The 115,343-nt window shown below is 61.2% G+C and carries 107 protein-coding genes and 1 pseudogene (2 of these 108 cut by a window edge); 88 read left to right on the plus strand and 20 right to left on the minus strand.

Annotated elements, in window-relative coordinates; all coding sequences use genetic code 11:
• The 5 genes from glpK to E0E00_RS12590 form a co-directional block, all read right to left on the minus strand.
• Window positions 1-73 carry the start of a glycerol kinase GlpK gene (glpK, locus tag E0E00_RS12570; protein ID WP_130812887.1) on the minus strand. It extends 1,421 nt beyond the left edge of the window, so only the first 73 of its 1,494 coding nucleotides appear in the window; it begins with the start codon at window positions 71-73; the stop codon falls past the left edge of the window.
• 2 nt (window positions 74-75) lie between these two features.
• Window positions 76-1,089, minus strand: coding sequence for an alpha/beta fold hydrolase (locus E0E00_RS12575; protein WP_130812888.1), 1,014 nt, complete (start codon window positions 1,087-1,089; stop codon window positions 76-78).
• 479 nt (window positions 1,090-1,568) lie between these two features.
• Window positions 1,569-2,786, minus strand: a complete 1,218-nt coding sequence (gene eutH / locus E0E00_RS12580) for an ethanolamine utilization protein EutH (protein ID WP_130812889.1) — start codon at window positions 2,784-2,786, stop codon at window positions 1,569-1,571.
• A gap of 77 nt (window positions 2,787-2,863) precedes the next feature.
• On the minus strand, window positions 2,864-3,778 hold the full coding sequence (locus E0E00_RS12585; protein ID WP_165443699.1) for a choline/ethanolamine kinase family protein: 915 nt from the start codon (window positions 3,776-3,778) through the stop codon (window positions 2,864-2,866).
• Between the two features lie 131 nt (window positions 3,779-3,909).
• Window positions 3,910-4,551 carry a glycerol-3-phosphate acyltransferase gene (locus E0E00_RS12590; RefSeq protein WP_130812891.1) on the minus strand — a complete coding sequence of 214 codons (642 nt, stop codon included), beginning with the start codon at window positions 4,549-4,551 and terminating at the stop codon, window positions 3,910-3,912.
• Window positions 4,552-4,675: 124 nt separating this feature from the next.
• Here E0E00_RS12590 and E0E00_RS12595 point away from each other — a divergent pair, with 124 nt between their 5' ends.
• From E0E00_RS12595 to E0E00_RS12620, 6 genes are all read left to right on the plus strand, one after another.
• The gene (locus tag E0E00_RS12595; protein WP_130812892.1) at window positions 4,676-5,332 is read left to right on the plus strand and encodes an HAD family phosphatase; all 657 of its coding nucleotides are present in this window, start codon (window positions 4,676-4,678) and stop codon (window positions 5,330-5,332) included.
• Window positions 5,333-5,400: 68 nt separating this feature from the next.
• On the plus strand, window positions 5,401-5,649 hold the full coding sequence (locus tag E0E00_RS12600) for a hypothetical protein (RefSeq protein ID WP_130812893.1): 249 nt from the start codon (window positions 5,401-5,403) through the stop codon (window positions 5,647-5,649).
• Window positions 5,650-5,817: 168 nt separating this feature from the next.
• Window positions 5,818-6,423: a TetR/AcrR family transcriptional regulator gene (locus tag E0E00_RS12605; RefSeq protein WP_130812894.1), complete on the plus strand. Its 606-nt coding sequence runs from the start codon at window positions 5,818-5,820 to the stop codon at window positions 6,421-6,423.
• 36 nt (window positions 6,424-6,459) lie between these two features.
• Window positions 6,460-7,851, plus strand: coding sequence for a cation:proton antiporter (locus E0E00_RS12610; RefSeq protein WP_130812895.1), 1,392 nt, complete (start codon window positions 6,460-6,462; stop codon window positions 7,849-7,851).
• Between the two features lie 122 nt (window positions 7,852-7,973).
• The gene (locus E0E00_RS12615; RefSeq protein WP_130812896.1) at window positions 7,974-8,951 is read left to right on the plus strand and encodes a type I phosphomannose isomerase catalytic subunit; all 978 of its coding nucleotides are present in this window, start codon (window positions 7,974-7,976) and stop codon (window positions 8,949-8,951) included.
• A gap of 198 nt (window positions 8,952-9,149) precedes the next feature.
• The gene (locus tag E0E00_RS12620; protein WP_130812897.1) at window positions 9,150-9,956 is read left to right on the plus strand and encodes a hypothetical protein; all 807 of its coding nucleotides are present in this window, start codon (window positions 9,150-9,152) and stop codon (window positions 9,954-9,956) included.
• A 938-nt stretch (window positions 9,957-10,894) separates the two neighbouring features.
• Here E0E00_RS12620 and mscL read toward each other — a convergent pair.
• From mscL to E0E00_RS12635, 3 genes are all read right to left on the minus strand, one after another.
• Entirely contained in the window at window positions 10,895-11,338 is a 444-nt protein-coding gene (gene mscL, locus E0E00_RS12625; protein WP_130812898.1) for a large conductance mechanosensitive channel protein MscL, read from the minus strand.
• Between the two features lie 132 nt (window positions 11,339-11,470).
• Window positions 11,471-11,929, minus strand: a complete 459-nt coding sequence (gene dtd, locus E0E00_RS12630) for a D-aminoacyl-tRNA deacylase (RefSeq protein WP_130812899.1) — start codon at window positions 11,927-11,929, stop codon at window positions 11,471-11,473.
• Between the two features lies 1 nt (window position 11,930).
• The gene (locus tag E0E00_RS12635) at window positions 11,931-13,481 is read right to left on the minus strand and encodes a carboxypeptidase M32 (RefSeq protein WP_130812900.1); all 1,551 of its coding nucleotides are present in this window, start codon (window positions 13,479-13,481) and stop codon (window positions 11,931-11,933) included.
• Window positions 13,482-13,718: 237 nt separating this feature from the next.
• On the opposite strand from E0E00_RS12635, the gene E0E00_RS12640 reads away from it, so the two are divergent.
• The 4 genes from E0E00_RS12640 to E0E00_RS12655 all read left to right on the plus strand — a co-directional run bounded on the left by E0E00_RS12640 (window position 13,719) and on the right by E0E00_RS12655 (window position 20,064).
• Complete coding sequence (locus E0E00_RS12640; protein WP_130812901.1) at window positions 13,719-14,675, plus strand: ROK family protein; 957 nt, start codon at window positions 13,719-13,721, stop codon at window positions 14,673-14,675.
• A gap of 3 nt (window positions 14,676-14,678) precedes the next feature.
• Entirely contained in the window at window positions 14,679-16,199 is a 1,521-nt protein-coding gene (locus E0E00_RS12645) for a PTS fructose transporter subunit IIC (RefSeq protein WP_130812902.1), read from the plus strand.
• 9 nt (window positions 16,200-16,208) lie between these two features.
• A complete protein-coding gene (locus E0E00_RS12650) occupies window positions 16,209-16,664 on the plus strand; it encodes a PTS sugar transporter subunit IIA (protein ID WP_130812903.1) in 456 nt (151 codons plus the stop codon).
• Window positions 16,665-17,025: 361 nt separating this feature from the next.
• A complete protein-coding gene (locus E0E00_RS12655) occupies window positions 17,026-20,064 on the plus strand; it encodes a glycoside hydrolase family 3 N-terminal domain-containing protein (protein WP_130812904.1) in 3,039 nt (1,012 codons plus the stop codon).
• A gap of 66 nt (window positions 20,065-20,130) precedes the next feature.
• Here E0E00_RS12655 and E0E00_RS12660 read toward each other — a convergent pair whose 3' ends face one another.
• Window positions 20,131-20,982 carry a class II fructose-bisphosphate aldolase gene (locus E0E00_RS12660; protein ID WP_130812905.1) on the minus strand — a complete coding sequence of 284 codons (852 nt, stop codon included), beginning with the start codon at window positions 20,980-20,982 and terminating at the stop codon, window positions 20,131-20,133.
• Between the two features lie 300 nt (window positions 20,983-21,282).
• Between E0E00_RS12660 and E0E00_RS12665 the strand changes: the two genes are divergently transcribed.
• Window positions 21,283-22,059 (plus strand): DeoR/GlpR family DNA-binding transcription regulator, encoded by a 777-nt coding sequence (locus E0E00_RS12665; protein WP_130812906.1) that lies wholly within the window; start codon window positions 21,283-21,285, stop codon window positions 22,057-22,059.
• Between the two features lie 30 nt (window positions 22,060-22,089).
• Here E0E00_RS12665 and E0E00_RS12670 read toward each other — a convergent pair whose 3' ends face one another.
• Complete coding sequence (locus E0E00_RS12670; protein WP_130812907.1) at window positions 22,090-23,022, minus strand: 1-phosphofructokinase family hexose kinase; 933 nt, start codon at window positions 23,020-23,022, stop codon at window positions 22,090-22,092.
• 405 nt (window positions 23,023-23,427) lie between these two features.
• On the opposite strand from E0E00_RS12670, the gene E0E00_RS12675 reads away from it, so the two are divergent.
• From E0E00_RS12675 to nagA, 7 genes are all read left to right on the plus strand, one after another.
• Window positions 23,428-23,862, plus strand: a complete 435-nt coding sequence (locus E0E00_RS12675; protein ID WP_130812908.1) for a PTS sugar transporter subunit IIA — start codon at window positions 23,428-23,430, stop codon at window positions 23,860-23,862.
• Window positions 23,863-24,052: 190 nt separating this feature from the next.
• Window positions 24,053-24,535: a PTS galactosamine transporter subunit IIB gene (gene agaB, locus E0E00_RS12680; protein WP_130812909.1), complete on the plus strand. Its 483-nt coding sequence runs from the start codon at window positions 24,053-24,055 to the stop codon at window positions 24,533-24,535.
• A gap of 122 nt (window positions 24,536-24,657) precedes the next feature.
• A complete protein-coding gene (locus E0E00_RS12685; protein ID WP_130812910.1) occupies window positions 24,658-25,464 on the plus strand; it encodes a PTS sugar transporter subunit IIC in 807 nt (268 codons plus the stop codon).
• Window positions 25,454-26,545 carry a PTS system mannose/fructose/sorbose family transporter subunit IID gene (locus E0E00_RS12690; RefSeq protein WP_130812911.1) on the plus strand — a complete coding sequence of 364 codons (1,092 nt, stop codon included), beginning with the start codon at window positions 25,454-25,456 and terminating at the stop codon, window positions 26,543-26,545. The genes E0E00_RS12685 and E0E00_RS12690 overlap by 11 nt, the downstream gene beginning before the upstream one ends.
• 128 nt (window positions 26,546-26,673) lie before the next feature.
• Window positions 26,674-27,402, plus strand: coding sequence for a GntR family transcriptional regulator (locus E0E00_RS12695; RefSeq protein WP_130812912.1), 729 nt, complete (start codon window positions 26,674-26,676; stop codon window positions 27,400-27,402).
• A gap of 24 nt (window positions 27,403-27,426) precedes the next feature.
• Entirely contained in the window at window positions 27,427-28,596 is a 1,170-nt protein-coding gene (locus tag E0E00_RS12700) for an SIS domain-containing protein (protein ID WP_130812913.1), read from the plus strand.
• Between the two features lie 115 nt (window positions 28,597-28,711).
• Window positions 28,712-29,872 carry an N-acetylglucosamine-6-phosphate deacetylase gene (gene nagA / locus E0E00_RS12705; protein ID WP_130812914.1) on the plus strand — a complete coding sequence of 387 codons (1,161 nt, stop codon included), beginning with the start codon at window positions 28,712-28,714 and terminating at the stop codon, window positions 29,870-29,872.
• Window positions 29,873-30,040: 168 nt separating this feature from the next.
• On the opposite strand, the gene E0E00_RS12710 is transcribed toward nagA, so the two are convergent.
• Window positions 30,041-31,150: a DUF6591 domain-containing protein gene (locus E0E00_RS12710; RefSeq protein ID WP_130812915.1), complete on the minus strand. Its 1,110-nt coding sequence runs from the start codon at window positions 31,148-31,150 to the stop codon at window positions 30,041-30,043.
• A gap of 215 nt (window positions 31,151-31,365) precedes the next feature.
• Between E0E00_RS12710 and E0E00_RS12715 the strand changes: the two genes are divergently transcribed.
• Window positions 31,366-31,746, plus strand: a complete 381-nt coding sequence (locus E0E00_RS12715) for a hypothetical protein (RefSeq protein ID WP_130812916.1) — start codon at window positions 31,366-31,368, stop codon at window positions 31,744-31,746.
• A 255-nt stretch (window positions 31,747-32,001) separates the two neighbouring features.
• Here E0E00_RS12715 and E0E00_RS12720 read toward each other — a convergent pair whose 3' ends face one another.
• Entirely contained in the window at window positions 32,002-33,564 is a 1,563-nt protein-coding gene (locus E0E00_RS12720; protein ID WP_165443700.1) for a serine/threonine-protein kinase, read from the minus strand.
• A gap of 139 nt (window positions 33,565-33,703) precedes the next feature.
• Window positions 33,704-34,201 carry a helix-turn-helix domain-containing protein gene (locus E0E00_RS12725; RefSeq protein ID WP_130812918.1) on the minus strand — a complete coding sequence of 166 codons (498 nt, stop codon included), beginning with the start codon at window positions 34,199-34,201 and terminating at the stop codon, window positions 33,704-33,706.
• A gap of 517 nt (window positions 34,202-34,718) precedes the next feature.
• On the opposite strand from E0E00_RS12725, the gene E0E00_RS12730 reads away from it, so the two are divergent.
• The 6 genes from E0E00_RS12730 to E0E00_RS12755 all read left to right on the plus strand — a co-directional run bounded on the left by E0E00_RS12730 (window position 34,719) and on the right by E0E00_RS12755 (window position 40,135).
• A complete protein-coding gene (locus E0E00_RS12730) occupies window positions 34,719-34,958 on the plus strand; it encodes a PadR family transcriptional regulator (protein WP_207302763.1) in 240 nt (79 codons plus the stop codon).
• A 129-nt stretch (window positions 34,959-35,087) separates the two neighbouring features.
• Window positions 35,088-35,387 carry a hypothetical protein gene (locus E0E00_RS12735; RefSeq protein ID WP_130812919.1) on the plus strand — a complete coding sequence of 100 codons (300 nt, stop codon included), beginning with the start codon at window positions 35,088-35,090 and terminating at the stop codon, window positions 35,385-35,387.
• A gap of 58 nt (window positions 35,388-35,445) precedes the next feature.
• Window positions 35,446-35,778, plus strand: coding sequence for a hypothetical protein (locus tag E0E00_RS12740; RefSeq protein ID WP_130812920.1), 333 nt, complete (start codon window positions 35,446-35,448; stop codon window positions 35,776-35,778).
• A gap of 27 nt (window positions 35,779-35,805) precedes the next feature.
• Window positions 35,806-36,624, plus strand: a complete 819-nt coding sequence (locus E0E00_RS12745; protein ID WP_130812921.1) for an HAD family hydrolase — start codon at window positions 35,806-35,808, stop codon at window positions 36,622-36,624.
• A gap of 625 nt (window positions 36,625-37,249) precedes the next feature.
• A complete protein-coding gene (locus E0E00_RS12750; protein ID WP_130812922.1) occupies window positions 37,250-38,740 on the plus strand; it encodes a M20/M25/M40 family metallo-hydrolase in 1,491 nt (496 codons plus the stop codon).
• 48 nt (window positions 38,741-38,788) lie between these two features.
• On the plus strand, window positions 38,789-40,135 hold the full coding sequence (locus tag E0E00_RS12755) for an MFS transporter (RefSeq protein WP_130812923.1): 1,347 nt from the start codon (window positions 38,789-38,791) through the stop codon (window positions 40,133-40,135).
• A 142-nt stretch (window positions 40,136-40,277) separates the two neighbouring features.
• Here E0E00_RS12755 and E0E00_RS12760 read toward each other — a convergent pair whose 3' ends face one another.
• Both E0E00_RS12760 and E0E00_RS12765 read right to left on the minus strand, forming a co-directional pair.
• Window positions 40,278-41,042, minus strand: a complete 765-nt coding sequence (locus E0E00_RS12760; RefSeq protein WP_242622268.1) for a GntR family transcriptional regulator — start codon at window positions 41,040-41,042, stop codon at window positions 40,278-40,280.
• A gap of 57 nt (window positions 41,043-41,099) precedes the next feature.
• Window positions 41,100-41,486 (minus strand): hypothetical protein, encoded by a 387-nt coding sequence (locus E0E00_RS12765; RefSeq protein WP_130812924.1) that lies wholly within the window; start codon window positions 41,484-41,486, stop codon window positions 41,100-41,102.
• Window positions 41,487-41,590: 104 nt separating this feature from the next.
• On the opposite strand from E0E00_RS12765, the gene E0E00_RS12770 reads away from it, so the two are divergent.
• The 9 genes from E0E00_RS12770 to E0E00_RS12810 all read left to right on the plus strand — a co-directional run bounded on the left by E0E00_RS12770 (window position 41,591) and on the right by E0E00_RS12810 (window position 48,593).
• Window positions 41,591-42,292: a ribulose phosphate epimerase gene (locus tag E0E00_RS12770; protein ID WP_130812925.1), complete on the plus strand. Its 702-nt coding sequence runs from the start codon at window positions 41,591-41,593 to the stop codon at window positions 42,290-42,292.
• Between the two features lie 140 nt (window positions 42,293-42,432).
• Window positions 42,433-42,855 carry a PTS sugar transporter subunit IIA gene (locus E0E00_RS12775; RefSeq protein WP_130812926.1) on the plus strand — a complete coding sequence of 141 codons (423 nt, stop codon included), beginning with the start codon at window positions 42,433-42,435 and terminating at the stop codon, window positions 42,853-42,855.
• 1 nt (window position 42,856) lies between these two features.
• Window positions 42,857-43,366 carry a PTS sugar transporter subunit IIB gene (locus E0E00_RS12780; RefSeq protein WP_242622269.1) on the plus strand — a complete coding sequence of 170 codons (510 nt, stop codon included), beginning with the start codon at window positions 42,857-42,859 and terminating at the stop codon, window positions 43,364-43,366.
• A gap of 43 nt (window positions 43,367-43,409) precedes the next feature.
• On the plus strand, window positions 43,410-44,258 hold the full coding sequence (locus E0E00_RS12785; protein ID WP_130812927.1) for a PTS sugar transporter subunit IIC: 849 nt from the start codon (window positions 43,410-43,412) through the stop codon (window positions 44,256-44,258).
• Window positions 44,259-44,270: 12 nt separating this feature from the next.
• Window positions 44,271-45,137: a PTS system mannose/fructose/sorbose family transporter subunit IID gene (locus E0E00_RS12790; protein ID WP_130812928.1), complete on the plus strand. Its 867-nt coding sequence runs from the start codon at window positions 44,271-44,273 to the stop codon at window positions 45,135-45,137.
• A 98-nt stretch (window positions 45,138-45,235) separates the two neighbouring features.
• On the plus strand, window positions 45,236-45,940 hold the full coding sequence (locus tag E0E00_RS12795) for a triose-phosphate isomerase (protein ID WP_130812929.1): 705 nt from the start codon (window positions 45,236-45,238) through the stop codon (window positions 45,938-45,940).
• A 2-nt stretch (window positions 45,941-45,942) separates the two neighbouring features.
• A complete protein-coding gene (locus E0E00_RS12800) occupies window positions 45,943-46,464 on the plus strand; it encodes a YjbQ family protein (RefSeq protein WP_130812930.1) in 522 nt (173 codons plus the stop codon).
• A 66-nt stretch (window positions 46,465-46,530) separates the two neighbouring features.
• Window positions 46,531-47,406 (plus strand): class II fructose-bisphosphate aldolase, encoded by an 876-nt coding sequence (locus E0E00_RS12805; protein ID WP_130812931.1) that lies wholly within the window; start codon window positions 46,531-46,533, stop codon window positions 47,404-47,406.
• A gap of 341 nt (window positions 47,407-47,747) precedes the next feature.
• On the plus strand, window positions 47,748-48,593 hold the full coding sequence (locus tag E0E00_RS12810) for a MurR/RpiR family transcriptional regulator (protein ID WP_130812932.1): 846 nt from the start codon (window positions 47,748-47,750) through the stop codon (window positions 48,591-48,593).
• Here the strand turns inward: E0E00_RS12810 and E0E00_RS12815 are convergent.
• Both E0E00_RS12815 and E0E00_RS12820 read right to left on the minus strand, forming a co-directional pair.
• Window positions 48,590-49,267: an AroM family protein gene (locus E0E00_RS12815; RefSeq protein ID WP_130812933.1), complete on the minus strand. Its 678-nt coding sequence runs from the start codon at window positions 49,265-49,267 to the stop codon at window positions 48,590-48,592. The genes E0E00_RS12810 and E0E00_RS12815 overlap by 4 nt on opposite strands.
• A 2-nt stretch (window positions 49,268-49,269) precedes the next feature.
• The gene (locus E0E00_RS12820) at window positions 49,270-50,208 is read right to left on the minus strand and encodes a DUF1177 domain-containing protein (protein WP_130812934.1); all 939 of its coding nucleotides are present in this window, start codon (window positions 50,206-50,208) and stop codon (window positions 49,270-49,272) included.
• 264 nt (window positions 50,209-50,472) lie between these two features.
• Between E0E00_RS12820 and E0E00_RS12825 the strand changes: the two genes are divergently transcribed.
• The 23 genes and pseudogenes from E0E00_RS12825 to E0E00_RS12930 all read left to right on the plus strand — a co-directional run bounded on the left by E0E00_RS12825 (window position 50,473) and on the right by E0E00_RS12930 (window position 78,206).
• On the plus strand, window positions 50,473-52,137 hold the full coding sequence (locus E0E00_RS12825) for an ABC transporter substrate-binding protein (protein ID WP_207302764.1): 1,665 nt from the start codon (window positions 50,473-50,475) through the stop codon (window positions 52,135-52,137).
• A gap of 117 nt (window positions 52,138-52,254) precedes the next feature.
• Complete coding sequence (locus tag E0E00_RS12830; RefSeq protein ID WP_130812935.1) at window positions 52,255-53,211, plus strand: ABC transporter permease; 957 nt, start codon at window positions 52,255-52,257, stop codon at window positions 53,209-53,211.
• Window positions 53,211-54,125 carry an ABC transporter permease gene (locus E0E00_RS12835; protein WP_130812936.1) on the plus strand — a complete coding sequence of 305 codons (915 nt, stop codon included), beginning with the start codon at window positions 53,211-53,213 and terminating at the stop codon, window positions 54,123-54,125. Before E0E00_RS12830 ends, E0E00_RS12835 begins: the two co-directional genes overlap by 1 nt.
• A 9-nt stretch (window positions 54,126-54,134) precedes the next feature.
• Entirely contained in the window at window positions 54,135-55,190 is a 1,056-nt protein-coding gene (locus tag E0E00_RS12840; RefSeq protein ID WP_130812937.1) for an ABC transporter ATP-binding protein, read from the plus strand.
• Window positions 55,183-56,217: an ABC transporter ATP-binding protein gene (locus E0E00_RS12845; protein ID WP_242622270.1), complete on the plus strand. Its 1,035-nt coding sequence runs from the start codon at window positions 55,183-55,185 to the stop codon at window positions 56,215-56,217. The genes E0E00_RS12840 and E0E00_RS12845 overlap by 8 nt, the downstream gene beginning before the upstream one ends.
• Window positions 56,218-56,274: 57 nt before the next feature.
• Window positions 56,275-57,540: a M20 family metallopeptidase gene (locus E0E00_RS12850; RefSeq protein ID WP_130812938.1), complete on the plus strand. Its 1,266-nt coding sequence runs from the start codon at window positions 56,275-56,277 to the stop codon at window positions 57,538-57,540.
• Between the two features lie 11 nt (window positions 57,541-57,551).
• A complete protein-coding gene (locus E0E00_RS12855) occupies window positions 57,552-59,039 on the plus strand; it encodes a S10 family peptidase (protein ID WP_130812939.1) in 1,488 nt (495 codons plus the stop codon).
• A 111-nt stretch (window positions 59,040-59,150) separates the two neighbouring features.
• Window positions 59,151-59,528, plus strand: a pseudogene (locus tag E0E00_RS15495) (helix-turn-helix domain-containing protein); the annotation flags it as partial.
• Between the two features lie 39 nt (window positions 59,529-59,567).
• The gene (locus tag E0E00_RS12860; RefSeq protein ID WP_242622271.1) at window positions 59,568-60,557 is read left to right on the plus strand and encodes an ATP-binding protein; all 990 of its coding nucleotides are present in this window, start codon (window positions 59,568-59,570) and stop codon (window positions 60,555-60,557) included.
• Window positions 60,558-60,687: 130 nt separating this feature from the next.
• The gene (locus E0E00_RS12865; RefSeq protein ID WP_130812941.1) at window positions 60,688-63,423 is read left to right on the plus strand and encodes a sigma 54-interacting transcriptional regulator; all 2,736 of its coding nucleotides are present in this window, start codon (window positions 60,688-60,690) and stop codon (window positions 63,421-63,423) included.
• 200 nt (window positions 63,424-63,623) lie between these two features.
• Complete coding sequence (locus E0E00_RS12870; RefSeq protein ID WP_130812942.1) at window positions 63,624-64,112, plus strand: PTS sugar transporter subunit IIB; 489 nt, start codon at window positions 63,624-63,626, stop codon at window positions 64,110-64,112.
• A gap of 16 nt (window positions 64,113-64,128) precedes the next feature.
• Window positions 64,129-64,911 (plus strand): PTS sugar transporter subunit IIC, encoded by a 783-nt coding sequence (locus E0E00_RS12875; protein WP_130812943.1) that lies wholly within the window; start codon window positions 64,129-64,131, stop codon window positions 64,909-64,911.
• Window positions 64,904-65,749, plus strand: a complete 846-nt coding sequence (locus tag E0E00_RS12880) for a PTS system mannose/fructose/sorbose family transporter subunit IID (RefSeq protein ID WP_130812944.1) — start codon at window positions 64,904-64,906, stop codon at window positions 65,747-65,749. Before E0E00_RS12875 ends, E0E00_RS12880 begins: the two co-directional genes overlap by 8 nt.
• A 48-nt stretch (window positions 65,750-65,797) precedes the next feature.
• Window positions 65,798-67,021 (plus strand): hypothetical protein, encoded by a 1,224-nt coding sequence (locus E0E00_RS12885; RefSeq protein ID WP_130812945.1) that lies wholly within the window; start codon window positions 65,798-65,800, stop codon window positions 67,019-67,021.
• Window positions 67,018-67,419 (plus strand): PTS sugar transporter subunit IIA, encoded by a 402-nt coding sequence (locus tag E0E00_RS12890; RefSeq protein WP_165443701.1) that lies wholly within the window; start codon window positions 67,018-67,020, stop codon window positions 67,417-67,419. Before E0E00_RS12885 ends, E0E00_RS12890 begins: the two co-directional genes overlap by 4 nt.
• Window positions 67,416-68,096, plus strand: coding sequence for a YoaK family protein (locus E0E00_RS12895; RefSeq protein ID WP_130812947.1), 681 nt, complete (start codon window positions 67,416-67,418; stop codon window positions 68,094-68,096). Before E0E00_RS12890 ends, E0E00_RS12895 begins: the two co-directional genes overlap by 4 nt.
• A 29-nt stretch (window positions 68,097-68,125) precedes the next feature.
• Window positions 68,126-68,986, plus strand: coding sequence for a Nif3-like dinuclear metal center hexameric protein (locus tag E0E00_RS12900; RefSeq protein ID WP_165443702.1), 861 nt, complete (start codon window positions 68,126-68,128; stop codon window positions 68,984-68,986).
• A gap of 224 nt (window positions 68,987-69,210) precedes the next feature.
• Entirely contained in the window at window positions 69,211-70,122 is a 912-nt protein-coding gene (locus E0E00_RS12905; RefSeq protein WP_130812949.1) for an AEC family transporter, read from the plus strand.
• Between the two features lie 219 nt (window positions 70,123-70,341).
• On the plus strand, window positions 70,342-71,550 hold the full coding sequence (locus E0E00_RS12910) for an ATP-binding protein (protein ID WP_130812950.1): 1,209 nt from the start codon (window positions 70,342-70,344) through the stop codon (window positions 71,548-71,550).
• Between the two features lie 771 nt (window positions 71,551-72,321).
• A complete protein-coding gene (pheS, locus tag E0E00_RS12915) occupies window positions 72,322-73,389 on the plus strand; it encodes a phenylalanine--tRNA ligase subunit alpha (RefSeq protein WP_130812951.1) in 1,068 nt (355 codons plus the stop codon).
• 87 nt (window positions 73,390-73,476) lie between these two features.
• Window positions 73,477-75,939: a phenylalanine--tRNA ligase subunit beta gene (pheT, locus tag E0E00_RS12920; protein WP_130812952.1), complete on the plus strand. Its 2,463-nt coding sequence runs from the start codon at window positions 73,477-73,479 to the stop codon at window positions 75,937-75,939.
• 27 nt (window positions 75,940-75,966) lie between these two features.
• Window positions 75,967-76,644 (plus strand): hypothetical protein, encoded by a 678-nt coding sequence (locus tag E0E00_RS12925; protein ID WP_130812953.1) that lies wholly within the window; start codon window positions 75,967-75,969, stop codon window positions 76,642-76,644.
• Window positions 76,645-76,874: 230 nt separating this feature from the next.
• Window positions 76,875-78,206 carry an alpha-amylase family glycosyl hydrolase gene (locus tag E0E00_RS12930; protein WP_130812954.1) on the plus strand — a complete coding sequence of 444 codons (1,332 nt, stop codon included), beginning with the start codon at window positions 76,875-76,877 and terminating at the stop codon, window positions 78,204-78,206.
• A 652-nt stretch (window positions 78,207-78,858) separates the two neighbouring features.
• Here the strand turns inward: E0E00_RS12930 and pyk are convergent.
• From pyk to E0E00_RS12945, 3 genes are all read right to left on the minus strand, one after another.
• On the minus strand, window positions 78,859-80,313 hold the full coding sequence (gene pyk, locus E0E00_RS12935; RefSeq protein WP_130812955.1) for a pyruvate kinase: 1,455 nt from the start codon (window positions 80,311-80,313) through the stop codon (window positions 78,859-78,861).
• A gap of 43 nt (window positions 80,314-80,356) precedes the next feature.
• On the minus strand, window positions 80,357-81,361 hold the full coding sequence (locus tag E0E00_RS12940) for a 2-hydroxyacid dehydrogenase (protein WP_130812956.1): 1,005 nt from the start codon (window positions 81,359-81,361) through the stop codon (window positions 80,357-80,359).
• Between the two features lie 226 nt (window positions 81,362-81,587).
• Window positions 81,588-83,351, minus strand: a complete 1,764-nt coding sequence (locus tag E0E00_RS12945; RefSeq protein ID WP_130812957.1) for a sigma-54-dependent transcriptional regulator — start codon at window positions 83,349-83,351, stop codon at window positions 81,588-81,590.
• A 148-nt stretch (window positions 83,352-83,499) separates the two neighbouring features.
• Between E0E00_RS12945 and E0E00_RS12950 the strand changes: the two genes are divergently transcribed.
• The 31 genes from E0E00_RS12950 to E0E00_RS13100 all read left to right on the plus strand — a co-directional run.
• Window positions 83,500-84,708, plus strand: a complete 1,209-nt coding sequence (locus E0E00_RS12950) for a four-carbon acid sugar kinase family protein (protein WP_165443703.1) — start codon at window positions 83,500-83,502, stop codon at window positions 84,706-84,708.
• A gap of 28 nt (window positions 84,709-84,736) precedes the next feature.
• On the plus strand, window positions 84,737-85,891 hold the full coding sequence (locus E0E00_RS12955) for an iron-containing alcohol dehydrogenase (RefSeq protein ID WP_130812959.1): 1,155 nt from the start codon (window positions 84,737-84,739) through the stop codon (window positions 85,889-85,891).
• 28 nt (window positions 85,892-85,919) lie between these two features.
• Entirely contained in the window at window positions 85,920-86,813 is an 894-nt protein-coding gene (gene dapA / locus E0E00_RS12960; RefSeq protein WP_130812960.1) for a 4-hydroxy-tetrahydrodipicolinate synthase, read from the plus strand.
• Window positions 86,813-87,880 (plus strand): 4-hydroxythreonine-4-phosphate dehydrogenase PdxA, encoded by a 1,068-nt coding sequence (pdxA, locus tag E0E00_RS12965; protein ID WP_130812961.1) that lies wholly within the window; start codon window positions 86,813-86,815, stop codon window positions 87,878-87,880. Before dapA ends, pdxA begins: the two co-directional genes overlap by 1 nt.
• A 123-nt stretch (window positions 87,881-88,003) precedes the next feature.
• Window positions 88,004-89,296, plus strand: coding sequence for an SLC13 family permease (locus tag E0E00_RS12970; RefSeq protein ID WP_130812962.1), 1,293 nt, complete (start codon window positions 88,004-88,006; stop codon window positions 89,294-89,296).
• A 103-nt stretch (window positions 89,297-89,399) separates the two neighbouring features.
• A complete protein-coding gene (locus E0E00_RS12975) occupies window positions 89,400-90,563 on the plus strand; it encodes an exo-alpha-sialidase (protein WP_130812963.1) in 1,164 nt (387 codons plus the stop codon).
• A 49-nt stretch (window positions 90,564-90,612) separates the two neighbouring features.
• Window positions 90,613-91,101, plus strand: a complete 489-nt coding sequence (locus tag E0E00_RS12980) for a YhcH/YjgK/YiaL family protein (protein ID WP_130812964.1) — start codon at window positions 90,613-90,615, stop codon at window positions 91,099-91,101.
• A 130-nt stretch (window positions 91,102-91,231) separates the two neighbouring features.
• On the plus strand, window positions 91,232-92,461 hold the full coding sequence (locus E0E00_RS12985; protein WP_130812965.1) for an ATP-binding protein: 1,230 nt from the start codon (window positions 91,232-91,234) through the stop codon (window positions 92,459-92,461).
• 190 nt (window positions 92,462-92,651) lie between these two features.
• Window positions 92,652-95,330, plus strand: a complete 2,679-nt coding sequence (locus E0E00_RS12990; RefSeq protein WP_130812966.1) for a cation-translocating P-type ATPase — start codon at window positions 92,652-92,654, stop codon at window positions 95,328-95,330.
• A 6-nt stretch (window positions 95,331-95,336) separates the two neighbouring features.
• Window positions 95,337-96,536, plus strand: coding sequence for a ribosome small subunit-dependent GTPase A (locus E0E00_RS12995; RefSeq protein WP_130812967.1), 1,200 nt, complete (start codon window positions 95,337-95,339; stop codon window positions 96,534-96,536).
• A gap of 384 nt (window positions 96,537-96,920) precedes the next feature.
• Window positions 96,921-97,616, plus strand: coding sequence for a Flp pilus assembly protein CpaB (locus E0E00_RS13000; RefSeq protein ID WP_130812968.1), 696 nt, complete (start codon window positions 96,921-96,923; stop codon window positions 97,614-97,616).
• A gap of 47 nt (window positions 97,617-97,663) precedes the next feature.
• Entirely contained in the window at window positions 97,664-98,878 is a 1,215-nt protein-coding gene (locus E0E00_RS13005; RefSeq protein ID WP_130812969.1) for a hypothetical protein, read from the plus strand.
• Window positions 98,879-100,204, plus strand: coding sequence for a CpaF family protein (locus tag E0E00_RS13010; RefSeq protein WP_242622272.1), 1,326 nt, complete (start codon window positions 98,879-98,881; stop codon window positions 100,202-100,204). It abuts the gene before it with no gap.
• Window positions 100,183-101,124, plus strand: coding sequence for a type II secretion system F family protein (locus E0E00_RS13015; RefSeq protein ID WP_242622273.1), 942 nt, complete (start codon window positions 100,183-100,185; stop codon window positions 101,122-101,124). Before E0E00_RS13010 ends, E0E00_RS13015 begins: the two co-directional genes overlap by 22 nt.
• Window positions 101,124-101,780, plus strand: coding sequence for a type II secretion system F family protein (locus E0E00_RS13020; RefSeq protein ID WP_130812970.1), 657 nt, complete (start codon window positions 101,124-101,126; stop codon window positions 101,778-101,780). Before E0E00_RS13015 ends, E0E00_RS13020 begins: the two co-directional genes overlap by 1 nt.
• Window positions 101,781-101,809: 29 nt before the next feature.
• The gene (locus E0E00_RS13025; RefSeq protein WP_130812971.1) at window positions 101,810-102,007 is read left to right on the plus strand and encodes a Flp family type IVb pilin; all 198 of its coding nucleotides are present in this window, start codon (window positions 101,810-101,812) and stop codon (window positions 102,005-102,007) included.
• Between the two features lie 89 nt (window positions 102,008-102,096).
• Window positions 102,097-102,468, plus strand: a complete 372-nt coding sequence (locus E0E00_RS13030; RefSeq protein ID WP_130812972.1) for a hypothetical protein — start codon at window positions 102,097-102,099, stop codon at window positions 102,466-102,468.
• A gap of 192 nt (window positions 102,469-102,660) precedes the next feature.
• The gene (locus tag E0E00_RS13035) at window positions 102,661-103,164 is read left to right on the plus strand and encodes a TadE/TadG family type IV pilus assembly protein (protein WP_130812973.1); all 504 of its coding nucleotides are present in this window, start codon (window positions 102,661-102,663) and stop codon (window positions 103,162-103,164) included.
• Window positions 103,139-105,232: a hypothetical protein gene (locus tag E0E00_RS13040; protein WP_242622274.1), complete on the plus strand. Its 2,094-nt coding sequence runs from the start codon at window positions 103,139-103,141 to the stop codon at window positions 105,230-105,232. The genes E0E00_RS13035 and E0E00_RS13040 overlap by 26 nt, the downstream gene beginning before the upstream one ends.
• On the plus strand, window positions 105,229-105,735 hold the full coding sequence (locus E0E00_RS13045) for a hypothetical protein (protein ID WP_242622275.1): 507 nt from the start codon (window positions 105,229-105,231) through the stop codon (window positions 105,733-105,735). The genes E0E00_RS13040 and E0E00_RS13045 overlap by 4 nt, the downstream gene beginning before the upstream one ends.
• 418 nt (window positions 105,736-106,153) lie before the next feature.
• Window positions 106,154-106,804 carry an FHA domain-containing protein gene (locus E0E00_RS13050; RefSeq protein ID WP_130813150.1) on the plus strand — a complete coding sequence of 217 codons (651 nt, stop codon included), beginning with the start codon at window positions 106,154-106,156 and terminating at the stop codon, window positions 106,802-106,804.
• Between the two features lie 193 nt (window positions 106,805-106,997).
• Window positions 106,998-108,881, plus strand: coding sequence for a DUF2207 domain-containing protein (locus E0E00_RS14750; protein WP_207302765.1), 1,884 nt, complete (start codon window positions 106,998-107,000; stop codon window positions 108,879-108,881).
• Between the two features lie 274 nt (window positions 108,882-109,155).
• Entirely contained in the window at window positions 109,156-110,361 is a 1,206-nt protein-coding gene (locus E0E00_RS13060) for an FprA family A-type flavoprotein (RefSeq protein ID WP_130812974.1), read from the plus strand.
• A 670-nt stretch (window positions 110,362-111,031) separates the two neighbouring features.
• Window positions 111,032-112,297, plus strand: coding sequence for a tyrosine-type recombinase/integrase (locus E0E00_RS13065; protein WP_165443704.1), 1,266 nt, complete (start codon window positions 111,032-111,034; stop codon window positions 112,295-112,297).
• A 176-nt stretch (window positions 112,298-112,473) separates the two neighbouring features.
• Window positions 112,474-112,740 carry a hypothetical protein gene (locus tag E0E00_RS13070; protein WP_130812976.1) on the plus strand — a complete coding sequence of 89 codons (267 nt, stop codon included), beginning with the start codon at window positions 112,474-112,476 and terminating at the stop codon, window positions 112,738-112,740.
• 2 nt (window positions 112,741-112,742) lie between these two features.
• Complete coding sequence (locus E0E00_RS13075; protein WP_130812977.1) at window positions 112,743-113,012, plus strand: CopG family transcriptional regulator; 270 nt, start codon at window positions 112,743-112,745, stop codon at window positions 113,010-113,012.
• A 128-nt stretch (window positions 113,013-113,140) separates the two neighbouring features.
• The gene (locus tag E0E00_RS13080) at window positions 113,141-113,749 is read left to right on the plus strand and encodes a helix-turn-helix domain-containing protein (RefSeq protein WP_130812978.1); all 609 of its coding nucleotides are present in this window, start codon (window positions 113,141-113,143) and stop codon (window positions 113,747-113,749) included.
• Between the two features lie 191 nt (window positions 113,750-113,940).
• Complete coding sequence (locus E0E00_RS13085; protein WP_130812979.1) at window positions 113,941-114,150, plus strand: helix-turn-helix domain-containing protein; 210 nt, start codon at window positions 113,941-113,943, stop codon at window positions 114,148-114,150.
• Window positions 114,143-114,541 (plus strand): hypothetical protein, encoded by a 399-nt coding sequence (locus tag E0E00_RS13090; RefSeq protein ID WP_130812980.1) that lies wholly within the window; start codon window positions 114,143-114,145, stop codon window positions 114,539-114,541. The genes E0E00_RS13085 and E0E00_RS13090 overlap by 8 nt, the downstream gene beginning before the upstream one ends.
• The gene (locus E0E00_RS13095; RefSeq protein WP_130812981.1) at window positions 114,538-114,768 is read left to right on the plus strand and encodes a hypothetical protein; all 231 of its coding nucleotides are present in this window, start codon (window positions 114,538-114,540) and stop codon (window positions 114,766-114,768) included. The genes E0E00_RS13090 and E0E00_RS13095 overlap by 4 nt, the downstream gene beginning before the upstream one ends.
• Window positions 114,755-115,343 carry the 5' end (the start) of an AAA family ATPase gene (locus tag E0E00_RS13100; RefSeq protein ID WP_130812982.1) on the plus strand. The gene runs 1,487 nt beyond the window's last position, so the window shows 589 of its 2,076 coding nt (coding positions 1-589); it begins with the start codon at window positions 114,755-114,757; its stop codon lies off the right edge, out of view. The genes E0E00_RS13095 and E0E00_RS13100 overlap by 14 nt, the downstream gene beginning before the upstream one ends.

Raw genomic sequence — 115,343 nt, forward strand, 5'->3', positions numbered from 1 at the left:
CGCGATTGATGAGCACCGCACGGCTGGAGGTAGTGCCCTGGTCGAGCGCAATGACGTACTTCTCGGCTGTCATGGCTAGGACTCCTTGGGTGCGCTGGCAGCAGCGGCTGCGCTTTTCCTGGACACGCGCTTCTCGATCCATGCCAGCACGTCGGCAAAGACCTGCTCATGGCCCGCCTCATTGAGGATCTCATGCCTCATGTGCGGATAGATCTTCACCGTTACGTCTGCGGAGCCAGCACCACGAGCTAGCGCTGCTGCCTTCTCGACGCCCTCGCCGTTGCTGCCCACAGGGTCCTCGGCACCGGCAATGTAGAGCAGCGGCAGGTCTCGCGGAACGCCTGCGGCGCATGTGGGTGAGTTGGCTTCGGCGGTGAGAGCGGCAAGCTCATGGTAGGCGCCCACGGAGAACATGAAGCCGCAGGAGGGGTCTGCAATGTAGTCATCGACGTTCTTGCGGTTGTAGGAGAGCCAATCGAGGTTTGTCCGGGCGTCGGGGATGGCCTTGCCATAGCCGCCCGCCCCCATGGAGTCGACGAACTCGGAGTGATAGTCCGCACCCCTGAAGAACGCCTCGAGCCACGTGATCCGGAGCGCTGCCCTCGACGCTGCGGAGGGAAGAAATCCGGTGCCGCAAACGACCGCCCCCGCCAGGCCCTCCCCATGGCGCGAGACGTAGGCGCGCACCTCGAAGCTGCCCATGCTGTGCCCAAAGATCACGTAGCGAGTCCCTGGGGCAACGCGCTCCTGCGCAATGCCGCGCAGGACGCCGATGTCTTCCACGAGCGCGCGTGCCCCACTCCCAACAGGCAGCTCACCCCAATGCTCTGGGGAGCAGGAGCGGCCGTGCCCTATCTGGTCGTGGCCAACCACGAGGAACCCGTGCGAAGCGAGGAAGCGTGCAAAGGCGTCGTAACGGTCAATGTGCTCGGCCATACCATGGACGAGCTGCACTACGCCTCGGGGAGCTGGCCTCTCCTCAGCTCTGGCCGACGCCATGCCCGTCGGCCACCAGGCGCACGCGCTGATGGTCGACACACCGTCTGTCGAGGGGAACGTAAAGCGCTCAAGGGTGACCTCTGTAGACATGCTGCTCCTTCCTCTGTCGTGACTGAGCAAACATTATTGTTTGCCGCTCCCGGAGGTGTGGGTAGATGTCCGTGGCCGCGCAAAATGGAGCTGCGTGTGGGCAGACAGGGTCGGCGAGTGGTAGGTGCGCGGTGCACTGGGCTCGCACGGCCCCACGGCCTCCCAGTTTCGCAGCCCCTCGCGGATGCTCCCGGCGGTCGTTGCACAAAAGTGCCCTATCGACGGGAAATCCTAGCTGCCATGCACAAAACCGCCCTATCGCGGGGCACTTTGGGATGCGAATATCAGGAATGTAATTACTATATTCATACTTATAAATTAATCATGCAGAATATCCATAATCTTGTAACTATTGTTCAGCCATTGATGTCATCGCTCTCAGAAGTCCCCGCGATAGGGCAGTTTTGTGCATGGAAAGCCGAAATCTCCCGCGTTAGGGGAGTTTTATGCAGACCGCCCCGCCTTGGAGTCGATTTGCCCTACCCTTGCTGGCCCTCGAGCGCAAGGTCTTGTGTCTCAAGCTCCTCGGCCTTTCGTATCGCCAGACGTGTCGCAAAGAATATCGCGCAGACGCCCCCTGCGAGCTTGCCCAGCAGCACGGGCACGATGAGCGTTGGCTGGAAGTTCGCAGTGAACGAGAGGTGATCGCCAAAGAGGAATGCGCAGCACACGCTGAACGAGATCACAATGACCTTGTCACGTGCCCTGAGGTCCTTGGCCATGGCAAGTGCGGCAAGCACGTTGGCGGATGCGGTAAGCAGGCCAGCTGTGGCATCTGCGCTCAGGCCCACGGCGCGACCGATTTTCGAGAGGGGCTTATCGAGGTATGTCTTGATGAGCCACACCATGGGGAAGGCGCCGCAGAGCATCATGCCAATGGCGCCCGAGACCTCCAGGGCGCGGAACTGGTCCTGTTCATCCGCGATGATGGGGTCGAAGCCAAAAGAGCCGAAGATGGTCGAGAAGAATCCGGTAAAGTACTCGATGACCACAACGACAAAGACAATCTTGAGCACGCTGTCGAGCACGCGACCAAAGACGATGAACCCGTGGATCATCGCATTGGGCCTGGTGGCGAGCCCCACGGCAAGGACCGTGCAGATGATGATGAGCGGCAACAGGTTATGGGCGATCTGCGACCACGTGAGAGCCAGTTGGTATGTCGCGGCCGCATTGGTCGAGACGGTCTCGCGAATCACGGGGTTTGCCAGTGCGATGATCGCGCTTGCCGCGAAGACGCCAATGGGGATGGCGAGAAGCCCGCTCATGACGCCCAAGGCAAGGTACTTGCGGTCTTTCGCCTCGAGCATCTTGAGCGCAACGGGTACGGTGAAGACGATGGTTGCGCCGGCCATGTAGCCGGTCATCATGGCCATGATCCAGCTCTCGCGCGTCTGCGCGAGAGCGTCTGCCAGCTGGTAGCCGCCCATGTCAACAGCGACGACCGTCGTGGCTGCCATCGCGGGGTCTGCACCGAGGGTGCCAAAGAGAGGCCCAAAGACCGCCGAGACAAACGAAGTGAGATAGGGGGCAGACGCCATGATGCCTGCAACTGGCAGGAAGATGGGACCAATGGAGTCGATGCCTGCCACGAATTCCTTGCCCAGCTCGCTTTCTGGGCGTACGACCGATGCAACGCACCCCGCTACCGCGCAGCCCATGATGATGAAGACGACAATCCTTCCAAAGACTTCCATGCTGCTCCCCTAGTCGCATCTACATGAAGGTGCCCGGCTCGTCATCAGTGACGCCGGGCGCCCTATCGTTTGTTCGATCAGAGCTCGTTTGCGAGATGTGCCGCATGCCTGCCGTACTCGGAGGCATAGCGGTGCCAAAGGTCCTGCCAGCCGCCCACCGGGTCGCCGCACTGGTCTTTGTAGAGCGCCCATACGAACCAGTACCAGGCGGCAAATGCCACGTAGGAGATGCAGTGGAAAAGCTCGTCGTCCGTGGGGTCGCGCTGGAAGTACTGACGGAGAACCTCGAGCGCCTCATCGTAGCTGTAGTCGCTGCAGCAGATGAAGGTCCCCAGATCGCTGGCGTAGTCGGACATGCCGGCGTACTCCCAGTCGATGAGCGAGATGTCCGTGCCCCTTACGAGAAAGTTGGGGTCGTAGAAGTCGTTATGGCAGAGGACCGGCGCACCAGACGTTGCGCGCACGCGCTCCTCGAGGCCCTCAACGCGTGCGCGAATGGTCTCAAAGTCCCGGTAGCGCGACCTCTCGTCGCTGTTCAGAAGCTCGAGAATGCCTGCCGTGTTTTTGAAGACGTCAAAGTTCCACTTGGACATGACACCGCAGGAGTGGAGCTTGCGTGCCATCTCCATGGCCCGGGCAACGTGGGTGGGGTTGTGGTAGTCGAAAGGCACGCATCCGTCGACGAAGCGCGAGATCTTCCAGCCCTGGTGAGGGTCCTCGTGGATGAAGGTACGGTCGAGCCCCAGCTTGGCGGCAATGCCCTGCGCAAACGCCTCGCCCTCGCGGTTGATGATTTTCTCGGTTCCGGCGCCTGGTCTGCGATAGACGTAGGCCTTGCCGTTTGCGACGAAGCGGAACGAGTCGTTCGTGAGCCCCTCATCGATGGGCGCGAACTCCGTGACGTCGCATGGCGTGCATCCGAGTGTCGCGCAGATGTTGTCGAGCGTCGTCTTGTCTGCCGTAAGTCGAATGGCGGTCACTGTCCGTGGCATAGCCGTCTCCCCACTCGCCGGGCGGCGAATGTTTGCTGTGCATTCAGTACACTCAAAAATAACGTAAAGACAGAACAGCATCGTGTACGAACAGCACGTCACGCCATTGACAGACTTCGTATAGATGCGACCTAACGATGATTCTTGAACAACGCCGAGAGGAACTTCTCGCTTATCGCCGCGCGCGGCGTCTTGCCAGCCCTGATGCCCGCCACCGGACCGCCGTGGCAAAAGACGGCAACCATCATAAGCGCTGCACCGGCAATCGCGTGGAGCGTGTCCCCCAAGGCCAGCTCGATGACGAGCCACGCCGCGGGAATCGCCAGGGCGCCCAGGCACAGGTAGCCACCAAAGAGCACCACGAGAAGGCCGATGACCGCCGCAGCACCTCCTGCCGCAGGCGTCATGAGGATGATCCCCGTGCAGGTCGTGGCCACGCCCTTGCCGCCATGAAAGTGGTGCCAGGCGGGAAACACGTGTCCGAGCGTCGTGCCAACCATGGCTGTGGCGCTGGCAACTTGGGCGTCGGCGGGGAAGAGCGCGCCTGCCACCACAAACGCGAGGATCGTCTTGGCAATGTCACCCGCGAGCGTGACCGCTGCCCACGTGGTGCCATAGGTGGCACCCATGTTTGCCATGCCGGGATTACCCTCCCCCACATCGAAGGCGCTCTTGCCGCTCGCATGCCTGCTCGTCAGCTCCGCCGTGAGAAATGACCCGCAGGCGTAGCCCACGGCGAGCGAGCACGCAACCACAATTCCCATACCTGACATGGCGGTCAGCCTCCCATGGATGCCGCAAAGGTATCGATGAAGTGAAGAGGTTTTGATGCTTCCCAGTTAGGGTACCCTACAACGAGGCGTGTGCCTAAGAAAGCGATGGAAGGGGTTGCGCCACATGTTCGACGGCGTCATCTTCGACATGGACGGTCTGATGGTCGATACCGAGCCCGTGTGGATGGAGTGTTGGGCCCCGGCGCTGGCCCGTTTTGGCTATGATGTGCCACCTGGCCTCGCCGACGCAGTGCGTGGCTCGGCTGGTGACAATGCCGCCCGTCTCCTTCACGAGATGGTAAGCTCGCAGCTGGACACCAAGGCGTTCTGGGCGTACTTCTCGCTTCTTGCCGAGAGGGTCTTTGCCCAAGGAGTCGAGAAGAAGCCGGGCCTTGATGAGCTTCTGGCGTATCTGGGCGAGCAAGGCGTTCCCTGCGCCGTGGCTTCGTCTTCGTCCAAGGAGGGCATTGAGCGCAACCTGCGCTTCATTGGCCATCTCGACTGCTTCCAGGTAATCGTTCCGGGCAGTGAGGTCCCTCACGCAAAGCCGGCGCCCGACGTCTTCCTCGAGGCGGCAAAGCGCCTGGGCACCAAGCCCGCTCGCACGATGGTGCTCGAGGACTCCTTCAATGGGGTGCGCGCAGGAGCAGCGGGCGGTTTCTATACGGTGATGGTTCCCGATCTTGCCAGTCCCAACGACGAGATTCGTTCCGTCGCTTCATGCGTGTGCCCGAGCCTGCTCAAGGTGCGCGACCTTCTCGCCCAAGGGGAAATGGGCTAGCGTGGGGGCTTGAGCACGCGCGTCCGTGCGCCAACAGCTTTTCCGACTCGTACCGGGAGGGTTCTCTCATGGCTGGCTTTCACTGTTCGGATTGCATCTACGGCTCCTTTGCCATAAACAAGGAGACCGGAAAGTATCAGGGCACCTGCAGCCGCGGCTTCACGCTGGCGGTGCCCCATGTGTACAGGGAGCCGGAGATGTTCTTTGCAGACAGTCCCGATGGACTGGTCCCTGTTGTCGATCCATATGGTAAGGAGTACCTCCGGCGAAGCAATGTCTGCGACCACTTTCTGCGTCTTCAAGACGCACGGCCCTAAGCGGCTGGCAAGCCATGGAGAAGTTTCTGAGATTTTTATCAAATAATGCACTTCTAATGCATGGTGAATTGCGCATTGAGTTCATAATGAACGGCTGGTACAGGCTAGTGTCGACAGAGTATTAGCAGTATCTAGCCACATGCTGAAGATGGAAAAGGCGGTAGCCAGATGTCGAGAAGGGCTCAGACCGACAGCGGCGAGACAAAGAGGAGTCTTGTCGCGTCAGCGACAAAGGAGTTTGCAGAGTGCGGGTACGAGGGTGCCTCCCTTCGTCAGATCTGCTCGAAGGCCGGCGTGACAACCGGGGCGCTCTACTTCTTCTTTACCAGCAAGGAAGACCTGTTCAAGAGCGTTGTTTCTCCTTTGATGAGCAAGCTTCCCAGCATTCTTGCGAGTTGGATCGAGCACGATATTGCCGTAATCTGCGACGAGGAGGGCGAGCCCACAAACGTTGAGGCGCTGCCCGACGGCTTGGCAGAGCTCATGAAGGAGTATCCGCTGGTCCCGAAGATTGTCCTGAGCAACCGAGACAATCCCGTGGTCAAAGAGTTCCTTGACGAGAAGGTCGATGAGATTGCCGAGATGGTCTCGAATCGCTTGGCCCGCAAGAACGCCGCCGGCGCAGACGGCTTCTCTTCGCACCTCTTTGCTACCATGAGTGCCGATGCGTTCATCCAGATTCTTGCGAACGATGAGGGCCTTCACATGGTCGCTGGGCATCTCGCCGGGTTTTCCACGTTCGTGCGTGGGGGCCTGAGGGCTGCGCTCCAGTAGATATGTCGAGAAACGTGCGAGGCGGGAGGTACCAGGGTGGCCAGCCAGCTCCTCTCGCTCTCGGTCGCCATGCTCGTTGCCGCGCTTGCCCCCTTCGTGGCGAGCGTCGTTCCGGGCAGGGCTATCCCTGAGGTCATCTTCCTCGTGTTTGCCGGAGCGCTTCTCGGCCCCTATGGGGCAGACGTGATTCGCCCCAGCGGTGGAACGCTTTCACTCATCTCCGAGCTTGGTATGGCGTTCCTCTTCTTGATGGCCGGCTACGAGATAAAGCCACCAGAGCTCGTGGGGCCCTTGGGAAGGCATGCCTCGATATGCTGGGGAATCTCCATGGTGGTGGCCATTGCGCTTGTGAGCCTCGCCGGGTTCAAGCGCTTTACCGGCATGGCAGGCATTGCCTTTGCCATCATGCTCACCACCACGGCATATGGAACCCTGGCGCCCATCATGCGTGCCCGCAACCTCACCGACACTCCCGTGGGCCGCGCCGTTACCGCCTATGGCGCTACGGGAGAGGTGCTTCCGGTTATAGCGGTGGCGCTGCTGCTCTCCACCAGGTCTCTGGTTGCCACGGTGATCGTGCTTGTGGCCTTCCTCCTGGTCTGCGTACGCATCGCGCACCTCTCGAAGTCCACCGCGCGACTTGGTGCGCGCTTTCGCGACTTCGTTCGGTCAGGCGCTGGGGCCAGCACGCAGACGCCCCTTCGCCTCGTAGTGCTCCTCCTCGTGTTTCTAGTCTTTCTCGCAGATGTCTTTGGGTTTGACTCGGTGCTGGGGGCGTTTGCCGCTGGCTTTGTGCTGCGCGTCTTCTTCCCGGACGGCAACGAGGAGCTGGAGGAGAGAATCGAGGCCATCGGCAACGGTTTTCTCATCCCTGCGTTCTTCGTGATCTCTGGCGCAGGGATTGATCTTGCCGCGGCGTTCTCTGACCCCGGCCTGCTCTTTCTCTTCATCGGACTCATTTTGGTGGTGCGTGGCGTCTCGGTGGCGATATCGCTGCACGTGAACCCCGAGACTCGTGGTATGCAGTCGCAGGAGCGCTTTGTGACCACTGCCTATTGCGTGATGGCGCTGCCGCTTGTGGTGGCCATCACCCAGATTGTGGTCGATGCGGGTGCTATGACCACGCAGGACGCCTCTGTTCTGGTGACGGCCGGCGCAATTACGGTACTCGTGGTGCCTATCCTTACCTCAGCCGTACGTGTGGCTGCGCCGGCGCATCCCGTCCACGCCCTCTCGAATATCGTTTCGGGCAAGGAGAACGCGAACGAGGCCTTGGCTCGTCAGCGCCAGGCAATCCGGGCTTCCCGCAGGCGCTTTGAGGCCGCCCGCGCCCGTCGCAAGCGCGAACTGGGTAGGGGCCTCTCATCCGTCGAATACATTGCCCGACACGATGGAGACGAGCCCACGGACAGTTCCAATCGTACATGATTAGGCCTGTAATATAAAAAATCAAATATGTCAGATTCTTGCAGTGCCTGGTGCGGAGGATTCGTCGACGGGTCAATCGTATGATGGTTACGTTGACGGTGGTCTTGGGAAGGGTGGCTCGTATGGCAGGCGCAGCAACTGGTTCGGCACGAGACCTCATTTTCCTCGCGCCCATCTTTCACGAGAAGATTTGGGGTGGTCGCGAGCTTGAGAGGTGCTTTGGCTACGATATCCCGGACGGCCCTATTGGCGAGTGCTGGGGCATCTCGGCTCACCCCAACGGCGACTGCACGGTTGCTGGCGGCGAGTTTGACGGCCTTCACCTCTCCGAGCTTTGGGAAGGCCACCATGAGCTCTTTGCCGGGGCCGAGGGAGACCGCTTCCCGCTGCTTGTCAAGATTCTCGACGCGCGCGAGAACCTCTCTGTGCAGGTGCATCCGGACGACGCCTATGCAGCCGCGCACGAGAATGGCTCGCTCGGCAAGCGCGAGTGCTGGTACGTCATCGACTGTGAGCCCGGAACGCGTATCATTGTGGGACAGCGTGCCAAGAGCCGAGAGGAGCTTGCGGCCATGATTGCCGAGGGCCGTTGGGATGATATGCTCAACTACGTGCCCATCCATCCCGGCGACTTCTTCCGCATCGAGCCGGGAACCATGCACGCCATCATGGGTGGCACGCTCATCCTGGAGACCCAGCAGTCCTCCGACGTCACCTACCGTGTCTACGACTACGATCGCGTACAACCCGACGGGACCAAGCGTCCGCTCCATGTGAGGCAGTCCCTCGACGTGGTTGACTACGACCAAGTCCCGCCCACGTCGGGCAAGGTCACCGCGCCCGAGAGGGATGGCGTGACCGAGCTTATGGCCTGCCCCAACTTCGATGTCGAGCGCGTGCGCGTCTCTGGCGAGAAGGTCCTTGAGCAGCCATGGCCGTTCATGTGCCTCTCGGTGATCGAGGGCTCCGGAACCGTCTGCGATGGCGCCGGCGTCGAGCACGGGGTGTGCGCGGGAAGCCACTTCCTGGCCCCGTCTGGCTCCGGTGACGTTTGCCTGGCGGGCGAGATGACCCTCATCACCTCGCACCTTCCGGAGTAAGTTTACGGTCAAGGATCGGTGCTCGGAAGCGTCTCGGCAGCAGATACACCACTCGTGCCCCGCGCAATCCAGAGCCGCTTGCCTGTCGGGGACGGCGATATCACCGAGGCGCTTCGCACCACAGCCGGCGTGGGATAAGAGGCTCTGGAGCGCAAGGCCGAGCGTCTGGCAGAGCTCATCGACAGCTCAGATGCCGTAGTGGTAGGCATCGGGTCGGGGGTGTCTACCTCCGCCGGATACGACTTCTACCATCCATCGGCCACGTTCGGCGAGGCGTTCGGTTCCTTCGAGAGGGCCCATGGTTTCAGGACGCTCTTCGATGGGCTCTACCACCCCTCCTCATCGAACGAGGAGGCGCGGGCGTTCAATTCGGCGGTCTCTGCCTATGTGGCGCGCCTACCTCTTGGCAAGGTGTACAAAGAGCTTGCCCGCATCCTCGCAGAGAAGCCGCACGTCGTACTCACGACGAATGTGGATGGGCAGGTGCCACGCGCCTTCGGAAGAGACCGCGTCTGGGAGTTTCAGGGAAACCTGCGCCTCGTGCAGTGCAGCCAGCCATGCACCGACAATACGGAGGACTTCCTCTCACATGCAGACGAGCTTGTTGCGGCGACAGAGATTGTGAACAGTGTGCCATGCATCAAATACGACCTTCTGCCGCGCTGTTCTGAGTGCCACCATCTGATGGTTCCCTGGATTCGCGATGAGCACTTCTGCGAGAGCAAAGAGTGGAAGGCTGCGCACGCTGCCTATGAGACGTTTCTGCATGACCATCTGACGGAAGGTGCCGAGCACGTGCTCTTCCTTGAGATGGGCGTGAGTTCGATGACGCCAGCGATCATTAAACTGCCGTTCTGGAGCATGGTAGAGAGCTTCCCTAGAGCTTTCTATGTGAACGTGAATGTCGGGGATGCCTCTGCTCCAGCGCAGCTTGGATCGCGTGCGCTCACGATCACGGCAGACGCCTCGGGGGCGGTGAGTCTCGTCTCGTCGAAGCTTGGCTGATTCCCGCATCGTGGGGCATCTCCGTCCCCGGTCGAAGAAGGAGATTACGAGGTGGAGGTAGTCGATGGGCGTATGGCAGACACGGGGGAGAGCCCCGCGGCGGCAATGCCTGTGGGCCCTCCCCTTGGCTGTCAGAAAAGCCAGCTCGCGTGTACGCGCAAGGCGGGGTCCGACGTCTCCACCTTATTCCGCCACTGGTGTTTCTGCGCTCAACCCGTCTCTCACGGTGCAATAAGCGTTACACGTCGGGGTTTCTTCAGAGAAGCCGAAGCCTGCAGCGAATGGGCGTCCCACGGTTGAGCCATCTTGCACGAAAAGGCGATATCGTACGGTTTTTCGGCAACCGCTGCATGAAAACGCGATATCGTGCGGTCCCTTTTTGCCAACAGGATAAAAATTTCAACCATGTTTGCGTGATTTTGCATATATAATATAAAATATACATAAATATGCAAACATAATTCAATATTTTATCTTACGGCGCTAAAACCGCCTTACGATAACGCCATTTCATGCAGCGATGAACAAAAAGCCGTACGATATCGCATTTTTATGCGACGGGCCCACTGTTGGTCCAAGGTAAAATCGCCAAACTAACGCCGAGAGAGCAATAGACCTTGTCGCTATCGCGCAAATGTAGCTGAACGGCGGGCCGATTTTGCCCCGTTGTTCAGCTTGTGCGCAGCCGCCCACTCGCCCATATTGTCGCTGGCGGCCTCGGTCTCAGACATGGCGCCATCCCCCTGCCCCGATGCCGCGGGCGCGCTCATGGCAAAGGAAAAGCCCCCGCCGAAGCAGAGGCCTCAAATCAGGTGACGTTTTAGACCAGGGCGCTAGAGCACGCTATCCGAGTCGGGCCCATTTCTCTGCTCCGACACTCAGGGTAGGTCTTACCGGCGCGGATGCACCTACTTATAACTTTGATGCCCTTTGTCCATCTACGCTGCAGGCTTCGCGCCGCCGGGGATTTCACCACCGCAGTGCGGGCAGCGGGTGGCACCGGCCTTGACCTCCTCCAGGCAGTGCGGGCAGATGGGGGCGGCCGCCTCCTTCTCCTCTTCCTGCTTGCCGGCAAGCTTCCTGGTCTCTTCGGAGAGCTTGTTCATGCTCTTGACCAGGCAGAAGATGATGAACGCAATGATGACGAAGTTGATGATGGCCGAGATGAACGCACCAAAGTTGAGCTGAGCGGCGCCAACGTTCACCACGAGGCCAATCTCTGTGCTGCCGCCGGTAAGACCGGTGATGAGCGGCTGGATGATATCGCCAACCAGAGAGTTCACGATGGCGGTAAACGCGCCGCCGATGATCACGCCAACCGCCATGTCCATCACGTTGCCACGCGAGATGAACTCGCGGAACTCGCTGAAGAAGCCCTTCATGATAATCTCCCCTCCGGAACTGCCATTTTGCTAGCTAGGAAAACGTCTGCACGCACTCGTGTTGCAAGATGTCGCCGTCGCCTAGCATGAAGAGACTCTACCACGCCCAACGTCGCAACACCTCGAGCGTCGTCAAAAGCCAAGCTCCCCAGAGTCGAGCATCACGGTGAAGGGGCCGTCGTTTACAAGGCTCACGCGCATGTGGGCGCCAAAGACGCCATGCCCCACTCGACCCGGTCCCAGGTCCCTCTCGGCAAGCTCGCAAAAGAGCCCGTAGAGGCAGTTGGCACGGTCTGCCGGGGCGGCTCCCGCAAAGGAGGGCCTGTTGCCGTTGCGCGCGTCGGCGTAGAGCGTGAACTGGCTCACCACGAGGAGCGACCCCCCCACGTCGACGAGCGAGAGGTTCGTGCGCCCCTCCGCGTCGGCACAGATGCGGAGCTTGCGCACCTTCTCCCACATGCGGCGGGTGACGTTCTCGTCATCTGTGGGGCCAACGCCGAGAAGCACGAGGTAGCCAGCATAGCAAGACCCCACCTCGACGCCGTCCACCTCTACGGCAGCGTGTTCTACTCTCTGGATAAGCGCGCGCACGCTAGCGGTCCAGCTCGTAGACTGCCGAGAACTTCTCGACGAGGTAGTCCGTGTAATAGCGCGGCTCAAAGTCCTCGCCGCACGCCATGCGCATGAGCTGCGCGGAGTCCTTGGCGCGCCCCCAGTGCCAGATGTTGGAGCGCAGCCACTCGCGGATCGGTGCAAGGTCGCCCGAGGCGCAGCAGCCATCGAAGTCCACGCCCTGGCGAACCATGGCAGCCTTGAACTGGGCGCCAAAGGCGCTGCCCAGCGCATAGGTGGGGAAGTAGGCAAAGTCGCCGTCGGACCAGTGCGTGTCCTGCAGGGCACCCTCGGTATCTGTGGGCACCTCAAGGCCAAGGTAGGTGCGGCAACGATCTGCCCAGAGTCCGGGCACGTCTGCCGCCTTGGCCTCGCCCGAGAAGAGCAGCTGCTCAATCTCGTAGCGCAAAAGGATGTGTAGGGGGTACGTGAGCTCGTCAGCATCGCAGCGGATAAGTCCCGGCTCGGCGCAGTTCTCGGCCATGTAGAGCTGGTGGGCCGTCATGCGGCCAAGCTGACCGGGGAAATGCTTGGCGAGAAGGCGCGTGAGCTGTTCGGAGAAGGCCTCGCTTCTTCCCACGTAGTTCTCGAAGAAGCGCGACTGGGACTCGTGCATGCCGGAGCTGGTTCCGCCCTTGAGCGAGGTGAAGCGGTAGGCGGGATCAACGTTTTGCTCGTACATGGCGTGTCCGCCCTCATGGAGCATGCTGAAGACGTTCGAGAGCACGTTATCGGGGTAGACGTGCGTCGCGATCGCGACAAAGCCAATGGAGGGGCCGCCGGTGTAGGGGTGCTCGGTCGAGCCAAGCCACAGGGCATCTGCATCCACGCCCTCGATGCGCATGAGGTTGCGGGCCAGGTCCCACTGACGGCGCTCGTCAAAGGTGCCCTCCACCACGCGGTGGCTGGGCTTTCTCGGCGACGCCATGCACTCTGCCAGAAGCGGCACCACGCACTCCTTGACCCTCTCGAAGAAGGGGCCGTAGAAGGCGCGGCTCGTGCCATACTCGTAGTGGTCAAGCCACACGTCGTAGGGGTCGGCATCGGGGTTCATGGCGTGGGCCATGCTCACGCGGGCGGCCACAAGGCGGTTAAGATATGGCTCGAAGCTGGCCCAATCGTTCGCGGCCTTGGCGCGACGCCAGACGTCATTCGCCTGGACGGCAAGGCGCGAAAACGCCGCCTGCTCCTCGGGCGGCACATTCACCAGCGAGGCGCGGTCGCGCTTCAAGATTTTGACCTGCGCCGCACGGGTCTCGCCAATGATTCCCGCATTGGACTCAAGGCGGTCGAGCAGGGCACCCACCTCCGGCGCGCAGAGAAGGCGCGTGGCCTCCTCGTCGAGCACGGCAAACGCCTCTGCGCGCTCCTCCGTAGCCTTGGGCGGGTCGATCGAGGGGCCAAACGTGGCAATCTCATCGAGCGCGTAGCGCAGCGCAAAGCGGCGAAGCTCGAGCGCGTCGAGGTCTGCCATGTCCTTCTTGGGATTGGGAAGCGCTGCGTTGGGCGTGGTAGGTGTCTTGGTGTCCATGATGTCTCCAATATGGTCTCGAGGGGCAATTGAGTGATGGTCGAGCCATGCCAACGAGTGTAGTCGATGGGGTGGCGCACGCCTTGCCCGAACGCAGCCTACACCGACATGCCAAACGCGTAACCATACCGACGTTCTGCGTCATGGGGCGTGCACAGATGGGCTTGTCGTGGGATGATGGATGCAGCATGCCCGGCCGCTATCCAGCGGTGAGAAAAGCCAACGAAAGGGGAAGCCATGCAAGCCGTCCTCGGCATCGATATCGGGGGTACCAGCATCAAGGCGGGATTGTTCTCGCCCGAGGGCGAGCTCCTCGAGGAACGCAAGATTCCTACGCCCGCACTTGTGACGTCAGAAGCGTTTGCCGTTGTGACGGACGGCATCACGCGCCTCCTCGCCGCCCATGACAATACGCCGGAAGACGTCATTGCCTGCGGACTCGACATCCCTGGCCCCGTTGCGGACGACGGTACCGTGGGCTTTCTCCCCAACATCGAGCTCGACCCGGATGGCCTTGTCGCCGCGATGAGCGCTGCCTTCCCCAATGCCTCGATTGCCTTCGTAAACGACGCCAACGCCGCCGCGCTGGGCGAGCTCTGGGCAGGGGTTGCCCATGGCGTCTCGAGCTTTGTGCTCATCGCCCTGGGCACGGGCGTGGGCGCCGGCGTGGTGGTAAACGGACGCCTGGTCGCAGGTGCCTTTGGCGCCGGCGGCGAGGTGGGTCACATCACGGTGAACCCCCACGAGACGGAGACCTGTGGGTGCGGGCGCCACGGCTGCCTCGAGCAGTACGCCTCCGCAAAGGGCATCGTTCGCCTCTACCTCAATGAGTGCGAGAGGCGCGGCGTCACGCCGGTGCACGTGGAGCACGCCACCGACACGCTCTCGGTGTTCCGTGCCCTCGCGAAGGGCGACGAGTGCGCAAAGATTGCCGTGGACCAGATGTGCGAGTACCTTGCCCTTGCCATGTCGCAGATCTCCTGCATCGTTGATCCCGCCATGTATCTCATCGGTGGTGGAGTGGCTGGCTCGTTTGCGACGTTTGCGCCCGAGCTCCGCCAGCGCTTCCAGGCGCACTCCCTCTCCACGTGCAAGGACGTTGCCATTGAGGCGGCGTCCCTTGGCAACCAGGCAGCCATGTACGGCTGTGCCTACGAGGCGCTGCGTATGCGCAGGGAGTCAGTGGGGGAGTAGCGCATGGGTGAGCCTGCTTTCGACATAGTCGCAGTTACGGGTTGCCCCACGGGCATAGCCCACACGTTCATGGCTGCCGCCGCGCTTGAGAAGGCGGCCCAGGATCGTGGCCTTACCATCAAGGTCGAGACGCACGGCCAGGTGGGCGTCGAGGGCAGGCTCACGCCAGATGAGATTGCACGTGCGAGGGGCGCGATCGTTGCCTCGGACCGTGACGTGAATGCCGGGCGTTTCTCAGGACGACCCACCGTGATCGTTCCTGTGACCGATGCCATCATGGACCCCAATGCCCTTATCGACCGGGCGTTCTCCATTGCCGAGGACTACATTGCCAACCTCGACTCGAAAGGCGACGCGGCAGCGAAGGCTGCGGCACACGCGGCTGCCGCAGCCGGGGGCAGAGCAGAGCACGACGATGACACGGGCCCCCTCCATGCCTTCTACCGCCACATCATGGGCGGCATCAACCACACGCTGCCCTTCCTCGTGGTTGGCGGCATTCTCACCGCAGCGGCGCAGCTCATGGGCACCCCTGCGGGCTTTGTGCCCGATGCGCTCTACGCCATAGGGCGGCTGATGGTGCTTCTCGCCATGCCGGTTCTCTCGGCCCACATTGCCGAGTCCATCGCCGGCAGGCCGGCCATTGTCTCGGGCTATGCCGTGGGGCTTATCGCCGAGGCGGGCCTTGCCGAAAACGCCTCTACCTGGGGTGTCATCACGGGCCTGGCGTTCTCGGGAGGCCCTGGCTTCATTGGGGCCGTTGTGGGAGGGTTTCTCGCCGGCTACATCACAAAGGCCCTCATGCGGGGGCTCATTCGCCTGCCCAAGCTCATAGACGGCCTCAAGGTGGGCGTGCTCTATCCACTGGTTCCCACCGTGGTCGCGGGCCTTGTCATGTGCGCCATTGCTGCTCCCACGGCTGGCATGAGCCGCGTCTTTACGGAGATCCTCGGCTCCTGCGTCCTGGCGGCTCCCGTCGTCGCAGGAGTTTTGCTGGGGTGCCTCTGCGCTTGGGACTTTGGCGGGCCCGTGAACAAGGTTGCCTTTGTCACGGGCGTGCTCACGCTCATGACGGGGCTGCTCGAGGGAGGGGGAAGCCTTGCCTATGCTGCGGGCACCGCAATCACGGCGGCCGTGTCTGCTGCGTGCATGACGCCTCCCATCGTGACGAGCATTGCGTGTGCCCTTGTGCCCTCGGCCTTCTCGACAGACGAGCGCAGGGAGTCCCGCAAGAACCTCGTGCTTGGGATCATCCACGTGACGGAGGGCACGATTCCCTTTGTGAAGGATGGTCCCGCCGCGGCGCGGCCCATCATGATGGCGTCATCGTCGCTTGCGGCCGTCCTGAGCTTCGTGTGGGGCGTGCGTTCCCCCTCGCCCGTAGGCGGCTTGCTCATCTGCCCGGTGGTGACGGGTTGGCAATGGTGGCTGCTTGCAGTTCTTCTTGGGAGCATTGCGGGCGGCGTGCTCTTTGCGCTTGCCAAACGGTATGATGAACATAGAGCTTCCGAGAGCGTCTCGTAAGGAGTTGACATGAGCGAATTTGTTTCTGCATCGCACGTCTATCTCGACAACCCCGCCACCAACGTGGACGAGGTCTTGCACTTCCTGGCCGACAAGTTTGTCGCCAACGGTGTCGCTGCCTCTGCCGATGACATCTACAAGGCCTTCAAGAACCGTGAGGAGGAGGGCACCACCGGCATGATGGGCGGCTTTGCCATTCCTCACGCCAAGTGCCCAGGCAGCAAGGAGGCCTCGGTCGTCGTCGTGAAGTTCGCTGGTGACGTGGACTGGAACACCATGGACGGCAACCCCGTCCACTGCGCCATCGCACTGCTCATCCCCGAGGGCGACTCTCCGGCCCCGCAGCTCCGCGTGCTCTCGAAGGCCGCCGTCCTGCTTATGGACGCCGACTTCCGACAGAAGGTCCTGGACTCCACGAGCGCAGACGAGATTGCCTCGATCATCAATGACGGCCTTGGCCAGTAAGGCTCTGTGACTGGCCTCAGCTGTCCTTGCTTGAGCGTTTACCCTCTGGTACCCGGTGGATGCCGGAGGGCTTTTTGCTGGCGAGACGCATGCGTCCCTCCGTCTCGTCCCTCCGTCTCGTGTGGACTCACCGTTTAGGCCCAGTTAACCGTTCGGAATTCCCGGTTGCATTGGAAGCGACATGACGGTCGTCTCGCGCTCGCGGAGTGCCTCTGCGGCCTCCATGCACGCCCCTCCTTGCCTCAAGGACCAATTCTGGTAGCAGAAGCACCGATTATGAAGGACCTCTCCCCGCATCGAACCCTGAGGATACCTTGAAGGCGTGGACAATAGCAGGGAGAGTAGCGGGGAAGGGGTATGTATGGGTCTGTTTGGCAAGAAGGACAGGCAAGCCGATGGGAGGAAGAAGCCCAAAGAGCGCAAGCCGCACCTGGTGCGTAAGAGCATCGGGCTTGTGCTGGCCGCGGGCTTTCTGGCAGTCGTGCTCGTACTGGGGTCGATATTGGGCGGAAGCATGGGTTCGCTGGTGACGCGCCTCTTTGGCTCGCCCGCCGACGCGCCCAGCTCCCAGACGGTGCAAGAGACAAACGGCACGGCGCGCCAGGCCGCCGACCAGGTCGAGGAAGAGGGGGCCATCCTTCTCCAGAACAGCGACGCGACGCTGCCCCTCTCGCCCGACGTCACGCGCGTGAACGTGTTTGGCTGGGCGTCTGTCGACTGGCTTGGCGGAGGCTCTGGCTCTGGCGGTGTCTCCTCCACCGAGGTAGGCCTGCTTGACGCGCTCAAGTCCTACGGCATCGAGACAAACGAGGACCTCACCAAGATGTACGAGGACTTCCATGCCGCGGGCCAGCGCCCCAAGACGCTTGCGAGCAAGCCGTCTGAGTCGAGCGTGCTCTACGAGCCCTCGATCAGCGATCGCGACTACTACACGGACGGCCTTCTCAACGGGGCAAAGGACTTCTCGGACACCGCCATCGTGGTCCTGCAGCGCTACTCGGGCGAGTCCAACGACATGCCGCTCGAGCAGTACAAGGTCACGACAAAGGACGGTGACGTCCAGGTGGACGCCAGTCGGACCTCGCTAGACCTCTCAACAGAGGAGGAAGAGCTCCTCGCATACGTGGGCGCCAACTATGCCCACGTCATCGTTGTGGCAAACGCTGCCAACGCGATGTCTTTGGGGGCCGTGGAGTCCACACCGGGTGTTGACGCGGTGCTGTGGGCAGGATATACGGGCCAGTACTCCGCAGAGGTGCTGCCCAAGATCTTGTGGGGAGAGGTCAACCCCTCGGGACGCACGGCGGACACGTTTGCCTATGACTTCTCCACGGCACCGAGCTATGCCAACGCAAGCGAGCACGTGGGAGCCTACATTGGGGCGGATGGCCTCTACCCCGCGGACGGCACCCAGATGGGCAACTTCTCGAGCCCAGAACCCTACACGCAGGTCTCGTACGTTGACTACGCCGAGGGCATCTACGTGGGCTACAAGTGGTACGAGACGGCGGATGCCGAGGGGTTCTGGAGTGCGACGTCGAACGAGCACGGCACGGGCTATGAGGGCGTGGTCCAGTACCCGTTTGGCTACGGCCTCTCGTACACGAGCTTTGGCTGGCAGGTAGTGGACGAGCCGGAGCAGGGCTCTGCGCTGGGCGACAAGACCTCCATCACGGTGCGCGTGACCAACACGGGCAGCGTTGCCGGCAAGGACGTTGTGGAGCTCTATTACTCGGCACCCTACACGGCAGGCGGCATCGAGAAGAGCGCCGTGGTCCTGGGCGACTACGCCAAGACCGGTCTGCTTGCCCCCGGCGAATCCCAAGACGTCACGCTCTCGGTGGATGCGCGCTCGATGGCGGGCTATGACGCCTACGACGCCAACGGCAACGGCTTTACCGGCTACGAGCTCGACCCCGGCACCTATACGCTGACGCTTCGCCATGACGCGCATACGGTTGACGCGGCGGATGGCGCGACCCTCTCGCTTACGCTTTTCGAGGGCAGACAGTTTGCCACAGACGAGAAGACCGGCGAGACCGTCTCGAACAAGTTCACCGGCGATGCCGCAGTGGACGGCGTGGGCGTGGACGGGCTGGGCTCCGGGCAGGACATCACCTACCTCACGCGCGCGGACTTTGCGGGCAGCTGGCCTGCGGTTGCCTCTTCTCGCGAGATGCCCCAGAGCGTGGCCGCGCTTAACCTCTACTCCGCCGATCGGCTTGCGGCTGATGATGCCCGTGAGGCCACGATGCCTGCCACGGGTGCCAAGAATGGGCTTGCCATCGAGGAGAACGGCGTCATCACCGATCTGGGGCGCGAGCTGGGCGCAAGCTACGACGACCCCCAGTGGGACAGCCTTCTCGACCAACTGACGGTCTCCGAGATGGAGAACATGGTCGCGAACGGCTACTCCGGCACCTCGGCTCTACCCAGCGTGGGACGCGACTATGAGACGCGCGAACTCGACGGCCCGGCGCAGGTGGGCGGCTTTGTGCCGACGAACCCCGGCACCGGATTCCCAAGCGCCACCGTGCTCGCCCAGACCTGGAACCGCGACCTTGCGCTTCGGATGGGTCTCATCTGCGGCGAGCAGGCCTCTCAGCGCGGGCTCTCCGGCTGGTACGCACCGGCGACCAATATCCACAGGAGCCCCTTCAACGGGCGCAACTACGAGTACTACTCGGAAGACCCGCTGCTCTCTGGTCAGACCTGCGGAAACGTGGTGGCGGGTGCAAGAAATGCCGGCGTGTACTGCTACGTCAAGCACTTCATCTGCAACGACGGCGAGGCAGGCGTCTACCGTGACGGCATCTACACCTGGATGGGCGAGCAGGCGCTGCGCGAGGAGTACCTCGAGCCCTTCCGCCAGGTGGTCGAGGACTTTGGCGGAACCGCCCTCATGAGCTCCTATGGTCGCATTGGCGCCGTGTGGGCGGGTGGCAGCGAGGCGCTGCTCGCGGGCGTGCTTCGTGGCGAGTGGGGCTTTGACGGCGTGGTCGTCACCGACTACTCCGACCACCCGGCATACATGAACAGTGACCAGGCCCTGCGGCATGGCGGAGACCTCTGGATGTGCATGGGTGGCTCCCTGACGACTGACTCAGGCTCTGCAAGCTACGTGAGCGAGCTGCGCCGTGCGACGAAGGATGCGCTGTTCGCCTACCTCGACGCTCGTGTGGCCAACGAGAGCTACGTAGCGTCTACGGGCGATACCGCCGCCGCACGTCCGGCAAGCTCTGCAATCACGACGCCGGTTCCTCTCGTCTTGAACGTGCTTCGAGCTGTTGCGCTGGCGCTTGTCGGCCTGGCCGTCTGGCGTCTGCTCGTGGGCATCCGCCTCAGGCGAGACAAGGGGAGTTCCCCCTTGTCTCGCCTGAGCAATGCTTCCCTGCGATAACACGAATATGACGGTCGATTGTGCGGGCCTCGGATGAGACAAGGGGGAGCCCTCCTTGTCCTTGTCTCACGCCTTGTTGGCGGAGCCGAGGTTGTCCATGTGGGATGCGACGACCCTGTAGATCTCCTCCATGCCGGGCTTCGAGGGCTTCTTGGGGTCGAAGTTGCCGGGGTTCTCGGTCATGTAGCCCATGAACCCATGGGTGAAGGCCTGGCGCAGCTCGGTGGCATAGTTCACCTTGCAGATGCCGTTCTGGATGGCCTCGGCGACCTGGTCATCGGGCACGCCGGAGGTGCCGTGAAGAACCAGCGGCACGTCAACACGGCTGCGAATCTCCTTGAGGACGTCCTGCTCGATGTGAGGGATGCCCTTGTACACGCCGTGCACGGTGCCCACGCCAACGGCGAGCGAAGTGCACTTGGTGCGGTTCACGAACTCCCCGGCCTCATCGGGGTCGGTGTAGGGGTTCTCGCCCTTGACCGCCGGGCCGTCATCCTCCTTGCCGCCAACCTTGCCGAGCTCGGCCTCGACAGGGATGCCCATGGCAAGGGCAACCTTGGTCACGCTCTCGGTGAGGGCCATGTTGTCCTCGAAGGGCACGTGGGAGCCGTCGATCATAACGGAGGTGTAGCCAGCGCGCAGCGCCTGCATGCAGCGGTCAAAGCCGTCGCCATGGTCGAGGTGCAGGGCAACGGGAACGCTTGCCTGCTCGGCGGCAACGCGCACCATGGCAACGAAGTAGTCGAGGCTAGCGTACTTCACGGTGCCCGGGGTGGTCTGCATGATGACGGGGGAGTGCTTGTCCTCGGCTGCCTTGACGACGGCCATCACAAACTCGAGGCTCTCCACGTTGAACGCACCCACGGCGTAGTGGCCGGCTTGGGCGTCGAGCAGCATTTCCCTGGTTGTGACGAGCATCGTGCTCTCCCTTCACGTGCCCGCGATTCGTGTCGCGGGGCTTTCCCTATCGCGCAAGGCGATTGTATCGTGCGTGGTTGCCGATGCGGCTCCATGCGTCTGCACGTCGGTGGCTCTGGTGGCGCAAAACGAAAAGAGAGTGCAAGGCGGACGAGTGGGGAAGCGTCTTGGCGGGCTTGTCGTGGCTTTCCTAAACGCAGAAAAGAAAGAAATTATCTTGTGGTATCTTTCTTTTTGACAAAGGCTTGGAAACATGATTTGCACACATGCGCTACGCAAGCGGACGGGGGGGGGTGCTACATGACGGAGTTTGCCGAAGAGAGGCGAGCAGCGATTCTCTCAATGCTTGAGAGGAGCTCGTCCGTGCAGGTGGCGGAGGTAGCAGACGCGCTGGGCGTGTCCCGTGTTACCGCGCGAGCAGACCTCGACGCCCTTGCGCGTGATGGCAAGCTGCGCCGTACGCATGGCGGTGCGGTGTCGCTCTCCCGTACGCTCACGGTGTCGATACAGGACCTGCGCGTCAACGTGAACGCCGAGGCCAAGCGCGCCATTGCGCGCGTGGCGGCAACGCTTGTGGAGCCGGGCCAAGCCGTGCTCGTGGACACGGGGACCACGGGCCTCGAGCTTGTGCGTGCCCTTGGCGAGAGAGGCGGGGTCACCATCGTGACCGCAGACCTCACCATTGCCGACTACGTTGACCGTTCGATGCCCTCGGCAGAGGTCGTGCTTCTGGGTGGGGCGCTTCGCAAGGGCCACCGCTACACCTCGGGTGCCGTGGCGGTCTCGGCGCTTTCCATGCTGCGACCCGACGTCGCCTTCGTGTGTCCTACGGCCTTTGCCCCTGGCCGAGGCTTCATGACCGGCTACGAGGGCATGGCCGAGCTCAAGCGGGCGTTTCTCGCATGCGCGGGCACAGCCTGTGTGCTCATGGATGCAAGCAAAGTGGGCGCTCGGGGCCTCTTCTTCTTTGGCGACGTTGGTGACGCCGACGTCATCGTGATGGAGAAGGACCCCGAGGGTACCGTTGCCAGCTGTCTTGAGGACGTGCCAACCCGGCTGTTCCTAGCCGGGGAGTAGGGCCGAGAACAACCTACAAGCCGAGCGCCCCTACGCCACGCGCTCCACGATAGTGCCGTCCATGAGTCCGCGGGCAACCTCCATGTCAAAGTGACCGGTCGAGGCAGACATGCAGTTGGCGCTTGCGCAGGCCATCGCGTAGCGCAGCTGCTCCGTGGGCCTCATTTTGCGAGCCATCGACACGGCAAACGCGCCAACCATGGTGTCACCTGCGCCCACGGGGTTTACGACCTCGATCTTGGGGGCAATGCCGCGGAAAGTCCCCTCCGCGCATGCCATCACAGCGCCGTCACCACCAAGAGACACCACCACCTGCGCAATGCCGCGCTTGCAAAGCTCGCGTGCGGCCGTGATGACCTCGTCCGTCGAGGAGACCTTGCGACCGAGTATCTGGCCGATCTCGTCGGTGTTGGGCTTCACCATAGTGGGGAGGGCGTCAATGCTTCCCTTGAGCGTGGCCCCCGAGGTATCAAGGATGCAGGGCTTGCCCAGCGAGCGCACTAGCTTGATGAGACGCGCGTAGGTGTCTGCGGGCAGGCCCCTGGGGAAGCTGCCGTTCATAGTTACCACGTCCGCGCGTGCGGCAAGCGAGGAGAGATGCCCCTCAAGGGACTCAAGCTCCCCTTCCGTGATTTCGCGGCCAGGCTCCAAGAACTCGGTGGAGAGCCCATCGGGCTCGAGCACGTTCACGCAGCAGCGCGTCTCGGTTGCAACCTCAACAAAGTCATGGGGAATTCCGTCACGGTCGAGAAGCCCACAGAGAAGCCGCCCATTGTTGCCGCCCACAAAGCCGGTCGCGAGAACCTCCTCGCCGCACGTGGCAACGGAGCGCGAAGCGTTGAGGCCCTTGCCGCCGGCGTTGTCGATGCACTCCGCTACGCGCATGACGGTGCCACGCTCGAGGGTGGAAGGGATGCGATAGGCCTTGTCGATAGAGGTGTTGAGCGTGACGGTGAGAATCACGGCGCTCCTCCCTGTGTTCTGGGGTGCGAACATAATACCAGTTCCTGAAAGACCATAGCGACCAATACAAGTCCGTCTGTTGGTGGCAATCACTTGATATACCAGAAATAGCATGAGAGTATGCGATAAATCTTGGGGTAAGACAAGCTGGTATTTGGATAAAGAGACCACTACCAGCAGAAATATCTGTGACCGATATGAATTTGCCCGTAAGCGGCATACAGGACAGAAAAATCAAAATTTCTCTGGACTAATTACGAAGGTCTTGTAAAGTGGCTTTAGTTGAAACGTGGTAATAACCAGTAACCGGAAAGCACGACGGATGTAACGAAGAGGTTCCTAAGCGGAACCGAAAGTCTTCTAGCCTGTATGGCGAGTTGAGGATTCCGTCAGAGGAGGACGTGCATGGTCGGATTTGTGCTCACTGGTCACGGAGATTTCGCCGTGGGGCTCGAGAGCTCCGTCAGAATGATTGCCGGGTCGCAGGAGGAGTTCGACATCGTCCCGTTCCACGAGGACGAGGCCGGCGAGTTCCCCCAAAAGCTCACAGGCACCATTGCGGCATCCGCTGAGCGCAATGGCGGCGTCATCGTCTTCTGCGACCTTATGGGCGGCACGCCGTTCAACCAGGCAATGATGAACACCCAGGCTGTTCCCGGTGTTGAGGTTGTCGCGGGCACCAACCTGCCTATGCTTCTCGAGGTTCTCACCACTCGCGTGCCCGACTCCACCACACAGGAGCTTGTCGACTGCGCCGTGGAGGCAGGCAAGGAGGGTGTTGCTCATATGGTTCTCTCGGTCGATGCGGACGAGGATGACTTCGAGGGCGAAGGCCTGTAATGGGCTTCTGGCAGAACGTGCTTGGCCCCTGTGCTGCTCATACCCATCGCCACCATGGGCGTTGCCTATGCGATTCAGGAGATGGCCGAGAAGTGAGTACGGTCTCCGGAATGCGTCGAACGTTTTAGGTCGTTGGCAGGGAAGCTCTCGCCCGCAAACTGCGGGAGGGCATGAGAAAGGGGAAGCAGGTATGGCTGAGCCCAACATTCTTCTTACCAGGATCGACAACCGTCTGATTCACGGTCAGGTGGTTACCCAGTGGACGAGCACCATCGGCGCCAACCTCCTGCTCGTTGCAAACGACGAGGTCGCCGCCAACCCCATGCGCCAGAAGCTTATGAACATGGCTGCTCCGCAGGATGTCGCTACGAGGTACTTCTCTATCCAGAAGACCATCGACGTCATCCACAAGGCGGCTCCGCGTCAGCACATCTTTATCATCGTCGAGACCCCCGAGGACGCCCTGCGTCTCGTCAAGGGCGGCGTGCCCATCAAGAAGCTCAACATTGGCAACATGCACATGTCTGAGGGCAAGCGCCAGGTTGCCACCTCCGTCGCAGTGAATGACGGGGACGTTGCGGCCTTCCGTGCACTGCAAGGTGCGGGCGTGGAGCTCTCGATCCAGCGCGTTCCGAGCACCCCTGTCGAGGCAACCTCGAAGCTCTTCTCGTAGCCTTCTCGTCTTTGCGGCAACCCATGTTTGGCCGTACGCACCCGTGAGGGATGGGTGCTGGCGATGGCTTTCTCTCTATCCGTTGCACGTGGTACAGGAACCATTGGAAAGGAGGAACAAGGATGGAATACAACGCACTCCAGGTGATCTTGGTCTTCATCGTCACGTTCATCGCGGCTATCGACCAGTTCAGCTTCCTCGAGTCTCTGTATCAGCCGATCGTCACCGGTGCGGTGATCGGCCTCATCCTTGGCGACGTGCAGACCGGCCTCATCGTCGGTGGCACGTACCAGCTCATGACGATTGGTAATATGCCAATCGGAGGTGCCCAGCCGCCCAACGCGGTTGTCGGTGGCATCATGGCAGCAATTCTGGCAATTACCCTCGACCTTGACCCGAATGCCGCTGTCGCTACTGCCATCCCGTTCTCCCTGCTCGGCCAGTACGGCGTGACCCTGATCTTCACGATCATGTCGCCCCTTATGTCCAAGTGCGACCAGTACGCCGCCGAGGCTAACCCCAAGGGCATCGAGCACATCAACTACCTCTCGATGTGCCTGCTCGGCCTCATCTTCGGCGTCGTCGTCACCCTGTTCTTCATCGGTGGCCAGGCCGTTGGCAAGACCGTCGTTGATGCCATCCCCGCATGGCTCAGCAAGGGCCTCTCCGCTGCCGGTGGCATGATGCGCTTCGTCGGCTTTGCCATCCTGCTCAAGTTCATGATGAACCGCGATATGTGGGGCTTCTACTTTATGGGCTTCGGCTTCGCCATCATCGTCTCTGGCATCTCTTCCTTGGCAACCCCTGCCCTGCTGATCCTGGCCCTCATCGGCTTCGGCATCGCCTACTGGGACTACCAGCAGAACACCGAGCTCAAGGGCTCCGTTGCAGTTGCTAACACCGATGGAGGTGAGGAAGATGGCATCTAACGAGGCTGAGACCGTTAATCGTTTCGAGGGCGCGACCCACTACCAGGACCTCACTCCTGCCCCTAACCTCGATCAGGCTACGCTCAACAAGATGGCCTGGCGCTCCTGCTTCCTGCAGGCGTCCTTCAACTATGAGCGCATGCAGTCCGCAGGTTGGCTCTACTCCATCCTCCCTGGTCTCGAGAAGATTCACACGGACAAGGAAGACCTTGCCCTCTCGATGACCCACAACATGGAGTTCTTCAACATCCACCCGTTCCTCGTCACCTTCGCCATGGGCATCATCCTGTCCATGGAGCAGAAGAAGGTTGACATCCCGACGATCCGCGCCGTCCGCGTCTCCCTCATGGGCCCGCTTGGTGGCATCGGCGACGCCATCTTCTGGATGACGCTCGTGCCAATCCTGGCCGGCATTACCTCGAACATGGCTATCGCGGGCAACATCTTTGGCCCCATCCTGTTCCTCGTCGCCTTCAACGTAATCCAGTTCGCCATCCGCTTTGGCCTCATGAACTGGTCCTACAAGATGGGCATGACGGCGCTCGACTCCCTCATGGAGCACATGCAGGCGTTCACCCGTGCCGCCTCCATCCTCGGCGTCTTCGTCGTTGGCTGCCTCACCGTCACCATGGGTAGCACCCAGATCAACGTCACCATCCCCAACGGCACCAGCCAGTCCTATGTTGCCCACACCACGACCGTCCCCACCAGTGACGTGAGCAAGTTCGAGGTCATCTCCACCGACACCGATGGCACCGTGCTCTCTGGCATGGTCTCGGCTGACGGTGCGCCTCTCGCCACCACCGACGCCGACGGCAACGCCGTGACCGCTGGCGCGACCGACCTTGGCAATGGCATGAGCGAGGTCACCTACATGATGACTGTGACCACCCCGGTCACCATCGACATCGCAAGCATCCTCAACAGCATCTGCCCCAAGCTTGTCCCGCTCGCGCTCGTCATGCTCCTGTACTACCTGTTCTCCAAGAAGAACTTCACCCCCATCAAGGGTATCGTTCTCGTGCTCGCCATCGGCATCGTTGGTGCTGGATTTGGCATTTGGCCCAGCATCTGGGGCTAGGTTCTAAGACTGCCGCGTTCCCGGGGCGGCCCGCCGCCCCGGGCGTGCTTCTTCAAAGATGCACGTGCGGCATAATGGTTGGTGCGGGTGCGCTTGCGCGTGCTCGCGCCTTTTTGGGACGGTGAGCCATGAACCCCATTTCGAGGAAGCAGCCTCTCTACGACCAGCTCGTCGACCTTCTCCACGAGAAGATCGAGAACGAGATGGGTCCCGGTGACTTGCTTCCCTCCGAGCGTGAGCTCTGCGAGACGTATGGTCTTTCCCGCACGACTGTGCGACTGGCCTTGGCGGAGCTTGAGCAGCAGGGACTTGTGACAAGGCAGCACGGCAGAGGCACGTTTGTCGCCAACACCACGCGCGAGGCAACGAACCTTATGAGCACCTACAGCTTCACGGAGCAAATGAGGAGCCTGGGAAGGGTTCCTCAGACGGTGGTTCTGGAGTTCGACACGCGAGAGGCGCCAAAGCACATTGCCGCATGCCTTGGGCTTCGCATAGGAGACCCGGTCATTCGCATGAAGCGGCTGCGGCTTGCAGACGGTACGCCTATGATGGTCGAGCGAACCTACCTGCCGGCCTCTGAGTTCATTGGCCTATCTCGCGAGGATGTGGAACGCCAGCCGCTCTATGACATTGTCGAGAAGGTCTACCACGAGACCATACGCGTCGCAGACGAGGAGTTCTGCGCCAGCGTTGTCCATATGGATGACGCCGAGCTGCTAGGCATCCCCGAATCCGCTCCGGTTCTTAAGCTCTACCGCACCACCTATAACGTCAAGAACACGGTCATCGAGTACACGCGCAGCGTGGCACGCGCTGACCAGTTCAAGTACAAGGTCTCACACTATCGGGGCTAGGGAAGGCCCCCGGGAGGAGAAGGCATGTTCGAGAAGGACGAGGCCACGCTCGAGTCCATGGGCGCTCGGATCACCACGGATGAGATTCGCCGGCAGCCCGACCTGTGGGAGGATACCCTCAAGATCTACGAGGACAACCTCGCCGCCATCAATGCATTTCTCGCTAGGGCCCGCGAGCTGGGCGGCTCTCGTTGTACTCGCGTGATTTTCTGCGGTGCTGGCACCTCGGCCTACGTGAGCGACACGCTCGTTCCGTATCTGTGCCATGCTGGTGATAGCGATGCGTTCGAGTTTGCCCCGGTTGCCACAACAGATGTCGTATGCGCGCCGCTCGACTACGTTCACCCTGAAGACCCCACCGTCATGGTTTCATTTGCGCGCAGTGGCAACAGCCCCGAGAGCATGGCTGCCTATGAGCGTGTCGGACAGGTTGCCAAGGACCTTCTCTACCTCAACGTGACCTGCGCCCCCGAGGGCAAGCTTGCTCGGGAGTCCAAGGACGACGACCGCGCTCTCACGCTGCTCATTCCGCGCGCAAACGACAAGGGCTTCGCCATGACGGGCAGCTACTCCTGCATGCTGCTCCTCTCTGCCCTGGTTTTTGACCGGGCACCCCTCGAGGAGAAGCGCGCTTGGGTCGCGCGTGCGGCCAAGATGGGCCGAGAGGTCGTCTCTCGTGAGTCAGAGATCGAGGCTTGGGTTGGTCGCGACTTTGACCGTGTCACTTATCTGGGCTCCGCCTCCCTCTCCGGCCTCGCGCGCGAGGGCCAGCTGAAGATCCTTGAGCTCTGCGCCGGTCGTATCGCCACCTCGTTTGACTCCTCGATGGGCTATCGTCATGGGCCGAAGTCCTTCGTCAACCCCAAGACGCTCGTATTTGACTTCGTGAGCAACGACCCCTACACCCGTCAGTACGACCTCGACATCTTGAACGAGATCAAGGGTGACGGCATCGCGCTGGCCACCGTTGGCATTCAGCAGCGTACCGGCAGCGATTTTGAGGGTGAGGCCTTCTCGTTCGATGGCGACGAGCTTCTCCCCGAAGCGTACCTTGCTCTCCCGTTCGTGATGTTCGCCCAGACGGTCGCAATCAATGCCTCCGTCAAGGTTGGCAACACCCCCGACACCCCCTCGCCTACCGGCACCGTGAACCGCGTGGTCAAGGGCGTGACGATTCATCCGTTTAGCCTGTAGTTTGTTGTTGCGAGCGTTTGGCGTGGGACTCCAAGGGTATACCTTGGTTGACTTTAAACCTCGTCGGACGCCCCGCCCCTCTATGCAAGGTAAGGGCGTCTTGAAAGGAACGACAATGGCAACGTATGCGGTCCACGCCGCGCACTTCGTCCTTCCCGGAAGGCTCGCCGGCGAGGGCTACCTCATGGTGGAAGACGGCAAGTTTGGTACCTTTGCCACCGAGAAGCCCGATTGCGAGGTCGTCGAGCATGCCGGTTCCTACGTTGGCGCAGGCCTGGTTGATACCCACATCCACGGGTTCCACAACCATGCAACCACCGACATTGACCCGTCGGGCATCAACGACGCAAGCGTTGCGCTTGCCCGACGTGGCACCACCTCCTGGCTGCCCACAACCTTTACCGATTCCATTGAGAGCATCGGCGAGCAGTGCGAGGCCATCGCAGATGCCGTCGATGCGCGCGACGAGGGGTTTGTTGGCGCTCGCATTCCGGGCATCTTCCTCGAGGGCCCCTTCTTCACCGAGAAGCACAAGGGCGCCCAGAACCCCAAGTATCTCGTGCCTCCTTCGTACGAGGCGTTTGAGGGCTGGCAGAAGAAGGCTCGTGGCCTCATCCGGAAGAGTGCGCTTGCTCCGGAGTACCCCGAGTCCATCGACTACATCGAGCGCGTGACCTCCGAGGGCGTTGTTGCGGCCATCGGCCACACCGATGCCACCTACGAGCAGTCGATGGCGGCCGTGGATGCTGGCGCGACGGTCTTCGTGCACACCTACAACGGCATGCGTGGCCTCCACCAGCGCGAGCCTGGCGTGCTTGGCTGCGCCATGACTACCGACTCCACCTATGCCGAGCTCATCGTCGACGGCCACCACGTGCAGCCCGCTGCCTGCGCTGCCCTTATCCGTGCCAAGGGCTGGAACCACGTCGTGCTCATCACAGACTGCCTCGCCTGTGGCGGCATGCCCGAGGGCGAGTACATGAGTGGCGGCCTGCCCGTTGTCATGAAGGACGGCCTCTGCTACCTGGCCGATATGAGCAGCATCGCTGGCTCTGTCCTCTCACTGGCCCGCGGCGTGAAGAACGTTGTTGATTGGGGCATTGTCCCGCCCGAGCAGGCCATCCGCATGGGCAGCGAGGTCGCTGCGCGCTCGGCTGGCGTGGATGGCGTCTGCGGCAGCATGCTGCCCGGGCGCAATGCGGACTTCAACGTCTATGCAGCGGATATGACGCTCCAGGCAACCTACGTCGGCGGCAAGCTGGTGCCGATGGAGTAGGGACGGGGCACTTCTGTTTCTTCGCGAAAGCATAGGCTCCGGCGTCAAATTGGTGCCGGAGCCTTTCTTCTCGACGTAGTGGCTGCAGATTTGGCTACAGGCAGACGAGAAGAGCGTCCCCTGGTGCCGACCGAACCAGGGGACGCCTCATGCGCGCTGCCGGAGTTCCTACTGCGCCTGTACGTCCGCCTCGAGAAGGCGTTGCATCACACGCGCCTGGACCTCGATGTAGTAGGCGTCATCTGCGGCGTTGAGCGTGCTCTCGTCAATTGCAGACATGCGCTTAGCCCAGTCTGCCTCCTGCTGTATGAGGTCGGTGTAGTCCGCAAACATATTCGCCTGGTCGGCGGCATTCGCATTTCTATAGGTGACCATGAAGTCGCAGTACTTGTTCATGAGCTCTTCGTAGGAGTCCATCATCTCCTTGAACTCCGGCGTCACGAGGGATGCGTCGGTCGTCGTAGAGGAGTCGGTGGGAGTGGCGCTAGAGCTGGAGCTCGTAGCGGTGTCACTGCCCGTAGAGCTTGCATCAGAGACGTCAACTCTGATGGAGATGACGTTGGCGCCCTTGTAGTCGATGCGGAGCTTGGCACCGTCTGCGTTACTCGCCTGGAAGTGGGCGTTGCCGCCACTGTAGTCCACGTCAAAGCCGGCTTTCTTGCACTGTGCGACATAGGCCGAGAAGGCATCCTTGTCCACGCCCCCAACGTTCACCGCGTAGACGTTGGGGGAGTCCTGCACGATCGAGCCCTGCGTGGACGGGGGAGCGGGAACCAGCGATCCCGGACCGCTGGTGGGCCAGGTGATGGTGTTCATTTCGTTTGGCGCTTCTATGCCGACGGAGAGCTCCTCCTTACTTTCGTAATAGGAGAGCCTGAGCTTGTAGCCCCCCTCGTTGAAGGCAGTATAGGCGCTCGTCGCCATGTTCGACTCGACCGTGAAGCCCTTCTCCTTGCAGGCATCCACGTAGCTCGAGTAATCACTGCTCGAGTACTTGGCGAGTGTCGCGGAAAATACGTTATCAGTATTGGTGTCGATATTGAAGTCGTCTGTGCCGGGCTCGGGAAGCATGGCCGCGAGCCCGCTCGTGGGCCAGCCCGCCTTTGAGTTCTTGGTGTCGCCCGACTGGCCCTTGCAGCTTGAGGCCATAAAGATTGCAACCAGTGCGACAATCGCGACCAGGATGACCTTACCCTTGTCACCCTTCTTGCCCTTGGGCACCCCTTCGCCGGACGATGCCCCAGAACCGCCTGTGCTATCGGCCTTCTCCCATTCCATGGACGCCCCTTTCTCATGCCTGAACTTGGGTTTATTGGGTTACGTTCCTGCTGAGTCAACTCTAAGAAGAGACGTTGGCCATTTCCTCAGTTGCCAACTGAATTCCACCACCAGTTTTCGGCTGGCAACTGAGGAAATTCTCAGGTGCTTCCTAAGATGGACCTTGTCGGTGCCTCGGCTCACCCCCGGGGCAAGCGCTTGCCCCGGGGGTGAGCATGAAGTCTTGCAATCTTGAGCAGGGAGAGCTCGTCGTTCTCCAGTGCGGCGTCGTTAGTCCCGTGAGCGCTGGGGCATGGACCGCCTTGACGCTCACCAACAAGCACCTAATACTCGTGTTGACGGTGCCTGACGGAAGCTTTAGGGCCTCGTGCTTTCCCAAACGGTTCCCCCTCGAGCAGGTGCTCGATGACGTGGGGGTGCCATGCACCATCGTGACCAAGGTCAATGGCAGATACGTCTTCAATGCCGCCTTTGCAGGCGAAGCTATTTCGCTGGCGTCTCCGGCAGATCTGCCGGAGACGCCAGGCGATGGAGCCATGTCGTCTCGAGTGCCGCAGTGGGCGACCTGGATGGCATTGGTTCGGCCAGCGTGGTAGGTGATGCGCTGGGAGATCTGCTCGATTTGACGAGCACGCGCTCGTGGCGCTGGGTGTACGGAGAAACTCGCAGAACGGGCGCGGCAACAACACGGGGCTGAGGACACCCTCTCGAACGGTTCGATGATTTATGTGCTCGAGAATATGGTGGCACCCCCGCTCAAGGAGGAGTTCGGCGCGAAGAAGCGTCAGACCCTGGGTCTGTAGGAGTGAGGCCGGGCTTTCCGGCCAAGGCGCGTCGGTCGTGCGTGATCCCTACCAAGGCAGTGCGTGAACCTCGCAGGTGGCAAAGTCGACGCGCTCGAATATGTGCACGTCGAACGGCATGCTCGAGCCCTCCTTGGGATGTGAGCTCAGGAAGCTGACGCCCCCGCCCACGATGTTCCCAGAGGCGTCGCGCAGGATGGCGGTGAGGCACACGCCGTAGTTGGGACTCAACGCGAACGACGAGCCATCCTTGTCGAGCGTCACGGTGCCCGAGACGGTGATGCCACCAAGGCCGTCGGCCCTAGCGGAGATATTCGCGGTCGAGAGCGAGGGTGGGGTATCGTTGGTCAGCGTGTCGGCGGTAGGGCTATTCGGCGTGAACTCTACGCGTGCGGGTGCCGTTGAGCCGTCGAGAGCAGTGCTCTGGTATGCCGTGTCGCCTGGAGCAAGGACCAAGAGGAACTGCTCGTCAGAAAAGAGGACGCTGCCATCGCCTGCATAGCCGGTAATGGTCACGCTAGGAAAGACGACCGTGCTCTTGGAGTTGTTGGTGAGCGAGAACTCGGCATACACGCTGCCGTTGCTCACCGACCAGTGCGACTCGCCAACGGAGAGGGCGTCCACAGTGGTCTGTGCGTCCTTTTTGTCCTGCGGCGTAGCGACAGAGGTCGCACCACCGCTTGAAGTGATGTTACTGGTTGCCTTAGTGCTAGCGGTCTCGCTCTGTGCGAGGTATTGAATGGCGAGAAGCACGATTACCACAGTACTAGCAGTGATGGCACAGACAAGGGCTATCGTGCGGGCGCGATGCGACCCATGCGATATGTGTGTGCCCGCGGATGCGTGTGGGTCGGGTCCGGCGACAGCGGTGTATTTCTCTCTAGGCTCGTTTTGTAGCGCCCGCTCGAGCTCGGCTGCGCTCTGGTAGCGTGCGCTTGGCTCGAACTCCGTTGCTTTGAGAACAACCGCCCGCAGGCCAGCGGATACGTCCGGAGAGGCAAGCGCCTGCTCGTAGCCCTCCTTGTCTTCGGGGTGAACGCCTGTGAGGAGGTAGCCCAAGAGTCGGCCTATGGAGTACACGTCCGATCGAGCGTCGGTCTTGGCAAAGCCGTACTGTTCGGGGGCAGCAAAGCCCCAGGTACCAAGTTGGTCGTCGCTGCCCTTGGCGTCCTCGGAGCTTAGCCTGGCAATGCCGAAGTCGATAAGGTGTGCACCGTCAGCAGCAACCACCACGTTCGAGGGGGTAATATCGCGGTGCACGATGTCATGGGCGTGGAGCTTTGAGGCCGCCTGACAGACCTCGCCAACCAGCCGCTGGGTCTTGGCGGAATCGAGCTTGCCGCGACTCTCGACGAGCTGCTCCACGGTCTCTCCCGGCACGTAGTCGTAGACGACAATGAACTCGTCGGGCATCTCATACGTCGCCTCGATATGGGGGAGCCGCGCACAGTCTATCTCGGGGAGCGCAGCCCAGACGCCCCGGCGGGCGCGTGTAGCAGGAATGCGTTTGCGCACGAAGGGGCCCGTCCCGTCCAGGGTGACGAGGTCGGTGATGCCTTCCTGCCCACGCGCGAGAACATGCTCCACATGGTAGGAGTCATCAACGCTCATTGCATGCATTGCCTGGTCGTTATTCAAGCCCCTGGTCCCGTCTCACACGTCGGCACGACTGCCGGCTTGCAGGTGAGGACCGGCTTTCATCCATGATATTCAACTCGGGAGGGGCACTCCTCAGTTGACAACTGAAAAATCACTGAGCAGACGAGGGCGACCGCCTGATCACATGGCCGCCTACCTGCCCGGCGCGCAGCCGGCGGGTGTGGAAGAGGGTCTGCTCGCCCAAGTCCCAGAGCTTGTCGTCGGTGGCGGAGCGATCAAAGCTGTGATTGATACACCAGATGATAATAGCATCCCGGCGCACCTTGGGCCACAGCTCCGAGACGCCCGACAGGCGTAGGAGCCGCTGCGTCTCGCGGAGCGAGCATCGCATTCCCAGGGCGAGCATGATGGAGTGGTCTCTGCCAGGGCGACTCTTGCCGGCAAAGATGTCGTAGACAACGGTGCCATTGAGGCCAGAGGCACGCGCAACCTCTGCGCGCTTCATGCCCCTCTCGTCCAGAAGCTCGCGCAGGTACTGGGGAAGGTTACGGTTTACGGTGGAGCCCGGCTCGTCGAGGTAGGATTCCACGTCGGGCACTGCTAGGAGGCGCATGAGAAGGTCCTCCGTCAGGCGTTCCTTTTTAGGCATGTGGCTCCTTACGTCTGTGTGAGAAGCTGCGCGGCTTGCGGCTGAGGCAATCGTACGCCTCTTGGGTTCTCCCTTGAGGGCGGACGGAAAAGCGAGTGCGCTTTTGACATGCGTCAGTCCCGGATGAGGCCACTGGTCCTCGTGCCCCACCCCCACAGCTGCGGAGAGTATCGTCATCTCTTAAAACTGGTTCCGATGACCCGCGAAAATGTGCCCGTCGTTTAGGAACTGGCGATGTTCTCCGAAGAAGAGAGAGACGTGTGACATGTCGGGAGCCGAGGCGGGTGCCGCCTGTCGACGTTACTCCAGCGCCTACGGCAGGAGATGCCCCTCCCTCCATATGCTGCATTTGTCGTAGCACGCTTCTGGTAGCGAAGATACTACGATAGACGTAGCGTCACGCGGGAAAGTGGCTCGTGCCAGACAAGATAAGCAGCGACTTCATTCGAGGCTACATCGATTCCATGGTCCTCTTCGTGCTTCTGCGGAGACCATCCTACGGTTACGAGATCTCGAGGTGTATCTGCCTGATCTCGGGTGGCTCTACACGGTTAAGGAGACCACGCTCTACTCGGCGTTCGTGCACCTGGAGAGGGGCGGTCTCGTCGAGGAGATCTCACAGGCTGCGGAGAACGGCAAGCGATGCACCTACTATCGCGTAACCCCTGCGAGAATTGACCGCTACCAGGTGCGATGCAGAGAGTGGAGGCTTACCGAGGATGTCGTTGGTCGCTTTATGGAAGGGTACGGTGCGTGATGGATGACATCAGGAACTGCCTCGAGTGTCAGTGTTCTCGCAGCTCCCCCAGACGCTTGAAGCGTGCCGTGCGAAGGATGAGCTTGCCAGACGATGGAAGACAGGTGCGTGGAGCTTCTCTCCTAGGACATGTCTGAGAAGGACGCGGCCACTGCGACCATAGCCGAGTTTGGTAAACCCGATGGGATGCTCGGATCTCTTGGCGTAAAGCCGCAGCCCACGCACAGGCGGCATTTGGGGCGCATCGTGGTTATGGTTTTCGGTGTCATCGTAGTGTGCTGCGTGTGCTGGGCGGTCTTTTGGAGCCGCGCGGAAGCGGATTTGCACGTAGGGAGCGTTGATGCAACCGTCACCGAGGACTTCTCGTCCGTGGACGTGAGTGCAGCTTGCTCGGACGTGGTGCTCAAGAGAGGGTGCGGTCAGGGTTAGCTACACCGGTGCCGAAGATACTCCGTTTGAGTACGAAGTGTGCGACGGCGTCCTCCACGTGTCGCAGAAGCAGACAAGCAGCGACGGCATCACCATCACCGTTATGGCTCCCACTGGAATCGAGCTTGCGTCTATAGACGCCTCCTCCCAGATGAACGATGTCAACCTCCAAGGAGTGAGCTCTGCTCGTACGAGCGTCTCCTCCCAGATGGACGACGTCGACGTGAACGATATTGACCTCTCCAACGCGACGCTCGAGCTTTCCGTCGAGATGGGGGAGGCCGCACTTGGCGGAGACGAGGTTCAGTCGGGTACAGTGGCGAGGGGCACTGGCGAGAAGGTCATTGAGGCCAGTGCTGAGATGGGAGACGTGACCGTAACCGCCTTGTAGCACAGGCGGGCAGAGACGGGAGAAGAAATGCCGAGAAACACCAAGCTCATCCTTTGCGACATTGACAACACCATCCTCCCGCACGGGCAGGGCCGTGTCTCACAGCGCACCATCGACGCATTCCATGCGGCGCTCGCGGCGGGCATCCACGTTGGCCCCGCAAGCGGTCGCGGCGTCGATTGGATTCCGCCGTTCTTCGGGGGCGACGGGGCGTGCTGCGCCACCTGCCTCGCGACCAATGGCCTGCAGGTCTATCTCGACGGCAAGCTTGTCCACGAGCAGCTGCAGCCCCATGACGCGCTGGTGCGCCTGGCTGAGATTCTCGCCGATACGCCGCGTGCGGGGCTTCTCTGCTTTGATGATGCTACGCCGCTGTTGGTGGCGGGAAGCCGAGAAGACCTTGAGGGTCCGTTTCCCGCATATGCCGAGAGGTGCGTGCCGGTCGATGCGGTGCCGGCCAAGGTGGTCAAGGCCAACGTGTTTGTCGACACGGACGAGACGGGCACGCGCGAGCTAATCGCGAGGCTCTCGCGCGAGGTGCCCGAGCTCGACTTTGACTATGCGCTGCTGGGATACTCCAACGTGATGCCGCGCGGCTACAACAAGGGGTCCGGCGCGCGCATGCTGTGCGACCTTCTCGGCATTGGGGCAGACGAGGCCGTCGCCTTTGGCGATGGGGGCAACGACCTGCCGCTTTTCTCGGCGGTGCCCAACTCTGTGGCCGTAGCGAACGCGCAGCCCGAGGCAGCCGCCGCCGCGCGCTGGCACATCGGGCGCTGCGACGAGGATGCCGTGGCCAAGGCGATAGAGGCCCTGGCGGCGGGGGAGTGGCCCTTCTCGGCGTAGCGGTTCGGGGGCGGGATGGCGCTGCGGGACCGTCTCGCGGGCTGGCTGGGACGTTGCCCTTGCCGCGAGGGTTGTAGGCGCGGTGCCAGGGCGCGGGAGAAGGCCAACTGGCGAGAAGGGCTCACGCACGATGGGGCTTTTCTGCCGGTCTTGCCATGCCGAGGGGTCCCACTGGCAGAGAAGTGACATCCTGCGTACGCTCAACCCTGCATTTCTGCCAATTCCACCCCTTGGGAGCCCCGCGCTGGCAGAAAAGCGATGACGTGCGTACGCACCACCCCAATCCGCTGCCAGGTCCCTCTAGCCCAACTGGGGAAACGTCGTAGCCCTGGCAGAAATCCCCGGTGGTGCGTACGCAGGACTGAGAATTTCTGCCCAGTTCCTCTCGGCGGTCAAAAGAGAGCTCTCGTGCGTACGCTCAACCACACATTTCTGCTCGACAGCTCCTTCCCGGATTTGCCGCTGGCAAAAAACGCGCTCGTGCATACGCACAAGTCCGTCTTGCTGCCACAGTTTCGGCCCACCTCCGTCTCTGCGCTGTTGCCGATGGGCGACAGGTGCCGCCTCCTGCGCCTGCTCCGCGTTTCTCTCGCCTACCATGGCGCTAACGCAGCGGGGAGGCATCATGACAGTTCTGATAATCGTTCTCATGGCAATCGCCATGTTGGTGGTTGCGTGCGTGGCTCGCGCGGCGGCACTCAAGCCAACGCTCCCCATGGGTTCGCCTATCGACGCGGGCGGCTACCACGCCGGCGACGAGGAGGTCGAGCGCTTCCGCACGCTGCTGCGCATTCCCACGGTCTCGCGCGACGACCCAGCCAAGCTCGACCGCGGGCCCTTCGACCGGTGGGTGCCCACGCTGGAGCGCCTCTATCCGCGCACGTTCAAGGCGCTCGAGCTCACCCGCATAGACCGGTATGGGATGCTCATGCGCTGGCCCGGTCGCGACCCCTCGCTGGCTCCCGTTGTGATGATGGCCCACCATGATGTGGTGCCCACGGACGGTCAGGATTGGACCCATCCTCCCTTTGCGGCCGAGATTCACGACGGCCAGATCTGGGCGCGGGGCACGCTCGACAACAAGCTCTGCTTCTGCGGCTGCATGGAGGCGTTCGAACACCTGCTGGCCGAGAATTACGTTCCGCCGCGCGACATCTGGTTCTTCTCGTCCTGCTGCGAGGAGACCTCCGGCCCCACGGCCGACAATGCCGTGGCCTGGCTGCGCGATCACGGCGTGCGTCCCTGCATGGTCCTCGACGAGGGCGGAGCCGTCGCCACCGGCGTGCCCCTGGGCGTGACCTCGCCCATGGCCATGGTGGGCGTCTCCGAGAAGGGCCACGTGGACGTCACCGTGACGGCTCGCGGGACCGGCGGGCACGCGTCTGCCCCCTCGAGGAACGACGCCACGCGCCTTCTCGCCCGAGCGGTGGAGCGCATCTGCGCAAACCCGGGAAGGCCCCAGGTGGCAGATGCCGTTGCCGCGATGCTCCAGGAGCTTGCCGCTCGCGGAAGCTTCGCCTATCGCATCGTCTTTGCCAACATGTGGCTCTTCCGGCCGATTGTGGGGCGCATCCTGGCGTCGGGCGCCGAGACGGGCCCCATGGTCCGCTCGACCTACGCGCTCACGCAGCTCGCCGGCTCTCCCGCGAGGAACGTGCTTCCGCCCGAGGCCACAGCCAACCTGAATGTGCGCGTGGCTCCCTTCGAGGACGTGGCCGCCTCACTCGTCCGCATCCGGGCTCAGGCCGCCGAGGAGTGCCGGGCGTCCGGCGTCGCGGCTGATGCCGTAAGCGTGGAAATCGCCGAGAACAGCCTGGTCAACGAGCCGTCGCCCTTCTCGCCCCACGACGACGCGCGGTTCGACTACATCCGTCGCTGCGTGGCGGGCGTCTACCCCGAGGCCGGCGTCTGCCCCTACGTGCAGACGAGCTGCTCGGACTCGCGCTCGTTCACGAAGATCTGCGACCACGTCTACCGCTTTGCCGCCTTCGTCTACACGCCGGTTGCGCGCGGCCTCATCCACGGCGCCAACGAGCGCATCCCGGTTGACGACTACAAGTGCGGCGTCGAGTTCTACGTCGCCTTCGTTCGGGGGCTTGACCAGCTGGGCGCATAGGCTGAGAGCCCCTTGCGCGTCGCGCTTTAACCAACGAGAGGAAAAGGCATGGCCGAGAACGATGCAGATTCCAAGGCGACCAAACCCGCAAGGGGCAAGATTCCCTTCGACTGGGAACGCTGTGCGGTGGCGTCCCTTCCCTTCATGGGAATGATCTCGTTCTGGCAGGTGTTCGATGGCCTTGTGCCCAAGATGCTCACCCAGACCTTCGGGCTCTCCAACTGGCTCACAGGCGTTGTGATGGCGCTCGACAATGTCCTCGGCCTGTTCCTTCTGCCTTGGTTTGGCATCCTCTCGGACCGCTGCCGCTCGAGCCTGGGGAGAAGGACCCCCTTCATCCTCGCAGGCTCTGCCGTGGCGGCTGTCTCGGTGCCGCTCATCGCTGTGGCTAACAACCTGGGAAGCCTGCCCCTGCTCATCGCGATGATCCTGGTGACGTTGGTCGCCATCTGCTCGTATCGCACTGCGACTCTCGCGATTGTCGCCGACATCACGCCGCGCCCCTTGAGGACCAAGGGCGACTCGGTCGGCAAGATCGTGGGGTACGCCGGAACGGGTGTCATGCTGGTGGCGATCTCGGTGCTCGTCCCCTCCGTCGCGGACCCGGACTACGTGCCCGTCTTCCTGCTGCAGGGCATCGTGATCGCCGTGGCGGCAGTGGTCTACCGTGTGCTTCTCGACGAGTCCAAAGCCGTGGCAAAGATGCACGGGGAGAGCCTTGCCATGGGCATCAGGGAAGACGCTGTCGACGTAGACGGCGATGCCGAGCAGGGCAGGGAGCGCGTGACCGACCCAGAGCTTCTCCGCTCGATTGCCCTGCTCCTTGGTGCAGTCTTCTTCTACTACATGTCCTACAACGCTATGACCACCAACATCTCACGCTATGCGTCGGACTTCTTCTCGATGCTCGGCGGTTCATACGCGATCATCAACATCGTCACCATTGCGGGCGGGCTCCTATCTTATGTGCCGGTGGCCAACCTCTCGCTTAGGGTGGGCAGGAAGCGCGTGGCCCTCGTGGCCGGGCTGGTGATGACCGTATGCCCCGCCATCATGTGGCTCTTCCCGGCGTTCACGCCTCTCTACTACGTGCTCTTCCTGCTCATGGGCGCATCGCTTGGCGCGGTGGACCTGTGCGTGTACCCCATGATCCTTGAGGGCACAAGCTCGAGAAGCGTCGGCCGATACTCGGGCTACTACTACACGGTGAGCATGGCGGCGCAGGTCGTGACGCCCATACTCTCGGGCCTGGTCATGGACGTGGCCGAGTCGCAGCTCTTCCTCTACATCACCATGATGGGGGCTGCCATGTGCGTGTTCATCGACCTGGCAAAGCACGGCGACTCCATCCTCGCGGACGAGATTCTGCGTCGCGAGGCCGGTACGGGGGAGTAGGGTGCAAGTTAGAATATGTCGCAGTGAGTTTACGATGGGGTTTCAGCGCCAATCTGGCGGTACTTACCCCCGGTTCGTAGGAGATGCTGCTGGTTTTAGCCCTATGGTTCAGAAATCAGTTCCTCTTGAGCCGCTTGTCCGATTACGCTCTCTGCAACACCGAAACTAAGACGTATTTGTTCGCAGGCAGCCAGATGTTGCCCCACTCCGTCGAGGTATTGTCTTCGAGATAGCAGACCTGGTCGATATTGAGCACAGGTGCGGACTCGTCACACTCCAACAATTCGCCGCGGAGTTTTCCGGCAATCCTCGCGCCGTACCGGACTTTTGCGTAACCGAGTTTTTTGCCAGACGCCTCTTCAATGGCGCTAAAAAGAGTTCTCTTGGAGTAGTCAAATTTGTCAATGCCAGGGCAGGTCAGCATGTTGATACGACTCTCCATGTACAACAGCGGGCCTTCTTCTGTTGAGCGAACGCGCCTGAGATAGTAGATGGGGGAGTTGAGTGGTACGCCCAGTCGCTGCGAGCACACCTTATCTGCAGTGATGACCTCGGCCCCCACGACCTTGGTAGTGAAGTTGATGCCCTGCATGCTTAGTGACTCGGCGAACGAAAGAAGGCTATTCCCCGTCAGATGCTCGACATTGGGCTTGATGACGAAGCTGCCTTTTCCCTTGACTTTTGTAATAAGACCCTCGTTCACCAGGAGCTGAATACCCTTTTGAACCGTTCCCCGGCTAATTCCGAACTGAAGCATAAATTGATGCTCGGATGGAAGCCTTGTCCCCTCCGGCCATTCTTGCGAATAAACCTTATCTCGGATGTAGTCTGCAAGCTGAACGTGCAGCGAAGGTGCTGTATCTGGGGATTGGTCCATGGCTATCACTCGTTCTGCTTGGATGCCCAATGCCCTTTTCGCACGACTACATGACTACATCTGCTATAGAACAACGGGCGACAATCACTAACACATCTCTGATATCGCCCATATTATAAGCGCCGCTCCTCCTACAAACAGAAGCAGGATGGTGAGACCATTTATCCCCAGAAAAGTCGCATGAAGAGAATTATATAGACCGCGTTTCCATGTCTCCCCGGGAAGGGTGTTGGTTCGCACTACGATAACGCATGCGCGGATGGCGTAGACAATCACAGCTATTCCAATTGCGATTCGTGCAATTCCCAATACAAGACTCTGCTGTGCGAAAGAACGAATATCTATGTTGAGAACGCTCGGGAATACGTACGCAAGTAAAGCAATTATGAGAACCGAAAGAAACAGATAGCCAGATCCTTTCTGGAGGTTCTTTCTCGATGTCTCGGGGCTTTGTTTAGTGCTTTTCGCGCTCATTTTTCCTCCGCTTGTTGATTGCGAATTCATATACAGGTCTTGCTCAACACTCGGTAGATATAATTGTCTACAAAATAGTAGTCAAGCTTTGGAGGATTTGGCAAATGGTGAAAATAGCCCCCTCATTGATGAATATGAGTCTGCTCCAGGTTGAGCACGATTTGCACATACTGGATTCAATAGCGGATTTGTATCACGTTGACATCATTGATGGTCACTATGTTCCAAATATGTGCCTGACGCCCCACTTCATCGCTCAAATACGCCCGATCACAACTAAGCCTATCGAGGCGCATCTGTATGTAGATGGAATCAACAAAGAGTTTCTCGATTCATGCATAGACGCCGGTGCATTTCTGTTGACTCTCCCGGCGGATGGGGTAGGACGCTCGATTCACAGGTTCTGCGAGTACATTCACAAAAGAGGAGTAAAGGTCGGGGCGTTCATTAATCCTTCTGATTCCGTTAACGTTGTTTCGTCCTATGCCACGGAGCTTGACTCCCTTCTTATTTTGTCCGTTGACCCAGGATTTACCGGGCAGAAGTTCATTGAGGGAACCTATGACAGGATTGTCGAGGCAAAAGTCCTGCGTGCTGAGGCTGGGGCTCATTACGATATTGCAATTGACGGAGGATGCAATGCGGCGAACTATCGTCTGCTGATAGAAGCCGGATGTGATGTCCTGAATCTCGGGCGCGGACTTTTTGATAACGGCGATTCGCTTGAAGACTCAGCGCGTTGCACTTACGAAGAGATTCGGGCCGCCGCGTGTGAGGCAAGCAAGTCGTCCGTTCTGAACAATTGACCATAAAAATGAAGTCAACCAATCCGTCCGCCTTTAATAATCTACCGCTTGCCTTATTCAAAACATGACTACAAAATAATGGTCAAGAATACTTCCTGTGGCAATGAGACCGCTCGGATTCATTTGAGGGAGGTGTAGGAATGGTTGGAATCGTTGTGGCATCGCACGGATCGTTGGCGTCTGGAATGCTCGATGCACTTGAGTTGCTGAGCGGAGAGCAAAAGGCAATAACGGCGATTGGGCTTCAGCGTGGTGACTCCCCTGACGCCTTTGTTGCCAAAGTAAAAGAGGCAATCAATGCCGTTGACGAAGGTGACGGGGTTCTGGTGTTGGTTGACTTATTCGGCGGGACTCCCTCAAATGCTGTTGCCCAGTTGCTCGGACGTGATGATCTGAATGCCGTGGCCGGGGTTAACTTACCGATGCTGCTCTCGGTGGTATTTGCTCGTGACGAGATGGATCTCAAGGCGCTCACTGAGGAAGCGGTTCGTGCGAGCTGTGACAGCGTGGTCGATATTCGACGCAAGCTGTTCGACACGAACGACGACGAAGAAGAGTTTTAATGTGATTGGGGCTACTATGCATGCAGCTGGCATGGACAACGTTCTTCTAACACGTGTTGATGACAGGCTGGTCCACGGTCAAGTCATGACGTCGTGGCAGAAGGCCACTGGCGCAAACAAATTCATGGTGGTTGACGACGAGGTCGCGGCCAACGACCTTATGAAGACCGTTCTCAAGGGCGTTGTGCCTAGCAACGTGAAGCTTGGCGTGTTTACGGTCCAGAAGGCCGTGGACAGATTGGTCAAAGGGTTTAAGCCTACTGACAAGGTAATCATGCTGGTTAAGACCCCGCTCACAGTCCTCAAGCTTTCTGATGCGGGCATTGACTTTGATTCCCTCAACATCGGCGGCATGGGCATCAGCGGAAGCCGTAAGACCTTCTACCAGAATATTGCTTGCTCTGACGAAGAGGGTGACGCCATGCGCAAGCTTATCGATAGGGGTTGCAAGATCACCATTCAGATTGTTGCCGACGATCCCAAGAAGGATGTCGCGGAACTCCTGAAGTAGGTCCAATAAGTCTCTCTCGTTGAGAAGGCAGGTGCTTGTTTCTATGCAAATCACCCTGTTGCAAGCTTTTCTTGTTGGTGTCGTGTACTACATGGGCTTTGTCGGAACCCCGTGGCTCATCGGTTGCCTAGGTAGCCTTTCAACCATTCAGAAGCCCCTGGTGGCAGGCGTGCTCGTTGGTTTTATCCTCGGGGATCCGGTGCAGGGTTGCATCATCGGCGCTGCAGTACAGATGCCCTTCATCGCCTACATCTTTGCAGGCGGTGCTCAGCCCAATGATCCAGGTCTTGCCGGTACGCTCGGCGTCGCACTTGCACTTGCGGCCAACCTCGAGCCGGAGGCTGCAGTTGCGATTTCCGTCCCGATTGCTCTTGTGGGCACGATTGTCAACGTCATTCGTATGACGCTGGACGTTACGTTCGTTCACATGATTGACCGCGCTTGCGAGAAGGGCGATATGAAGCAGGCAGTCTTCCTGCACATCGTCCCGCCGCAGATTCTTTGCTTCATCCTCTGCGTTGTTCCTGTTACCCTCGGCTGCTACTTCGGTGTCGACGCCGTCAATGGCATCATTGAGGTCATGCAAGGCCGTCCTCTGTACACCCTTGAGGTTATCGGCGGAATCCTTCCGGCACTCGGTATTGCCATGAACCTCCGCACGCTCGACCGCCCCGGTACCCTCATCTGGTTCGTCTTCGGCTTCATTCTCAGTGCCTATCTTGGCCTTGGTGCTATGCCGATCGCAATCATTGGTTTCGTTATCGCATTCTTCTATGTTCAGCTCGAGACGAAGGCCGAGGAAGGGCGCGGAGCAGCGATGCCCCAGATTGCGGCTACTTCAGCATCGACTTCAAGCGTTGCCTCCGATGACTCTGACGATGACTTTGAATAGGGGATGACACTCATGGCAGAAGATACGAAGAACGTTGTGACTGCTTCCAATGCCGAAGGAAATCACCTCGACAAACGTGACGTTACGCGTGCATGGTTTAAGTGGGTTTGCCTTTCCAACACGAATTACAACTACGAGCGCCTGATGGCATCTGCACTGCTGGCATCCTTCTCGCACATTCCCGACAAGCTCTACCCTGGGGATGATCAGAAGCGCGTCGAGTTCATGAGGCGTCAGATGGAGTTCTACAACACCGAGCCCCACTTTGGCTGCATCATCAACGGCCTCGCGCTCTCGATGGAAGAGGAGATGGCGAACGGTTCAGCCGTGACGCCCGAGGCTATTACCGCCGTCAAGACCGGTCTCATGGGACCGTTTGCAGGCATCGGTGACACTCTGTGGCAGGGTACGCTCACGCCCATTCTGCTTGCCGTGGCAATGCCCCTTGCTACGCAGGGAAATCTGCTTGGACCTCTGCTCTACATCGTCCTGATGTATGCAATCATGCTCTTCATCTCGCACTTTATGTTCTTCACCGGTTACAATTCGGGCAAGGAAGGCATCGAAAACATGATGGCTTCCGGGTCGGTCAAACGCCTGATTGCCACTGCGTCCACCATGGGCGCCATCGTTCTGGGGTGTCTTGCAAATAGTTACGTTACCTGCACGTCGTATCTGCAGATTCCAGTTGGCGAGGGTTACATTGACCTCCAGGCGACGCTCGACTCTATCCTTAAGGGCGGGGTGCCTCTCGCAATTACCCTTCTGACTTGGTATCTCCTCAAAAAGAAGAACATGAATTCAACAGTCGTTCTTCTTATCTTGGTTGGCATTGGTGTCGTGCTTGGTGCTACCGGTCTCTTTGGCGGTGCAGCATAGTATTTCTCACCCGGCTTTGGAAATCCCCCAAAGCCGGGTGCCATTTTCTCAGAGACAAAAGAACCCTGCTCATTTTTCATTAGGACGGAAATAACCTTATGGACAAGATTGTTCTCAAGCGCCCGTTTTTCGTCGTAAACCCCAAGTCCTACCTGTACGGCGAGGGGCTCCGCAGGCTCGCGCGCAAGACCGACGAGCTCTGCGAGCGCTACGGCTTCCAGTCCCTGTTCACCGCGCAGCTCGTCGACCTCGCGTGGGTCGCGGACAACTGCCCGCACCTCATCCCGTGCGCGCAGGCGATGGAGAGCCTCAGGCCGGGCCGAGGCATGGGGCACGTCCTCCCCGAGGCCCTCGCGGCGGCGGGGGTGCGCGCCACGTTCCTCAACCACGCGGAGAACCCCATGACGGTGGGAGAGCTCGCCAGGACCATCGTGCGCGCCCGCGAGGTGGGCATCCTCACCTGCGTCTGCGCCGACTCCGTCGAGGAGGCCAGGGCGATCGCCGAGCTCCACCCCGACATCATGACCTGCGAGCTCAACAGCCTCATCGGCACGGGTCACGTCGCCGGCGAGGACTACACCCGCGCGTCGACGGAGGCGGTCAAGTCCGTCTCGCCCGGGACGATGGTCCTGCAGGCGGCGGGCATCTCGACCGGCCAGGACGTCTACGACGCCATCTACTATGGCGGGGACGCCACGGGCGGCACCTCCGGCATCGTCTGCGCGGAGGACCCCGAGGCGAAGCTCGAGGAGATGTTCGCGGCGCTCGACCGCGTCCGCGCCGACGTCCGGGGGGAGGCCTAGCCATGACCGTCTACAAGGGGCTCGTGAGGGTCGAGACGCTCGCCGGGAAGCCGACCTACGTCGACGTCACCGGGGAGGTCGCCGGCATCGTCTCCCAGAGCGGTATTAAGGAGGGGGTCGTCCACTGCATCTCCTGCCACACGACCTGCGCCGTCTACTCCCAGGAGTTCGACCACGACGTGACCCCGGCCGGCGACACCTTCATGCAGGCCGACCTCTCGGACGGCCTGGACAGGGTCTTCCCGGAGCAGCACGACTGGAAGACGTACCGCTACCCCGGCCTTCGCCACTTCGAGGAGGTCGAGGGCTGGCCGGACGCGGAGGCCTACCTCCCAGGGGGCGACCGCACCCTGCTCTGGAACGGCGACGCGCACCTGCGCTCCGTGCTCGTGGGCGGCAGCCAGACCTTCGAGGTGGCCGGCGGCAGGCTCGAGATGAACGGCCTCGCGAGCATCTTCTTCGTCGACTTCGACCGCACGCGCGAGCGCACCCGCAAGCTCCGCGTCGTGGTGATGGGGGAGTAGCGTGCGGGTGGGATTGAACCCGCCCGCCTACTGCTGTGGCCTTCTCATGAAAGAGAGTACAAAAGCATGCTGGTAAACCTCACTGATATGTGTGCTATTGCCGAGCAAAATAACATGGCAATTGCCCAGTTCGACACCCCGAGCCTTGAAGCATTGCGCGCGGCGCTGGATGCCGCCGAAGAACTCGGTTACCCCGTAATGATTGCTCACGCAGAGGGTCATGAACCTTATGTTCCCCTTGATGTGATTGGCCCGACGATGGTCAATCTTGCCGAGAAGTCCAGCGCAATGGTATGCGTGCACTTGGACCATTGCGAAAACCTCTCGTATATGAGGCGTGCGCTCGAAATGGGATTCAATGGTGCAATGTTCGATGGCTCCTACCTTCCCTATGAGAAGAACGTTGAGATGTCTCAATATGCGTCGCAGATGTGCGCAGAGTTTGACGCCGGCCTCGAGTGTGAGCTCGGGTCCATGGGGTCTCGTGAGGCTGGTGTGCGCCCCGAGGGAGGAACTGCCGAGGAGTCTGGGGCAATATATACCGATCCGGAACAAGCTTCTGACTTTATTTCTAGTACTGGGCTAGACGCACTTGCTTGTTCCTTTGGCACCGTTCACGGCCTATATAAGGGCGAACCTCACCTGAACTACGATGTGCTTACCGAGATTAGAAAGAAGAATAAGGTTCCTCTTGTCATGCATGGGGGTTCCGGTGTTTCGGATGAGGATTATGCAAAGTCCATCAACGCAGGCATCCGAAAGATCAATTACTACACGTATGGTGTTGTCCGAGCTGGAGAAGCTGCTCGTGGTATCATTGATTCATCTGCAGGCAAGCCCGTGTATTGGCACGATATGACAATGGCTGCTTACAATGCCTTGTACACCGATTTCAAGAAGACCATCGAAGCGTTTGCAAACGGAGCAAAGCCGGTTGCTTAGTTCCAACGGTTGATATATCTCCTTGCTGACAACTCAAAACGCGCATTGATGAAAACCACGGACGGCCGATGTATACTGGCTGTTCGTGGTTTTCTGTATAAAAATGGCCACAATCTTGCATCCGTAATGAATGGACGGAGTCGCTCCTATCAAGACGAGACATCGTCTTTGCGGCGAAAAGACAGTATTGGGAGACAGTTCAAAACAGTTTGTTTGAAAAGAGTGCGTTACGGTTGGGGCTATGAATTGGCGTCGGGTTTTGCCACCATTCTTCGCGACTGGTAACCTCAAGTAGCTTTTCGGCACGTATCACTCAAAGCGGCGAAGGGGCGGAGTACCAGTTGGACCTGATAGAGCGCATGAAGTCCCAAGAGGGAAACTTTACCGAGTCTGAGCTTGCCGTCGCCCGCTACATTGCCGGTCACCCCATGGACGTGGTGGGTAACACCGTCTCGAAAGTCTCGGAGCTCTCGGGCCTCTCTGCTGCTGCCATCGTGCGCATGTGCCAGCGCATGGGCTACAGCGGCTTCTCGGAGTTCCGCTTTGAGATGGACCGTCAGCTTCTCTCCAACGGCACGCAGGAGGACGGTGCACGAGAGGGCGGTCTCCTCTCCCGCTTTGTGAACATCAATGCCGTCCAGCTGCGCAAGGTCGCCGAGGCAATCGATATGGCGCAGCTCAACCACGTTGCCGCATCAATCTGCGCTGCCCCGCACGTTGCCGTGTGGGGTGTCGACCGCATGTACGAGAGGGCCTTGCAGCTCTCCGCCGGCCTCATGCACGTTGGTATCTTCAACAGCGTGACAAATGACACGACGGTGATGGACGACGTCGCGGGCATTCTAGGCAAGGGCGACGTCTGCGTGGTCATCTCGCAGAAGGGACGCGACTACGACGCCTACGCCCTGCTCATGGACGCGATTCGCGAGAACGGCGGGGAGGCCTTCTTTGTTACGGTGAACGCACGGAGCCAGTTCATCTCGCACGCCTCGAGCGCCATCGTCCTGCCTAACATTGGTACCGGCGGACGCTCAGACCTCTCTGACGCCCAGCTCATGATCTACCTGTACTTGGAGATTCTTCTCGACGAGGTCGCGTACCTGAAAAGCAAGGCCGAGAGCGATGGCGACAAGGCAAACACGCCGGACGGGGGCGAGAACCCCCGTCCGGGTGAACAAGAGCGCTAGCCGAGAAGCTCGGAGACAACCGAGGCGACAAGAGTGCGTGGTAGCAGTACGTCGAGACCAGACGCCTCGCGCGCGGCGTCGCGCATCTGCGTGGTGAAGCCCATGCAGTCAAGGCAAAGGAAGGCATCGTTCGAACCGCAGAGCGTGGCCGCCGTCTCGCGCACCCCGTCGATGCCTGCATAGGGGCTTGCCGAGACAACGTCCACTTCGACGCCGTGCTCGCCCCACCAGACCTTGGCCTGCTCTACCTGGGACGACTCGGGCACCATCACCGCCACGCGCCGCCCGCCCGCAAGGGCGCGGGCAACGGAGTGGAAGAGCGGCTGGGGGTAGACGAGAGGGACCTCGTGTCGCATCTCGGGGAAGGAGCCGGTGCACAGCACGATAATCGCCCGCGCGCCTTCGTGCTCTGCCTGGTCAATTCTCGCCTGGACCAAGGGCAGCACCTTTGTGCCGGAGAACGTGACCTGGGAGCCGTCGCGCATGCGCGAGACGAGCACCTCGTCGTCGGGTTCGGGGGCAAGGTCGCGCTCGACTTCGGTGGCGGTGAGGTTATCGAGCGCCCCATACTGCACTAGCTCGAGCGTTGAAGCAAGGCGCGACTCGAGGTCCGCCGTCATGTCCGTGCGGGGTGCCTGCCCAACAGTGATGCCGGCAATCCTGGTTCGTGCCATGCCTAACGTGCCTGGCCAGAGGTCTGGAAGCGCTCCATGGTGCCATAGAGATCGGTCAGGTGCTTGAACTGCTCGGGGTCAAAGAATGTGCAGGAACCCTGACCGTAGACCTCCGCCACCTCCACGGCAAAGCGCGCGGCCTCCTCCACGTCGGTGCCGTGGGTGGCACCAGTGGCGCAACCGGCGACCATCTGCTCGGTAGCAATGGCAACGCCAACTACGGGCGCGCTGGTTGCGGTGGCGGGCTGCAGGATGCTGTTGAGGTGGTAGAGGTCGTTGCCGTACGGGGTGATGTCCTGCTGGGAGAGGGCAAAGACCTGCGGCATCTTTCCGGTGACGCGTGTCATAACGTCCATGAGGTCGTTGGAGACCGAGAGGATGTAGCCCTGCATCACGGTGGGGGAGATGGCGATTCCGTTCACGTTGATGATTCGGTTGCCCTTGGTGGTGTCGATCGAGACCACGGCGTCCATGCGCGGGTCGACCTCCATGCGGTTCATGGTCTCCATGTCGATAGGAGAATCCATGAAGGGCACGGGCTCGTGCGGGAGCGTGGGGGCGTCGGGACACACATGGGTGGCAACGATGACGTCGCCGGCAAGGACGTCGCCCTGCTCGTGCATCTCAACGAGCTTGAGGGCGGCGGTGAGTGCCGCGAGGGCACCGTCGCCGTCGGACACGGCCACGATGAGCTCGGGACGGGCGCCAAGCCCACCGAGACGGCCGACGACGCCGAGCGTGGGGGCGTCTCCGCCAGAAGACTTGCCGTTGGAGCCGGGGATGAGGACCTTCATGCAGTCGGTGCCGCCGCGCTCGCCGGAGACGCGCTCGACGGTAACGTCGCTTGCGCCGTGGGCGCGGAGAAAGTCCGCGACTTCGTTTCCCGATGCGGATGGCTTGTCGATGAGGTCATAGATGTCGAGCATCTGGCGAAGGAGCATTGGAATTCCTTTCAACGAAATACGTTTCAATCCACGTGCCAAACAATTCGCAGACAACACCGAGAACCGGCGTGTTTAGCGTCTACCTTAGCCCGAGAAGAGCCGTCAATTGTTACAGCACGATGTAACTTGTTTCATGCGAGTGAAATACACGCCCCCAGTCTCTGCTCTCCTGTCGCCAGCATGGCATGCTGCATTCAACGACCCGCAGGAGGTGGGTCAACGCGTGTGTGCCGCGTTGGTTGCCGGGAGGATTTGCCTGGCATGAGGGAGGAGCTGGCGATGAGCGCTCAGAACAAGACCAGGTTGAACGTGCAGGAGTCCATGGCGTGCCTCTCGAGGCGCGGCTTCCTACGCACGGCGGGAATGCTGGGCCTTGGCGTTGCAGCTGCCGGCCTTGCGGGATGCGGCGGGAGCGCCGACAGCTCGTCTAACTCAGCGGGCACCAGTGGAGCTGCCGGTGGCACCCTCGTGATCTCCCTGCCTTCCTCGCCCAAGTGCCTCGACCCCATTCTCTATACGGGCACCTACGAGTCCCAGATCATCAACTGCGTGTGCGACACGCTCGTCGACTACAACATGGACCTCTCCCAGATCGTGCCGGTTCTTGCGACCGACTGGACGATCAGCGACGACGGCCTTACCTACACCTTCAACCTGCGCAGCGACGCCAAGTTCCAGAAGGGCCAGTACCAGGACGGTCGTGCCGTCACCGCGGAGGACATCAAGTACTCTCTCGAGCGCTCCGCCAAGCAGTCCTCGATGAACCGCCTGGCGATGCTCGACCACGTTGACGTTGTGAGCGACACGACCGTCAACTGCGTCCTCAACGCCCCCGCTGCTTCGTTCCTCACCGCGCTCACCGATGCCGGAAACGTCATTGTCCCCAAGGAGGAGGTCGAGGGCTGGGGCGACTCATTCGGCGACCACCTCGTTGGTTCCGGCCCCTTCAAGCTCGACCAGTTCCTCAAGGACCAGGAGTCCGACCTCTCCAAGAACGACACCTATTGGGGTCCCACGCCCAACCTCGACGGCGTGACCATCAAGGTCGTCACCGACATGACTCAGGCTGCAAACGGCCTCACCACCGGCGAGCTCGACATGGCCACCTCGCTCACCGGCGAGTCCATCCAGACCATCAAGAGCAACTCCGACCTTGTCATGCAGCAGACGCCTGCCCTGCACATCGCCTACGTCTACTTCAACCAGGTGAACGGCCCCACCGCCGACCAGCGCGTGCGCAAGGCCATCCTCATGGCAATCAACCGCGATGACCTCGTGAAGGGCGTCTATCCGTACGGCGAGGCCGAGACTGCCTCCCTGCCGCTCCCCAAGGGCAGCTGGGGCTACGATGCCTCCGTCGAGAGCGACGTTCCCGCATACGACCCGGACGCCGCGAAGGCGCTGATGGCAGAGGCGGGATACGCTGACGGCCTCTCGCTCAACCTCTACATCTCCAACACCGAGGCTCGCATCAAGATGGGAACCATCCTCCAGCAGACGCTCAAGGAGACCCTGAACATCGACCTCGCAATCAACCCGTCCGACTGGGGAACCTTCAGCGCCACGGCCGCCTCTGGCACCGCTGACATGTATGGCATGAGCTGGACCTGGTATCCTGACCCGTTCTTCTTCCTCAACAAGCTCTTCAGCAGCTCCGAGGTGGGCGCGCTCGGCAACGGCGCAGGCTTTAGCCACCAGGACGTCGACGACCTTCTTGACAAGGCTCTTGCCGTCACCGACCAGGACCAGCGTGCCGACTACTACAAGCAGGCACTCAAGGCGATCGTTTCCTACGACCCGATGCTGGTCTACGCCTCCGAGTACGTGAACACCGGCCTCACCACCAAGGTCCAGGGCTACGAGCAGCGCGCCGACGGCAAGATCGTCATCGTGAACGACGAGGTCAACGTCTCGAAAACCGCGTAGCAGCAACATCGATTCTATCCAGCCGAGGGAGCATGGGCGAGACCTGCGCCCCCTCGGCACCGAATGGGGCCATCCTGCGTCGCGTTCGGATGAGAACACCCAGGGGGTGGTAGCAGGATGGCCAAGACAATCATCAGGCGGGCGCTTCAGACCATCCCCGTCCTGCTCGTTGTCGTAACGTTCACGTTTGTCCTCACGCGCATGATTCCCGGAGATCCCGCGGTGACCATGCTCGGTCCGCAGGCCTCGCCAGATGCCATCGAGACCATGCGAGAGAAGATGGGCCTCAACGAGCCCATGCTGCAGCAGTACGTGAGCTACGTCCTCGGCGTCCTGCAGGGGGACTTTGGCTATTCCTATTCCTACAACGGAGCAGTGATGCCCATCATCCTGAGCCGCCTCCCGTCCACGCTGATGATCACCATCACCGGACTCGTGCTCGCCATCCTGGTGGGGATTCCCATCGGCGTCGAGTCTGCGGTCAAGCAGAACACCGCCTTCGACTACATCTTCATGGTGCTGGCGCTTGTCGGCGTGTCGATGCCCATCTTCTGGCTTGGTCTGATGCTCGTCCTCACCTTCAGCGTGAACCTGGGATGGCTTCCCGTGATGGGCATGGGCAATATCGCCAAGGGTGCCTGGGACGTGGTGAGCCACATGATCCTGCCGTGCCTCTGCCTGGCGACGATTCCCGCCGCGACCTTTGCCCGCATCACGCGCTCCAGCATGCTCGAGTCCATCAACGCGGACTATGTGAAGGCGCTTCGCTCCCGCGGCATCAAGGAGTCCGTGGTCATCTGGAAGCACGCATTCAAGAACGCCCTCCCGCCAATCGTCACCGTGCTGGGCATCCAGCTTGCCGGTGCCTTTGCCGGAGCCATCCTCACCGAGACGATCTTCTCCTGGCCTGGCCTGGGGACCCTCATCGTGAACGCGGTCAACGGTCGCGACTATGCCCTCATCCAGGGCGTGGTTCTCTTCTCGGCAGTGGTCTTCGTCTTCGTGAACCTGGTTGTGGACATCGTGTACATGATCATTAACCCCAAGGTGAGCTACGAGGGAGGTGCCCGCTAATGGCAGAGCAGACGAATGCGACCGCGCCGGAGGCCCTGAGCGACGCCGCCAACCTCGAGATGCTCAAGCGCGAGCGGCGAGCGAACAACGTCTGGCACAAGCTCACGCGCAACAAGATGGCCGTCGTGGGGCTTGTCATCGTTGCCTTCATGGTCTTTCTCGCCGTGTTCGCACCGATCGTCTCGCCCTATGACCCCAATGCGACGGACATGTCCAACATGTTCGCGGCGCCGGGGCAGGCGGGCCACCTATTCGGCACCGACTCCTATGGTCGCGACCTGTTGTCTCGCATCATCTATGGTGCGAGAATTTCAATCTTCATCGCCATCGGCGGCACCATTGTGGGCGCCATTATTGGCGTGCTCCTCGGCCTTGTCGCCGGCTTCTTTGGCGGTGCGGTCGACTCCGTCATCATGCGCATCATGGACGGCATGATGTCCTTCCCGTTCATTCTTCTCGCCCTCATCCTCATGACCATCCTGGGACAGGGCACACAGAACGTGATCATTGCCATTGGCGTGGCAAACGTCCCCAACTTTGCTCGTGTGGTGCGTGGCCAGGTGCACGTGGTAAAGAACGAGGAGTACTGCAACGCCGAGAGGGTCATAGGTGCCTCTCCCGCGCGCATCCTCTTCAAGCACATCTTCGCCAATGCCATGTCCCCAGTCATCGTGTACTTCACGCTCAACATCGCAAGCGCAATCATCTCGGAGGCGGCGTTGTCTTTCCTCGGCCTTGGCGTGCAGCCCCCAACCGCATCGTGGGGAGCGATTCTCTCCGAGGGCAAGAGCGCGCTGCAGACCGCACCGCACATCGCCACCATCTCGGGCGTCTTCATCCTGCTTACGGTGCTTGGCTTCAATCTCTTTGGCGACGGCATCCGCGACGTCTTCGATCCCAAGCAGAAGCGGTAGGTGGTGAACATGACCGAGCAGAACACGGGGCTTCTCGATGACGCCGGAACAAAGTCGGGCGAGAGGATCCTCGAGGTGCGCAACCTCAAGACGTACTTCCACACGGCAGCTGGCATCGCCAAGGCGGTCGACGGCGTGAGCTTCTCCCTTGACCGCGGCAAGACCCTTGCCATCGTGGGAGAGTCCGGCTCTGGCAAGAGCGTGACCGCCTCCTCCGTGATTCGCCTGCTTGCAAAGACCGGCAAGATCGAGGGTGGCTCCATCGAGTTCGATGGCATCGACATGGTTCACGTGCCGGAGCGCGAGCTGCTCAAGCTTCGTGGCAGCGACATCTCGAAGATCTTCCAGGACCCCATGAGCGGCCTCGACCCGGTCTTCAAGGTGGGCACCCAGATGGTCGAGCTCATCCGGGCGCACAGCGACTTGGGCAAGAAGGAGGCCTACGACCGCGCCGTCGAGATGCTGCGCCTCGTTGGCATCCCAGACCTAGAGGCTCGCATGGACGCCTACCCCTATGAGCTATCGGGCGGCATGTGCCAGCGCGTGATCATTGCAATGGCGGTGAGCTGCCACCCCAAGTTCATCATCGCCGACGAACCAACGACCGCGCTTGACGTTACCGTTCAGTCCCAGGTCCTCTCGCTTTTGCGAAGCCTTCAGGACGAGCTGAGCACTGCCATTCTCCTTATTACCCACAACCTTGGCATCGTGTGGGAGATGGCGGATGACGTCATGGTGATGTACGCGGGACGCACGTGCGAGTACACCTCCATGAGGGAGCTCTGCTCAAACCCGCTCCACCCATATACCTGGGGCCTTCTCGACTCCATGCCGCGGCTCTCCGACACCGCGAAGACCGACCTCAAGACCATACCGGGCGTGCCTCCCGACCTCAGGCTTACTGGTACGTGCTGCAACTTCTGCAACCGCTGCCCCTATGCGACGGAGGAGTGCCACAAGCGCGTGCCGGAGCTCAAGGAGGTTGAGCCGGGGCACTTTGTGGCGTGCCTGAGGCAGGACGGCGAGCACAGGCTCGTGAGAGGCGAGGTGAACCACCATGAGTGAGACGCAGCCGATGGCTGTTGCCGCTAAACCCCAGGTTGCGAGCGGAGAGCCCATTCTCTCCATCAAGCACCTCTCCAAGGACTTCCGCCTGCGCGGCGGGAAGCTCTTCTCCAAGCCGCAAGTGCTCCACGCCCTTTCCGACGTGAGCCTGGACGTCTATCCCGGCGAGACGCTGGGCATCATTGGCGAGTCCGGCTGTGGCAAGTCCACGCTGGGCCGCTGCGTGGTGCAGCTGCACCAGGCCACCTCGGGCCAGATCGTCTACGGTGGCCAGGACATCACCAAGCTTGCCGGGCAGCAGCTCAAGGCGGTTCGCAAGGACATCCAGATGATCTTCCAGGACTCCTATTCCTCGCTTGACCCGCGCTACACGGCGGCCAAGACCATCGAGGAGCCCATGCTCATCTACCGTACCGAGCCCGATGCCTCCAGGCGCGAGCAGCGCGTCCTCGAGGTCATGCGCGAGGTCGGCCTGGACGTGCAGCACCTCCAGCGCTATCCGCACGAGTTCTCCGGCGGTCAGCGGCAGCGCATCAACGTGGCCCGCGCCCTGGTGCTTGACCCCAAGGTCATAGTCTGCGACGAGCCCGTCTCCGCGCTTGACGTCTCCATCCAGGCGCAGGTGCTCAACCTCTTCCGCCACCTGCAGCAGGAGCGAGGCCTCACGTACCTCTTCATCAGCCACGACCTCTCGGTCATCAAGCACATCTCCGACCGCGTTGCGATAATGTACCTGGGGCGCATCATGGAGCTGTGCCCTGCCGACAAGATCTATGCGCACCCGCTGCACCCCTACACCAAGGCTCTTCTCTCCGCCATTCCGCCCGAGAGCCCCTTCGACAAGAAGGAAGAGATCAAGCTCCAGGGCGAGATTCCAAGCCCCGTGGGCGAGCAGGTGGGATGCCCGCTTGCCGGCCGCTGCCCCTTCTGCATGGAGCGCTGCCGCCACGAGCGCCCATCGCTCGAGGAGGTCGAGGCCGGCCACCGCGTGGCGTGCTTCAAGTACCACGACGTCGTGGCGGAGTAGCCGTGCGAGTCTCGCGTAATCAGTCCGTTTGTTCGTTCGGAGGAGTGTTTGTCTGCCATGCCACAGGTCACGAAGGAAGAGCTCCACAAGAAGGTTCTCGACCACAAGGATGAGCTCGTCTCTCTCTGCCAGGACCTCATTCGCATCAAGAACCAGAGCCCGCTGGACCCGCAGGAGCCTGCGGTCGACTTTGTGAGAGGGTACCTTGCGAGCCATGGCATCGACTCGCAGCGCCTGGTTGCCTATGCGGGCGAGGACTACCCGGTAGTCTATGCTCGCATTGGCTCTGACGAGGGCTTCCGCATTGTCCTTAACGGCCACGTGGACGTGGTTCCCGTGGGGAACCTCTCCGGCTGGGACTTTGACCCTTTTGGGGCAGAGGTGTTTGACGGGAAGATTCACGGTCGCGGCGCCTCTGACATGAAGTGCGGCCTCGCGGTGCTGCTCTTCTCGATGGCGCTTCTCAACGAGTCTGGCGCCAACCTAAAGGGCGACATCCGCCTCCACGTGGCTACGGACGAGGAGATCGCAGGTACTGGCACCAAGTGGTTCTGCGACCACGGCTATGCGGACGGGGCGGATGCCGTGATGGTGGGGGAGCCCACCGGCCACGACACCATCGAGATTGGCCAGAAGGGCATCCTGCACCTCACGCTTACGGTGCATGGCACGTCTGGCCATGGTTCGACGGGCAACTACAAGGGCGACAACGCCATCACCAAGCTGGCGCGCGTCATTCTCCACATCGACGAGCTGATCTCCGTTCCTGGGCACTACCTGCCAAGCCAGGCCCACGCGGTTGCCAACTCGCGCACCATTGCCGAGCGCACCATCGACAACCCCCTGGTGGGCAACGCAATCGACCACTGCTCGGCCAACGTGGGCATCATCGAGGGCGGCGGCAAGATCAACCAGGTGCCCGACCTTGCAAGCTGCAAGGTGGACGTGCGCCTGCCCTACGGTTGCAAGCACGAGGACGTGGTTGCTGTCGTCGACCGCATCATCGAGGAGAGCGGCGTCTCGGGCGTGGAGGCAAGCTACGAGTGGATCGCCGAGGGCAACTACACCGATGACACCTGTCTCTTGGTGACTAGTCTCAAGGACAACATCGAGAGCGTCTGGGGCGAGGAGTGCCTGCCCGCCTACCAGTGGGCGTCCAGCGACGCTGCGCACTATCGCGCGCTTGGATGCCCCACCATCCAGTTTGGCCCAGCCAACAATGCCGGCATCCATGGCTACAACGAGGACGTGGACGTTGAGGACGTGGTGCATGCAGCAGAGATCTACATGCTCACCCTCTGTGACATGCTGGGCATCGAGTAGGGAGGTCTCACATGGGAGAGTGCGAGTGCGGTTGCGAGTGCGGGTGCGGTTGCGAGGCCACGGTGGACGAGGTCCCGGAGGCAAAGAGCGCACAGCTCACGTGGCATGTTGGCGATGAGACGATTGACTATGCGGCAACGGCTGGCCACTTGGACATCGTCGACCGCGACAAGGTTCTCGAGGGGCGCATGTTCAACGTCTCCTATGTTGCCACGGCCATTGATGGCAGCGAGGTAGACCCTCACAAGCGCCCGGTGACCTTCTGCTACAACGGCGGTCCCGGTTCTGCATCGGTGCCCATCAACTTTGGCGGCCTTGGCCCGCGTCGCGTTGTGACCCACGGGATGGACTTCGTGGGCGCTGGATATGAGGTCGTGGACAACCCTGGCACCCTGCTGCGAGAGTCAGACCTCGTCTTCCCGGATGCCCTGGGCACGGGCTGGTCCTTCGTGGCGGATGGCTACGATACCAAGCGCGTCTATGGCCTCGAGGAGGACGCACGAACCTTCTGCCGTGCCATCTGCCAGTGGCTTGACGAGAACGACCGCTGGGGTTCTCCGCTCTACATCTTTGGCGAGTCGTACGGGACCATGCGCAGCGCCGTTCTCATGCGCTACCTTGGCGAGGCGCACGTGCCCCTGGCGGGCGTCGTGATGCTCTCTGCCTACTACGACTGGACGCAGAACCTTCCGGGCAATGACCTCTATTACGTGGGCATGGTTCCCACCTTTGCCTCGACGGCGCAGTACTTTGGCCTAGTTGGCCAGGGCGTCGACGAAGACGAGTGGTTCGACAGGGCCTCTGCGTTTGCTGGCGGCGAGTATGCCTGCGGCATCTTCCAGGGAGACGAGATCGATCCTGCCGAGAAGGACGCCTTGGCAGAACATCTGTCTGCCTTTATCGGGCTTCCCAAGGACTATCTGCTTGTCCGCAACAACCGAGTTGAGCTTGAGGACTTTAGGAAAGACCTGCTCGCCGATCGTGGCCTCGTGTGCGGCCGTCTTGACCAGCGCTTTACTGAGACATCTCTGCTTCCCAGCCAGCGAGCCTCGTTCTACTTTGCCTGCGAGGACCCTGCCAACCACGCACTCGAGAGCTGCTGGTATGCTGCGTTCCGTGACTTCCTACGCAGCGACCTTGGCTACGAGGGTCCAGCCGAGTACCGCCTTTCGGTATGGGGCGAGATCGGCATTGGCTGGAATTGGGTCCACGACGAGCCCGGCTTCGACGAGACGACCGTTGCGGCGCCCAACCTAGCGTACGACATCGCCGTTGCCATGAGGCGCAGCCCCACGACCAAGCTCTGCATCTTGGGCGGTCGTTACGACACGGCAACGCCCTGGTGGAACGTGCGGCACACGATGTCGCAGCTCTACCTGCCGGATGCGCTCAAGCGTCAGATCACCTGGCATCGCTATGGGTGCGGACACATGGCCTACACTGACGAGCCCACGCTCCACGCCATGGCAGCCGATTGGCACGAGTTCTATAGCGAGTAGCCTCACGCAACCACTAACTTGCCGGTGGAGCACCGGCGAGCACCATACAGCGAACTTCTCCTACCCATTATCTACCCTGGTGGGTAATATTTGGGTAGGAGAGGAGCTCTCATGAGAGAAAACGAGCATACAGAGTTCAAGCGTGAGCCAACCAAGCAGGTGGTTAGAGAGGTAATCGCCTTTGCGAATACCCATGGGGGGACCCTGTATTTGGGGGTGGATGATAGCGGCACTCCCGTTGGGATTGCTGATGCTGATGCCGCAACACTTGCCGTGGTCAATTCAATCAGGGACTCCATTTCTCCGGACGCAACATCTCTCTGTCATGCTGACGCCTTGTCGAACGAGGAGTGTAAGGACTTGTTCGGCAATAGCCCCCAATCGGGCGCCGTTGTTCGTCTGACAGTTGAGGAGGGGAGAAGGAAGCCCTATTACCTTGCGCGAAAGGGATCAGTACCCGAGGGCGTATTCGTTCGAGAGGGGCCTTCGACTGCTCCAGCAGACCCAGGTCGAATTCTCGAGATGATTATGGAGTCGAGCCATTCTTCGTTCGAAGATCTTCCCGCAGGTGCGGATGACCTTTCGTTTGAAGCCTTGCGCAAGTCATTCTCGGCGGCAAAGCTTGAGCTGGGACAGCGTCAGATGAGGACGCTTGGCCTGAAGGACGGCGAGGGCACTTTCACCAACCTGGGCCTAATGCTGTCCGACCAGTGCCCCTTCTCCTTCCAGCTTACGTCATTCCAGGGCTCTGACGTGCGCATTATCAAGGATCGAAAGATTCTCGAAGGCAGTGTTCTCTCACAGCTAGAGCAGATGATCGACTACCTTGAGTTCAGAAACGAGACCAGCGGCATTATCACGCTTCCATATCGGATCGAGACGAGGAGCTACCCGGATGATGCCCTGCGCGAAGCAGTCCTTAATATGGTCATGCACCGCGACTATGGCTCTCCTGTCATCAACAAGGCAAGCGTCTTCGACGACCGCATTGAGTTCATGACTGCTGGGGGTCTTGCCCGAGGTGTCCGGATGGACGAAGTGACAAGCGGCACGTCCGTATGCCGCAACCCCAGACTGGCCAATGTGATGTTTCGCCTTGGCATGGTTGAGGCATATGGGATGGGGTTGCCACGCATCTTTGCGGCATATGCGGGAAGGTCTGCGAAGCCCATCGTCGAGGTCTCTGCCCACGTGTTCAAGCTGACGCTGCCTAATCTCAACTACGTTCGCGAGCACGGAGTGCCGGCATGGGCGGAGGAGGGGTCTCTCGTCCCCATGGGCGGAGTCCCCAGAACCATGGAGCAGGTGCCAGGACCCCGCGTAATGCGTCCAGGGGACTCAATTCACATGGTGATGAACATCGTGGAGTCCAACGGGAGCATTACGCGCGTGGAGGTCGAGCAGATCCTGGGCGTCTCAAGGTCCAGCGCCGGTAGGCTTCTTGAGGGCTTGGTGCAGGAGGGCAAGCTCAAGAAGGTGGGTTCCGGGCGCTCCAGCGCGTATGCTGTCGTAGCGTAGATAAAGGACGCACGATCACTCGCTCAGCGAGGAAACAAGGCTGTCTGCCCCTGCGGTAGGCCTTAGGTTTGCTCTCTGCTCGAGAATGTCTGTTCTGCATGATTGACGCTACTCAAGCTTTGGGGGTCACGTGGCCGGAGTTGAAACCAAGGGTGAAATCCTTTCGTATCTAGACAAGGTAACGCGAGAGATTGACCCACCAAAGGCAGAACCCTTCACTACCACTGCCGTTGCCAGCGCCTGCCATGTGAGCCGGAACTTGGCGAGTCAATATCTAAACGAGCTGGTGAGAGAAGGACTTGCAATTAAGGCTGGATCTCGGCCAGTACTCTTCCTGCATCGCAGGGATTTGGAACGGTACTTGCAGACAAAGCTTGAGAAGAACGAGTATTCCTCAATGTCCGAGCTGCTCATGTCAGCTGGAAGAACGGCATCACGAGATTTTGAGCAGGCAATCGGAAGCAACCTGTCTCTTGGACAATGCGTTGAGCAGCTCAAGAGTGCCATGCAGTATCCTCCCCACGGAATTCCGGTGCTCCTCGTTGGGAATCATGGGACAGGTAAGGAATACCTATCCAGGCTCACCTTCGAGTACGGAAAGAATGCGGGAATCCTCAGCAAGAATGCCTCGTATATCTCGGTTGATGCGTCTCGGCACAGAAATGCTGGTGCGTCTATCGAACGGCTGATCTTCGGGGATAGCAAGATACCGGGCTCCGTTGGTAACTCCCATGGGGGAGTCGTTTACATTCGACGCTTTGATCACCTGGATTCTGTCTCTCGAGATGCCATACTCCAGAGGATTCGAGAAGGCGAGACTGGCATACAACAAGAGGGTGGCTCCGCACGCTTCATTCTTGGAACGAGTCGAGAGATTGACAGCGATGCCGTGAGGGCAATTGCGCGGTCTATCCCCATCGTGATTAGGCTCCCGCGCCTTTCGGAGAGAACCATGGAGGAACGCACGCTCCTTGTTATGGATTTCCTCAAGAAGGAGGGCAGACGAGTTGCATCTGACGTGGCAATCAGCCGTGGAGCGCTCAGAGCTTTGGTCGCAAATGAGTTTGAGGACAATGTAGACGGCCTTCGCGCATGCATAACCAACTGCTGTGCCAACTCGTATCTCAACAGGAAGGATGACCGGCTTGTAATACAGACCTATAACCTTCCTCCCGACATCATTTCTTCTCTTCAGACAAGAGCTGATGACGACCAGCTTGTCTCCGGCGGTGCGGAGGAGGCTTTTTACGCTCATCGGCGCGTAACCGGTATATTCCAGCAACTGGTCGACTCATTCCGCTCATTCGAGGAGGGGAAGCTCTCGTTTGACGAGTTCTTCTCTTCGGCAGTTGCGGCACTGAAGTCCTACGAGGACTTCCTGGATTTCGGCGACCAGAGCGCAGACGAGCGCTTCGCTTCCTACGAGCAAGTTATTGGCCCCGTTGTCGATGAGATTAACGAGTCTTACGGTCTGGACCTAACGAGGAAGACCGCTCGACTTCTTTCGCACCTGGTCGTGTCTCAGTTATGGGCTGGAACTCCCTTGACATCGTGGCGCATGCACAACCGGGCCACCTTCAAATCCCTTTGCGCGGAGCTCTCCCGCCGTCATTCGGTGGCTTCTTCCGCAGTGTCTCAGATTGACTTCAAGGTGAAGCTCGCGCTTGGCGTGGAAATGGATGACTTGGTTCGGGCAGTGCTTCTTCTAGACATCTGCCAGGTCCTCTCTCCGGGAACCAGAAGGAGAAAGGCATTGGGAGTTGTGATGTGCCATGGCTACTCGACCGCCACGAGCATTGCGGAGGCGGCTAACAGGATGCTCCACGCGCGGGTGTTCGAGGCCATCGACATGACTTACGAGCAGCAGTTCTCGGATGTGGCAATTCCCCTTGCGCATCTGCTGGAGCGATTCTCGTTCTGCGAATCAATGGTCATCCTAGTCGACATGGGCTCCTTGGAGCAGATCCTAGATGTGATTCCAAGCTCCATCAGCAGCGACGTGTATGTGATGACCAATGTGTCGACGGGTCTCGCTCTGGAAGTAGGAAGTATCCTCGAGGGTCACGAGAGCCTGAGCGACAGCCTGCCAAAGGTCATCGAAGCCGCATCTCCGTGCTATCGCGTTGCCCGGCTGTCAAAAGCAGGGGAGACAGTCCTCTTCTGTTCCGAGGCGGGTGTAACCGCTGCCGAGAAAATCAGAAGGCTCATCCAAGATAGCCTCCCACAGGGCCTTCCGATTACTTTTGCAGCCTGTGACTACGAAGAGCTGGCGAGGGATGGGAATCAGTCTCCTTCCGTCGAGGGCGAAAACGTTCGAGCTATCGTTGGGACGATGAATCCTAACGTTACGTCTGTTCCCTTCGTCGCCTTGGAAGATCTTCTGAGTCAGGGCTACTCAGACAAGCTCGATGCCGTGTTTGCGAAGTACTTGGACCGTGCTGACATATCCGCATTCCACTCTGCGCTCCTGAAAAACCTGACGCTGAAGAACGTCGTTGAATCAATAACCATTCTCAACCCAGAGATGCTCTATGTTGAAGCCGACAATGCTATCCGACGACTTGCACAGCTCAGCGGGAAGAACATCGACTCGAAAAGAAGGCTCGGCCTCTACGTGCATCTTTGCGGACTGATCGAGAGACTCGTGACGAACAACTTCGTTGACTCCTTCTCGGGGGAGGATGAGTTCGTGCGTTCGAATTCCGAGTTCATTGCCTGGTTCCGAGCCGCATTCTTCGAGATGTGTCAACGCTATCGCGTTGAGGTCCCTGTTTCGGAGATAGCTTATGTGTACAAGATGCTCGAAGCCGATGGCTCCATTGGGGAATCTACTCGCAATGGACGCGTTTCTCTTGAAGACGAGTGATGACGCTAGAAGTGTCGAAGGGTTGTGTCGAGCAGAATACGATGCGCACGCACTGAGATTGCCGATTGTCGAAAGTGGCTTGTGAACGGCGCTTCTCCTTAGCCGTGCCCGCCTCCGCGATTTCTCGTCCCTATCTTCTATGTCACGGGCAAGCAGACGAGCTTGCTGTCATGGTTGCATGCGGGGGAAGGGAGATTGAGTTGAGCATTGTAGCAGCGAGAATCGACAATCGCTTGCTCCACGGCATCGTTGCCACCCAATGGGTCCCAAGGGTGAAGCCACAAAGGGTGATGGTTGTCGACGATGAGTATGCTGGCGACCCAACAAAGAAGGCCGGCATGCGCATGGCCAAGCCTGCGGGCGTAGCGCTCTCCATCATCAGCGAGCAGACTGCACGCGATCATTTCCGTGAGGGTAAGTACGATGACCACACGGTCTTCGTGATTGTCCGTGACCCCCGCATTATCCAGCGGCTCGAGGAGGACGGGCAAAAGGTTCCAAAGCTCACCATTGGTGGGACCGTCTCTCCCCAGGAGGGCCAGGCGGCAACCCAGGTGAGTCGCCGCGCCTACGTGCTCGATGCCGAGGTTCCCGTCTACTCGTCGATTGCGGCGCATGGGACCAGCATCGACATCCAGTACGTTCCGGCAGACAAGGACGAGCCGCTCTCTAAGTACATTGACCTCTGAAAGGAGTTGAGCGGGCATGCAAATTGCTGCATGGCAGATCGTTGTCATCACGCTGCTGGCTTTTATCTATAGGGTTGATCGACTTGGAACGCAGGTGTGCGGCCACAATGCCGTTCTCTACGCCTGGCTCGTCGGCCTGATAATGGGCGATGGAATGACCGGACTAATCGTTGGCGCGTCCGTACAGCTGATGTCATTGGGCGTTGCGGCCCTTGCTGGGTCTTCGGTCCCGGATTACCCCCTTGCGGGAATGGTCGGAACCGCAGTGTGCATCATGACCGGACAGGATGAGGGCGTTGGCCTTGCCGTCGGTATCGCCGTTGGAACCATGGGTGTCCAGCTCGATGTTCTCGCAAAGACCGCAAACGTGTTCATGGCGCACAAGCAGCTTGATTATGCGCAGAGCGGACAGTATGAGAAGATGAAGGCGGTGACGCTTATTGGGCCAGTGCTGTTTGGACTGACGGATGCCATCCCCATGCTCATTGTGCTTGCGTTTGGCGGAGACGTCGTTAATGCCATCCTCTCGATGGTTCCCGCGTGGTTCACCAAGGGTCTCTCGCTTGCGGGTGGTCTGCTGCCCGTGATCGGCATGGGCGCACTGCTTACCTACATGCCCGCCAAGCAGTACTTTAGCTTCCTTGCCATTGGCTTTGTGCTCTCGGCATACCTCGGCCTGTCGATTCTCCCCGTGGCAATCCTCGGTGGAGCCGCTGCGTACGAGGTCTACAAGAATCTGACCTCGCGGAGTGCTGAGCAGTCGATTACCACCTCAGAGGGAGGCCTTGAAGATGAGTAAGCAGATTGAGCAGAACTCGACCCAGGCTCCGGCAGACGAGAGCGGCCGTTTGCTCACTGACAAGGACATCAGGAAGTGCGCCTGGCGTTGGTGCATGTCGGTGAATGGTTACAACTATGAGACCCAGCTTGCTCCATCCGTGGTGTTTTCCGAGGCAGATGCCCTCAAGAAGATCTATCGTGATGACGACGCGGCGTACAGGGACTCCCTGGAAAACTCGGCAAAGTACTTTAACGTGACGCCTCCAGTCGCAGGAATCCTTCTCGGTGCGGGACTCGCAATGGAGGAAAAGAACGGCACAGCAGCTTTGGGGGCCGTCCAGGACCTCAAGGTCGGCCTCATGGGGTCGCTTTCTGGAATCGGCGATGCGATTATCTGGATCCTTATCCCAACGATTTTCGGCTCCATTTCTGCCTACCTAGCACAGAGCGGCAATCCTATCGGTGCGCTCCTGTTCGTGGCTGTCAACCTCGTGTTTAGCCTTGGGGTAAAGATCAAGAGCTGGGATTGGGGCTATCACTTCGGCACCCAGCTCATCACCAGTCTCGCTGACAAAGTCGCCGCACTTACTGAGTCCATGAGCATTCTCGGCCTCACCGTCGTCGGCGCGCTGATTCCCTCCGTCGTCAAGCTCTCGACCAACCTGACGATCAACATCGGGGATGTCTCCTTTGGCTTGCAGGAAGGGTTGTTCGACAAGATTCTGCTAGGGCTCCTGCCGGTATGCGCCACCGCGATTGTCTATCAGCTGATCAAGAAGGGAGTCTCGACCAACAAGATCATCCTCGGAATCATCGTCTTCTGCTGGCTTGGCGCTGCGTTCGGTTTCTTGGGTTAGCGTGCTTGGCGGGATGGGTCTCCATCCCGCCTATGCTGGAGGTATGCAATGAAGGTCTCTTCGACAAAGGTGGACATTGCGCCGAGTGGGGTTTTCTATCTTGACGGCTATCTCAATGACGTCCGACAGCTTCCGGGCGCAGGCATCCATGACGAGCCCTATGCCATCCTCCTTCTGCTGGAAGAGAGTGGACAACGTGCGTTGTTCGTTGGCATCGATGTGTGTCAGGTTAGCCTTTCAAGAACCAGGAAGATGAGGAGCCTCCTCTCCTCTCTGCTAGGCATTCGCGACGAGTTCATCGTCATCTCTGCGGTTCACAGTCACTCGTGTCCCAACGGCCTTCGTGACGGCAGCTCAATTTCCCATGACACCCCTGGTTACGAGGAGTTCGTGACCGGTCTTGTAGTCCAGGCGGCCTCCCGGCTTCCGGAGATGCTCGCTGAGGCAAAGCCCGAGATTCTGGCCACGAGAATCAGAGGATGGTACTCGAATCGCAACGACAAAGACAAACCGTTTGACGATCAGGCCTTTATCGTGAGATTCGTGGCAGATGATGGCTCCACTGTTGGGACGATGCAGAACTTCAATTGCCATTCGACCGTCGTCAGGCCGTTCAACCGTCTGATGACGTCCGATCTTCAGGGGTCGGTTCGAGCTCTGCTCACGCCTTGGGTGGGCATCACGCCCTATGCGTTCACGGGCGCGTCCGGAGATTTGGGAAACAGGCAGTTTCGTAGGGGTGACGGATTCGCTGAACTCCAGCGGACTGCCGTCGGTATCTCGGCGGAGTTCATGAAGGGCTCCTTTGAGCCGGTTGAGCTTGGGGCACCAACGGTCCGCGAGTTCACTCACAACGTGGACTACGACAACGGACAGTACTTCACGAGGTACCAGGAGCTTCTGGAGAAGGCAAAGCAGACACTCGCCGACGATTCTTCGACGGCGACGGAGAAAAAGCTGGCACGGACGGAAGTGCGTAGGCTGAGCGAGAAGCTCGAGATAGACCGCGTTCAGTTTCCTATAGTGATTAGGGTCATCGACTTCGGAGGACTAGTCTTCGTGACTTTCCCCGGTGAGCTTGGCAGCGTCCTGGGGATGCGTATCAAATCAATGTTTCACTCGCGGCGGTGCCTTGTTATTGGGTACGCAAACGATGCGCAGGGCTACTTCGTCCCGAGCGAGGACTATGGGCTTGGATACGAATCGTTTGTGACGAAGCTTCCTCGCGGTGGCATCGAGTCAGTGCTTGACGAGTTTGAGGAGTGGCTGTGAGACACGTAATTCTCGCTTCGCACCATAAGTTTGCCGCAGGTCTCGCAGACACGATAGAGTTCATTGGCGGGATAGGCGACTTCGACGTCATTTGCGCTTATATCGACGATACTCCGCTGGACGTTCGGGTCAAGGCATTGTTCGACGGATATGGTGTCGATGACGAGGTCCTCATTCTCACCGACATTATGCAGGGGAGTGTCAGTCAATCATTTGCACCATATATGAACGGTCATGTATTCCTTGTTGCCGGAGTTAATGTGACGTGCGCGCTTGAGCTCGTACTTACTCCGGAGCCCCTGACGTGCGATGCGATCGAAGAGGTTCTTTCCGAGGCGCGGAACTCCATGCAGCTTATGAACAGAGTTAACATCGAAGTAGCAGAGGGTGACGAGTGAACTCGCTAAGGCCGCATGCGCAATTTGAGTTGGGGCTGGTGGTGGTCTGCGCGGGCGGCATGATGGACGGTTATGCTTTTACGGCTCACGACCAGGTATTTGCAACGGGGCAGACGGGGAATGTAGTGCGTCTGGCACTTGCGGCATCTCAGCTTGATCCTTATTCCTTTCTCAGATACTTCATCCCCATAGTCTCTTTTGTCGCAGGCATCATTCTCTCCCGTCTGGTGTCGAGCAGGTTCTTTAACGGAAGAGAATCATCGGTGCAGAGTTGGGTAATCGATTTTGAAGCGGTAACGTTTGCGGTGATTGGGGTCTTCTCAGATTACATTCCAGATTTCATGTCCGACTGTGTGATTGCCTGCTGCGCGGCAATGTCATTCGAAAACTTCCGGGAGCTAGGACAGGGGTCGCGTTACTCAAGTACGTACTGCACTGGGAATCTCCGCTCCTTTTCGGAAGCCCTTTATGGGGGCTTATTTGAACGTGAGCCAAATGAACTGAGACGAGCGTTCCACTATTTGTCTCTCATCGGTTCCTTTTTTGCCGGCGTGGTCATCTGTGGCTACTTTGTCGAGAGAATCGGCGGGTCTGCTGCGCTTCTCATTTCCATCACGTTCCTTTTCGCGAGACTGTTCGTGGACGGATGGCCGTCAGGTGGTCTGCCATCAGAGTAGACGAACTCGTAGTTAGTTGGAGGCTTATCATGCGCATTGACGAGGCAATCGCTGTTGTGAAGGGCTACTGCCTGGGGATTTCCCCATGGACGGGCGCACCTATCGACGAGGCGACCACTCGCGACAAGGTCACCTACGGCACGACCGAGAGGGAATGCTCGGGAATCGTGACCTGCATCTGGCCGACCGCCAACGTCATCCGTCAGGCGATGGACTCCGGAGCAAACCTCATCATCTCGCACGAGGCGCTGTTCTGGAACCACGGAGACCACCAAGACGTGATTGGTGAGACCAAGGCCTATGCCGAGAAGAAATCCCTGCTCGACGCATGGGGAGGCACGGTCTGGCGCTGCCATGACTACATTCACTCGGGCGTCCCCATCGACGACGGTGCCATGGTCGACGGCATCTTCTTCGGCTTCGCCAGGAAGATGGGGTGGCAGGACTGCCGCGTGGGTGATGTCGCCCGCTGCCGTGACTTTGAGATTCCCCAGCTTACTGGGGTTGAGCTTGCACGGCAGCTCGTTAGCAACCTGGGCCTCAACGGGACGAGAATCACAGGAGACCTTTCTGCGGTCGTGCGAAGGGTTCACATTCCGAAGCACGTGATGGGGGACCCCGCCTCCGATACACACGAGATCAACCTTGCCGACAGCGAGGGCGTGGACGCCTTGGTGACCATGGAGTTCATCGACTTCACGACCTGCGAGTACATCCGGGATGCAGGGATGCTGGGCGAGGGGAAGTGCGCTATCACGGTTGGGCACTTCAACCTGGAAGAGCCTGGGATGGAACTCATGGCGGAGTGGCTTCCCGAGGCGTTGGGGACCTCTGAGATCTCCGTCCACTTTGTCCCCATGGGCGACACATACCAGTACGTTGTGGGGTAGCGTCCTGGCGACCCCGGAGGTGCCCGGGTGAGCCAAGGGTGCGCGGATGGCCCAGCGGTGCCCGGGTGACCCCTGCCTTTCGCTGGTGCTATGGTTGCGCGGGGAAAGTCTCCGCGTAACGCCAACTGCCTCGGACTTTGTCGTCTTGACGGTTGGGACCGCGCAAGTCTCCGCGCAACGCCAGCTTCCCCGCAACGCCAGCAGCACCAGGAAGGACTCCGACAATGTCAATGCCAGCCACGCTCGCCCTGCAGATAGTTGTCATGTTCATGCTGGTGGGCGTGGGTTTCGCGATGTTTCGCGCGGGCAAGATCACCATGGAGGGCAACCGCACCATCGGGAACATCCTCGTGTACCTCTCGCTGCCTTGCGTCATTGTGAAGGGCCTCATGGTGGAGCGCACGGCGGAGAACGTTGCCGCGCTGGGAGTCTCGGCGCTCATGGGGTTTGCTGCGCTTGTCGTCTCCGCGCTTGTCGCGCGTCTTGTCCTGCGGGATGACGCCATTGGCAACTTCTCGGCGACCTTCTCTAACCCGAGCTTCTTTGGGATTCCGTTGGTCGTGTCAATCCTTGGCCAGGGGCCCGTGTTCTATATGACCGCCTACATTGCGTTTATGAACCTGGGGCAGTGGACCTACGGCGTCTCGCTGCTCACGGGCGAGCGGGGGAGGGTGTCAGCGCGCTCCCTCGTGCGTTCGCCTTTCATGGTGGCGACGCTCATCGGCCTCGTGCTCTTTGCGACCCAGCTGCAGCTTCCGGGCGTGGTGACGAGCTGCCTGGACTACGTCTCGGCGCTCAACACGCCGCTGGCGATGTTTGCCATAGGGGTCTATCTGGCGCTGTCCCACCCGGCGGACATGCTCCACCGGCCTGGCCTCTACAAGGTTGCCCTGGCGCGGCTGCTGGTGACGCCTCTGGTGACCCTTGCGCTCCTGAGTCTGCTGCCTGCCACGATGCTCGAGATGAAGCTTGCGATTCTGGTGGCGCAGGCATGCCCCGTTGGCCTCAACGTTGCTGTCTACGCTCAGCTCCACGACGCCGACTACGTTTACGCGGTGGAGACCATCGTGGTCTCGGTGCTGCTCTTGTTGGTCTCGACTCCCCTGGTAGTTGGCCTCGCCCAGATGGTGTGGTAGCGCCTTGGCGCCCGTCCCATTCCCTGGCACCCGTTCTGTCCCCTGACCCCCGTTCTTTATCGGTATCTGTGAATCTCTCGCCGCATTCTCGCAGGTCGCGGGCATGGCGAGTCTCAGAAACCGCTAAAGAATGGGGGCAGGCATTGAGTGGCGTTGAGATTGTGGTTTCGAAACTATAAAATAATTCGAGTTTCGAAATCGACTGGGGTGGTGCATTCCATGCCTATGGTCTATCGCTCTGCCTATATGGAGCGCCTTCGTTCTCTCGAGGGGACGCGTGACATCAAGGTCATTACTGGCGTGCGACGCTCTGGCAAGTCAGAGCTCATGAAAGCTTTCGCATCGGAGACATCTGCTAATGATTCCCTGTCGAACAACGTCTACCTCGATCTTCTCGACCTTGATAACGAAGGCCTCCTTGAGTATCACGCTTTGCATAAACGAGTGGTTGAGATGTACCGAGAGGGTGCACACAACAGACTCTTCGTCGATGAGGTACAGCTTTGCGATGGTTTTGAAAGAGCAATAAATAGCATCTACAGTCGCGGTGGTTGGGATATTTACCTTACTGGCTCCAATGCATTCCTTCTGGGTTCTGGCCTCGCCTCTCTTTTCACTGGTCGCCAAAAAGAGATTCATATCTTTCCGTTTAGCTTCTGCGAGTATCGCGAGTACTTTGGAGGCGGAAGTGAGATTGACGATGACTTCAATGATTTCGTCAAGCGAGGTGGCCTGGCTGGTTCGTACGCGTACGGTAGCCTCTCGGAATCCTACGGCTACATTCGTGACATCTATCGGACAATTCTCACCCGTGATTTGGTGCAAAAGTTCTCTCTATCCGACACCACGGTTTTGGAGCGTCTTGCTGAGTACATGATGAGTAACGCCGGCAATCTCAACTCTCCCAACAACATCGCCAACACTCTTGAGGCGAATAGGGTATCCACTAACCATGTGACCGTTGGCCGGTACATGTCATATCTGCGCGACACATTCGTATTCTATGAAGCCAGACGCTTCGACATTAAGGGAAAGAAGTATCTGAGCACCCAGGCCAAGCATTACGTTTGCGATACGGGTATGCGATACGCAATCCTTGGTACTCGCAACATGGTGTGGGGTCGCATGTACGAGAACGTGGTGTTTCTCGAACTCCTGCGTCGTGGCTACGAGGTTTATGTTGGCAAACTCTACCAAAAGGAAGTGGACTTCGTAGCCAAAAAGGAGTCTGAGCTTGTGTATATACAGGTAAGTGATGACATTAGTCCGCAGCTGACGCTTAAACGCGAGCTGGCGCCCCTGCTCGCCGTTCGAGATGCCTATCCAAAAGTTCTTATTGCAAGAACGAGGCACGAGGAATATTCGATAGAGGGGGTCCGCATTATCGATATTGCAAGATGGCTTCTGGGCGAAGGGCCATTGAGCTGACGCGGCAGGACGACGGTTTTTCGGGGGCCCCTCGAGTGGCAACTGGCCTGAAGTTTGGTAAACCACAGGTCAGCGAATTGCCCCTGTCGATGTGATATATAAGGGATTGTACGAAATTTGCTGCTAACCGGAAGTGTCACGACGTGGCTGACCCCGGGACCCTCTCGCCTCCCTGCGCGCGTCCGGCGGAGTTTATCGCTCTTTCGTAAAACCCGTGTGCGGCAGCTGGGCAAATGCGGATGCTGTTTAAGGGAAAGCGATATTCTCTGCTGAGGGGGAGACAAAGCTGGCGCCGGAGCAAGAGTTCCGTACGTCATTGCCACGGGAATGGGCCTTCCGGCGTCACTCGGGGCCGCTCGCAGAGCCGCCCCTCCCAGAATCATGCAGAGCTTACGCCCGTTTCCTCTCCGTTCTCCTCGCCAGCATCCCATCGTGCTAACATGCCTCCTAGGCAATGACGGAGAGGTTTGGTCGTCGCGTCGCCAGCGGACAAGAGATGGGGCTCACCGGCTGAGAGGCCCCTCCAAGGCTGACGCCCAGGGTTCACTCCACCAGCCGCAACCTCAAAGCGAGGCGTGGGCCGGCCCCATCCGGACGTCGGCGTCCCACCTGCGCGAGTAGGGAAGCCGTAGGCCCCACGGCACGGGGCGCAACGAGTGGGCGTGCGCGAGAGAAAACGCGCGCGTCAATCAAGGTGGTACCGCGGAGACATCCGTCCTTGGGCAGCTTGGCCCGGGACGGTTTTTTACTGGCTTTGGAAAGGAACGCACCATGGCGATGTCCGATGACCTCAAGTCCATTGAGGCGCAGGTAGAGGAGGACCTCAAGGTCGCTGAGACCATGGAGGCGCTGGAGGCCTTGCGCGTAGGCATGCTCGGCCGCAAGGGCAAGCTCACGGCCCTCATGCACATGATGGGCCAGGTCCCTCCCGAGGAGCGGCGTGCCATGGGCCAGATGGCAAACGCCGTACGCTCCAAGGTCGAGGCGGGCATCGCCGCCCGCCGCGAGGAGCTGGCCCAAGAGCTCATGGAGCGCCGTATGGCCGCCGACGCCGTGGACGTGACGCTTCCCGGCCGCACGCTCTCGCCTGGCACGCAGCACCTTATCAGCCAGATTCGCGAGGAGATTGAGGACATCTTCTGCGGCCTGGGCTACACCGTCGAGGATGGCCCCTACGTCGAGACGACCTACTACAACTTCACCGCGCTGAACGCCCCTGAGGACCACCCCAGCCGCTCCGCGCGCGACACTTTCTACGTCGTGGACAACGCGCCCGAGGGCAAGGAGGTCCACGTTCAGGGCGAGTCCGACATCCTCCTGCGCACCCAGACCTCCGGTGTCCAGGTGCACACCATGGAGAACCACCAGCCGCCCATCTACATGATCTGCCCGGGAACCGTCTTTCGTCCGGACACGGCCGACGCCAACCACCTGCCGCAGTTCACGCAGGTAGAGGGCCTTGTGGTGGACGAGGGCATCACCTTCGGCGACCTCAAGGGCACGCTCGACTACTTCACCCGCGAGATCTTCGGCAAGGACCGCGCCACGCGCTACCGCCCGCACTTCTTCCCGTTCACGGAGCCCAGCTGCGAGGTCGACGTCTCCTGCGGCGTCTGCCACGGCAAGGGCTGCCGCTTCTGCAAGAACACCGGCTGGCTCGAGATCTTGGGCTGCGGCATGGTCGACCCCAACGTCTTCCGCTACTGCGGCATCGACGCCGAGAGATACACCGGCTTCGCCTTCGGCATTGGCGTCGAGCGCGTGGCAGCGCTCCGCTACGACCTGCCTGACCTGCGCATGCTCATGACCGGCGACATGCGCTTCCTGAAGCAGTTCTAGAGCTGGCGTGCACACCGGCACATCGGCCGGGAAGACGAAAACGAGGGGCGGCGCAGCGTGCCCGCCCAACATGGAAAGGCAATCACAATGCGAGTTTCGTATGAGTGGCTCAAGGACATGGTGGACGTGCCCGAGGACCCCAAGGACCTGGCCAACGAGTACATCCGCACCGGTACCGAGGTCGCGGCCGTCGAGCGCGTGGGCGCCGACCTCGACCACGTCTACACGGCGCAGGTGGTGAGCAAGAGGCCACACCCCGACTCCGACCACATGTGGCTCTGCCAGGTATCCGTTGGCGACAAGAACGTCGACGAGAACGGCAGCCCTGTGCCCCTGCAGATCGTGTGCGGCGCGCAGAACTTCAACGAGGGCGACCACATCGTGACCGCCATGGTCGGCGCCGTGCTCCCCGGCTGCGTGAAGATCAAGAAGTCCAAGCTCCGCGGCGTGGAGTCCTGCGGCATGAACTGCTCCGAGCGCGAGCTCGACCTGGGCAACGACCACGAGGGCATCATCGTCCTGCCGCCAGACGCGCCCGTGGGCATGCTCTACACGGACTACCTCGGCAGCTCGGACACCGTGATCGACTGCGAGATCACCCCCAACCGCCCGGACTGCCTTTCTATGACGGGCATGGCGGTGGAGACCTCGGCCGTTCTCGACGAGGACACCCACATCACGCTTCCCGCCATCAAGGACGAGAAGGGCCCCGACGCCCGCGACCTGGTGGACGTGCGGATCGATGACGCCGAGCTCTGCCCGCGCTACACGGCCCGTGTGGTGAGAAACGTGAAGATCGGTCCCAGCCCCGAGTGGCTCGCGCGTCGCGTCATTGCCGCAGGCTCCAGGCCCATCAACAACGTGGTGGACGTCACCAACTATGTGATGTTCCTCACTGGCCAGCCGCTGCATGCCTTCGACCTGGGCAAGCTCCAGAAGCGCGAGGACGGTAGGCGACACGTGGTGATCCGCGCCGCCCACGACGGCGAGGGGCTCACCACCCTTGACGGCAAGGAGCGCACGCTCACGTCCGACATGTGCGTCATCACCGACGGCGGCGAGACGCCCATTGCCCTTGCTGGTGTCATGGGTGGCCTCAACTCCGAGATCGACGAGACCACGACCGACGTCCTGCTCGAGAGCGCGACCTTCTCGCCCGGCCACACTTCCCGCACGAGTCGTAGCCTTGACCTCATGAGCGAGGCTTCCATCCGCTACGAGCGCCAGGTTGACGGCGCCGGTTGCGCGGCCGTCTCTGACGTGGCCGCGGCCCTCTTCGAGGAGTGCTGCTCGGCCGAGGTCTGCCCGGGCATCGTGGACGTCTATCCCGCGCCCGTGCCTGCGCCCGTGGTTCGGATGCGACCTGTCCGCGTGCGTGCGCTTGCCGGTGCGGACATCCCGGACGACTTCATGGCTTCTCGCCTCAGGCGTCTTGGCTGCAGGGTTGAGCCTGCAGGCGAGGGCGCCTATGCGGTGACCACCCCCACCAGCCGTCCCGACCTTACCCGCGAGGCCGACCTCATCGAGGAGGTCCTGCGCCTGTGGGGCGAGGGGGACATCACGCCCACGCTTCCCGCCGCGCGCAACCACGCAGGAGGCCTGACCGTCGACCAGCAGCGCATTCGCAAGATTGGTCGTACGCTGCGCGCCTGCGGCCTCTCCGAGACCACCACGTACTGCTTCGCAGACGAGAGCGACCTTGCCAAGCTCGGCATGAGCGAGGAGGGCCGTGGCATCCCCGTCCAGATCATCAACCCGCTCGTGGCCGATCAGGCCCAGATGCGTCGCTCGATCCTGCCGGGGCTTCTCCGCTCGGTGGCGTACAACTTCGACCACGGTGTGGGTGCGGTGGCGCTCTACGAGATCGGTCGCGTCTTCTTCGGCCGCGAGAGCAAGAGCCAGCCTGATGAGCCTGGCTTTGTGTGTGGCGTGCTCTCGGGTCGTCGTGATGACGAGTGGTGCCAGAAGTTCTCGGACTACGACTTCTTTGACGCCAAGGGCGTGGTCGAGCAGCTCCTCTCGGCACTTCGCGTGACCAAGGTGCGCTTCAAGGTGGCGGACCCCCAGTCCTACGGCTGGCTGCAGCCGGGTCGCGCGGCCGAGGTCTACGGCAACAAGGGCGAGCTCATTGGCTGGGTTGGCGACATCCACCCCAAGGCGCTCAAGGCATTTGGCATCGATGCCCCCGTGGTTGCGTTTGAGCTCTCGGTCGATTCGCTCCTGCGCCTCGCCCACCGCGAACTGCCCTACGTCGACGTGCCCACGCTTCCTGGCGTCGACGTTGACCTGGCAATTGTCGTTGACGAGTCTGTGACCTGCGAGCAGCTCGAGCAGCGCATCAGGAGCGCCGGCGGCAAGCTCTTGTCCGACGTGCGCCTCTTCGACGTCTACCGTGACCCCGTGCGCGTTGGCCTGGGCAAGAAGTCGATGGCCTTCTCGCTCACCTACCGCTCTGCGGACCACACCCTCACCTCGGAGGAGGCTGACCGTGCCCATAGGAAGCTGGTGGGCAAGGTCTGCCGTGCCACCGGCGGAGAGGTCCGCGGCTAGCGGGCCGTCCGCGCCGAAAGGACGTACGTGCCGAGCTGGAACATACACACCGCCCACGTCGAGCGGCTCCTTCGCGAGGAGGGGGCCGCCCGGCTGGGCGTGCATGACGTGAACGCGTTCCTCTTCGGCAACTTCCTGCCCGACATCTACGTGGGCTATATGGTGCCGGTGCCTGTCTCGAGGCTGCGCAGTTATCGCGAGACGCACTTTGCCGACGGTGGGGCCATTCCTTCGCCAAACTATGAGGTGTTTTGGGAGCGCTATGTTGTGAGGCCAGACGTGGTGGCAGCGGATGGTCCTGTGCACGACCTGGTGCTGGGCGCGTGGGCGCATCTCGTGTGCGATTCCGTGTACAACGCGCACGCGCGCAACTACATTGCGTCCATTGGCGTGAAGCCCGGCGATGCCACCCGCAAGCGCAAGCAGCGCGACTTTGCCCTCTTTGGGAGGACCTTTGACATCTCGCTGCGCCCGCGCGCGACGCCCGAGCTCATTGCCGCTTGTGCCGCGTATCCGCAGTATCCCGTGGACGAGGACGATGTGCGTGAGGCCGTTGCGGTGGCGGGACATGTCGTGGACAAGAACCACGCGGAGCTTATACGTGGCGTTCCCGCGTATGACATGCTTACGCCGGAGTTCTTCTCGAAGGCGTCGGCCGAGGCGGACGCGAGGATCGTCTTGGGTCTTCTCAGCGCGACGGGATGACGGCAGAGTAGCAAGTTTGCCGCTGCGGGGCCAGCCCTGCCCGTGACGTTACGTGGGGTTCCGGTGGTCGCAGGCAGATTGACTGGGTTTCCCAGCAAGGTGTATCTAAAACGCAGATTTCTGTGGCGGCCTTGCACATCCCTGCAATTCCGTACACGCTAACGCAACGTTTATCGCCTATGGTTGTGTAACGGCGCGGCATACTCGCGCCCAGGACGAGAGGAGTAGCGATGAGCTGGTATGAGCCATCATTTGTCTATCAGGTCTACCCGTTGGGGCTATGCGGTGCCCCACACGAGAATGACGGTGCCACGGTGCCGCGGTTGCGCAAGCTCGTCGATGACGGGTGGATTGACCACATGAAGCGCTTGGGTGCCACCTGCCTCATGCTCAACCCCGTGTTCCAGAGCCTTACGCATGGCTACGACACTACGGACTACACTACGGTCGATTGCCGCTTGGGCACCAATGACGACCTGCGCTTTGTTGTAGATGTGTGCCACAAGGCGGGCATTCGCGTGCTGCTCGACGGCGTCTTCAACCACGTGGGACGCGACTTCTTCGCATTTCGCGACGTGCGCGAGAAGGGCCAGCAGAGCCGATATGCTGGCTGGTTCGACATCGACTGGAACGGCAACAGCGAGTTCGACGATGGCTTCGGCTATGAGGCCTGGGCGGGGGTCTCGACGCTCGTAAAGCTCAACCATGCCAACTTCGAGCTCAACGACTACCTCGCCGATGTCATTCGCGGTTGGGTGCGCGACTTCGACATTGACGGCCTGCGTCTGGACGTGGCCTACTGCCTGGACCGCGGATACCTTGGCTATCTGCGTCAGATCGCCGACGGCATTTCGCAGGATCGTGGCGAGAAGTTCGTGCTGGTGGGCGAAACCATGTTTGGTGACTACAACCAGTGGATGGGCGATGGCCTCTGCGACTCGGTGACCAACTACGAGGCCTACAAGGGCCTTTGGTCAAGCTTCAACAGCGCGAACATGCACGAGGTTGCCTACGCGCTCGAGCGCCAGAGCGGAAGCCAGCCTTGGGACCTCTACACGGGCAAGCACCTTCTCGACTTTGTCGACAACCATGATGTGCCGCGCATCGCGACCAAGCTGGACGACAGGCGCCAGCTCAAGCCCCTCTATGGGCTACTCTTTGCCATGTGCGGCGTGCCGTGCGTCTATTACGGCAGCGAGTGGGGCATCGAGGGCGAGCAACACTATGGTGACTATGGGCTGCGTCCCGCGCTGGACGCGCCGGAGTGGAGCGACCTCACGGACTGGATCTGCGCTTTGGCGCATACGCGCGTGAAGAGTGACGCCATCGTGTGGGGTGACTATCACGAGCTGCAGTGCCAGCCGCAGCAGCTGGTCTTCCAGCGCAGTCATGATGACGAGCGGGTCATTGTGGCGATAAATGCATCGGCCGAGCCGGCCGTGGCGCACTTCGATGCGGGATGTGGGCGCGCCGTTGACCTCATCTCCGGCGAGCCACACGACTTTGGTGGGGGCTCGGAGCTGGCCCCCTTCTCGGCTTACTGGTGGCGCTGCGAGCGGTAGGAGAGCAATGACCGTGCGGGGTTCTTCGCGTGCGAACGGCAGGCAAATGGCCGAAGGTGCAGGGGAGTGCGTGGCGCACGTGCTTTTGGTGGGAATTTGGTAGTTGGCAACGGTTGGTGGCCGGCAGTCGGGGGGATGCCGGCCTCCTCACTGGCAGCTGGAGGCGAGTCCTGTCCTTCTCGGATGGATGACTGTGCATGAAATTGCTCTATCGAGCGGTTTTTCGAGAGTCGTCGCATGAAAACGCGATATCGCAAGGCGCCTCGGTGCATCTATCATCAAATTTGAAAATAAGTATTACAAATAATGCATATATTTGGAATAATATGCACTAATATGGAATTATAGTTACACTTTTGATGTGAAAGCCCAAAATCGACCTTACGATAGCCCGTTTTCATGCAGCGGAAGCAAAAAAGTCGTGCGATAAGCCATTTTCATACAGTTGGACCCCTGTGGCTTGGCATCATTGCTTGCCAAACGCGTTGTGGACAACGCTATTGCTGGGAGGTTGGATTGGTGCCGCCCCGAAGGGCCCTGGCTATTAAGGTAGCCGCCTCCCCTAGTCTCCCTGTTCGTGCTGTGCTATCGCACAGAAAGGCCGTCTCGGGAAGGAATCCCGAGACGGCCTTCGCAGCACTTGGAACAGCCCCTATTGGACCTGTGCCACCATCGCCATGTTGGTGCTGGTGGTGTAGTCGCCCTGACGTGGGGAGGTCTGCGGGTCGCCGGCGGTGATGACCACGATGTCACCAGGGCTCACGACCTCATTCTCCTTGGCGACGGTGAGGGCGTTGTAGAGCGTGTTGGAGAGCGAGCTCTGCTCGGTCGTCTTGAACGCGTAGACGCCCCAGTAGAAGCAGGTGCGACGAATCGCCTCGTCGCTCGGGCTCATGGCGTACAGGGGGATGTGAGGGCGGAAGTTGGAGACGATGCGCGCTGTGCGGCCGGAATGCGTGGGGCACAGGATGCACTTGGCGTCCACGCGGTCGGCCATCTCGACGGCCGCAAAGCCGGTGGCACCGTTCACGTTGCGCACGCCGCCGCGGTCGTGGTAGACGTTGCGCTCCTCGAGGTAGCACTCGGTCTCCTTGGCGATTTCGGCCATGGTGCGGACGGCGGCAACGGGGTACTTGCCGGCAGCGGTCTCGCCGGAGAGCATGACGCAGTCGGTGCCATCGTAGATGGCGTTGGCAACGTCGGCGACCTCGGCGCGCGTGGGGCGCGGGTTGCGGATCATCGAGTCGAGCATCTGCGTGGCGGTGATGACCGGCTTGTACGCGTTGTTGCACTTGCGGATGATGGTCTTCTGGATGTGGGGTACCTGAGCCGCAGGCACCTCGACACCCAGGTCACCACGCGCAACCATGATGCCGTCGGAGGCCGCAAGGATCTCGTCGAAGTTCTTGACGCCAAGTGCGCTCTCGATCTTGGGGAAGATCTGGACGTGCGGTGCACCCATCTCAACGCAGATGTCGCGAATCTGCTTGACCGCGGCACCGTCGCGGATGAAGGACGCGGCGATGGCGTCAATGCCCAGCTCGCAGCCAAACATGATGTCCGCATGGTCTTGGTCGGTGACGGAAGGCAGGCCAATGTTCACGTTGGGAACGTTGACGCCCTTCTTCTCGCCAATCTCGCCACCGTTGGTAACCACGCAGTGGATGTCAGAGCCGTCCACGTGGTCGACCTCAAGGCCAACCAGGCCATCATCGATCAGGATGATGGAGCCCTTCTTGACCTCGCTTGGAAGGTTGAGGTAGTCCAGCGAGATGTGTCCAGCGTTGCCGTGGAAGTCTTCGCTCGTGGGCTGTGCGGTCACGACGATGGAGTCGCCGGTGTTGACGGCGACCTTCTTGCCATCCTCGAGAAGACCGGTGCGGACCTCGGGACCCTTGGTGTCAAGCATGATTGCCACGGGGATGCTGAGCTCGCTCGAGATGCGGCGGACGCGCTCGATCATCTGGCGGTGGTAGTCGTGGCTGCCGTGGCTGAAGTTGAAGCGGGCAACGTTCATGCCACTCTCGATCAGGGCACGAAGGACCTCGTCGCTCTCTGTGGCGGGTCCCATGGTGCACACGATCTTGGTCTTCTTGCTAAATGCCATTTTTCTCCTTTTCCGCATTTCCTCTTTGATGCGAAGTCTGTGGCTAGCAGACGATGCTCCGGGGCACGAAATCGGTGCCATTGGCATATGCCTGCGCATTGTCGAGCGTGACGCGGGCGATCTGGCTCAGGGCCTCCTTGGTGAAGAAGGCCTGGTGAGAGGTCATGACCACGTTGGGGAAGGAGCAGAGACGCCCGGTGACGGAGTCGATGACCTCGCCTGCGCGGTCCTGGTAGACGTTGGCGTTCTCCTCCTCGTACACGTCGAGGCCAGCAGCGCCGATCTTGCCGGAGATGATGCCGCGGATGAGCGCCTGGGTGTCGACGAGGCCGCCACGGCCGGTGTTCACGAAGATTACGCCGTCCTTCATCTTGGCGATGGACTCGTCGTTGATCATGTGGTAGCTCTCCTCGTTGAGGAAGGCGTGCAGCGAGATGAGGTCGGCGCGGCGGAACAGCTCGTCGTAGTCCACGTACTCGTCGATGACGTGCTCCTCGTCGATGAGTCTCTGGTTGGGGTAGAGGTCGGAACCAAGGACCGTCATGCCAAAGCCCTTGCAGATGCGGCAGAGCGCGGCGCCGATGCGGCCGGTGCCGATGATGCCGGCGGTCTTGTCATGGAGCGTCTCGCCGACAAGGCCGGAGAGGTCGAAGTCGTTCTCGCGGACGCGGATGTAACCCTTGTGGATGCGGCGGTTGGCGCAGAGGGCAAGGCCCATGGCGTGCTCGGCGATGGCCTCGGGGGAGTAGGCGGGAACGCGGGTGACCTTCATGCCGAGGTCCTTGGCAACCTCGACGTTGACGGCGTCGAATCCTGCGCAGCGCATGAGCACGAGCTTCACGCCAAACCCGGCGAGGATCTCGAGGGTCATGGCGCCGCAGTCGGCGTTCACGAAGGCGCAGACCGCGTCATAGCCGCGGGCAAGGGCTGCGGTCATGGGCGTGAGGTTGGTCTCGGTGAAGTCGATCTTGACGTCTGGGTAGTCCTTGAGCTCCTTTGTGAACGAGTCCCTGTCATAGCTGGCGGTGCCGTAGAACAGAATCTTCATGGTTGCCCTTTCCTCGAGACCCTGTGGAATCAACCTCGCACGCGTTCACGTGCGGCCTTGGTAGAAGTTTACCGCATGCGAGCGGGAAGCGTGAGCTGTTCGGGCAAGTCCTTACGAATGAGACGGAGGCAGCGGGGCGGACGGATTGCACGGCCAGCGCAAACGATTGCGCGGCCCACCAATCGCCTCGGTGCCGAGCCGGAGGGTGCTTGGCCCCCGGGTGGGCCTACCCCAATAGGCGCCAGATGGTGGTCCGGCTTATCCCCAGGACGCGCGCCGCCTCCGTCTGGTTGTTACCGCAGCGCCGTATTACCTCGCGAATGACGTCTTGCTCCACCTCGCGAAGCGGGCGCATGACGTCCGTGCCCCATGCGTTCGAGGGGGCTCCGGCGCCGAGGCCACCTCCTTGGGCGATGATTCCACGCACCGCCTCTGCGCCAATGGCCCCGCCTTCCGCTGCGGCAACGCACTGCTGAAGCGTGAGGTGAAGCTCCTCGTAGTTGCCCGGCCAGGAATAGTGCACCAAGATGTCCAGGGCCTCGTCGGTGAGCATGAGCCTTGGGGTGCCTACCTCCTCGCAGGTGGCGGTGAGGAGCAGTGTGATGGCACGCCCCAGGTCCCCACGTTCCCTCATGGGCGGGACCCTCACGATGCTGAACCTGAGGCTCTCGTAGAGGATCTCCATCGTTTTGGGGTCAGGCGAGTCCGTGCTCTCCATCGAGACCATCAGACGGTTCCGCTCAACCATCCTCGTGCGTCGCACGATGTCCAGGAGCTGGCGCATCCTCTCTCCTCCCAGTGCTTGCAGGGAGTTGAAAAACAGCGTGCACTCTCCCGCGTAGAGCGGAGAGTTGGGGGAGTCGGCAAGGTATGCCCAGCTCTTCTCAGTTACCAGAGGGCAGTCGACTGTGACATAGGGGCGCGTGCTCAGGGGGCTGGAGAGGTAGAGAAGCTGGGCGATTTGCTCCTTGCCCGAGCAGGGTTCACCAAGGAGGAGGAGCGGCTTGGTCCCCCTCTGGACCCCGGCGACAAGCTGTGCCAAGTCCTCACTTGCCCGGGTTGTATGGAAGGCGCTCTTCTCATAGGATGCCTCGACCTCAGCTCTGTTGCTGCGTTCGATGCCCGCGTGCGAACTGTTGGATGGGGCGTTTGCCTGCGTCACGCTGAAGGCGAGGAACCTCCTGCCATCTGACTCCACAGGCGTCTTGTGAAGACGGAAGAGCCTCCGACCGCGTTGCAGCACCAGGCGCTCATCAGCCATTCCCGTGAGGTGCTGGCGCATGAAAGCTACGAGGTCGTCTCTGCCTTCCTCGAGGTTGGAGTAGGTGATCCTGCCCTCTGCCGAGAAGACGGCAAAGCGTGCGTCCTGTGCTCGGACGAGGTTCCAGAGCATGCGGTTCTTGGCGAGGAGGTCGTGGGTGCGCTGGCAGAACACGAGGGCTTGGTCGAGGGCGGCAGAGACGCTGGCCTCGCCGGACTCGAGGAGGAAGGCATTGAGGCCAAGGTCACGGCATCGAGGCAGCGAGAACGTGTCGCACAGGACGACAGGGTAGCTTCCCTCGACTACCGTTTGGAGCACGAGGGGAAGCTCGTCCTCGAAGGCGACCCCATGGAGGTCGAGGTCGAAGTCGCTGAACCTGGCCACCTCGCTCAGGGGGCCGATCGCGTTCTCAAAGCCCACGACGGCGGTTCGCCTGCCTTTTGGGTTATGGGCGATGAGGCACTCGTAGAAGTCCGCGACAGAGATTCCCACCTCGATGACGGGAAGGGCGAACTCGTCCTCGAGGAGCTGAGCGGTGCCGCCTCGTGAGATGAGGACGTCGTAGTCTGCCCCCATGCTCCCCAGGGCAGTGGCGAGGCCCTGTGAGAGGTCTCCCTCGTGGACGGTGACGGAGAGGTCCGGGTAGCGTGGGGCGACGCGCTCCACCTGCTCGGCAAGACCATGGTAAGGCGCAATGAACAGGACGCTGTAGCGCGCGAGATGATTCATGCAGTTCCAATCTGGAACAAACTCACTTTTAAAGTTGTCCCATATTGTAACCCAATAACCCTTCGAGAGAAGTTAATCCGCTGGCCTGCGTGCGCGATAGTGATTGCGACTGCAGGGGAGTTGCCGAAGGGAGGGGACCTTGGTGCGCGTGACGATCATCGCAGACGACCTGACGGGCGCCTTGGACTCTGGCGTGCACTTCCTTCCAGCGCAGGTTGAGGTTGCCGTCCTCGCCGACGCAGAGTGCTATCAGAACCCTGAAAACCTGCCCTGTGTGCTATCCATCAATGCGGATACGCGTCACGATACGGCCCAGGAAGCATACGAGAAGGTCTTCTCGCTTACCTCTGCCGCTCGCAAGGCTGGTGCACGTTGCGTGGTGAAAAAGACCGACTCTGCTCTCCGTGGCAATGTTGGTGCAGAGCTGGCCGCAGCATATGATGCGATGGGGGTTCGCCGCCTGCACTTCCTGCCTGCACTGCCGGGCATTGGTCGCGTCACCAAAGGCGGCGTGCAGCTGGTCGATGGCGTATCGGTATCCGCGAGCAGCTTCGGGCGAGACCCCTTTGAGCCTGTCGTGTGCTCACGCATCGACCACCTCGTCAAGACCCAGACCGATATCCCCGTATGCCTGGTAGCAGTGGGGGAGCCAGTGCCGACCGGTTTCTCGGGGATCATCGTCTATGATGCGACCACCGCAGAGGATATGCGCTCTCGCGTGCAAGAACTTGCCGACATGGGCGAGCTGGACGTCGTCGCGGGGTGCGCCGGTCTTACCGAGGCGCTCTCAGGCGTTCTCGGGCTGGGGAAGGACGATACGCCCGAGGCGGCCCCGCGCGGCGGCAACCTTCTGGTCGCCTGCGGGAGCGTGAGCCCCGTGTCACACGCTCAGTGCGCCTATGCGCGAGAGGCCGGCGCGGCAGTGTTCCCCGTGGCGGGACATCAAAAGTGTAATCAGGCATGGACAGGTTCCCCCGAGGGCGCTGCGTTCGTCGAAAAAGTGGGGAAGAGCTGGGAGAACAGCCCTCTCACTGTTATCGACGGCAGCAGACACGAGAACCTGGAGGGCCTTGTGCCCGAAGATGCCGATGTGCGCCAAACCGTGGCGGACAGCATAGCGAACATCCTTTTGCATGTATGTGAGCAGAAGATCTACGGCCGCGTGCTCGTCACCGGTGGCGACATCTTGGCGAGTTTCCTCGCGCAGGCGGGTGTGAAGCGCCTGCGGCCTGCATCCGAGACGGTCGGCGGAATCGTTGCCATGGAGGTGACGCTCGGCGCGGGACACCTTGTGCTTGCGGCAAAGTCTGGTGGGTTCGGCGAAAAGGAACTCTTCGTTGATCTTTCTAGGAACTAGTTCCCAAAGCGGGAAAGGAGCATTTGAAATGTTGGCAACGTATTCCCTCAAGCTTCCCAAGGTGGTCTTCGGCGGCGAGGATTCGCTCGAGCAGCTCGCCGGCGTGCTCGAGAAGGAGGGCGCGCAAAAGGTGGCCGTCTTCACCGACCCGACGCTGCGCAAGCTGGGGCTCGTCGATCCCGTCCTGGCTGCCGTCAAGGCAGCCGGCGCCGAGGCCACGGTATACGACGACATCCCGGCAGAGCCCAGCTACGGCCAAGTGCAGGCCGTCGTCGACCAGGTGGCGGGCACCGGAGAGGACATCGTGGTGGCCGTGGGCGGCGGCTCGGTCATGGACACCGCCAAGCTCGCCTGCGTCTGCGCAGGCGCGGACTACACCGTCCACGACCTCCTGAGCGATCCCAAGCGCGCAAAGAAGCAGATTGCCTGCGTGGCCGTTCCCACCACGGCGGGCACGGGTGCCGAGGCAACCATCAACGCCATTGTGGCCGTCTCCGAGGACGAGGTGAAAATCGGCATTGTGAACGATGACATGATGCCCGATTACGTGCTTCTCGACGTGCGCATGATACAGAACCTCCCGCGCTCCATCGCCGCGGCCACCGGCCTTGACGCCATGTGCCACGCGATCGAGTGCTTCACCTGCAAGAAGGCGAACCCCTTCAGCGACATGTTTGCGCTGGAGGCCTTCGACCTCATCATCAACAACATCGAGCGCGCCTGCGACGACAAAGACGCGCTGGACGCCAAGCGCGCCATGCAGGTGGCTGCCCTCTACGGCGGCATCGCCATCACGGCTTCGGGCACCACGGCGGTACACGGCCTGTCCTACCCGCTGGGCGGCAAGTACCACGTGCCGCACGGCGTCTCCAATGCCATTCTCCTCTCGCCGGTCATGCACTTCAACGAGCCGGCCATCCGAGACAGGCTCGCCATCGCCTACGACCGCGCCATCAAGGGCGATGCCAAGACCGAGGAGGAGAAGTCCGCTGCCGTCATCGAGCGCATGGACCAGATCGTGAGCCACCTGGACATTCCCAAGACCTTGGATGCGCTGGGCGTCCACGACGCGTCCATCGATTGGCTGGCCGAGGCCGGCATCAAGCAGCAGCGCCTGCTTTCGAACAACAAGCGCGAGGTCACGCTCGAGGACGCAAAGGCGATCTACCGCCAGATCATGTAGGGAAGGCAAGCGAAGGAAGGACAGGGCAATGGTTGAGTTGAAGGGCATCATCGTTCCCATCGTCGCACCGATGAACGAGGACGAGTCGATCAACACCGACGAGCTGCGCCGCCAGGTTGACCGCCAGATAGATGCCGGCATTCACGGCATCTTCCCGTTCGGCACCAATGGTGAGGGCTACATTCTCAACTTCGACGAGAAGAAGAGGGTCCTTGAGACCGTTATCGATCAGGTAGCAGGACGTGTTCCCGTTTACGCCGGCACTGGTGCCATCTCCACGAAGGAGACCATCGAGCAGTGCAAGATGGCCGAGGCCGCAGGCGCCGACATCCTCTCCGTCATCACCCCGTGGTTCGCAAAGGCCAGCCAGCACGAGCTCTACGTCCACTACAAGACCGTCGCCGAGGCCGTGAAGACCCCTATCGTCTTGTACAACATCCCCGCTCGCACGGGCAACGCCATCGCCCCCGAGACCGTTGTCGAGCTGGCGAAGATTGACAACATCATGGGCGCCAAGGATTCCTCGGGCGATTGGGACAACCTGTCTGCCTACATCGAGGACACCAAGGGCATGGACTTCGGCGTTCTGTCCGGCAATGACTCTTTGATCCTCAAGGCCCTCAAGGCCGGCGCCAAGGGCGCTATTGCAGGATGCGCCAACGTGTATCCCAAGAACATGGTCGGCATCTATGAGAACTGGAAGAAGAGCGACCTCGAGGCCGCGCAGAAGTGCCAGGACGCTGTTGCTCCGCTGCGCGCATGCTTCAAGTACGGCAATCCCAACACCGTGGTGAAGGTGGCCGTGAATCTGCTTGGCTATCCCGTGGGCAAGTGTCGCGCGCCCTTCAACTACCTGCCCGAGGAGGGCATCGAGGCGCTCAAGAAGACGCTCGCTGACGACAAGGCGAAGGGGATGTGCTAATGGAGACGCGTCTGCCCATAGTTGGCATTACCATGGGCGATCCCGCGGGCAACGGCCCCGAGATCACGGTCAAGGCACTTTCCGATGCGACGCTCTATGACCGCTGCCGTCCGCTGGTGGTTGGCGACGCAAAAATGATCGAGCAGGCCAAGGCTTTCGTCGGACACCCTGAGATAAAGGTACATCCGGTAAGCTCCGTCGACGAGGCCCTCTTCGAAGCGGGCACCATCGATGTCTGCCACATGGACCTTGTGAAGGATGTCGCTTCCTTCAGGATCGGCGAGGTCTCTGCAGAGGGCGGTATGGCCGCGTTCGAGAGCGTCAAGAAGGTCATCGAGCTTGCCCTAGCTGGCGAGGTTGATGCCACGGTTACTAATGCCCTAAACAAGGAGGCCATGAACCTGGCCCTAGCCCCTAAGGGCATGCACTTTGACGGCCACACCGAGATCTATGCCACCTATACCCATACAAAAAGCTATGCAATGATGCTTGCCTGGCATGACTTCCGCGTTGTGCATGTATCCACTCACTGCTCGCTGCGCGAGGCATGCGACCGCGTCAAGAAGGACCGCGTGCTCGAGGTCATCGAGCTTGGCAACCAGGCCTGCCTCGATCTTGGCATCGAGAGGCCCCGCATTGCGGTGGCGGGCCTCAACCCCCACTGCGGCGAGCACGGGCTCTTTGGGACCGAGGAGGAGACCGAGATTGGTCCTGCCATCGAGGCTGCGAAGGCAGAGGGCATCAATGCGATTGGCCCCTGCCCGCCGGACTCCGTCTTCTCCGAGATGCGCGGCGGCTGGTATGACATGACGGTCTGCATGTACCACGACCAGGGCCACATCCCCACAAAGCTCCTCGGCTTTGTCTATGACCGTGACAAGCAGGCATGGAGGGCGGTCGAGGGCGTAAACGTCACGCTGGGCCTGCCCATCATCAGAACCTCCGTTGACCATGGCACGGGGTTCGCGCTCGTGGGCAAGGGGACCTCGAATGAGCTCTCCCTCGTGAACGCCATCGACTACGCGCTGCGGATGGCCAGGGGGAGGGCCGCCAGAAGCGACGGCTAGGCCGCGTGCGGGGGCTTTGACCCTTCGCCGGATATCACAACTCACTGCTTTGGAAGCGCGAGGATGCGTCCTCGCGAGGTGATGCGCTGCGAAAAAAGACAGCGCGAGGAAAGGAGAGGCGGAATGACTACTGCGATGGTTCTCGCCCTGGTCGTTCTTGTCGCCATGATTCTCATGATCATGTTCGACGTGCTTCCGTTTGGCCTGCCGCCCATAGCGGCATGCCTCCTGATCGTCGTGTTTGGCTTGGGAGGTGAGAACCCGATTGCCTACGCCTTTGCCGGCTTTACGAACTCGACGGTATGGATGCTGGCCTTCTTCATGGTGATCCTTGCAGCGATCCAGAAGACCTCCATCATCAACAAGGTCAAGGACGCGATGACCACGCTGGTCAACAAGGGCGGCTTCAAGAGCTACGTGCTGCTCCTTCTCGTGGTCATGCTTGGCGCCTCGGTGGTTGGCATGGGATCGACGGCGTTCTACGTGCTTATCTTCTCGCTCGTGGTGACCATGCCCTACAACGAGAAGCTCCCGGGATCCAAGCTCATGCTCCCGCTGGGCATCGCCTCGAACCATCCGCTGATCCCCATTAACGTCGCCCTCCAGTACGGTGTTGCCATTGCGGTTTTGGGTGCCTCTGGCCTGAGCGCTGACAGCCTGTCCATGGTGCAGTTCGGCATCGTGTCCTTCTTCCTGTCCATAGGCTTCCTGCTCTGGGCCATCATCGGCTACCGGTTCCTGCCCTCTCACCCCGTGGCCGCGCCCACGATCGAGAACAAGGAGGCACTCGAGGAGGGTGGCTCCACGCTGAGCAAGGCCCAGGAGAGCGTCACCATCCTTGCCTTTGTCGTCGCCATCATTGCCATGATGCTCGTCAACGTCATCGGCGCACTGTCCTACATCATCCCGGGCATCTGCGCCTTCGTGATGGTCATAGCGAAGGTCGTCGACTTCAACGAGTTCCGTGACAACCTGTTCTCGCCCATCATCCTCATGACCGCAGGTGTCATTCCCGTTGCCAACTGCCTGGCCGACACGGGCCTCTCCACGCTCGTCGGCAATACCGTCGCCGGTGCCTTGGGCACGGGAGTTCCCGCCTTCGTGGTGGTCTTCGTCTTCGCGCTCATCTGCTCCACCTTTGCCTGTTTCACTGGCTCTCAGGTTGGCATGGTCATGATCTTCGCCCCGCTGGCCATCTCCGTCTGCCAGGGTCTTGGCATCAACCCAATGGCTGCTGCCGTCGCCGTCACCCTCTCCGCTTGGAGCGGCCATTACATGCCAATCGACGGCCTGCCCGCCATGGCGTATGGCATGGGAAAGTACACCATGCCCGAGTTCTGGAAGTTCACCATCCCGCAGTACTTCGTCCGTCTGGTGTTCCTGACCGCTGGTGCCATGATTGTCTTTCCCGCGTAAGCCCGATGTGTCCTGGGGCACGTCCACCTTCGTGTGGGCGTGTCCTCTCGTCTTTGCGGTGACTCCCCGTCGGGAGTCCCGCATTCCTCAGTGAGGAGGCTCTATGGCAATCAAGACTCTGGACAGACTGACCCCCGACGGACAGGTCTACTACGACTCCGAGATGAGGCTGACCGAGGCCTTCGTGAACCCCGGTCCCTGGAAGACGGCGCATGGCCCGGGGCTGCTCGAGACCCGGGCGGGAACCATCCTCTGCTGCTGGTTTGCCGGAACCTACGAGGGCGACACCGACATCAACATCGTGGTCTCCCGCCTGGAGAGGGGCTCCGACCGATGGAGCGCGCCCGCATATATCAGCCACGATGACGACCGCTCCGACCAGAACCCCAGCCTGTTCCTGGCCCCCAGCGGCGAGATATGGTGCATGTACACCTCGCAGCAGGGCCGTCAGCCCGGCAAGGACAACATGCAGTACACCGCCCAGGTGAAGCGTCAGGTGTCTACGGACGATGGTCTCACCTGGAGCGAGCCGGAGATCGTGTTCGCCGAGGAGGGCACCTTTGCCCGGCAGGCCATCCAGATTCTCTCCAACGGTCGCTGGATCTATGGCAACTGGCTGTGCACGGACTCCGCGTCGGCGCTGGCCGGGGATCCCTCCGCCTTCCAGGTCTCCGACGACGAGGGCATGACCTGGCGTCAGGTGATGGTCCCCGAGTCCGCCGGTCGCGTGCACCCCACCGTGGTGGAGCTTGAGGACGGACATCTGGTGGCCTTCATGCGCTCCCGGCAGGCGGACTGGATCTATCGCAGCGAGTCCCTTGACTATGGCGACACCTGGACCATACCCGTGCCCACGGAGCTTCCCAACAACAACTCGGGCATCGGTGCCCTCAAGCTGGCAAGCGGGCGAATCGCCCTCGTCTACAACCACTCCCAGGCACCGCAGTCGTACGGCGACAAGGGCGCCTGGCCGGGCCTGCGCTGTCCCGTCTCCATCGCGCTCTCCGAGGACGGCGGCAAGACCTTCCCGCTCATCCGCCACATCGAGCGCGGCCAGGGCTACGTGGGCGACGAGAACCGCTCCAACAACATGCAGTACGAGTACCCCACCATCATCCAGGCGGCCGACGGTATGCTCCACGTGGCGTATGCCTACGAGACCCGCAGGGGCGTCAAGTGGGTGAGGCTCTCCGAGCAGGACGTCATGGGCGAGAAGCGAGGCGCGAGCACCTACAACCCCACCTCCGGCGAGGTAGGGGCGCACTAGGAGACCAGGGCCCTGGCGCCCGACGTTGGACACGACGAAAGGGGAATTCATGATCTACGATGGCATGGCGGTCATCGATCGCTACAAGGGCTTCTCGAAGGGGCTTGACGCTCTCATCGACTGGCTCGCGGAGAACGACTACCGAACGCTCGAGGCGGGCAGGCACGAGATCTTTGGCGACGGGGTGTTCGCCAACGTGCAGAACACCAAGACCCGCACCTACGGCAACGCCCACTACGAGGTGCATCACCGCTACATGGACCTGCAGGTGGACGTGGATGGCAACGAGCGCTTCTTCGTGACCTCCGGCCCCGTCGATGCCTGCGAGCCCTTCGACGAGGAGAAGGACAAGCAGTACGTGGACGCCGCAGCCGATAACGGCGACGAGATCGAGGGCACGCTCGAGAAGGGCCACTTCGCGCTCTTCGTGGCGGGCGAGCCCCACATGCCCAACGTCATCTGCGCCACGACTGGTCCGGCGGCCATCAAGAAGATCTGCTTCAAGATCCTCACGGACGAGTTCTGGGACGAGGGCTAGGCCCTGGCGGAGAGGATTGTCGGATTCTCTTGACAATCCTCTCTCAAAATATAAAGTTGTCGAGTCTAGTCGACATTTTTGAGTCTGATAGACTGATTGTCGAGAGGAATCGACAATTTGGAGGCGAGAGATGGGGCAGGGATACATAGGCCGCCCTCATTACGAGGAGCTTCTCGAGGCACACAGGGACACAGACGACATCAAGGTCATGACCGGCGTGCGTCGCTGCGGGAAGTCCACCCTCATGGAGGCCTTCGCCCATCGCATGGAGGAGCAGGTGGGGCCGGCCAACGTGTTCTATCGCCGCATGGATGCGCTTGGGATTCCTCTCTCTCCCGATGCCGCTTGGCTCGAGCGCGAGGTGTCCGATGCGCTTGCCCATTCGGACTCGTCCAAGAAGCTCTACGTCTTCCTCGACGAGGTGCAGGAGGTTGCGGAATGGGAGAAGGTGGTGCGTCGCCTGCACACGCAGCCGCAGGCGGATGTCTACATCACCGGGTCGAACGCCCACGTGCTCTCATCGGACCTCGCGACGCTGCTGGGCGGTCGCTATGTGACCATCCGCGTCTACCCGCTGTCGTTCGCGGAGTTCTGTGAGTTCTCCCATACCTGCGGTGTCGAGTTTGCCAGCCGGGAGGCCCTGTTCGCCTCGTATGTTCGCTACGGGGGCATGCCCGCCCAGTTTGGTCTGCCCGAGAGGGACGAGAGGCGCCTCCTCGAGCTTCTGTCCGCCATCTATGACACGGTCATCCTGAATGACGTCGCCATGCACACGCGCATCGGCGACCTCGATCTCCTGTCCAAGCTCGTGCGCTACGTGTTTTCCACCTCGGGAAGCCTCTTCTCCACGCGCAATATCGTGAATGCCCTGGTGAGTGTCGGCAGAAAGACGAGTGTGGACACGGTGGACAACTACCTGCGGGCGCTCATGGATGCCTACATCCTAGGGGAGTGCGAGCAGGTTGGGTTGGCGGGCAAGCAGATCCTGAGACCGCAGAGGAAGTTCTATCCCGTGGACAACGGCCTGCGCAACCTCATGACGAGCTTCTCGCCCTCAGGCTTTGGTGCCCAGCTCGAATGTGTGGTGTTCAACGAGCTTGTGCGCCGTGGGTATCAGGTGGAGGTAGGGACCCTGCACCGCGGGGAGATTGACTTCGTGGCGCAGCGGTCCGCGGAGCGCCAATACATCCAGGTGTGCGAGGCGCTTTCCGGGCAGGAAACCTACGAGCGAGAGCTCGCTCCCTTCAGGGGCCTGCCCGACTCGTTCCCCTGCCTCCTGCTCACGCTCGACGATTTCCACACGGGGACGACGGAAACGGGGGTGCGGATCGTGAACCTCATCGATTGGCTGCTCGAGTAGGGAGTGGCTCTGCCCGTCACGCACGAGGAGCGGCCTCCGGTCGCCTTGCGATAGTATGTGTCAGGAAAGGTGCTTGGCACGGCAACCTTGGTGAGCCCTTGCCCCTCCTGGGGAATTACGATCGGGCATCAATCTGCCAGGCATGCGAGCTTGGCGGCCTCCCGGCCGCCCATGACCCAGGAGGAAAGAATTGAAGGAGTACCTGCAGGAGTCCGCGCAAGTCGTCAAGGACGTCGCGTCTGACGACACCTATGGCCTGGCCTCGGAGGAGGCGGCGGCGCGTCTCCAGAAGAACGGCCCCAACAAGCTCAAGGAGGCCGAGAGGGACCCGCTCTGGAAGCGCTTCTTCTCGCAGATGGCCGACCCGATGATCATCATGCTCATCGTGGCTGCGGTCATTTCGGCCCTCACGAGCCTGGCCCAGGGCGAGGCGGACTTCGCCGACGTGATCATCATCTGCTTCGTCGTCGTGGTGAACGCCGTCCTTGGCGTCGTGCAGGAGTCCAAGGCCGAGGAGGCCCTGGCGGCGCTCCAGGAGATGTCTGCCGCCCAGAGTAAGGTCGTGCGTGGGGGCAAGGTTTTCACCGTCCCATCCTCCGAACTCGTCGTTGGCGACCTCGTGGTCCTTGAGGCCGGCGACTCCGTCCCCGCTGACTGCCGCATCATCGAGAGCGCCTCGATGAAGATCGAGGAGGCCGCCCTCACGGGGGAGTCCGTGCCGGTTAACAAGGCTGCCACGGTTCTCGACGTGCTCGAGGAGGGCAAGGACGTCCCTCTCGGCGACCGCAAGAACATGTGCTACATGGGCTCCACCGTAGTCTACGGCCGTGGCCGCGCCGTCGTGGTGGCAACGGGCATGGACACCGAGATGGGCAAGATCGCCGATGCCCTCACGCGTGCCGAAGACGAGGAGACGCCCCTCCAGAAGAAGCTCGACGAGCTGTCCAAGATACTGTCGGCCCTCTGCATCATCATCTGCGCCCTGGTCTTCGTTGTCACCTGGCTCAAGCATGGCATGGGCTTCTTCGACAACATGACGCTCGTCCTCAGCACGTTCATGGTGGCCGTCTCGCTTGCCGTCGCCGCCATCCCCGAGGGCCTTGCGGCCGTCGTGACCATCGTGCTCTCCATCGGCGTCACCAAGATGAGTCAGCACAACGCCATCATCCGCAAGCTCTCCGCCGTCGAGACGCTCGGCTGCACCCAGGTCATCTGCTCCGACAAGACCGGAACCCTCACGCAGAACAAGATGACGGTCGTGCGCCACTTCACCGAGGACCAGGATCGTCTCGTGCGCTGCATGGCCCTCTGCTCCGACGCCAAGTGGGACGCGGCCCACGAGGACGCCGTGGGCGAGCCCACCGAGGCCGCCCTTGTGGCCGATGCCGCCAAGCTTGGCTTCACCTCGGATGACCTCGACTCTGCCAACCCGCGCGTGGGGGAGGCGCCCTTCGACTCGGGCCGCAAGATGATGTCTGTGGTCAACAAGGCGCCGGATGGCAACTACATACAGCACACCAAGGGTGGCCCCGACGTCATTCTCGCCCGCTGCACCATGGTCCACACCGCAAACGGCGACGTTCCCCTCACCGACGAGTGGCGCCAGCGCATCATGGAGGCCAACAAGGCCATGGCAGACGATGCGCTTCGCGTGATGGCTGCCGCGCGCGTGAACTACGGCAAGACGGCGCCCGCGGACTTCTCGCCCGAGGCGCTTGAGCACGACATGACCTTCCTCGGCCTCTGTGGCATGATTGACCCGGTTCGTCCCGAGGTCAAGCAGGCCGTGGCCGAGTCCCACTCCGCCGGCATGCGCGTTGTCATGATCACGGGCGACCACATCGATACGGCCGTTGCCATTGCGAAGGAGCTGGGCATCATCGTCGACCGCTCGCAGGCAATTACCGGCTCCGAGCTCGACCGCATGTCCGACGAGGAGTTTGCGAAGGGCATCGGCAACTATGGCGTGTATGCCCGCGTCCAGCCCGAGCACAAGACCCGCATCGTCAACACGTGGCGGAAGCTGGGCAAGGTCGTTGCCATGACCGGCGACGGCGTGAACGACGCCCCGTCCATCAAGCGCGCCGACATCGGCGTGGGCATGGGCATCACCGGCACCGACGTCACCAAGAACGTGGCCGACATGGTGCTTGCCGACGACAACTTCGCAACGATCATCAACGCCTGCGAAGAGGGCCGTCGCATCTATGACAACATCAGGAAGTCGATTGCCTTCCTGCTCTCCTCCAACCTTGCCGAGGTCATCTCGGTCTTCGTGGCGTCGCTCATCGGCTTCACCATCCTCGAGCCGACGCACCTTCTGTGGCTCAACCTCATCACGGACTGCTTCCCCGCGCTTGCCATGGCAATGGAGGAGGCCGAGCCCGGCATCATGGAGCGCGAGCCTCGCAGTGCCGACGATGGCATCTTTGCCAACGGCATGGGGCTTGACTGCCTGGTCCAGGGGACGTTCATCGGCGTCCTCACGCTCACCTCGTACTTCATTGGCCTGAACATCGAGGGTGTGCCCCTGGCATCCGTGCTGTCTGGTGTCAACAAGGGCCTCGACGGCATGACCATGGCCTTCCTCACGCTCTCGATGGTCGAGATGTTCCATTCGTTCAACATGCGCAGCCGTCGTCAGTCCATCTTCAAGCTGCCCACCCAGAACAAGTGGCTGTGGGCTGCGTTCGCAGCCTCGCTCGTCCTCACCTTCGTGGTCATCGAGACCCCGCTTGCGCAGGCCTTCGACTTCGCCGAGATCAACGCCTACGAGTACGGCATTGCCATGCTGCTTGCGGCCGCTATCATTCCGCTGGTGGAGATTTACAAGGCCATCATGCGTGCGGTCGAAAAGAACAAGGCGTAGCTGTCCATGGGGAAGCGCGCGCCAAAGAAGGGCTCCCAGAGGGGTTCTCGCAAGCGCAGCATCCCGAGAGCCGGCAGGTCCCAGCAGGGCCTGCCGGCCCCCTCTTCCCTTGCGGACCTGCCTGCCTTCTCTGAGCTGTCGGCATCCGAACGGCAGAAAAGCGCCTTTGGCAAGGCGGCGGCCTCGGCTTCGAGAGCTTTGGGCTGCGATATCGACGAGCTGGCGCTTGGATGTGTGGTGCGCCTGGACCGAGGCTTTCCCGCCGTGGTGACCGAGGACGCATGCTTCCGCGCGGAGTTCTCGGCGCACCTCACCAAGGGCAAGGACTCGCGCGTTGCTGTGGGGGACTGGGTCCTGGCGCGCGTGCCAGCCGGACACGATATGGGCCTCATCCTTGAGATTCTTCCGCGCGAGAGCGACATCGCCCGTTGGAGGGGAGGGTCTCGTGGCGAACGGCAGACGCTTGCCGCAAACGTGGACGTGGTCCTTGTCGTCCAGCAGCTGGGCTCTGCGCCCATCTCATGCGAGAGGGTCGCTCGCTCTGCCGTGATTGCGCGCGACTGCGGCGCGAGGGTCGCCGTTGTCCTCACGAAGGCCGACCGGGCATCGAGCGACGTGCTGGCAGAAGACGTTGCGGCTGTGCATGACGTTTTGGGCGAGGGCTGCAGCCTGGTCATGACCTCCTCGGAGGGCGGGATAGGGGCAGAGCGTGCCGAGAAGGACGCGGGGGCTCTCGGCATTGCCTGGGGGCCTTGCGTCGTGCGCTCGCTCGTGCCTGCGGGAACCGTCGCCATCGTGTTGGGGGAGTCTGGTGCTGGCAAGTCTACGCTGCTCAATGCCCTTCTCGGGCACGACGTGCTTGCGACCGGTGCCGTACGCGGGTCAGATGACGCGGGACGGCATACAACGGTTGCGCGTCGCATGGTCTCGGTGCCGGGCGGTGGGGTGATCGTGGACGAGCCAGGGCTGAGGAGCCTTCCCATCGTGGGCCACGAGCGTGGACTTGCGGCGGTGTTTCCTGAGGTCGCGGATGCTGCGAAGGGTTGCCGCTTCTGCGACTGCACGCACATGCACGAGCCGGGATGCCGTGTGCGTGGGCTGCTCTCCGCAGGCCAGATTTCGAAGCGTCGCTACGATGCGTATGTGGCGCTTGCCGCTGAGATGCGCGAGAGCGCTCGTACTCTCGACCCGGATATTGTGCTGTAGCTCGTGTCTTGCTGCAGCTAACGGGTTTTTCAACACTGTTGCGGCAGCGCTGCGTGACATCAGGGGCACGCGCAGGACACCCCCTTTTGGCAGAGGGTCCTCCTGAGGCTTGCACACAATTCCTTCATACCTTGAAACAGGGGCTGCGGGCTGCCCGGATGGTCTCCGTAGCCCGTTTGTGTGGCGATGCCGATGCCTTTGCCTGATAACACGAAATCGATTTTGCGCATGGCGTTATTCCCGCAATAACAATCATATGTGCCAGCTGGCTGCAAGAAAGGTGTCCGTAACCGGCCGCTCTTTCTTGGAAGGGCAGCAGCCCAGGGTTTTCCCCACGGGACAATTGTCCCAGCCCATTACGTTGGCGAAGGGAAGGGGGAGCCCATGTCACGCCGCTTCAAGACCTTGCTCTCTGGCGCGTTTGCCGTGCTTGCCGTCGTGCTGTGCCTTGCGTACGGGGAGAGCGTGCGGGCCGAGGAGGAGACGCGTCGCCAGGAGGCGCTCACGCGCTACGGCGGCGAGGTGGTGAGCCTCGTGGTGGCAACGAGCGAGCTCGATGAGGGACAGGTCGTGTCTGCGGGCGACGTGGCCCGGAGGGATTGGGTCTCAGACCTCGTGCCCGAGGGTGCCATCACGAATCTGGATGACGTCGTGGGCAGGCGGGTCACGGTTGCTGTGGCCTCAGGCGCGCCGCTCACGCAGCTCAACTTTAGGGAGACGGCTGCTGCCGTCGATGTCCCCTCGGGCATGATAGCAGTCTCCATTCCCATGGCCGACAAGCTCGGCGTGGGTAAGGGCGTGGTTGCGGGCGACCGTCTCGTTGCCTACCGGATTGTCGAGGGCACCGCCACTGTGCTTGCCAGGGAGGTCTCGGTGCTCTCCATCCCCGAGGGCGCAAAGTCGCTCTCATCGGGAACCCAGACCATGACCGTGGCACTTGCGCCTGCAGACGTCTCTGCCGTGCTGGCAGCGTCTACCGAGGGAAGCCTGAGGTTTGGCCTGCCCGCGGATGACGTACAGACGGTGGACGTAGGCACGTCCTCCGCTCCTACTAAGGTTGACCAGGAGGTGAGCCAGTAGTGGGACATGCCTGGAGCGTTCTCTGCCCGCCCGAGGAGCGAGCAGAAATGATTGCGGCACTCGAGTCGATAGATTCCCAGATGGACTGCGAGTTCGCCAAGGATGCCGAAGAGCTGCGGCAGCGTGTGGCGTCATCCGGGCGAGGCGAGAGGTCTGCTCTTATCGGCCTCACCAGAAGCGGGGTCTCCGACGTGAACCTTGCGGCTGCCGTCGTGTCTGACGGAAATGCCGAGAAGGTCGTGCTTGCGCTGAGGTCTCCCTCGGGGTCGCTTAGGTCTCGTGCCGCCCGTGCTGGTGTCGACCATGTCATCGACCTGGACGACGTTGTCCCATCGTCGTCTGCGGAGAAGGGCGTTGCGTCGGTTCCGGGGCCTTTGTCGGAATGTGATGGGGGTCGCGTCTCGGTGGCTCCGGGGCCGGCGCCAACGCTCAGCCGGGTGCATGCCCCCATCCTCACGTTCTGCTCAGGGAGAGGGGGCGTAGGAAAGACGTCGGTCGTGGCCTGCGCCGTAGCGGCGGCTGCCTCGTGGGGCATGCGGGTGGAGGCGGTGGACCTAGACCTCTCCTGCGGAAACCTCTATGCATCGCTGGGCCTTGCGAGAGGGACGGATATTTCGCGCCTCTCGGTGGATGACCTTGGAGATTCGGAACGACTGGGGAGGCTTGGCTCCCCCTGCGGCGAGCGCGTTCACGTGTGGGGGCCCTGCGAACGGCCCGAGACGTCGGAGCTTGCCGCGGCAGTTGTGCCGAGGCTGCTGGCTGCCCTTGTACGCAACTCTGACCTTGTTCTCGTTGACACGTCGCCCACATTCTCGGATGCGGTGGCGCTAGCCGTGCGCGAGAGCGACCGCGTGGTGCTCGTCCACGACAGGAGACCGGGCTCTCTGGCATCTCTTGCACGGACGAGTGGCCTGGCAGTGCGCTTGGGGGTTGCACGCACGCGCATCGCTCGACTGGAGAACCGAGTGAACGTGCGAGACAGGACAGACCAGGCGTTTGGCCGGGCAGAGGTGGGGCTTGAGGCCGCTCGCGCCTTCAGCGTGCTTGAGGGTGGCGACGAGGTTGCGGACTACCTGGGATACGGGGATGCCGCTGGCCTTCTGGAGGTGGGCTCCCCGTTTGCGGAGTCGGTCGCCGCCTGCGTGGCGCAGCTCCTCCAGGAGCTTGGGGCGCTCCCCGAGGCCGAGGGGGCGCAGCGTGCGGCGGAAGGCCTTGCTCCGCGGCGCAAGAGGTTCTTTGGGAGAAGGAGGGAGGCGGTCTAGGTGTCTGTACTCGATATGGTCCGTGAGGAGGAAGCGCGACGTGGGACTGTCGCCCCAGACGTGCGTGACCTTCGCTTCCAGCGGCAGTGCCTCAAGTCTGCCCTGGTTGAGCGGCTGGGGCTTACCACCATTGCCTCGATGCTCTCCGCGACGGACGTCGCCCAGGCGCGCTCCGCGCTTGCCGTGACCTGCAATGCAATCATCAATACTGGTGGCTATGAGGGGCTCTCGCAGGAAGACCTCGCGCACCTGGTGCGCCAAGTGACAGACGAGATATGTGGTCTTGGCCCCATCCAGCCCCTCCTCGAGGACGAAGGTGTCTCCGAGATAATGATCAATGGCTGCGACGCACTGTTCTACGAGCGCGATGGCGAGGTCTTCTCGGCACCGGCGATCTTCGACTCGCCCGAGCAGATCATGATCGTGGTCGATCGCATCCTCGCGCCCCTGGGGCGACGCCTTGACCGCAGCAGCCCTATCGTGAATGCACGGCTTGCCAACGGCGACCGCGTGAATGCGGTGGCGGACTCGGTTGCCATAGGCGGCCCGGTGGTCACTATCAGGCGGTTTTCCAACCGCATCACGTCCTTGGATACGCTGGTTGAACTCGGGTCGCTTCCTGCGTGGTACGCGCAGCTCCTGCGTTGGGCCGTGAGGACGCGTCGAGGGATTGCTGTGGCAGGTGGCACGGGATCTGGCAAGACCACGCTTCTCAATGCCCTTTCCTGCGAGATAGACCCGGGCGAGAGGATCGTGACCATCGAGGATTCCGCCGAGCTGCGCTTCGACGCACATCCGGACGTGGTAAGCCTCGAGGCGAGGGGTGCCTCCATCGAGGGCTCTGGCGAGGTCACCATTCGTGACCTGGTCAAGAACTCCCTGCGTATGCGGCCCGACCGCATTGTGGTGGGCGAGGTGCGTGGCGAGGAGTGCGTGGACATGCTCGCCGCAATGACCACGGGACACGACGGCTCGATGACCACGCTGCATGCCGGTACTGCCGAGGAGGCGGTGCTCCGCCTGGTGCTCATGGCGCGCTTTGGGATGGATTTGCCTGCCGACATCATCGAGGAGCAGATCGCCTCGGCGCTCGACCTCATCGTGATGTCGCGGCGGTCACCAGATGGCATGCGGTTCATCACCTCGACCCACGAGGTTGGGTGGTCGCGCGAGGAGAAGGCCGTCGACCTTGGGGAATGCGTCTCGTTTGATGTTGCGGAGAGAACTTGGGCGCTCGTTCGCGAGCCAGAGTTCGTAGGGCAAGGGGTGAGCGACGGAATTCTCGACGAAGGTGAGGTGGAACAATGGAGGTCGTCCTGCCGCTGATGGCGGCGGTCTGCTCGTTCGTAGCGACGCGCGTGCTTGTTGCGAGCGGGGAAAGGGATGCCAAGACCCTAGTGTCGCGGATGCACAGGTCGTTCGAGCGCTGGGCTGCTCGACGTCTTGAGTCTCTTGGGCGAAGCAGGGTGGTAGCGGCCCTTCTCGAGGGTGAAGACTGGAGCGAGGCCTCTCGTGCCCTTGCCGGGTTGTCTCATGAGGGTCAGCCAACCCTGCGCCGAGAGTCTGCATGTGCCGCACTTCTCGTCGCCGGCATTGGAATCGCGTGCGTGGGAGGGATCCTCTTCCTGTCCCCAGTCTCGGCACTTGCCCTCGCCGTTTCCGAGCGGGTCGCACTTTCCGTGTGGCGTTCGTCGCTCAGCCGCCGTCGAGCGCACGAGATTTCCCAGGAGATGCCGGGCGTGTTCCGGACGCTCTCCGTTGCCCTTGGCGCTGGTCAGACCCTTGCCCAGGCCATCGAGTACGTGGGGTCCCATGGGCATGGGCCGGTTGCGGCAGGCTTTGCGTCTGCGTCGCTTGGCCTTCGTTGTGGCGAGTCCACAGAGGATGTGCTCGAGGCGCTCTCGAACAAGCTTGAGGCGCCGGGGATGGGACTTCTCACCACCGCGCTTGTGATATCGCATCGAACGGGAAGTCCCCTGCGTGACTTGCTCTCGCGCTCGGCTGCCCTCGTCGAGCGCCAGGGGGAGTTCGAGCGCGAACTCGAGGTGAAGACGGCCCAGGTGAGGCTCTCTGCACGCATCGTGTGCGGTCTTCCGTTTCTCATGGTGGCACTGCTCGCCATCATCTCGCCGGACTTCCAACGGGGTCTCGTCTCACCTGTGGGCATGGGCAGCGTCACTCTGGCGGCCTTCCTTGATGCGCTTGCCGTCTTCGTCATTCGGCGGCTCATGGGGACGGTGCTCTGATGGCCGGCTTTGCGTTGGTGGTGGCGAGCGCATCGTGTGCCGTGCTTGCGGGGCTTGTGCCCACCCTTGGCGTACGTGGCGGTTCTGTTCGAAACGCGTCGCTTGCGGATGGTATCGACCGATTCCTGACCGACGCGCACGCGTGGCTTCGCGCCATTCCTGCCGTACGCGTGGCGAGGGAGCGAGACGCGCTTGCACGCAGGAGATCGGCCTGCCTGCACGAGATGCCCGTGCTGATCGATGTCCTTACGCTGGGGCTCTTTGCGGGTCTCTCGTTTGACGCCTCGCTGTCGCTCTACTGCGACCGCTACCAGACGGAACTGTCGCAGGCATTTTCGGAGGCGATGCTCAGCTGGAGGATGGGTGTCAGGAGCAGAGAGGAGGTGCTTGAGGACATGGCTCGTGAGCTGGGCGTTGATGCGCTTGCACGATTCGCGACGGTCGTGGGGGAGTCGCTCGCCTTTGGCTCGCCGCTTGCGGCGGCGCTCGAGGTGCAGGCGAGGGCGATTCGGGACGAGCAGCGTGCGCAGGTGGAGGAGGAGATCGAAAAGACGCCGGTCAAGATGCTCATCCCCTTGGGCGTCCTTGTCGTTCCGGCGATGCTTCTCGCGATTCTGGGGCCGCTTCTTGCTTCGGCGGCCTCGTTTGGAAGGTAGCCAGTGAGTCTGGTGGAAGGGAGCGTCACATGACATGGGCAGGAATCGGTCTACGGGTTCGGAGCGCGGCCGCGGGCGCGCTCCGCGACGAGCGCGGGCAGGGCACCACGGAATACGCGATTCTCGTCGGGGTGCTGGTGGTTATCGCCATCGTGGCAATCCTGGCGTTCCGGGAGCGGGTCTCACAGCTGTGGGAGGCCATAGCAAGCGGCATCAACTCCCTGTGAGTCGGAGGCGGACAGGCCTTGCCGTGGCAGCCCTGGGGTGCGCGATTGCCCTTGCGGCAGGCACGCTAGCCTGCTGCGGAGCATTGCGCGTGGATAAAGACGCGGGGCCTTCCCTGGCGGGTGCTCCCATAGGCGGCACCCCTGGGGACCTTGCGTACAGCGAGGCGGTGGAGTCCAAGGGCTTTGCGAGTGAGACGGAAGACCCCTCCGGCACCAGTGCGGTGCCGGAGGCGGCTGCCAGTCTCGTGCGTGAGTACGAGCAACGCAGTGATTGCGTGCTTGTGAGGTCTGGCTACCTTGACCTTTCGGGACAGGTCTGGAGCATGGTTGTGGAGGGGGCAGGATGGGTCGACGTGTGCATAGTCCAAGATGCAAACGACGGGACAAGCGAGACCAAGGTCATGCACATGGATGTCTCGGAGTGGGCGGCATCCCTCGATGCGCTTGGGTTAGGTGGCTAGCCGAGACGCATGGCCAGTCGACGCTTGAGTACGCACTGGTACTCGTTGCGTTTCTCTCCATGGTGGCGGCACTGGGGCTTGTGTGGCATGCTGCGCGCGACGGCACCCTTGTGCGACTGGCGACGGATGCTGCGTCGCATGGGGCACCTGCAGACACGGTGTCGTGGCTCCAGGACCTCATGGGGTTCTGAGATGAGGGCCCGGGGATGGCGTGCGTTGTGGCGTGACGCGTGCGCTTACGAGAATGGTCAGGCAACCGTCGAGGCGGCAGTCCTTCTTCCCACCGTGATGGTTGTGCTCGCGCTGCTCTTGCAGCCGGCAATGCTTCTCTACACGCATGCAGTGATGAGCGGGGCCGCCGCGGAGGGAGCCCGCCTCGCCACGACTGCAACTCAAGACGAGGTGGACTCCCTCGTGGGCGCCTACGCGAGAAGGAGGCTCAGGGCGGTGCCGGACGTTGCCTGCTTCCATGAGGGCGGCCCTGACGCCTGGGATGTGGATGTCGAGCAAAGCGAAGGTCGCGTGTGCGTGGCAATAGGAGGCCATGCGAGTCCGCTGCCTCTGGTAGGAGTGACTGCGGGGCTGGTTGGCCAGATGGATGAGGAGGGCGTGCTCCTCTCGGCAATGGCCGAGCGGCGCATGCGCGCCGAGTGGGTTGGGGGTGACTATGATGACTGGATTGCCACATGGGACTGACAACATGGCGCCTGGCGCCATCGAAGCACCAGCAAGGCCGCGCTTAGGCCTCTCGCTTTTCTTGGACGACGAGGGCGGCTACACCACGGTTGCCGTGGCGGTGGCGCTGCTTGTGAGCATATCGCTCGTCTTTGCGGCTGCGTCTGCAGAATGGGTGATGGTTCGCTCGTACGAGGTCCAGCCCGTGGCAGATGCCGCCGCGACAGCCGGGGCAAATGCCGTGGCGGCCTATACCACCATTGCACGGGTGCTCGACGCCTGCGTGCTCAGTCTGGGCCTTCTTGGGGTGACAGTCTTCGGCGCGGGCCTTGTGCTCTCGTGCATCCCTGCGGCTGGAGCCTTTGGGGGCAGCGTCTGCGAAGCGGGGAAGGATATCCTCGATGCGCGACGGGATTTCGCACGAAGCTCAGCGGAGGGACTCGAACGCCTTGAGAAGGTCCTGCCTGCGGTCGTGGTCGCCAATTCCGCCGCCTGCGTCGCAGAGAACGCCCATGCCCAAGGGTTGCCCTACGTTGGTTGTGCGGTGCCGTTCCCAACGGAGTCCAAGTCGGACTTCTCGTCGCTTGCTGCCGAGCTGTCATCGGAGGAGATGGAAAAAGACGCCGAGGAGCTGCGAGAACTTGCGGAGCAGGCAGACGAGGCCAAGGCTCTTGCCGACGAGGCTCGCCAGCGTGGGTGGATGGCGGATTGCGGGAGCACTCCCTACTGTCTTGAGGAACGCGCCTCCAAGCTCGCTGGCCTCCCAGGTGAGAGTAACCCTCACTACTCAAATGCAGAGGCGTGGAGCTTTGGCGCGCCTCTGCTGCGGTCCCGTGCGTACTACGCCGCCCGTGCCGCGCAGGAGAAGCCCCTGAATGCGTCGGTGGACGAGCTCACGAACTCCGCTGCCCGATCCGCCTTTTATGGCTATGCGCTCGGGGTGGTACGCAGCGGTGTCTATGTGGAGCATGAGGATGGCTCAGTCGAGATTGATCTTCCGGGCCTCCCACACAACGCCGAGGAGACCAAGGCGTGCGCACTCTACACCGACGACCTCTGGCCCTGTAGCAATGAGTCTTCGGGGACGGTCCTTCATGCCTCGTCCGCGTGCCCGGCGGCAACAGGCCCTTCGGCTGGCTATGCCTCCCTCGAGGACCTTGATGCAGGCACGGTGACACGGTGCGAGACCTGCGGCATGGACCTTTCTGCTATGGGTTCGGTTGCGGCCGCGTCGACCTCCACGTCCAATGGCTTCGAGCACTACTGGCGGGAGATTGTCGAAGCGTCGGAGGACTACGAAGATGCACGTAACCGTCAGGCAGAGGCTGAGAGCGACCTGCGTGACAAGGCGGAAGACGCACACGGCGCCTTCGAGCGCGCCCTCGACCAGCTTTCGGTCGTGCGGCCACGGATATGCCCTCCGGGTGCCTGGGGCTGCGTCGCCGTAGTCGCCAGGGCCGAGGCCACGACTGTGCCTACGGAGCTTACGGCGGCCTTCCTTTCCTCGGGCGAGCTCCCTGCAGGCGCTGCGGTCTCGGCAGCCGCGCTTGCGCCGGATGAATCCACGGCCGAGAACAACGTGCTGGCCAGCTTCTTCGATGGTGTGACCTCGCAGGGATCGGGCTCTGTCTTGGGCGGTGCCCTCGACGGAGTCTGCGGGCTCTGGGGACGCCTGTTGGTGGGGTATGGCTCAAAGTACGAGTCAGTTTCGTCCTCGGTGACGGGTTTTCTCGACGGCCTTGATGGGGTCTTCGGGGGAACGGTGGGGTCATGGCTGCGCGGCAAGATCAAGGAGACCGTCACCGCTTGCGGGTTCGAACCCGTGGACATGAGGCTCATGAAGCCCGTACTTGTAGGGTGGACGCGCGTTCTCGACCAGTCCGGGTACGACGCCGCCGGCAAGGTGCGACAGATGGTCGAGGCACTTCCCGCAGGGGCGAGCTCGTACGACCTTGCAAAGACGCTGGGTGTGTGGGCGGCCGATTCGCTCGGCCATGGTGAGATTACGGTGGCCGAACTCTCGATTCCGGGGACAGACATCTCGATCCCGCTCACCATCAGGCTCGATGACCTCTTGGGGTCACCATGAGCGGGATGAGGAGGTGTGCGGCCTGTGGGCGTCAGCGCGTTGGGAGTCCAGGCAAGCAATCCGGGCAGATGACTGTGGAGCTTGCCGTTCTCGTACCCGTGATCATCGTGGTTGCCCTGATTGTGGTGAATCTCATGGAGTTCGTGGACGCCTGCGCGGCGTTTGATCGCCTGAGTCTCGACGAGGTCATCGCCGAAGGCGTTTCCCCAGCAGGGGAGCAGAGCATGACGGCTTCGGTCGCTGCGGTCGAGGAGGCCCTTCGCTCCGCGCTGGGCCGGGAGGAACGCTGTGACGTTGAGGTGCGAGCGGAGCGTGTCGTTGCGGGGGAGGGCGAGCGGCTTCTTTCGGTAGCCCCGCTCCTCACGCGCTACACCTGCACGCTTGTGTTTCGACCATGGCCCAGAGAGCTTCGGCTTCCGGGCATCACGTACGTCGCTCCGCTTGAGTTGCGGCACGAGCGAACGCTCGTTATCGATAGGTACCGACCGGGGGTGGTGGTCTGATGAGGTGGATGTGCGTCGAGATGGAGAGCCCGACAGTCGAGCAGGACTCGCCTGCGTTGGGGTTCAGGGTCCTCTCATCATGGGTTGAGAAACTCATAGGTCTTCTCGGAACCGGGCCGTCTGCGCTGCCTGTGGCACTCATGAGGTGCGGCTCGATTCATACGTATGGGATGGCGTATCCCATTGACGTTGCGATTGTGGGAAAGTGCGGAGAGGTGCTCGCCTCCGTGCGGGCGCTGCGGCCAGGGCATGTCCTCTCCTGTGCCGAGGGGTTCTGTGTCTTCGAACGCCCTGCAAGTCCCTGTCCGTGGCCGGGTGTGGGAGAGACGCTGCGAGTCGCCTCGCTCTCGTTTGTTCCCCGGCGTGCGGCGCAGCGGTGCGCTGGGCTTCTTGAGCCTGTAAGGGAGGTGATTGGGTCATGAAGGCGTACAAGACAAAGGTGTGCCCCCGTTGCGGCGAGGTGCTTTTTGCCGACATGCACGTGTGCTACGGATGTCTGTACGAGTTCCCTGCCGAACAGGATGGCGCGGCAACACGCGATAGCGAGAAGCCCGTGGAAGGGGAGACGGGCGCAGCCTCGCAATACGCTGAGCTACCCGAGCTTAGGGAGGACGAGCCATTCCTGTGGGATGCCGGGCTTTCCCCGATGGAGTCGGCTCCGGGGTGGGAGGACGACACCTTGGACCTTTCCGTCGCTGACAGCCCAACCGACGCAGGCACAGGCGGCCCACGCGACGCAGGCGTGGAGACCTCGCCACCTCCTAGCGAGATCCTCTGCTGGGTGCGCACGCCATCTGCCGACGTGCGGCTGCCCATACCCGAGAAGGGCCTCGTTCTAGGCCGTGACTCCACGAGCGACGTCGTTCTCCACTCCCGTGCCGTGTCTCGCTCGCATGTGCGAATACTCCCTGCGGGAGAGGGCGAGAAGGGAATGCGTGTTGTAGACCTGGGGGCCACTAACCCGGCAACGTTCTCCGGAAGGGAGGTGAGAGGGGAGGTTCTCGTCCCACTTGGTTGGACAGTCTCTGTCTGTGGCACTTTCGTCACGGCGGTGCAGGCCGAGTTGTGACCTGCGCTCTGCTATTCTGGGGTCGCGATGCCACAGGATTTTCCACAACCATGCATTGGGGGACTCTATGAGAGACCGGCGCCCTGTTTGTGCCTCAAGATATCACCGGCTATTGCTTCTCACCTTGTCGCTGCTCACGCTGCTCTTTGCTGTAGCGCTTGGTGTCACTCCGGCACGGGCAGACGACTACAGCATGACGAAGACAAACATCAACGCGAGCCTGGACATAGCCGGAAAGCTCACTGTGACCGAGGTGCGCACCTTCGACTTCGACGGAGACTTCCATGGTGTCTACTGGAAGATTCCCAAGGGGAAGAACAGCTCCAACGGGCGCACGGTGAGCGTGCAGGTGGAAGGTGCGGGCGTGGTCGAGGGCGGCAATGCCCGACTGTTCACGGAGACCACCTCGGGTGCGAACGAGACGTACTCAATCACCGATATGGGGTCGTATCTGCAGGTGAAGCTCTACTCTGCCCAGAGCGACACCACGACACAGTTCTTCATTATCTACGTTGCCGACGGCATTGCCACGCGCTGGTCTGACACGGGGGAACTGTACTGGAAGTTCGTCTCGGACGGCTGGGACGTCGAGTCGCAAAACGTCACCTGCACCGTCACGCTACCCGTACCCGAGGGGGAGTCGGTCAAGGCGGGAGACAACGTTCGCGCCTGGGGACACGGCCCGCTGGATGCAAGCCTGTCTTTTGATGGGAATGAGGTTGTCTACACAGTCCCAGGAGTTGGCTCCAGCGAGTACGCCGAGGCTCGCATCGCGTTCCCCGCAAGCTGGATCTCCGACTGTCCCGAGACGTCGGGTACCATGCTGAGCTCCATCCTTTCGGAGGAGCAGAAGAACGCTGACGAGGCGAACGCCCGCCGCGCTGCGGCACGCTTTGCCCTGTACGGCTTGACGGTTGCCTGTCTTGCCGTTGCGGTTGCTGCGATTGCGGCTGCCGTTATCGCAAAACGCAAGTACAAGGAGACCCACACCGCGCAGTTCGATGACGATTACTTCCGTGACGTCCCCACGGGAGACCACCCTGCTGTCCTTGCAATGCTCGTCTCGGATGAAGATCCGGGCTCTGAGGCGCTCACCTCATCCCTCATGCGCCTTACCGACGAGCATGTCGTCAAGCTCGACAAGGTCAAGTTGGAAAAGAAGAGGATGTTTGGCTCGAAGCAGGTGGATGACTACCGTGCGTCGCTCGTGGGAGAGGTGCCCGAGCCAACGATGGGGACGGCCCAGGAGCGCAAGTCTGCCCGATGCGTTGACCTTGAAACCAAGAAGTTCCTCTTCAAGCAGCTCGCAGGTAAGATCGAGCCGCCGGATGATCCCTCGTATACTGGACACGAGCCGGCGCTCTACTTCTCTACCATCAAGGATTACGCAAAGAGGTCTTCCGAGAAGTACGCAAAGGCCTACGAGTCTTGGCAGGGCACCATCAAGGGCGAGTACCTCCGACGCTTCTCGGGCAATGGCTCTCTCAAGGGGACTGGTCGAGGAACTGCGCTTGCGCTCGGTTCGCTCTCGATCTTGGCAGCCATTCTCGAGGTGTTCGTCGTGGGCGTCTGGTTCGGCGGTGACCCTCTTCTCGTCCTTCCGGTCGCTGCCATCTGTGGCGTTTGCGGTGCGATTACCCTATTCATGATGAGCGAGAACCATATGAAGGACATCAGCCTGGAGGCCGTCGAGGCAAAGGCTAAGGTCATCGCCCTTAAGCGCTGGCTTACGGAGTTCACCCGCCTTGAGGAGGCGGTACCGGGTGACGTTATCCTCTGGAACCGCCTGCTGGTGATGGCGGTGGCGCTTGGCGTTGCAGATGAGGTCATTGAGCAGCTCAAGATGGTGAAGCCCGAGATTATCGACAATCCGGACTTCATGCCGGTCTACTACTGGTACTACGTTGGCCGGTCCGATATGGCCTCTCCCGCGGATGTCTTTACCAGTGCTGTTCACGAGGCCTCGGTTGCTGCGATTGCAAGATCCTCCGACTCAAGTGGCGGCGGCTTTGGCGGCGGCTTCTCGTCCGGCGGTGGCGGCGGCTTTGGCGGTGGCGGCGGAGGAGGTGCCTTCTAGCGGCATCAGCTCGCCTCGCCGACTTCTTTTCGTCAACCCGTGCGGGCACGTGCATCAGAGCATTACCCAACAGAAAGTGCTTCTCTCGTATGAGTTTGGGGTTCTCTTGGCTCTGGCTCGTGGAGCCTCTTGGAATCGAATATCATCAGTGCGGACTACTTGAGTGCGTGCCGAACGCCCCGGTGCAAGATATGCGGGGCATTTGGCATGAATGCGGTCAACTAGTAGGCGTGTGCGCGCTGCTGCTGCACTGGTGGCAGCTGAAGGGAGAGAAATGTATAACGTGCGCGAGATCAACAAGGATACGTGGTGGCTAGGCGCATCCGATCGCAGGATTCAGCTGTTTGAGAACACCCATCCGGTCCCCAATGGCATGTCATACAACAACTTCATCATCATGGACGAGAAGACCTGCCTTCTCGATGGCGTGGACGAGTCCGTCTCTCGCCAGTTCGAGGAGAACCTCGCGCACGTCCTGAACGGCCGCACCCTTGACTATCTCGTGATTGATCACATGGAGCCCGACCACTGCGCCGTTATTCCAGATCTTGTCCAAAGGTGGCCCAACCTCAAGCTTGTGGGAACCCCCAAGACCTTCGATCTTATCCGCCAGTTCCACGGATTTGACCCCGAGCCCCATGCCATCAAGGTCAAGGAAGGCGACACCCTCTCCCTGGGTCGGCATACCCTTCAGTTTGTCCTTGCCCCCATGGTTCACTGGCCTGAGGTCATGGTGACCTTCGACCAGCTCACGGGCACGCTCTTCTCAGCAGATGCCTTTGGCGGCTTTGGTGCCATAGGTGGTGCCATCTTTGCCGACGAGGTTGACTGGGAGCGTGACTGGGCCGACGAGGCGCGTCGCTACTACGCCAACATCGTGGGCAAGTACGGTCCTCAGGTTGCCTCGCTACTCAAGAAGGTCTCGAAGCTCGACATCAAGGAGATTGCTCCCCTGCACGCGCACATTTGGCGTCGCGACTTTGACCAGATTCTTTCTCTCTATGCCAAGTGGGCAGCATATGAGCCCGAGGACAACTCCGTTGTCATCTACTACGGCTCGATCTATGGCGGAACCGCCAACGCTGCGGACATTCTCTCTGTCAAACTGGCCGAGGCGGGTGTCCACAACGTGCGCGTTTACGATGTCTCCAAGACCTCTGTCTCGGAGCTGGTCTCCCAGGCATTCCGTTCGCCGACGCTGGTCTTTGCTTCTGCGACGTACAACATGGGCATCTTTGACGGCATGCGCGAGCTTCTCGAGGACCTTGCCGCCCACGCGATGAAGAACCGTACCGTGGGCGTGATTTACAACGGCTCGTGGGCCCCGCAGGCCGGGCATCTCATGCTCGACGCCATCCAGAAGATGAAGGGCATGGAGATTCTCGATCCGCACGTGCACGTGACCTCTGTGGTGGACGGGTCCGCGCTTGAAGAGCTTGACGCGCTTGCCGCGGCGATTGTGAAAAAGCTTGGCAAGTAGGGAAGTCTAGGGCTGCATGATAGACGGCGGGGCTCCGGATAACCCGGAGTCCCGCATCTTTTGTGCTGGGGCATTGCGGAGAGAGCAGCTAATGCCGCCGAAGAAGATGAGGCTTTGGGGTCGAGCGGAACTTTTGAGAGAGCCGAGGGGTCAGGCAATCTCTCCATATGTCATCTAGTGCCGTATGGCAGACAGCCATGTGACTGCCTGCCGGGTTTGTACGGATGGGAGCGAACCGCTTGCCGACCCGTATGACTCCCAAGGTCGTGACGTCTCTCAGCGGTATATGCGGGCACCGAGGCAAGCAGGTGCCCTACCAGAAAACCAGCGCGGACGCTCTGGGCAGAGGTTGTGGAGGTTACCGGCGAGGGCGAGAGGCGCATGCGCTCCCGGCCGACAAGCGCTCTTGGGACCCCTTATCAAAATTCGAAGCCCCGCATCGCTTTTTCGCAGATGCGGGGCCTAATTCACTGGTGGCGGGGAAGGGAATCGAACCCCTGACACGGGGATTTTCAGTCACTTGTGCCAACGGGACCCGCGAAATCTAAGAACGAATCAGCAGGTATTTATGGTATGTCTGGACACTGAGGAACCAAAGTCCCATACTATTTGGTGTACACATGGTGTACAGCGTGGTGTACACGGGTTCAGACACCTGATTGGGGGTGCGATGGGAATGGCGGCCGAGGAGAGGTACCAGAACGCATTCGTTCGCAGGCTTGAGCACCGCGAGGGCAGGCCATGGCAGGGCGTCTTGAAGTACAGGGGCATCGATGGCTCTTGGAAGCAGAAGACCCGAATGTTCGACCGTGAGACGGTGCGCACAAGGACACAGGCCAACGCCGCCCTGGCAGCGTGGAAGGCCGAGGAGGAGCGCGACGCGCTTGCCGTGGACGCGCTCATGCCCGTGACTGAGTATGTAAACCGCTTCATAGACGCACGCGAGGCGGCGGGAGAGATCGAGGCATCCACCGTCACCGACTACAGGAAGAGCGCCAGGAGGATGCAGGAGGCGTTCTCCGCCCTCCCCCTGCGCGACCTCGACAGCAAGGCCGTCCGCGCGTGGAAGGATTCGCTTGTCGCCCGTGGGCTTGCGCCGTCCACCGTGACAAAGGCTCTGAGGCTCCTGCACATGGTCTGCGGGCAGGCCGTCATGGACGGCGACCTCCCAGACAACCCGTGCCAGGGCGTCAAGGCCCCGAGCCTGGGGAGCGGCAAGAGGGCGAGGAACGCGCTGAGCGACGCGAGCATGGACAGGCTCATGGCGGCGCTGGACGGGTCCGGGCCGACCCCGTTCCACACAGCCGTGCAGCTGGCCGTACGCACGGGCATGAGGGAGGGCGAGATATGCGCCCTCAGGTGGCGTGACGTTGACCTTGTGGGAGGCCGTATTCATGTAACCCACGCCATAGGGCAGGCGGGCGGCAGGTTCTACGTCAAGGCTCCCAAGAACGAGGGCAGCGTCCGCAGCATCGCAATCCCGCACGACCTCATGGTCGTTCTAAAGGCTCATAGAGACGCTGTGAGGGGCGATTTAGCGGCGGGCGGCATGAAGAAGGGGCAGAGGGGCTATGAAGCCGCATTCGGCGCTCTCTATGTCGTGGGGGATGTGGAGGGCGGCTTCCTCTCGCCCACGCTGCTCTCGCGCGAGTGGAGGGCGCTCGCGACCGCGCTGGGCATCGTGGACACGCAGGGCAGGCGGGCCACCTTCCACGACCTCAGGCACACGTTCGCGACCGTAGCCATCGCGGCTGGCGAGGACATAGCGGGGGTGTCGGGTACCCTCGGGCACTCCACGGTGAGCACGACGCTCAACATCTACACGACCGCGAGGGAGAGGAGCAAGGAGTCAGCCATGGGTGCCGTGGAGCGGGCGCTCAGGGAACACGCCCCGGCCCAGGTGGTCAAGTTCGACCGCGACGGGACGCAGGGTTAGCGGTAAAAATTCCGAGGGTGGGGAAACCTGCAAGTCGTGACGAAGGGCATAGGCATGAGCAGTGGCTCGTTCTTCATCAACGTATCCGATGGCCTGACTGACACGAGGGATGTGTTGACATCCGTTGGGCAGGCGTGCGGCACGACCATAACGGGCGCTCCCGGGCTGGTACGCCCATGAGCACCATAGACGTTCACCCCCGCATTCATACGAGGCATCCTGAGATATCGGTCGGCGACGTGGTGGCTGCGATGCGCGGCATGGTCTGCTACCATCAGAGGGAGAGTGGTGAATGGCTTTCGGTGGGATTTGACGAGAGGAACAGGCTGCTTGAGCTTGTCTATGTGTATGATTCCGTCAAGGACGGCTTTCTCGTGTACCACGCGATGACGCCGCCGTCCGGGAGGACGCTGAGGGAACTCGGGCTTGAGAGGAGGGGGTAGGTATGGCAGAGAGCGACTTGGCCGCGAGGTACGGACTCTCCGAGGAGTGGATTGAGGCGAGCGCGGAGAGGTACGAGCGTGGCGACTACGAGGAGTCCAGCGCCCCCGTGCATATGGGTTCGCACCTCGATGCGGTGGGCACCAAGCGCGAGACGGTGACCTACGACGCCGCCGACGTGCAGGAGGTGAAGCGCATCGCCAAGGAGCGCAGGGTCAGCCGCGCCGACATATACCGCGACGCCCTGAGGAGATATCTCAGCTCGGTCGGCTAGAGGACCCGTCCGGCAGCTACACAAGAGGTTACATAGGCCCGCCACCCCTCAGACCGTGGGCAACGCGAGGGGGTGGCGGGCTTCCTGTATGATTGTAGCAGGGCAACGCGACAACCAGGAGGCAGACCGTGGGCAACGAACAACCGGAGCAGGCGGACGAGACGGGCGAGCATGAACTCGAGCTGTCGGAAGCAGCAGTGCAACAATGGGCAGACCCCATCCGAGTGCTGCCGCCCATGGGTTTGTCAACTATCCACGCCGAGGAAGTCTTGGGGCACGATGACTTCATGCTCCTCATAGAAGAGCGTGAGCGGCTGGCCGAGAAGCTGTTTGAAAAACGCACCGTCGAAGAGGCCATGGCCAACCCACACCCACTGGATCACGCATCCTCATATGTGTTCGACAGGAAGTCGCCCGTAATACGCGAGATTTACAGGAAGCACGGCGGCAATAGGCTCGGGAAGAGGCTGAGGGACTACCGCAAGCAGGCGGGCCTCAGGCAGGTGGACGTCTACGCGAAGACAGGCATAAGCAACCAGCTGCTGGAAGACATAGAATCCGGGAAACGCGAGGTCACCACCATTGAAGCCGCTTTGCTGGCGGAAGCCTATGGGGTACCTATGCCCGTGCTCTTGGGGATAGAGACAGAGGATGAGCACGGGTTGTTAGAGTCATTCCGTAAGATGCCACTGGCCAAACGCAGAGCGTTGCTGGACCTATTCACGGAAGGTACATAACCGTAGTTTTCTATTGCTCCGACGGCGTTTGGACCCTCTGGGGCTTGCCTACCAATAAAAAACTACTGTTCGCTGGCTATCGTGAGTACATAACAGCAGGTAGACAGCTTGTCTCGCCCTCCCGCGTGTCGTATCTTCCGTTCCAGAAGCCCCCGCAATTCCGCGAGGGGCAGAGGAACGGAGGTTCCACCATGGAACGAACGCGGGCAGTGGCACAAGGACCGATGATGAGCGCCAACGAGGCGGCGCGGCTCATAGGCTGCTCGGGCAAGCATGTGCGGGCGCTGTGCATGCGCGGCGAGCTGAGGGGCGTGAAGCTGGGCAAGTGCTGGCACATCAACCGCCAGGCGCTCATGGAGAAGCTGGGCCTGACCGAGGCGGGGGCGATGCCCCATGAGTAGTCAGAGGAAGGCCCCCGGGGCGGTTGCAGCCACCACGGAGGCCAAGGACGAGGAGATGGGAACCCCCTCGCAGACGATGGTAGCCAATAAGGCACGCGAGCGCATGGCACAGGCCCTCGCGTGGGTGGAGGACAACCCCACGGCATGGGCCTACGTCGAGCAGGAGGCACTGTCGCGTGCTTCAAGAGGCCTAATGGTCAGCCCACAGGAGCTGTTCGAGTTCGTGCGCTGGCATGACTTCACCAACGCGGCGGGTGGGCACACCACGGTGAACAACACCCTGATCCCGGCCCTCAGCAGAATCCTCACGGCGAGGCACCCCGAGCTTTCTCCCCTTGTGGAGCGCAGGGCAAGCGCCTACGACGGCCTCTGCGGCGAGGTGGCACGATGAGTGCCGCACGGAGGGGTGAACGCGGCGCGGGCTTCGTCTACCCCAGGCTCACCCTCGTGTTCGAGTGCCCCTGCTCAACGGGGTGCAGGGGATATGACCGCGACGCTTGCAGCATGGCGGGGGTGGTTGCCGAGGTGCCCAAGTCTATCCTCGCCTGTCCCTCGGGGACCTACCTCCTGAGGCGCGAGGACGGCGACCGGAAGGTGGCCGCGCATGACGCCGGATAGCATCGAGAACATCCCACAGGAGATGAGGGAGCGCCCCCAGTGGGTGTGCCACCGCGACGGCGACAAGGTGCCGATAGACCCCAAGACGGGCCGCAGCGTCAAGGCAAACGACCCTACAACGTGGGGCACGTTCGAGGAAGCCGTGGCGTGGGCCACGGGGCACGGCGGGGGCGTGGGGTACGAGTTCGCCGCCGATGACCCCTTCTGTGGGATTGACCTGGACCATGTGATAGGCGAGGGCGGCACGCTCACGCAGGAGGCCCGCGCAATAGTTGACTCACTGGACACCTACACCGAGGTCAGCCCGAGCGGCTCGGGGCTGCACCTCATAGCGCGGGCGGAGAAGCCCGAGGGCAGGAACAAGCGCACAAACGATGACGGTACGGCAATAGAAATGTACGGCCGTCTGCGCTACTTCCGCATGACAGGCAACGTGTTCGAGGGCCACGGCTCAATCAACGACCGCCAGGAGGCCGTGGAGGCAGTCCACGCCCGCTACATCGCCAAGCCGCAGGAGGGGCCGTCACGACCCGCGAGCACGGTGCGGGAGGAGCTGGACTGGGATAGCGAGGTTG

The organism is Olsenella sp. Marseille-P4559 (genome assembly GCF_900605015.1).
In the GTDB taxonomy this organism is placed as follows: Bacteria; Actinomycetota; Coriobacteriia; order Coriobacteriales; family Atopobiaceae; genus Tractidigestivibacter.

Coding starts and splice junctions, on each gene's coding strand:
- E0E00_RS12575 (WP_130812888.1), bottom strand. CDS start 1,089: ATGTCTACAGAGGTCACCCTTGAGCGCTTTACGTTCCCCTCGACAGAC.
- eutH (WP_130812889.1), bottom strand. CDS start 2,786: ATGGAAGTCTTTGGAAGGATTGTCGTCTTCATCATCATGGGCTGCGCG.
- E0E00_RS12585 (WP_165443699.1), bottom strand. CDS start 3,778: ATGCCACGGACAGTGACCGCCATTCGACTTACGGCAGACAAGACGACG.
- E0E00_RS12590 (WP_130812891.1), bottom strand. CDS start 4,551: ATGTCAGGTATGGGAATTGTGGTTGCGTGCTCGCTCGCCGTGGGCTAC.
- E0E00_RS12595 (WP_130812892.1), top strand. CDS start 4,676: ATGTTCGACGGCGTCATCTTCGACATGGACGGTCTGATGGTCGATACC.
- E0E00_RS12600 (WP_130812893.1), top strand. CDS start 5,401: ATGGCTGGCTTTCACTGTTCGGATTGCATCTACGGCTCCTTTGCCATA.
- E0E00_RS12605 (WP_130812894.1), top strand. CDS start 5,818: ATGTCGAGAAGGGCTCAGACCGACAGCGGCGAGACAAAGAGGAGTCTT.
- E0E00_RS12615 (WP_130812896.1), top strand. CDS start 7,974: ATGGCAGGCGCAGCAACTGGTTCGGCACGAGACCTCATTTTCCTCGCG.
- mscL (WP_130812898.1), bottom strand. CDS start 11,338: ATGAAGGGCTTCTTCAGCGAGTTCCGCGAGTTCATCTCGCGTGGCAAC.
- E0E00_RS12635 (WP_130812900.1), bottom strand. CDS start 13,481: ATGGACACCAAGACACCTACCACGCCCAACGCAGCGCTTCCCAATCCC.
- E0E00_RS12640 (WP_130812901.1), top strand. CDS start 13,719: ATGCAAGCCGTCCTCGGCATCGATATCGGGGGTACCAGCATCAAGGCG.
- E0E00_RS12645 (WP_130812902.1), top strand. CDS start 14,679: ATGGGTGAGCCTGCTTTCGACATAGTCGCAGTTACGGGTTGCCCCACG.
- E0E00_RS12650 (WP_130812903.1), top strand. CDS start 16,209: ATGAGCGAATTTGTTTCTGCATCGCACGTCTATCTCGACAACCCCGCC.
- E0E00_RS12655 (WP_130812904.1), top strand. CDS start 17,026: ATGGGTCTGTTTGGCAAGAAGGACAGGCAAGCCGATGGGAGGAAGAAG.
- E0E00_RS12660 (WP_130812905.1), bottom strand. CDS start 20,982: ATGCTCGTCACAACCAGGGAAATGCTGCTCGACGCCCAAGCCGGCCAC.
- E0E00_RS12665 (WP_130812906.1), top strand. CDS start 21,283: ATGACGGAGTTTGCCGAAGAGAGGCGAGCAGCGATTCTCTCAATGCTT.
- E0E00_RS12675 (WP_130812908.1), top strand. CDS start 23,428: ATGGTCGGATTTGTGCTCACTGGTCACGGAGATTTCGCCGTGGGGCTC.
- agaB (WP_130812909.1), top strand. CDS start 24,053: ATGGCTGAGCCCAACATTCTTCTTACCAGGATCGACAACCGTCTGATT.
- E0E00_RS12685 (WP_130812910.1), top strand. CDS start 24,658: ATGGAATACAACGCACTCCAGGTGATCTTGGTCTTCATCGTCACGTTC.
- E0E00_RS12690 (WP_130812911.1), top strand. CDS start 25,454: ATGGCATCTAACGAGGCTGAGACCGTTAATCGTTTCGAGGGCGCGACC.
- E0E00_RS12695 (WP_130812912.1), top strand. CDS start 26,674: ATGAACCCCATTTCGAGGAAGCAGCCTCTCTACGACCAGCTCGTCGAC.
- E0E00_RS12700 (WP_130812913.1), top strand. CDS start 27,427: ATGTTCGAGAAGGACGAGGCCACGCTCGAGTCCATGGGCGCTCGGATC.
- nagA (WP_130812914.1), top strand. CDS start 28,712: ATGGCAACGTATGCGGTCCACGCCGCGCACTTCGTCCTTCCCGGAAGG.
- E0E00_RS12710 (WP_130812915.1), bottom strand. CDS start 31,150: ATGGAATGGGAGAAGGCCGATAGCACAGGCGGTTCTGGGGCATCGTCC.
- E0E00_RS12715 (WP_130812916.1), top strand. CDS start 31,366: ATGAAGTCTTGCAATCTTGAGCAGGGAGAGCTCGTCGTTCTCCAGTGC.
- E0E00_RS12720 (WP_165443700.1), bottom strand. CDS start 33,564: ATGAGCGTTGATGACTCCTACCATGTGGAGCATGTTCTCGCGCGTGGG.
- E0E00_RS12725 (WP_130812918.1), bottom strand. CDS start 34,201: ATGCCTAAAAAGGAACGCCTGACGGAGGACCTTCTCATGCGCCTCCTA.
- E0E00_RS12735 (WP_130812919.1), top strand. CDS start 35,088: ATGTCTGAGAAGGACGCGGCCACTGCGACCATAGCCGAGTTTGGTAAA.
- E0E00_RS12745 (WP_130812921.1), top strand. CDS start 35,806: ATGCCGAGAAACACCAAGCTCATCCTTTGCGACATTGACAACACCATC.
- E0E00_RS12750 (WP_130812922.1), top strand. CDS start 37,250: ATGACAGTTCTGATAATCGTTCTCATGGCAATCGCCATGTTGGTGGTT.
- E0E00_RS12755 (WP_130812923.1), top strand. CDS start 38,789: ATGGCCGAGAACGATGCAGATTCCAAGGCGACCAAACCCGCAAGGGGC.
- E0E00_RS12765 (WP_130812924.1), bottom strand. CDS start 41,486: ATGAGCGCGAAAAGCACTAAACAAAGCCCCGAGACATCGAGAAAGAAC.
- E0E00_RS12770 (WP_130812925.1), top strand. CDS start 41,591: ATGGTGAAAATAGCCCCCTCATTGATGAATATGAGTCTGCTCCAGGTT.
- E0E00_RS12775 (WP_130812926.1), top strand. CDS start 42,433: ATGGTTGGAATCGTTGTGGCATCGCACGGATCGTTGGCGTCTGGAATG.
- E0E00_RS12785 (WP_130812927.1), top strand. CDS start 43,410: ATGCAAATCACCCTGTTGCAAGCTTTTCTTGTTGGTGTCGTGTACTAC.
- E0E00_RS12790 (WP_130812928.1), top strand. CDS start 44,271: ATGGCAGAAGATACGAAGAACGTTGTGACTGCTTCCAATGCCGAAGGA.
- E0E00_RS12795 (WP_130812929.1), top strand. CDS start 45,236: ATGGACAAGATTGTTCTCAAGCGCCCGTTTTTCGTCGTAAACCCCAAG.
- E0E00_RS12800 (WP_130812930.1), top strand. CDS start 45,943: ATGACCGTCTACAAGGGGCTCGTGAGGGTCGAGACGCTCGCCGGGAAG.
- E0E00_RS12805 (WP_130812931.1), top strand. CDS start 46,531: ATGCTGGTAAACCTCACTGATATGTGTGCTATTGCCGAGCAAAATAAC.
- E0E00_RS12815 (WP_130812933.1), bottom strand. CDS start 49,267: ATGGCACGAACCAGGATTGCCGGCATCACTGTTGGGCAGGCACCCCGC.
- E0E00_RS12820 (WP_130812934.1), bottom strand. CDS start 50,208: ATGCTCCTTCGCCAGATGCTCGACATCTATGACCTCATCGACAAGCCA.
- E0E00_RS12825 (WP_207302764.1), top strand. CDS start 50,473: ATGAGGGAGGAGCTGGCGATGAGCGCTCAGAACAAGACCAGGTTGAAC.
- E0E00_RS12830 (WP_130812935.1), top strand. CDS start 52,255: ATGGCCAAGACAATCATCAGGCGGGCGCTTCAGACCATCCCCGTCCTG.
- E0E00_RS12835 (WP_130812936.1), top strand. CDS start 53,211: ATGGCAGAGCAGACGAATGCGACCGCGCCGGAGGCCCTGAGCGACGCC.
- E0E00_RS12840 (WP_130812937.1), top strand. CDS start 54,135: ATGACCGAGCAGAACACGGGGCTTCTCGATGACGCCGGAACAAAGTCG.
- E0E00_RS12845 (WP_242622270.1), top strand. CDS start 55,183: ATGAGTGAGACGCAGCCGATGGCTGTTGCCGCTAAACCCCAGGTTGCG.
- E0E00_RS12850 (WP_130812938.1), top strand. CDS start 56,275: ATGCCACAGGTCACGAAGGAAGAGCTCCACAAGAAGGTTCTCGACCAC.
- E0E00_RS12855 (WP_130812939.1), top strand. CDS start 57,552: ATGGGAGAGTGCGAGTGCGGTTGCGAGTGCGGGTGCGGTTGCGAGGCC.
- E0E00_RS12860 (WP_242622271.1), top strand. CDS start 59,568: ATGGAGTCGAGCCATTCTTCGTTCGAAGATCTTCCCGCAGGTGCGGAT.
- E0E00_RS12875 (WP_130812943.1), top strand. CDS start 64,129: ATGCAAATTGCTGCATGGCAGATCGTTGTCATCACGCTGCTGGCTTTT.
- E0E00_RS12880 (WP_130812944.1), top strand. CDS start 64,904: ATGAGTAAGCAGATTGAGCAGAACTCGACCCAGGCTCCGGCAGACGAG.
- E0E00_RS12885 (WP_130812945.1), top strand. CDS start 65,798: ATGAAGGTCTCTTCGACAAAGGTGGACATTGCGCCGAGTGGGGTTTTC.
- E0E00_RS12900 (WP_165443702.1), top strand. CDS start 68,126: ATGCGCATTGACGAGGCAATCGCTGTTGTGAAGGGCTACTGCCTGGGG.
- E0E00_RS12905 (WP_130812949.1), top strand. CDS start 69,211: ATGTCAATGCCAGCCACGCTCGCCCTGCAGATAGTTGTCATGTTCATG.
- E0E00_RS12910 (WP_130812950.1), top strand. CDS start 70,342: ATGCCTATGGTCTATCGCTCTGCCTATATGGAGCGCCTTCGTTCTCTC.
- pheS (WP_130812951.1), top strand. CDS start 72,322: ATGGCGATGTCCGATGACCTCAAGTCCATTGAGGCGCAGGTAGAGGAG.
- pheT (WP_130812952.1), top strand. CDS start 73,477: ATGCGAGTTTCGTATGAGTGGCTCAAGGACATGGTGGACGTGCCCGAG.
- E0E00_RS12930 (WP_130812954.1), top strand. CDS start 76,875: ATGAGCTGGTATGAGCCATCATTTGTCTATCAGGTCTACCCGTTGGGG.
- pyk (WP_130812955.1), bottom strand. CDS start 80,313: ATGGCATTTAGCAAGAAGACCAAGATCGTGTGCACCATGGGACCCGCC.
- E0E00_RS12940 (WP_130812956.1), bottom strand. CDS start 81,361: ATGAAGATTCTGTTCTACGGCACCGCCAGCTATGACAGGGACTCGTTC.
- E0E00_RS12945 (WP_130812957.1), bottom strand. CDS start 83,351: ATGAATCATCTCGCGCGCTACAGCGTCCTGTTCATTGCGCCTTACCAT.
- E0E00_RS12955 (WP_130812959.1), top strand. CDS start 84,737: ATGTTGGCAACGTATTCCCTCAAGCTTCCCAAGGTGGTCTTCGGCGGC.
- dapA (WP_130812960.1), top strand. CDS start 85,920: ATGGTTGAGTTGAAGGGCATCATCGTTCCCATCGTCGCACCGATGAAC.
- pdxA (WP_130812961.1), top strand. CDS start 86,813: ATGGAGACGCGTCTGCCCATAGTTGGCATTACCATGGGCGATCCCGCG.
- E0E00_RS12970 (WP_130812962.1), top strand. CDS start 88,004: ATGACTACTGCGATGGTTCTCGCCCTGGTCGTTCTTGTCGCCATGATT.
- E0E00_RS12975 (WP_130812963.1), top strand. CDS start 89,400: ATGGCAATCAAGACTCTGGACAGACTGACCCCCGACGGACAGGTCTAC.
- E0E00_RS12980 (WP_130812964.1), top strand. CDS start 90,613: ATGATCTACGATGGCATGGCGGTCATCGATCGCTACAAGGGCTTCTCG.
- E0E00_RS12985 (WP_130812965.1), top strand. CDS start 91,232: ATGGGGCAGGGATACATAGGCCGCCCTCATTACGAGGAGCTTCTCGAG.
- E0E00_RS12995 (WP_130812967.1), top strand. CDS start 95,337: ATGGGGAAGCGCGCGCCAAAGAAGGGCTCCCAGAGGGGTTCTCGCAAG.
- E0E00_RS13000 (WP_130812968.1), top strand. CDS start 96,921: ATGTCACGCCGCTTCAAGACCTTGCTCTCTGGCGCGTTTGCCGTGCTT.
- E0E00_RS13005 (WP_130812969.1), top strand. CDS start 97,664: ATGATTGCGGCACTCGAGTCGATAGATTCCCAGATGGACTGCGAGTTC.
- E0E00_RS13015 (WP_242622273.1), top strand. CDS start 100,183: ATGGAGGTCGTCCTGCCGCTGATGGCGGCGGTCTGCTCGTTCGTAGCG.
- E0E00_RS13020 (WP_130812970.1), top strand. CDS start 101,124: ATGGCCGGCTTTGCGTTGGTGGTGGCGAGCGCATCGTGTGCCGTGCTT.
- E0E00_RS13025 (WP_130812971.1), top strand. CDS start 101,810: ATGACATGGGCAGGAATCGGTCTACGGGTTCGGAGCGCGGCCGCGGGC.
- E0E00_RS13035 (WP_130812973.1), top strand. CDS start 102,661: ATGAGGGCCCGGGGATGGCGTGCGTTGTGGCGTGACGCGTGCGCTTAC.
- E0E00_RS13040 (WP_242622274.1), top strand. CDS start 103,139: ATGACTGGATTGCCACATGGGACTGACAACATGGCGCCTGGCGCCATC.
- E0E00_RS13045 (WP_242622275.1), top strand. CDS start 105,229: ATGAGCGGGATGAGGAGGTGTGCGGCCTGTGGGCGTCAGCGCGTTGGG.
- E0E00_RS13050 (WP_130813150.1), top strand. CDS start 106,154: ATGAAGGCGTACAAGACAAAGGTGTGCCCCCGTTGCGGCGAGGTGCTT.
- E0E00_RS14750 (WP_207302765.1), top strand. CDS start 106,998: ATGACGAAGACAAACATCAACGCGAGCCTGGACATAGCCGGAAAGCTC.
- E0E00_RS13060 (WP_130812974.1), top strand. CDS start 109,156: ATGTATAACGTGCGCGAGATCAACAAGGATACGTGGTGGCTAGGCGCA.
- E0E00_RS13065 (WP_165443704.1), top strand. CDS start 111,032: ATGGGAATGGCGGCCGAGGAGAGGTACCAGAACGCATTCGTTCGCAGG.
- E0E00_RS13070 (WP_130812976.1), top strand. CDS start 112,474: ATGAGCACCATAGACGTTCACCCCCGCATTCATACGAGGCATCCTGAG.
- E0E00_RS13075 (WP_130812977.1), top strand. CDS start 112,743: ATGGCAGAGAGCGACTTGGCCGCGAGGTACGGACTCTCCGAGGAGTGG.
- E0E00_RS13085 (WP_130812979.1), top strand. CDS start 113,941: ATGGAACGAACGCGGGCAGTGGCACAAGGACCGATGATGAGCGCCAAC.
- E0E00_RS13090 (WP_130812980.1), top strand. CDS start 114,143: ATGAGTAGTCAGAGGAAGGCCCCCGGGGCGGTTGCAGCCACCACGGAG.
- E0E00_RS13095 (WP_130812981.1), top strand. CDS start 114,538: ATGAGTGCCGCACGGAGGGGTGAACGCGGCGCGGGCTTCGTCTACCCC.